Origin of the sequence: Lonsdalea quercina subsp. quercina (genome assembly GCF_000688695.1) — a bacterium.
GTDB classification, from domain to species: domain Bacteria; phylum Pseudomonadota; class Gammaproteobacteria; order Enterobacterales; family Enterobacteriaceae; genus Lonsdalea; species Lonsdalea quercina_D.
The window spans coordinates 173,015-288,357 of sequence record NZ_JIBQ01000004.1; the positions used below are offsets into that span (position 1 = coordinate 173,015).

The 115,343-nt window shown below is 57.3% G+C and carries 100 protein-coding genes (2 of these 100 running past the window's edge); 54 read left to right on the plus strand and 46 right to left on the minus strand.

The features are described from left to right. The 3 genes in view from hofC to ppdD are tightly spaced (at most 4 nt apart) and all read right to left on the minus strand, a layout consistent with a single transcriptional unit that may run on beyond the window. Window positions 1–271, minus strand: partial view of a protein transport protein HofC gene (gene hofC, locus SB13_RS04085; RefSeq protein ID WP_026739129.1) — the 5' end (the start) only. The gene continues 932 nt to the left of window position 1, outside the view; the window shows 271 of its 1,203 coding nt (coding positions 1–271); the start codon lies at window positions 269–271; its stop codon lies off the left edge, out of view. A gap of 1 nt (window position 272) precedes the next feature. Further along, window positions 273–1,703, minus strand: coding sequence for a type II secretion system protein GspE (gene gspE / locus SB13_RS04090; protein WP_026739130.1), 1,431 nt, complete (start codon window positions 1,701–1,703; stop codon window positions 273–275). Between the two features lie 4 nt (window positions 1,704–1,707). Further along, the gene (gene ppdD, locus SB13_RS04095; protein ID WP_026739131.1) at window positions 1,708–2,160 is read right to left on the minus strand and encodes a prepilin peptidase-dependent pilin; all 453 of its coding nucleotides are present in this window, start codon (window positions 2,158–2,160) and stop codon (window positions 1,708–1,710) included. Window positions 2,161–2,509: 349 nt separating this feature from the next. Between ppdD and ampD the strand changes: the two genes are divergently transcribed. Together ampD and ampE are read left to right on the plus strand one after the other, a co-directional pair. Next, window positions 2,510–3,052, plus strand: coding sequence for a 1,6-anhydro-N-acetylmuramyl-L-alanine amidase AmpD (gene ampD, locus SB13_RS04100; RefSeq protein WP_026739132.1), 543 nt, complete (start codon window positions 2,510–2,512; stop codon window positions 3,050–3,052). Window positions 3,053–3,077: 25 nt separating this feature from the next. Continuing rightward, complete coding sequence (ampE, locus tag SB13_RS04105) at window positions 3,078–3,932, plus strand: beta-lactamase regulator AmpE (RefSeq protein WP_026739133.1); 855 nt, start codon at window positions 3,078–3,080, stop codon at window positions 3,930–3,932. A gap of 185 nt (window positions 3,933–4,117) precedes the next feature. Here ampE and SB13_RS04110 read toward each other — a convergent pair whose 3' ends face one another. Then, window positions 4,118–5,473 carry an amino acid permease gene (locus tag SB13_RS04110; protein WP_026739134.1) on the minus strand — a complete coding sequence of 452 codons (1,356 nt, stop codon included), beginning with the start codon at window positions 5,471–5,473 and terminating at the stop codon, window positions 4,118–4,120. A gap of 598 nt (window positions 5,474–6,071) precedes the next feature. Between SB13_RS04110 and pdhR the strand changes: the two genes are divergently transcribed. The 4 genes from pdhR to lpdA all read left to right on the plus strand — a co-directional run bounded on the left by pdhR (window position 6,072) and on the right by lpdA (window position 13,188). Further along, the gene (pdhR, locus tag SB13_RS04115; RefSeq protein ID WP_026739135.1) at window positions 6,072–6,836 is read left to right on the plus strand and encodes a pyruvate dehydrogenase complex transcriptional repressor PdhR; all 765 of its coding nucleotides are present in this window, start codon (window positions 6,072–6,074) and stop codon (window positions 6,834–6,836) included. 138 nt (window positions 6,837–6,974) lie between these two features. Then, window positions 6,975–9,638: a pyruvate dehydrogenase (acetyl-transferring), homodimeric type gene (gene aceE / locus SB13_RS04120; RefSeq protein ID WP_026739136.1), complete on the plus strand. Its 2,664-nt coding sequence runs from the start codon at window positions 6,975–6,977 to the stop codon at window positions 9,636–9,638. Between the two features lie 14 nt (window positions 9,639–9,652). Further along, window positions 9,653–11,539, plus strand: a complete 1,887-nt coding sequence (gene aceF, locus SB13_RS04125) for a pyruvate dehydrogenase complex dihydrolipoyllysine-residue acetyltransferase (protein ID WP_026739137.1) — start codon at window positions 9,653–9,655, stop codon at window positions 11,537–11,539. A 224-nt stretch (window positions 11,540–11,763) separates the two neighbouring features. Next, window positions 11,764–13,188, plus strand: a complete 1,425-nt coding sequence (lpdA, locus tag SB13_RS04130) for a dihydrolipoyl dehydrogenase (protein WP_026739138.1) — start codon at window positions 11,764–11,766, stop codon at window positions 13,186–13,188. A gap of 134 nt (window positions 13,189–13,322) precedes the next feature. Here the strand turns inward: lpdA and SB13_RS04135 are convergent, their stop codons facing one another. After that, a complete protein-coding gene (locus SB13_RS04135) occupies window positions 13,323–14,660 on the minus strand; it encodes an MmgE/PrpD family protein (protein ID WP_026739139.1) in 1,338 nt (445 codons plus the stop codon). Between the two features lie 116 nt (window positions 14,661–14,776). Next, window positions 14,777–15,760, minus strand: coding sequence for a helix-turn-helix transcriptional regulator (locus SB13_RS04140; RefSeq protein WP_026739140.1), 984 nt, complete (start codon window positions 15,758–15,760; stop codon window positions 14,777–14,779). Window positions 15,761–16,043: 283 nt separating this feature from the next. Between SB13_RS04140 and SB13_RS04145 the strand changes: the two genes are divergently transcribed. From SB13_RS04145 to yacL, 4 genes are all read left to right on the plus strand, one after another. Continuing rightward, complete coding sequence (locus SB13_RS04145; RefSeq protein ID WP_026739141.1) at window positions 16,044–18,404, plus strand: TonB-dependent siderophore receptor; 2,361 nt, start codon at window positions 16,044–16,046, stop codon at window positions 18,402–18,404. Window positions 18,405–18,517: 113 nt separating this feature from the next. Further along, the gene (locus SB13_RS04150) at window positions 18,518–19,366 is read left to right on the plus strand and encodes an alpha/beta hydrolase (RefSeq protein WP_051616549.1); all 849 of its coding nucleotides are present in this window, start codon (window positions 18,518–18,520) and stop codon (window positions 19,364–19,366) included. Between the two features lie 383 nt (window positions 19,367–19,749). Then, entirely contained in the window at window positions 19,750–22,347 is a 2,598-nt protein-coding gene (acnB, locus tag SB13_RS04155) for a bifunctional aconitate hydratase 2/2-methylisocitrate dehydratase (protein ID WP_026739143.1), read from the plus strand. Between the two features lie 242 nt (window positions 22,348–22,589). Next, window positions 22,590–22,952: a protein YacL gene (gene yacL / locus SB13_RS04160; protein ID WP_026739144.1), complete on the plus strand. Its 363-nt coding sequence runs from the start codon at window positions 22,590–22,592 to the stop codon at window positions 22,950–22,952. 78 nt (window positions 22,953–23,030) lie between these two features. Here the strand turns inward: yacL and SB13_RS04165 are convergent, their stop codons facing one another. From SB13_RS04165 to SB13_RS04200, 8 genes are all read right to left on the minus strand, one after another. Then, entirely contained in the window at window positions 23,031–23,909 is an 879-nt protein-coding gene (locus SB13_RS04165) for a metal ABC transporter substrate-binding protein (protein ID WP_026739145.1), read from the minus strand. A gap of 28 nt (window positions 23,910–23,937) precedes the next feature. Then, window positions 23,938–24,792: a metal ABC transporter permease gene (locus tag SB13_RS04170; protein WP_026739146.1), complete on the minus strand. Its 855-nt coding sequence runs from the start codon at window positions 24,790–24,792 to the stop codon at window positions 23,938–23,940. Beyond that, window positions 24,789–25,484 carry a metal ABC transporter ATP-binding protein gene (locus SB13_RS04175; RefSeq protein ID WP_026739147.1) on the minus strand — a complete coding sequence of 232 codons (696 nt, stop codon included), beginning with the start codon at window positions 25,482–25,484 and terminating at the stop codon, window positions 24,789–24,791. The genes SB13_RS04170 and SB13_RS04175 overlap by 4 nt, the downstream gene beginning before the upstream one ends. A gap of 289 nt (window positions 25,485–25,773) precedes the next feature. Then, window positions 25,774–26,190: a SemiSWEET family sugar transporter gene (locus SB13_RS04180; protein ID WP_026739148.1), complete on the minus strand. Its 417-nt coding sequence runs from the start codon at window positions 26,188–26,190 to the stop codon at window positions 25,774–25,776. 1 nt (window position 26,191) lies between these two features. After that, entirely contained in the window at window positions 26,192–27,601 is a 1,410-nt protein-coding gene (gene dalD / locus SB13_RS04185) for a D-arabinitol 4-dehydrogenase (RefSeq protein ID WP_036150816.1), read from the minus strand. 192 nt (window positions 27,602–27,793) lie between these two features. Continuing rightward, window positions 27,794–28,549, minus strand: a complete 756-nt coding sequence (locus tag SB13_RS04190; RefSeq protein ID WP_235202360.1) for a GH12 family glycosyl hydrolase domain-containing protein — start codon at window positions 28,547–28,549, stop codon at window positions 27,794–27,796. Window positions 28,550–29,553: 1,004 nt separating this feature from the next. Beyond that, complete coding sequence (locus SB13_RS04195; RefSeq protein WP_026739151.1) at window positions 29,554–30,789, minus strand: MFS transporter; 1,236 nt, start codon at window positions 30,787–30,789, stop codon at window positions 29,554–29,556. A 58-nt stretch (window positions 30,790–30,847) separates the two neighbouring features. After that, a complete protein-coding gene (locus SB13_RS04200; protein ID WP_026739152.1) occupies window positions 30,848–31,801 on the minus strand; it encodes a sugar phosphate isomerase/epimerase family protein in 954 nt (317 codons plus the stop codon). A 237-nt stretch (window positions 31,802–32,038) separates the two neighbouring features. On the opposite strand from SB13_RS04200, the gene SB13_RS04205 reads away from it, so the two are divergent. Next, on the plus strand, window positions 32,039–32,920 hold the full coding sequence (locus SB13_RS04205) for an SIS domain-containing protein (RefSeq protein ID WP_026739153.1): 882 nt from the start codon (window positions 32,039–32,041) through the stop codon (window positions 32,918–32,920). A gap of 11 nt (window positions 32,921–32,931) precedes the next feature. Then, window positions 32,932–33,879: a ribokinase gene (locus SB13_RS04210; RefSeq protein WP_026739154.1), complete on the plus strand. Its 948-nt coding sequence runs from the start codon at window positions 32,932–32,934 to the stop codon at window positions 33,877–33,879. 148 nt (window positions 33,880–34,027) lie between these two features. Here the strand turns inward: SB13_RS04210 and ssb1 are convergent, their stop codons facing one another. Beyond that, on the minus strand, window positions 34,028–34,573 hold the full coding sequence (gene ssb1, locus SB13_RS04215; RefSeq protein ID WP_026739155.1) for a single-stranded DNA-binding protein SSB1: 546 nt from the start codon (window positions 34,571–34,573) through the stop codon (window positions 34,028–34,030). 234 nt (window positions 34,574–34,807) lie between these two features. Here ssb1 and uvrA point away from each other — a divergent pair, with 234 nt between their 5' ends. After that, a complete protein-coding gene (gene uvrA, locus SB13_RS04220; RefSeq protein WP_026739156.1) occupies window positions 34,808–37,654 on the plus strand; it encodes an excinuclease ABC subunit UvrA in 2,847 nt (948 codons plus the stop codon). 66 nt (window positions 37,655–37,720) lie between these two features. Further along, the gene (locus SB13_RS04225; protein WP_026739157.1) at window positions 37,721–38,140 is read left to right on the plus strand and encodes a secondary thiamine-phosphate synthase enzyme YjbQ; all 420 of its coding nucleotides are present in this window, start codon (window positions 37,721–37,723) and stop codon (window positions 38,138–38,140) included. Between the two features lie 10 nt (window positions 38,141–38,150). Here SB13_RS04225 and SB13_RS04230 read toward each other — a convergent pair whose 3' ends face one another. Beyond that, the gene (locus SB13_RS04230; RefSeq protein WP_235202361.1) at window positions 38,151–39,527 is read right to left on the minus strand and encodes a sensor domain-containing diguanylate cyclase; all 1,377 of its coding nucleotides are present in this window, start codon (window positions 39,525–39,527) and stop codon (window positions 38,151–38,153) included. A gap of 1,414 nt (window positions 39,528–40,941) precedes the next feature. Here SB13_RS04230 and SB13_RS04235 point away from each other — a divergent pair. After that, the gene (locus tag SB13_RS04235) at window positions 40,942–42,633 is read left to right on the plus strand and encodes a methyl-accepting chemotaxis protein (RefSeq protein WP_026739159.1); all 1,692 of its coding nucleotides are present in this window, start codon (window positions 40,942–40,944) and stop codon (window positions 42,631–42,633) included. 185 nt (window positions 42,634–42,818) lie between these two features. Here the strand turns inward: SB13_RS04235 and SB13_RS04240 are convergent, their stop codons facing one another. The 3 genes from SB13_RS04240 to SB13_RS04250 form a co-directional block, all read right to left on the minus strand. Continuing rightward, a complete protein-coding gene (locus SB13_RS04240) occupies window positions 42,819–44,012 on the minus strand; it encodes an amino acid aminotransferase (RefSeq protein WP_026739160.1) in 1,194 nt (397 codons plus the stop codon). 62 nt (window positions 44,013–44,074) lie between these two features. Then, window positions 44,075–44,689 (minus strand): YitT family protein, encoded by a 615-nt coding sequence (locus SB13_RS04245; RefSeq protein ID WP_026739161.1) that lies wholly within the window; start codon window positions 44,687–44,689, stop codon window positions 44,075–44,077. Between the two features lie 258 nt (window positions 44,690–44,947). Continuing rightward, on the minus strand, window positions 44,948–45,415 hold the full coding sequence (locus tag SB13_RS04250) for an Lrp/AsnC family transcriptional regulator (protein WP_026739162.1): 468 nt from the start codon (window positions 45,413–45,415) through the stop codon (window positions 44,948–44,950). A gap of 315 nt (window positions 45,416–45,730) precedes the next feature. Here SB13_RS04250 and SB13_RS04255 point away from each other — a divergent pair, with 315 nt between their 5' ends. Beyond that, a complete protein-coding gene (locus SB13_RS04255; RefSeq protein WP_026739163.1) occupies window positions 45,731–46,495 on the plus strand; it encodes a transporter substrate-binding domain-containing protein in 765 nt (254 codons plus the stop codon). 242 nt (window positions 46,496–46,737) lie between these two features. Beyond that, window positions 46,738–46,989 (plus strand): YdgH/BhsA/McbA family protein, encoded by a 252-nt coding sequence (locus SB13_RS04260; RefSeq protein ID WP_026739164.1) that lies wholly within the window; start codon window positions 46,738–46,740, stop codon window positions 46,987–46,989. Window positions 46,990–47,116: 127 nt separating this feature from the next. On the opposite strand, the gene alr is transcribed toward SB13_RS04260, so the two are convergent. Together alr and dnaB are read right to left on the minus strand one after the other, a co-directional pair. Further along, the gene (gene alr / locus SB13_RS04265) at window positions 47,117–48,202 is read right to left on the minus strand and encodes an alanine racemase (protein WP_026739165.1); all 1,086 of its coding nucleotides are present in this window, start codon (window positions 48,200–48,202) and stop codon (window positions 47,117–47,119) included. Between the two features lie 18 nt (window positions 48,203–48,220). Next, the gene (gene dnaB, locus SB13_RS04270) at window positions 48,221–49,630 is read right to left on the minus strand and encodes a replicative DNA helicase (protein ID WP_026739166.1); all 1,410 of its coding nucleotides are present in this window, start codon (window positions 49,628–49,630) and stop codon (window positions 48,221–48,223) included. Between the two features lie 119 nt (window positions 49,631–49,749). Here dnaB and SB13_RS04275 point away from each other — a divergent pair, with 119 nt between their 5' ends. Beyond that, complete coding sequence (locus tag SB13_RS04275; RefSeq protein WP_026739167.1) at window positions 49,750–50,733, plus strand: quinone oxidoreductase; 984 nt, start codon at window positions 49,750–49,752, stop codon at window positions 50,731–50,733. Between the two features lie 398 nt (window positions 50,734–51,131). Here the strand turns inward: SB13_RS04275 and pspG are convergent, their stop codons facing one another. Both pspG and dusA read right to left on the minus strand, forming a co-directional pair. After that, complete coding sequence (pspG, locus tag SB13_RS04280) at window positions 51,132–51,356, minus strand: envelope stress response protein PspG (protein WP_026739168.1); 225 nt, start codon at window positions 51,354–51,356, stop codon at window positions 51,132–51,134. Between the two features lie 177 nt (window positions 51,357–51,533). Then, entirely contained in the window at window positions 51,534–52,571 is a 1,038-nt protein-coding gene (gene dusA / locus SB13_RS04285) for a tRNA dihydrouridine(20/20a) synthase DusA (RefSeq protein WP_036150826.1), read from the minus strand. Between the two features lie 277 nt (window positions 52,572–52,848). Here dusA and SB13_RS04290 point away from each other — a divergent pair, with 277 nt between their 5' ends. After that, a complete protein-coding gene (locus SB13_RS04290; RefSeq protein ID WP_026739170.1) occupies window positions 52,849–53,631 on the plus strand; it encodes a hypothetical protein in 783 nt (260 codons plus the stop codon). A 58-nt stretch (window positions 53,632–53,689) separates the two neighbouring features. Here SB13_RS04290 and SB13_RS04295 read toward each other — a convergent pair whose 3' ends face one another. After that, entirely contained in the window at window positions 53,690–54,631 is a 942-nt protein-coding gene (locus SB13_RS04295; protein ID WP_026739171.1) for a LysR family transcriptional regulator, read from the minus strand. A gap of 128 nt (window positions 54,632–54,759) precedes the next feature. Between SB13_RS04295 and lysA the strand changes: the two genes are divergently transcribed. From lysA to SB13_RS04315, 4 genes are all read left to right on the plus strand, one after another. After that, window positions 54,760–56,022 carry a diaminopimelate decarboxylase gene (lysA, locus tag SB13_RS04300; RefSeq protein ID WP_026739172.1) on the plus strand — a complete coding sequence of 421 codons (1,263 nt, stop codon included), beginning with the start codon at window positions 54,760–54,762 and terminating at the stop codon, window positions 56,020–56,022. 263 nt (window positions 56,023–56,285) lie between these two features. Next, window positions 56,286–57,593, plus strand: a complete 1,308-nt coding sequence (locus SB13_RS04305; RefSeq protein WP_026739173.1) for a GntP family permease — start codon at window positions 56,286–56,288, stop codon at window positions 57,591–57,593. Between the two features lie 20 nt (window positions 57,594–57,613). Beyond that, on the plus strand, window positions 57,614–58,777 hold the full coding sequence (locus SB13_RS04310) for a glycerate kinase family protein (protein ID WP_026739174.1): 1,164 nt from the start codon (window positions 57,614–57,616) through the stop codon (window positions 58,775–58,777). A 92-nt stretch (window positions 58,778–58,869) separates the two neighbouring features. Continuing rightward, window positions 58,870–60,036 carry a CdaR family transcriptional regulator gene (locus tag SB13_RS04315; protein WP_026739175.1) on the plus strand — a complete coding sequence of 389 codons (1,167 nt, stop codon included), beginning with the start codon at window positions 58,870–58,872 and terminating at the stop codon, window positions 60,034–60,036. Between the two features lie 13 nt (window positions 60,037–60,049). On the opposite strand, the gene SB13_RS04320 is transcribed toward SB13_RS04315, so the two are convergent. Then, window positions 60,050–61,072: a LacI family DNA-binding transcriptional regulator gene (locus tag SB13_RS04320; protein ID WP_026739176.1), complete on the minus strand. Its 1,023-nt coding sequence runs from the start codon at window positions 61,070–61,072 to the stop codon at window positions 60,050–60,052. A 644-nt stretch (window positions 61,073–61,716) separates the two neighbouring features. On the opposite strand from SB13_RS04320, the gene aas reads away from it, so the two are divergent. Genes aas through SB13_RS04335 form a run of 3 tightly spaced genes read left to right on the plus strand, consistent with a single transcriptional unit; the run spans window position 61,717 to window position 65,574 of the window. After that, window positions 61,717–63,879: a bifunctional acyl-ACP--phospholipid O-acyltransferase/long-chain-fatty-acid--ACP ligase gene (aas, locus tag SB13_RS04325; protein WP_026739177.1), complete on the plus strand. Its 2,163-nt coding sequence runs from the start codon at window positions 61,717–61,719 to the stop codon at window positions 63,877–63,879. Next, window positions 63,876–65,072 carry a lysophospholipid transporter LplT gene (gene lplT, locus SB13_RS04330; RefSeq protein WP_026739178.1) on the plus strand — a complete coding sequence of 399 codons (1,197 nt, stop codon included), beginning with the start codon at window positions 63,876–63,878 and terminating at the stop codon, window positions 65,070–65,072. Before aas ends, lplT begins: the two co-directional genes overlap by 4 nt. A gap of 25 nt (window positions 65,073–65,097) precedes the next feature. Beyond that, window positions 65,098–65,574: a GNAT family N-acetyltransferase gene (locus SB13_RS04335; RefSeq protein ID WP_051616550.1), complete on the plus strand. Its 477-nt coding sequence runs from the start codon at window positions 65,098–65,100 to the stop codon at window positions 65,572–65,574. 218 nt (window positions 65,575–65,792) lie between these two features. Here the strand turns inward: SB13_RS04335 and SB13_RS04340 are convergent, their stop codons facing one another. The 7 genes from SB13_RS04340 to SB13_RS04370 form a co-directional block, all read right to left on the minus strand. Continuing rightward, the gene (locus tag SB13_RS04340; RefSeq protein ID WP_026739180.1) at window positions 65,793–65,921 is read right to left on the minus strand and encodes an entericidin A/B family lipoprotein; all 129 of its coding nucleotides are present in this window, start codon (window positions 65,919–65,921) and stop codon (window positions 65,793–65,795) included. A gap of 133 nt (window positions 65,922–66,054) precedes the next feature. Beyond that, window positions 66,055–67,191, minus strand: coding sequence for a radical SAM family heme chaperone HemW (gene hemW / locus SB13_RS04345; protein WP_026739181.1), 1,137 nt, complete (start codon window positions 67,189–67,191; stop codon window positions 66,055–66,057). Further along, the gene (gene rdgB / locus SB13_RS04350; protein ID WP_026739182.1) at window positions 67,184–67,777 is read right to left on the minus strand and encodes an RdgB/HAM1 family non-canonical purine NTP pyrophosphatase; all 594 of its coding nucleotides are present in this window, start codon (window positions 67,775–67,777) and stop codon (window positions 67,184–67,186) included. Before rdgB ends, hemW begins: the two co-directional genes overlap by 8 nt. A gap of 7 nt (window positions 67,778–67,784) precedes the next feature. Then, window positions 67,785–68,090: a DUF167 family protein YggU gene (yggU, locus tag SB13_RS04355; RefSeq protein ID WP_026739183.1), complete on the minus strand. Its 306-nt coding sequence runs from the start codon at window positions 68,088–68,090 to the stop codon at window positions 67,785–67,787. After that, the gene (locus tag SB13_RS04360; protein ID WP_026739184.1) at window positions 68,087–68,641 is read right to left on the minus strand and encodes a YggT family protein; all 555 of its coding nucleotides are present in this window, start codon (window positions 68,639–68,641) and stop codon (window positions 68,087–68,089) included. Before SB13_RS04360 ends, yggU begins: the two co-directional genes overlap by 4 nt. Before the next feature lie 57 nt (window positions 68,642–68,698). After that, window positions 68,699–69,520 (minus strand): pyrroline-5-carboxylate reductase, encoded by an 822-nt coding sequence (gene proC, locus SB13_RS04365; RefSeq protein ID WP_026739185.1) that lies wholly within the window; start codon window positions 69,518–69,520, stop codon window positions 68,699–68,701. 34 nt (window positions 69,521–69,554) lie between these two features. Further along, the gene (locus tag SB13_RS04370) at window positions 69,555–70,286 is read right to left on the minus strand and encodes a YggS family pyridoxal phosphate-dependent enzyme (protein WP_026739186.1); all 732 of its coding nucleotides are present in this window, start codon (window positions 70,284–70,286) and stop codon (window positions 69,555–69,557) included. Window positions 70,287–70,529: 243 nt separating this feature from the next. On the opposite strand from SB13_RS04370, the gene SB13_RS04375 reads away from it, so the two are divergent. Further along, the gene (locus SB13_RS04375) at window positions 70,530–70,946 is read left to right on the plus strand and encodes a hypothetical protein (protein WP_051616551.1); all 417 of its coding nucleotides are present in this window, start codon (window positions 70,530–70,532) and stop codon (window positions 70,944–70,946) included. Window positions 70,947–71,030: 84 nt separating this feature from the next. On the opposite strand, the gene codA is transcribed toward SB13_RS04375, so the two are convergent. From codA to SB13_RS04395, 4 genes are all read right to left on the minus strand, one after another. Beyond that, window positions 71,031–72,266, minus strand: a complete 1,236-nt coding sequence (gene codA, locus SB13_RS04380) for a cytosine deaminase (RefSeq protein ID WP_026739187.1) — start codon at window positions 72,264–72,266, stop codon at window positions 71,031–71,033. Continuing rightward, window positions 72,263–73,498 (minus strand): PucR family transcriptional regulator, encoded by a 1,236-nt coding sequence (locus SB13_RS04385; protein ID WP_026739188.1) that lies wholly within the window; start codon window positions 73,496–73,498, stop codon window positions 72,263–72,265. Before SB13_RS04385 ends, codA begins: the two co-directional genes overlap by 4 nt. Beyond that, window positions 73,495–74,760 carry a cytosine permease gene (gene codB / locus SB13_RS04390; RefSeq protein WP_026739189.1) on the minus strand — a complete coding sequence of 422 codons (1,266 nt, stop codon included), beginning with the start codon at window positions 74,758–74,760 and terminating at the stop codon, window positions 73,495–73,497. Before codB ends, SB13_RS04385 begins: the two co-directional genes overlap by 4 nt. Before the next feature lie 271 nt (window positions 74,761–75,031). Then, entirely contained in the window at window positions 75,032–76,612 is a 1,581-nt protein-coding gene (locus tag SB13_RS04395; RefSeq protein ID WP_026739190.1) for a methyl-accepting chemotaxis protein, read from the minus strand. Window positions 76,613–77,090: 478 nt separating this feature from the next. Here SB13_RS04395 and nsrR point away from each other — a divergent pair, with 478 nt between their 5' ends. The 3 genes from nsrR to rlmB all read left to right on the plus strand — a co-directional run bounded on the left by nsrR (window position 77,091) and on the right by rlmB (window position 80,888). Next, window positions 77,091–77,516, plus strand: a complete 426-nt coding sequence (nsrR, locus tag SB13_RS04400; protein WP_026739191.1) for a nitric oxide-sensing transcriptional repressor NsrR — start codon at window positions 77,091–77,093, stop codon at window positions 77,514–77,516. Between the two features lie 43 nt (window positions 77,517–77,559). Continuing rightward, on the plus strand, window positions 77,560–80,013 hold the full coding sequence (gene rnr, locus SB13_RS04405) for a ribonuclease R (protein WP_026739192.1): 2,454 nt from the start codon (window positions 77,560–77,562) through the stop codon (window positions 80,011–80,013). Between the two features lie 143 nt (window positions 80,014–80,156). After that, entirely contained in the window at window positions 80,157–80,888 is a 732-nt protein-coding gene (gene rlmB, locus SB13_RS04410) for a 23S rRNA (guanosine(2251)-2'-O)-methyltransferase RlmB (protein WP_026739193.1), read from the plus strand. Between the two features lie 43 nt (window positions 80,889–80,931). On the opposite strand, the gene SB13_RS04415 is transcribed toward rlmB, so the two are convergent. Both SB13_RS04415 and SB13_RS04420 read right to left on the minus strand, forming a co-directional pair. Further along, a complete protein-coding gene (locus SB13_RS04415) occupies window positions 80,932–81,228 on the minus strand; it encodes a hypothetical protein (RefSeq protein ID WP_026739194.1) in 297 nt (98 codons plus the stop codon). Between the two features lie 23 nt (window positions 81,229–81,251). Next, window positions 81,252–81,797 carry a bioflm peroxide resistance protein BsmA gene (locus tag SB13_RS04420; RefSeq protein WP_235202362.1) on the minus strand — a complete coding sequence of 182 codons (546 nt, stop codon included), beginning with the start codon at window positions 81,795–81,797 and terminating at the stop codon, window positions 81,252–81,254. Between the two features lie 168 nt (window positions 81,798–81,965). On the opposite strand from SB13_RS04420, the gene SB13_RS04425 reads away from it, so the two are divergent. From SB13_RS04425 to rplI, 7 genes are all read left to right on the plus strand, one after another. After that, window positions 81,966–83,087 (plus strand): RNA ligase RtcB family protein, encoded by a 1,122-nt coding sequence (locus SB13_RS04425; protein ID WP_026739196.1) that lies wholly within the window; start codon window positions 81,966–81,968, stop codon window positions 83,085–83,087. Then, complete coding sequence (prfH, locus tag SB13_RS04430; protein ID WP_026739197.1) at window positions 83,084–83,701, plus strand: peptide chain release factor H; 618 nt, start codon at window positions 83,084–83,086, stop codon at window positions 83,699–83,701. The genes SB13_RS04425 and prfH overlap by 4 nt, the downstream gene beginning before the upstream one ends. A gap of 170 nt (window positions 83,702–83,871) precedes the next feature. Beyond that, window positions 83,872–84,621 carry an esterase gene (gene yjfP / locus SB13_RS04435; protein ID WP_026739198.1) on the plus strand — a complete coding sequence of 250 codons (750 nt, stop codon included), beginning with the start codon at window positions 83,872–83,874 and terminating at the stop codon, window positions 84,619–84,621. A gap of 220 nt (window positions 84,622–84,841) precedes the next feature. Further along, the gene (rpsF, locus tag SB13_RS04440; RefSeq protein WP_026739199.1) at window positions 84,842–85,234 is read left to right on the plus strand and encodes a 30S ribosomal protein S6; all 393 of its coding nucleotides are present in this window, start codon (window positions 84,842–84,844) and stop codon (window positions 85,232–85,234) included. A 6-nt stretch (window positions 85,235–85,240) separates the two neighbouring features. Beyond that, window positions 85,241–85,561 carry a primosomal replication protein N gene (gene priB / locus SB13_RS17185; RefSeq protein WP_072000202.1) on the plus strand — a complete coding sequence of 107 codons (321 nt, stop codon included), beginning with the start codon at window positions 85,241–85,243 and terminating at the stop codon, window positions 85,559–85,561. 4 nt (window positions 85,562–85,565) lie between these two features. After that, a complete protein-coding gene (gene rpsR, locus SB13_RS04445; RefSeq protein WP_000135199.1) occupies window positions 85,566–85,793 on the plus strand; it encodes a 30S ribosomal protein S18 in 228 nt (75 codons plus the stop codon). Window positions 85,794–85,834: 41 nt separating this feature from the next. Next, on the plus strand, window positions 85,835–86,287 hold the full coding sequence (rplI, locus tag SB13_RS04450) for a 50S ribosomal protein L9 (protein WP_026739200.1): 453 nt from the start codon (window positions 85,835–85,837) through the stop codon (window positions 86,285–86,287). Between the two features lie 167 nt (window positions 86,288–86,454). Here rplI and SB13_RS04455 read toward each other — a convergent pair whose 3' ends face one another. Beyond that, window positions 86,455–87,177, minus strand: coding sequence for a LysM-like peptidoglycan-binding domain-containing protein (locus SB13_RS04455; protein WP_026739201.1), 723 nt, complete (start codon window positions 87,175–87,177; stop codon window positions 86,455–86,457). Window positions 87,178–87,399: 222 nt separating this feature from the next. Here SB13_RS04455 and fklB point away from each other — a divergent pair, with 222 nt between their 5' ends. Continuing rightward, a complete protein-coding gene (gene fklB, locus SB13_RS04460) occupies window positions 87,400–88,020 on the plus strand; it encodes an FKBP-type peptidyl-prolyl cis-trans isomerase (RefSeq protein ID WP_026739202.1) in 621 nt (206 codons plus the stop codon). Window positions 88,021–88,099: 79 nt separating this feature from the next. Here fklB and SB13_RS04465 read toward each other — a convergent pair whose 3' ends face one another. Next, window positions 88,100–88,969 (minus strand): nucleoside-specific channel-forming protein Tsx, encoded by an 870-nt coding sequence (locus tag SB13_RS04465; RefSeq protein WP_026739203.1) that lies wholly within the window; start codon window positions 88,967–88,969, stop codon window positions 88,100–88,102. A gap of 695 nt (window positions 88,970–89,664) precedes the next feature. On the opposite strand from SB13_RS04465, the gene SB13_RS04470 reads away from it, so the two are divergent. The 8 genes from SB13_RS04470 to SB13_RS04505 all read left to right on the plus strand — a co-directional run bounded on the left by SB13_RS04470 (window position 89,665) and on the right by SB13_RS04505 (window position 97,662). Beyond that, window positions 89,665–91,338, plus strand: coding sequence for an ABC transporter substrate-binding protein (locus SB13_RS04470; RefSeq protein WP_051616554.1), 1,674 nt, complete (start codon window positions 89,665–89,667; stop codon window positions 91,336–91,338). 52 nt (window positions 91,339–91,390) lie between these two features. Continuing rightward, a complete protein-coding gene (locus tag SB13_RS04475; protein ID WP_026739205.1) occupies window positions 91,391–92,344 on the plus strand; it encodes an ABC transporter permease in 954 nt (317 codons plus the stop codon). Between the two features lie 2 nt (window positions 92,345–92,346). After that, window positions 92,347–93,246, plus strand: coding sequence for an ABC transporter permease (locus SB13_RS04480; RefSeq protein ID WP_081821821.1), 900 nt, complete (start codon window positions 92,347–92,349; stop codon window positions 93,244–93,246). Window positions 93,247–93,250: 4 nt separating this feature from the next. After that, on the plus strand, window positions 93,251–94,285 hold the full coding sequence (locus SB13_RS04485; RefSeq protein WP_026739207.1) for an ABC transporter ATP-binding protein: 1,035 nt from the start codon (window positions 93,251–93,253) through the stop codon (window positions 94,283–94,285). Beyond that, window positions 94,286–95,260 (plus strand): ABC transporter ATP-binding protein, encoded by a 975-nt coding sequence (locus tag SB13_RS04490; RefSeq protein ID WP_026739208.1) that lies wholly within the window; start codon window positions 94,286–94,288, stop codon window positions 95,258–95,260. It abuts the gene before it with no gap. A 166-nt stretch (window positions 95,261–95,426) separates the two neighbouring features. Next, window positions 95,427–95,789, plus strand: a complete 363-nt coding sequence (locus tag SB13_RS04495) for a DUF2502 domain-containing protein (RefSeq protein ID WP_036150835.1) — start codon at window positions 95,427–95,429, stop codon at window positions 95,787–95,789. A 495-nt stretch (window positions 95,790–96,284) separates the two neighbouring features. Then, window positions 96,285–97,025: a 3'(2'),5'-bisphosphate nucleotidase CysQ gene (gene cysQ / locus SB13_RS04500; RefSeq protein WP_026739209.1), complete on the plus strand. Its 741-nt coding sequence runs from the start codon at window positions 96,285–96,287 to the stop codon at window positions 97,023–97,025. A gap of 430 nt (window positions 97,026–97,455) precedes the next feature. Then, window positions 97,456–97,662 carry a DUF1107 domain-containing protein gene (locus SB13_RS04505; RefSeq protein WP_026739210.1) on the plus strand — a complete coding sequence of 69 codons (207 nt, stop codon included), beginning with the start codon at window positions 97,456–97,458 and terminating at the stop codon, window positions 97,660–97,662. Between the two features lie 197 nt (window positions 97,663–97,859). Here SB13_RS04505 and paeA read toward each other — a convergent pair whose 3' ends face one another. Both paeA and msrA read right to left on the minus strand, forming a co-directional pair. Beyond that, a complete protein-coding gene (gene paeA, locus SB13_RS04510) occupies window positions 97,860–99,188 on the minus strand; it encodes a polyamine export protein PaeA (RefSeq protein ID WP_026739211.1) in 1,329 nt (442 codons plus the stop codon). Window positions 99,189–99,419: 231 nt separating this feature from the next. Further along, the gene (msrA, locus tag SB13_RS04520) at window positions 99,420–100,061 is read right to left on the minus strand and encodes a peptide-methionine (S)-S-oxide reductase MsrA (protein WP_026739213.1); all 642 of its coding nucleotides are present in this window, start codon (window positions 100,059–100,061) and stop codon (window positions 99,420–99,422) included. Between the two features lie 261 nt (window positions 100,062–100,322). On the opposite strand from msrA, the gene tamA reads away from it, so the two are divergent. Genes tamA through SB13_RS04535 form a run of 3 tightly spaced genes read left to right on the plus strand, consistent with a single transcriptional unit; the run spans window position 100,323 to window position 106,221 of the window. After that, window positions 100,323–102,032, plus strand: a complete 1,710-nt coding sequence (gene tamA / locus SB13_RS04525; protein WP_081821822.1) for an autotransporter assembly complex protein TamA — start codon at window positions 100,323–100,325, stop codon at window positions 102,030–102,032. Continuing rightward, complete coding sequence (tamB, locus tag SB13_RS04530) at window positions 102,029–105,871, plus strand: autotransporter assembly complex protein TamB (protein WP_026739215.1); 3,843 nt, start codon at window positions 102,029–102,031, stop codon at window positions 105,869–105,871. The genes tamA and tamB overlap by 4 nt, the downstream gene beginning before the upstream one ends. A 2-nt stretch (window positions 105,872–105,873) precedes the next feature. Continuing rightward, on the plus strand, window positions 105,874–106,221 hold the full coding sequence (locus SB13_RS04535; protein ID WP_026739216.1) for a gamma-glutamylcyclotransferase family protein: 348 nt from the start codon (window positions 105,874–105,876) through the stop codon (window positions 106,219–106,221). Window positions 106,222–106,546: 325 nt separating this feature from the next. Here SB13_RS04535 and ppa read toward each other — a convergent pair whose 3' ends face one another. Then, window positions 106,547–107,077: an inorganic diphosphatase gene (gene ppa, locus SB13_RS04540; RefSeq protein ID WP_026739217.1), complete on the minus strand. Its 531-nt coding sequence runs from the start codon at window positions 107,075–107,077 to the stop codon at window positions 106,547–106,549. Window positions 107,078–107,367: 290 nt separating this feature from the next. Here ppa and SB13_RS04545 point away from each other — a divergent pair, with 290 nt between their 5' ends. Further along, window positions 107,368–108,954, plus strand: a complete 1,587-nt coding sequence (locus SB13_RS04545; RefSeq protein ID WP_026739218.1) for a methyl-accepting chemotaxis protein — start codon at window positions 107,368–107,370, stop codon at window positions 108,952–108,954. Between the two features lie 54 nt (window positions 108,955–109,008). On the opposite strand, the gene plsY is transcribed toward SB13_RS04545, so the two are convergent. Beyond that, window positions 109,009–109,635, minus strand: coding sequence for a glycerol-3-phosphate 1-O-acyltransferase PlsY (gene plsY / locus SB13_RS04550; protein ID WP_026739219.1), 627 nt, complete (start codon window positions 109,633–109,635; stop codon window positions 109,009–109,011). Between the two features lie 107 nt (window positions 109,636–109,742). On the opposite strand from plsY, the gene folB reads away from it, so the two are divergent. Continuing rightward, window positions 109,743–110,096: a bifunctional dihydroneopterin aldolase/7,8-dihydroneopterin epimerase gene (gene folB, locus SB13_RS04555; protein ID WP_026739220.1), complete on the plus strand. Its 354-nt coding sequence runs from the start codon at window positions 109,743–109,745 to the stop codon at window positions 110,094–110,096. A gap of 140 nt (window positions 110,097–110,236) precedes the next feature. Then, window positions 110,237–111,058, plus strand: a complete 822-nt coding sequence (gene bacA, locus SB13_RS04560; protein WP_026739221.1) for an undecaprenyl-diphosphate phosphatase — start codon at window positions 110,237–110,239, stop codon at window positions 111,056–111,058. Window positions 111,059–111,142: 84 nt separating this feature from the next. Here the strand turns inward: bacA and SB13_RS04565 are convergent, their stop codons facing one another. After that, on the minus strand, window positions 111,143–112,375 hold the full coding sequence (locus SB13_RS04565; protein WP_026739222.1) for a multifunctional CCA addition/repair protein: 1,233 nt from the start codon (window positions 112,373–112,375) through the stop codon (window positions 111,143–111,145). Window positions 112,376–112,466: 91 nt separating this feature from the next. Next, window positions 112,467–113,087: a TIGR04211 family SH3 domain-containing protein gene (locus SB13_RS04570; RefSeq protein ID WP_026739223.1), complete on the minus strand. Its 621-nt coding sequence runs from the start codon at window positions 113,085–113,087 to the stop codon at window positions 112,467–112,469. Window positions 113,088–113,330: 243 nt separating this feature from the next. Between SB13_RS04570 and SB13_RS04575 the strand changes: the two genes are divergently transcribed. Together SB13_RS04575 and glnE are read left to right on the plus strand one after the other, a co-directional pair. Continuing rightward, window positions 113,331–114,665, plus strand: coding sequence for a CYTH domain-containing protein (locus tag SB13_RS04575; protein ID WP_026739224.1), 1,335 nt, complete (start codon window positions 113,331–113,333; stop codon window positions 114,663–114,665). A 55-nt stretch (window positions 114,666–114,720) separates the two neighbouring features. After that, a protein-coding gene (gene glnE, locus SB13_RS04580) for a bifunctional [glutamate--ammonia ligase]-adenylyl-L-tyrosine phosphorylase/[glutamate--ammonia-ligase] adenylyltransferase (protein ID WP_026739225.1) crosses the window boundary here: on the plus strand, window positions 114,721–115,343 show its start. 2,233 nt of this gene lie beyond the right edge of the window; 623 of the gene's 2,856 nt are visible here — the first part of the coding sequence; the start codon lies at window positions 114,721–114,723; its stop codon lies off the right edge, out of view.

Consider the following 115,343-nt stretch of genomic DNA (forward strand, 5'->3'; position numbering starts at 1 on the left):
TGTCATGCTGCCGAGCCATGAGGTTCAATGATTCCAGTAGCGGAAGCCCAGCCTGCAATAGAGAGCCGAGCTGGTGAATGACGGGGGTCAGCTGCGTGCTGCGCCAGGCATAACGTGTCAGGTATTGTCGGACCTTCAGGCTAAGGGGTTGGTAACCCAGTTCGAGCAGATGATCGTACACCTGTTGGCGGTGGGTCGCGATAAACTCGCCGCGATACAGTTCACCTTTGCCGCTGAGGGCCTGCCAGTCGTACAGTTTTTGCATTGCCATCTCAGTCTTCTTCCTCCATCCCATCACCCACAACCCGATAGACCTCATCGAGTGATGTGATGCCTTCATTGACTAACGCCAGACCAGCGTTGAACAGCCAATTTGGGCGGGCATGCTGGTCATGCGCCTTTTCGTAGGAGACTTCTCCGTTATCCGCCAGCGTTTGCTGGAGGTCCCGGGAAATGGCTAACAGGTCGTAAATCGCGGCTCGGCCGTAATAGCCTGAAAAACAGTGGTTGCAGCCCCGTGGACGCCATTGCCGCAGTGGACTTGACCAGGCTGCGTGAGGCGATATTGGTTCCGAGGGCACTTGCTCGCGGCAGTGAGGGCATAGCCTGCGAACTAAACGCTGAGCGATGATGAGTTTCAGCGCCGAGGCAAGCAGGTAGCCGGGAACGCCAAGATGTCTTAGCCGCGTGATGGTCTCGCTGGCGGAGTTAGTGTGCAGCGTGGATAGCACTAAGTGACCGGTTTGCGCCGCTTTGACGGCAATGTCTGCCGTTTCGGCGTCGCGAATCTCTCCAATCATGATGACGTCGGGATCCTGGCGCAGCAGGGCTCTCAGCACCCGACTGAAGTCCAGCCGACTTTTAGCGTTGACAGCGGTCTGATTGATCCCTTCTAACGGAATTTCTACCGGATCTTCCACGCTGCAAATATTACGGCTGGTACAATTGAGCCAGCGTATGGCGCTGTATAGCGTGAATGTTTTCCCGCTCCCTGTCGGGCCTGTGACCAAAATCATTCCTTGAGGCAGGCGCAGCACCTGCTTGAATAGCCTTAATGCGCTTGTAGAAAGCCCCAGCGTGTTCAGCGTCAGCGCATGTTGCTGCGTCTGCAATACCCGCAGTACGACCTTTTCGCCCGTTTGTATTGGAAGCGTGGCGATACGTAATGAGTAACGTTCCCGATCGAGCTGCAGGGTAAATTGACCATCCTGCGGTAGACGGCGTTCAGCGATATCCAGTTTCCCCATGATCTTAAGCCGCGCAATAAGCCGGGGCGTCAGTTCGTCAGGTGCTGAAGGCATTTCCTGCAAGACGCCGTCAATACGCAGTCGTATCCGGCAGTGCATTGCCATCGGCTCGAAGTGGATATCCGAGGCCCGCCGCTGAATCGCTGAATTCAGCGTCTGATTGATAAATTTGATGACCGGGATATCTTCCTGCTCTTCGATCTCAGGCGTGGGCTGATAGATCGACGCTTTTTCCATGGCGCTTTGCGGCGGGGCAATCGCTTTTTCCAGTCTGGCCGCTGGCCATTTCTCTATCAACACCCGGCGATTGCTGGCGAATTTCAATGCCGTCAGCATTTCAGTGGTTGGCGGGCTGCCGACTGCAACGGTAATGGATTGTTCATCTATGGCCAGTAGCAGGGCGTGATAACGCTGGCACAATATGACGAGCTCTTCGCTAAGTATTTGTGACGTCATGAGATCACCCTGCGGCATCAGAGGCATCATCCAGACGGAAAACGTCGAGACAGGCCTGCCTGAGTGTATCGCCCCCGGTTTCCGCCAGGCAGTTTTTGGTCCAGCTTAACGATCCTGTCTGGGGCTCCAGCGTCGGCGTCACCACCACGCTAAGTCCTTGCAGCGAGGATTGACCTGTCAACGTGATGACGCCTCGTGAAACGGTAACCTGACTGATATAACGTGTGGTTGTTCCCGCGGGAATCCCCTGATTGCCAGCATTGCACAGGGCCAGATCGGCGTTACTCAGTCCACAGAGATCGACCGCTATTTTGTAGGAGGCCGCCGTTTGCAGCATGTCGGTCATCGCCGCTTTTTGCAGATATCCCTGATAGGCTGGAATTCCCAGGGCGCTCAGCACGGCAATAATGACGATCACGACCATCAGCTCAATCAGCGTAAATCCTTGCTGTAACATGATTTCAGTCCTTGATATGGCAGATGGCGGCAGCATATGGGAAGGCAATCATCTCGGCGACAGACAATAAACCCGTTCGGAATCCGCGTCGCAAACTGTTTGAAGAATTGCAGCCGGCTCCCATTTTTTTGCCTGACGGTTTCCGGTTTCCGTATTTCTCGCACCAGGGACGTGGCGCTAAACGGCATGTTTGCGGTAAGTTTTGGCCGCAGGAAAGTGTGTCGTTGATTTTTCCAGCCGCATGGCGGGTGAATGACGAGCAGGGGAAACATGCTACGCTTTGGTCTGTGCGAGGCGTTTGCCGCGCTGAGGAATACGCGCAAAACGACAGGTTAATAGGAGTTTGTAGATGGAATTGGTTGATGGATGGCTAACGGATGTGGCGCGTGTACCGTCCCCGCATTGTGACGAAAGGCCCGAGGGCGATACTCCCTCGTTGCTGGTCATACACAATATCAGCCTGCCGCCGGGCGAGTTCGGCGGTCCCTATATCGACCAATTGTTTACCGGAAGACTCCAGGCGACTGAACACCCTTATTTCGCCGAGATAAGCCATTTGAGAGTATCGGCTCATTGCTTGATTCGTCGGGATGGCAGCATCGTTCAATATGTGCCCTTTGACCGCCGGGCCTGGCATGCGGGCGTCTCCAAATTTGAGGGCCGCGAACGCTGTAATGATTTCTCTATCGGCATTGAACTTGAGGGGACCGACACGCTTCCTTTTACGGAGGAACAATACCGGCAGTTGGCGTCGGTCACCCAGCTGTTATGTCTGGCTTACCCGATTACGCCGAATCGAATTTGCGGTCACAACGATATTGCACCAGGTCGAAAAACCGATCCCGGTCCTGCTTTCGACTGGGATCGATATCGACATTTAGCGCAGGAATAGCGAGCTACAAAGGGAGTCTAAATTAATGACGCTGTTTACGTTGTTGCTGGTTTTGGGATGGGAACGTCTGTTTAAACAGGGCGAACACTGGCAATTGGATCACCATTTTGCGGTGAGGCTTCGACATCTTTCTTCACCGTCCTTGATACAAACCCTGCTTTTGTCGCTGGCGGGTATGGCTATGACCGCGCTGTTGATGTGGCTGGTCAGCGGCTTGTTGTTCGGTCTGCCGACGCTGATTTTATGGATCATTATTGGTTTGCTTTGCGTGGGGGCCGGCGAGGTGAGGCTGCACTACCGTCGGTATTTGCAGGCGGCGCTACGTGGTGAAACGGATGCGGAACGCCAAATGTCCGGTGAATTGGCCCTGATTCATGGGTTGCCGGTGGACGGTAGCGAAGCGGATAGGCTTAAGGCGCTACAGAATGCTTTGCTGTGGATTAATTTTCGTTATTACCTGGCCCCCCTGTTCTGGTTTGTGGTCGCCGGGCCTTACGGTCCCATTGCGCTGGTCGGTTATGCCTGTCTGAGAGCGCGTCAAACAATGCTTGCTCGTTACCATACCCCGTTGGAGCGGGCTAACTCTGGGGTGGATACATTGCTGCATTGGCTGGATTGGATCCCTGTGCGGCTGGCCGGGGCGGCTTATGCGTTGCTGGGGCATGGCGAAAAAGCGTTGCCCGCCTGGTTCTCCGCCTTGCTGGATTTTCACAGTAGCCAGTATTGGGTGCTGACCCAGCTGGCTCAATTTTCACTCGCGCGGGAACCCCATATCGATCCTCATGCGACGCCGATTGCTGCCGTTAAGTTGGCAAAAAAGGTGACGGTGATGATTGTAGTGGTGGTGGCGCTATTGACCATCTACGGCGCACTGGTATGACCCGCGGCCTGAAGCCTGAACGTGTGCAACTTTGGGCGTCGAACCGCTGGTGGGGATGGAGAGGAAAACTGCAGGGGAGTGAGAAGGAATGAAAGTTATGGAGCCAGAGCGGTTGTTGTTCTCCCTAACTGTAACTCTCAATTGATGCCGCCCGTGGTTCAGGCGGCATCGGAATCACGGACGCTTTATTTAGACTGCTTACGCTGCTTCAGCCAGTAACCGCATCCCAGTATCGCTAACCAGATAGGGATCAGGATGACCGAAATACGAATGCCCGGCGTCAGGGCCATAATCACCAGAATACCCACCATAAATAACAAGCACAGGTAGTTGCCGAAGGGGTAAAGCAGCGCCTTGAACTTGGTTTCAACGCCTTCCCGATCTTTATGCTGGCGGAACTTGATGTGCGCCAAGCTGATCATAGCCCAGTTAATGACCAGAGCCGAGACGACGAGCGCCATCAGTAGCTCCAGCGCTTTGCCTGGAATGAGGTAGTTGATCAGTACGCAAAAGGCGGTCGCCAGCGCTGAAATAGCAATAGCGACGACAGGTACACCACGTGCATCCACCGTGCTCAGCGCTTTGGGACCGTTACCCTGTTTAGACAGGCCGTACAGCATGCGGCTGTTGCAATAAACGCAGCTGTTATAAACCGACAGCGCGGCCGTCAGCACGACAATGTTCAGGATAGTAGCGACTACATCGCTGTTCAGCTCATGGAAAATCATGACGAAGGGACTGCCGCCTTCTACCACTTTACCCCAAGGGTACAGTGACAGCAGAATCGTCAGGGAGCCGATATAGAAAATCAGAATGCGGTAGATCACCTGATTGGTGGCGCGAGGAATGCTTTTTTCTGGGTCGTCCGCCTCAGCAGCAGTGATACCGACCAGCTCCAGCCCGCCGAAAGAGAACATGATAACCGCCATCGCCATGACCAGACCCATGATCCCGTTCGGGAAGAATCCGCCCTGATTCCACAGATTGGTGACCGTGGCTTCCGGTCCGCCATGTCCGCTGAGCAATAACCAGCCCCCGAATACGATCATCCCGATGATGGCGCTCACCTTGACCAGGGCGAACCAGAACTCCATTTCTCCGTAAATCTTCACGTTAGCGAGGTTGATGGCGTTGATGACCATAAAGAAGACGGCGGCGGAAACCCAGGTCGGAATGTTTGGCCACCAGTACTGAACGTAGATGCCGACGGCGCTGAGCTCGGCCATTGCCACGAGAACGTACAGCACCCAATAGTTCCACCCTGAGGCGAAGCCTGCAAAGTTCCCCCAGTATTTGTAAGCGAAGTGGCTGAATGAGCCTGCTACAGGTTCCTCAACCGACATTTCTCCCAACTGGCGCATGATGAGAAACGCAATAATACCGCCAATGGCGTATCCCAGCAGAACCGAAGGTCCCGCCATTTTGATTGTCTGCGCGATACCGAGAAACAGTCCCGTTCCCACTGCACCGCCGAGGGCAATCAACTGTATATGACGGTTTTTTAATCCACGCTTTAGCGTTCCGTCTTGTTGATTTTGCATGGCTTTTACCTTCTGCCTATCTAAATGAAAGTCTTGAGAGCACCGCCAGAACACTGGCAGCTTTACATTGGTGTTGTTTTAAGTTTACGACCGCGGAGAGAAGAAAATGACCTTTCCACTACCGTTGGTCAGAGAATAGTGATAAGCGTCGATAAATGCACTGATTTATTCGTTGTGTAGCCTAAAGCCAAACCGAAAAAGCCCCATCGACTTTTCGATACCCACCTCTGGTTCTATCCTGTAATTGTTATGCAATACTTAACATTTAATTTGAATGCGAATAGTTCAATCTCGGCTGCTTTGTGAATTTTTATGCAATAAATGCAGTTTTTATTCTCTTCTGGAGGGTTTAATCGTTTCAGCTGAGAGGGTTTTGTTCATGAAAGGTTACAGTGATGACGTGAGAAATATTGGTAATACCAATGACATATTAGCGCGATTACTCATTGGTTTGACCCTGTTGTTAAAAACTATAGCGATAGGGCAATTGTCATAGTAATCATATAGACAGAAGGTGAATACTTTGTTACTTTGACGCCACGTTTTTTAAATTGGTATTACCAATTAACTCCGCGCTTTTCGCCGAGACAATTTCGCCATGGCATACAGCAAGATCCGTCAGCCCAAACTATCAGATGTGATTGAACAGCAACTGGAGTTTCTGATCCTCGAAGGGACTTTGCGGCCCGGTGAAAAACTTCCTCCGGAACGCGAGCTCGCCAAACAATTCGAGGTGTCACGTCCCTCTCTCAGAGAAGCCATTCAACGGCTTGAAGGGAAAGGACTGTTGCTACGTCGTCAGGGCGGCGGCACGTTTGTCCAGACCAATTTGTGGCAGAGCGTCAGCGACCCGCTGGCCGAGCTGCTCAGCAATCATCCTGAATCACAGTTCGATCTTCTTGAAACCCGTCATGCATTGGAAGGCATCGCAGCGTATTACGCGGCTTTACGCGGTACTGAGTCCGACTTGCAACGCATTCGGGAATGCCATTTTTTGATTGAACAAGCGCGTGAATCCGGCGATCTCGTCGCGGAGGCGGAAGCCGTTATGCACTATCAGGTCGCGGTGACGGAAGCGACGCACAACGTTGTCCTGCTGCACCTGCTGCGCTGCATGGGGCCTATGCTGGAACAGAACGTACGACAGAATTTCGAATTGCTCTACCTGAGTCGCGAAGTCTTGGCCAAGGTGAGTAGTCATCGCGCCAGAATATTTGAGGCGATAGTCGCTCGTGAGCCGGAGCAGGCGCGCGAAGCTTCACACCGTCATCTGGCGTTTATAGAGGAAATATTGCTGGAACTGAACCGGGAACACAGTCGGCGAGAACGCTCATTGCGTCGGCTCCAGCAACGCAAGGACTAGGTGCTTTCATTGAGGCGCCGTTTGCGAAATACGAGACGATGAGCCTGTCTTCCTGCGCTTTTAACCCTATGGGCGCAGAGTGTATGAAGACAGGCTCCAGACAAATCAACTGAATTAGAAACAGATAAGGAATAGACCATGTCAGAACGTTTGAATAATGACGTGGATCCGATCGAAACGCGTGACTGGCTGCAGGCGATCGAATCGGTTATCCGTGAAGAAGGTGTTGAGCGCGCGCAGTTCCTGATTGATCAGGTTCTGAGCGAAGCACGTAAAGGCGGCGTGAAAACCGCTGCCGGCAGCGCAAGCAGCAGTTACATCAACAGCATCGCCGTCGAAGACGAACCTGCCTATCCGGGCAACCTTGATCTGGAGCGCCGTATTCGTTCAACGATCCGTTGGAATGCGGTCATGACCGTACTGCGCGCTTCTAAGAAAGATTTGGAACTGGGCGGCCACATGGCGTCCTATCAGTCGTCCGCCACCTTCTACGAAGTGTGTTTCAACCACTTCTTCCGCGCACGCAACGCGCAGGACGGCGGCGATCTGGTTTACTTCCAGGGACACATCTCCCCGGGCGTTTACGCTCGCGCATTTGTTGAAGGACGCCTGACCGAAGAGCAGATGAACAACTTCCGTCAGGAAGTACACGGCCATGGTCTGTCTTCCTATCCGCACCCGAAACTGATGCCTGAATTCTGGCAGTTCCCGACCGTTTCCATGGGTCTGGGCCCGATCGGTGCGATCTATCAGGCTAAGTTCCTGAAATACCTGGAACACCGTGGTCTGAAAGATACGTCTAAACAGACTGTCTACGCCTTCCTGGGCGACGGTGAAATGGATGAGCCGGAATCCAAAGGCGCCATCACCATCGCGACCCGTGAAAAACTGGACAACCTGGTCTTCGTCATCAACTGCAACCTGCAGCGTCTGGACGGACCGGTCACCGGTAACGGCAAGATCATCAACGAGCTGGAAGGCGTGTTTGGCGGCGCTGGCTGGGAAGTGATCAAGGTTATCTGGGGCGGTCGTTGGGACGAACTGCTGCGTAAAGACACCAGCGGTAAGCTGATTCAGCTGATGAACGAAACCGTGGATGGCGACTACCAGACCTTCAAATCGAAAAACGGCGCCTACGTGCGTGAGCACTTCTTCGGTAAATATCCGGAAACCGCGGAGCTGGTCAAAGACTGGACCGACGATGAAATCTGGGCGCTGAACCGCGGCGGCCACGATCCGAAGAAAGTCTATGCCGCACTGAAAAAAGCGCAGGACACCAAAGGCAAACCGATCGTCATCCTGGCGCATACCATCAAGGGTTACGGGATGGGTGATGCGGCCGAAGGCAAAAACATCGCTCACCAGGTCAAGAAGATCAACATGGAAGGCGTTCGCTACTTCCGCGATCGTTTCAACGTGCCGGTCAAAGACGAAGAGCTGGAAAAACTGCCTCTGCTGAGCTTCGACAAAGATTCCGAAGAGTACAAATACCTGCATGAACGTCGTCAGGCGCTGGAAGGCTATGTGCCGTCCCGTCAGCCTAACTTCAGCGGTTCTCTGGATCTGCCGACGCTGGAAGACTTCGGTCCCCTGCTGGAAGAGCAAAACAAAGAGATCTCCACCACCATCGCTTTCGTTCGTGCTCTGAACGTGATGCTGAAGAACAAGTCGATCAAAGATCGTCTGGTGCCGATTATCGCGGATGAAGCGCGTACCTTCGGTATGGAAGGTCTGTTCCGTCAGATTGGTATCTACAGCCCGAACGGTCAGCAGTACACCCCGCAGGACCGTGAGCAGGTGGCGTACTACAAAGAAGACGAGAAAGGTCAGATTCTGCAGGAAGGGATCAACGAACTGGGCGCGGGCGCGTCCTGGCTGGCGGCGGCAACGTCTTACAGCACCAACGACCTGCCGATGATTCCGTTCTACATCTACTACTCCATGTTCGGGTTCCAGCGTATCGGCGATCTGTGCTGGGCGGCAGGCGACCAGCAGGCGCGCGGCTTCCTGATTGGGGGCACCTCCGGTCGTACGACGCTGAACGGCGAAGGTCTGCAGCATGAAGATGGCCACAGCCACATTCAGTCACTGACTATCCCGAACTGTATCTCCTACGACCCGGCATTCGCCTACGAAGTCGCTGTCATCATGCATGACGGTCTGCATCGTATGTACGGCGAAGCGCAGGAGAACGTTTATTATTACATTACGACGCTGAACGAAAACTACCACATGCCGGCGATGCCGCAGGGCGCCGAAGAAGGCATCCGCAAAGGTATCTACAAGCTGGAAACGGTAGAAGGCGGCAAAGGCAAGGTACAGCTGCTGGGCTCCGGCTCCATCCTGCGCCATGTCCGCGAAGCCGCAGTGATCCTGTCCCAGGACTACGGCATCGGTTCCGACGTCTACAGCGTGACCTCCTTCACCGAACTGGCGCGCGACGGTCAGGACTGCGAACGTTGGAACATGTTGCACCCGGCAGAAACGCCGCGCGTACCGTACATCGCTCAGGTGATGAGCGAAGCGCCAGCCGTCGCGTCTACCGACTACATGAAGCTGTTCGCCGAGCAGGTACGTNCTTACATCCCGGCCAGCGACTATCGCGTTCTGGGTACGGACGGCTTCGGTCGCTCCGACAGCCGTGAGAACCTGCGTCACCACTTCGAAGTGGATGCGTCTTACGTGGTGGTTGCAGCACTGGGCGAGTTGGCTAAACGCGGCGAAGTTGAAGCGTCTGTCGTGGCTGAAGCCATTAAGAAATTCAACATCGACCCTGAGAAAGTTAACCCGCGTCTGGCATAAGAGGGCAAGATTACATGGCTATCGAAATCAATGTTCCGGATATCGGTTCGGACGAAGTTGAAGTCACCGAAGTAATGGTGAACGTCGGCGACACTGTTGAAGCTGAACAGTCGCTGATTACGGTGGAAGGCGATAAGGCCTCCATGGAAGTGCCTTCCCCTCAGGCGGGCGTGGTGAAAGAAATCAAGATTGCCGTCGGCGACAAAGTCTCCACCGGTTCTCTGATCATGGTCTTTGATTCCGCAGACAGCGCGGCGGAAGCGCCGGCGGCAGCACAGCCGGAAGCGGCCCCTGCTGCTCCGGCTGCGGCCAGCGCAGTGAAAGAAGTCGAAGTCCCGGACATCGGCGGCGACGAAGTCGAAGTCACCGAAGTGATGGTGAACGTCGGCGACAGCGTTGAAGCAGAGCAGTCTTTGATCACCGTTGAAGGTGACAAAGCCTCCATGGAAGTCCCGGCGCCGTTCGCGGGCGTGGTGAAAGAAATCAAGATCGCCACGGGCGACAAAGTGAAAACCGGCTCCCTGATCATGATGTTTGAAGTGGCAGGCGCCGCGCCAGCCGCACAGGCCAGTCAGCCGGCTGCCGCTCCGGCCGCAGCCAGCACCGGTTCTGCCGCGAAAGACGTCAACGTACCGGATATCGGCGGCGACGAAGTCGAAGTCACCGAAGTGATGGTCAGCGTCGGCGACAAAGTCACTGCGGAACAATCCTTGATTACCGTGGAAGGCGACAAGGCTTCCATGGAAGTGCCGGCACCGTTCGCGGGCACGGTCAAAGAGATCAAAATCGCTACAGGCGACAAGGTGAAAACCGGCTCCCTGATCATGGTGTTTGAAGTCGAAGGCGCAGCCCCGGCCGCGGCACCGGCAGCGAAAACCGAAGCGAGCGCCGCCCCAGCTCCGGCTAAAGCCGCGCCTGCCGCTGCTCCGGCCGCGGCCAGCTCTAGCGCGAAGGGCGAGTTCGCCGAGAACGACGCTTACGTGCACGCGACCCCGGTCATCCGTCGTCTGGCGCGCGAGTTCGGCGTCAATCTGGCGAAGGTGAAAGGAACGGGTCGTAAAGGCCGTATCCTGCGCGAAGACGTACAGGCTTACGTGAAAGACGCGGTCAAACGCGCAGAATCCGCTCCGGCGGCGGGCGCGACGGGCGGTTCTCTGCCGGGTCTGCTGCCTTGGCCGAAGGTCGACTTCAGCAAATTCGGCGAAGTCGAAGAAGTGGAACTGGGTCGTATTCAGAAGATCTCCGGCGCCAACCTGCATCGCAACTGGGTGATGATCCCGCACGTGACGCAGTTCGACGAAGCAGATATCACCGAAGTCGAAGCGTTCCGCAAACAGCAGAACGTAGAAGCCGAGAAGAAGAAACTGGACGTGAAGATCACGCCTGTCGTGTTCATCATGAAAGCCGTCGCGAAAGCGCTGGAAGAGTTCCCGCGTTTCAACAGCTCGCTGTCTGAAGATGGTCAGCGCCTGACGCTGAAGAAATACATCAACGTCGGCGTTGCGGTTGATACCCCGAACGGTCTGGTGGTTCCGGTATTCCGCGATGTGAACAAGAAAGGTATCGTTGAACTGTCTCGCGAGCTGATGGAGATCTCCAAAAAAGCCCGCGCCGGTAAGCTGACGGCTTCCGACATGCAGGGTGGATGCTTCACCATTTCCAGCCTGGGCGGCCTTGGCACCACGGCATTCACGCCGATCGTCAACGCACCGGAAGTGGCTATCCTTGGCGTTTCCAAATCGGCCACCAAACCGGTATGGAACGGCAAAGAGTTCACGCCGCGCCTGATGCTGCCACTGTCTCTGTCATTCGACCACCGTGTTATCGACGGTGCGGACGGCGCGCGTTTCATCAGCTTCATCAACAATGTGATGTCTGATATTCGTCGTCTGGTGATGTAACCGCCGGGACTGGCCTGCGGGCCGGTCTTTTGGCTAACGTCGATGCCGCGGCGGCAGGCTGTTCGCCGTGGCATGTTTGAGACGCAGATCCCCCTGGCTCGCCTTGCAGAGCGTTAACAACTCTGTAAACTAAATGTCAGTGTGGGGGCGTCCCGGTGGATGACGGGCGTACTGATCCATAACAACCACGTCTGACCGCCGGACAAACAAAACAAGAGGTCATGATGAGTACTGAAATTAAAGCCCAGGTGGTGGTGCTTGGCGCGGGCCCTGCAGGTTATTCTGCGGCGTTCCGTTGCGCGGACTTAGGTCTGGACACCGTACTGGTAGAACGTTATTCCACGTTGGGCGGTGTTTGCCTGAACGTCGGATGTATCCCTTCCAAAGCCTTGCTGCACGTTGCGAAAGTTATCGAAGAAGCTAAGGCGCTTGCTACGCACGGTATCGTGTTTGGCGAACCTCAGACCGACATCGACAAGATTCGCTCCTGGAAAGAAAAAGTCATCAACCAGCTGACCGGCGGTCTGGCAGGGATGGCGAAGGGCCGTAAAGTCAAAGTCGTTAACGGTCTCGGCAAATTCACCGGCGCGAACACGCTGGTCGTTGAAGGCGAAGGCGGCAATACCACCATCAACTTCGACAACGCGATCATCGCTGCGGGCTCTCGTCCGATCCAGCTGCCGTTTATTCCGCATGAAGATCCGCGCGTGTGGGATTCCACCGATGCGCTGGAGCTGAAAACCGTACCGGAACGCATGCTGGTTATGGGCGGCGGTATCATCGGTCTGGAAATGGGCACCGTATACCACGCGCTGGGTTCCAAGATCGACGTCGTCGAAATGTTTGATCAGGTGATCCCGGCAGCCGATAAAGACGTCGTGAAAACCTTCACCAAGCGTATCAGCAATAAGTTCGGCCTGATGCTGGAAACCAAAGTGACTGCGGTAGAAGCCAAAGAAGACGGCATCTACGTCACGATGGAAGGTAAAAAAGCGCCAGCAGAACCGCAGCGCTATGACGCGGTACTGGTCGCTATCGGCCGTGTGCCGAACGGCAAACTTTTGGATGCCGGTCAGGCTGGCGTTGAAGTTGACGATCGCGGCTTTATCCACGTCGATAAACAAATGCGTACCAACGTGCCGCACATCTACGCTATCGGCGATATCGTCGGTCAGCCGATGCTGGCGCACAAAGGCGTGCACGAAGGTCACGTGGCTGCAGAAGTCATCGCCGGTAAGAAACACTACTTCGATCCGAAAGTGATCCCGTCCATCGCCTATACCGAACCGGAAGTGGCGTGGGTAGGTCTGACGGAGAAAGAAGCGAAAGAGAAGGGCATCAGCTACGAAACAGCGATCTTCCCTTGGGCGGCGTCAGGCCGTGCTATCGCTTCCGACTGCGCGGACGGCATGACCAAGCTGATCTTCGAGAAAGAGAGCCATCGCATCATCGGTGGGGCGATCGTCGGGACCAACGGCGGCGAACTGCTGGGTGAAATCGGTCTGGCGATCGAAATGGGCTGCGACGCGGAAGATATCGCGTTGACGATCCATGCGCACCCGACGCTGCACGAATCTATCGGGCTGGCGGCGGAAGTGTACGAAGGCAGCATCACTGACTTGCCGAACCCGAAAGCAAAGAAAAAATAAGCTGACGGCGAGGGTGCGCAGGCGCAAATAAGCGCGTGCGTGTCACGACAGGTTTAAAAAATCCGGGGCAGCCGCCGCCGGATTTTTTTTCGTCTGACGATCGTCAATAGAAGGGAAGCGTCAGTTCGTAGGCGCTAACTTAGCAGCAGCGGCAATAGCGTTCGCAGGTCGCCAGGCTGGTGCAACCGACAGTGGGCAAGCACTTTGTCGCTGTCCAGATGCGGCAGCGCCGCGAGGTTCAGCCGAAGCTTTTCGTCAAGGTCAATTGGGTACGCAAGACTCTCTTGTCGGGTCACGCGGGCTGTCAGCGCTTCGCCGTCGAGCAAATAAAGCGTGACCTCGTGGAAACGCGCCTCGGGATTAAGCTCGTCCGGCGGGGCGTTGGGATCCGCGATGCGCGTCACGCGATCCGCCAGTGCGGCGAGGGCGGGGTCGACTGGCTCGGGTCCGAAGCGCGGCAGCGCCAGCGTGCCGTCCACCAGTGCGGCGGCAATGACATATTCGAGGCTAAAGCGCGCCTCGATGCCGGTTGTGGCTTGACGGATGAACGGGGCGGTATCGCCGCCGGGAGGAAAGCTGACGGTGATGCGGGCGATATCCTCGATGAGCGTTCGATCGCTGGCGGAATAGCGCGCAAGCCACCGTGCTCTCAGTATCAGCGCAGCCTCTGCCGCGCTGTGCGTCCCGCTACAGGTGGCAAAACGTTTGAATTCCAGCCCGGGGGAGAGGATCCGCCACGGTTTTCCCCAGTCTGCTGTCCATCGTTCCGCCTGCTGTTGACCTGCGCCGTGGGTAGCGAGAAATGCTTCCAGAACTTGCCGTGGGCTGCCTGCGAATCCGGCTAACGCCAGCTTAACGGCGGTAAGGCCGGATCGGGCCGCCAGTCCCGCATGCAGCGGTTTGGCATCAGTCCCGAACTGCGCACGCAGCCCGGCGGCCTGCGTCGCGGCGAGGCCCAAACTATTTTGGGTTTGCGCCACGCTGGCGTTAGCCAGTCGCGAGGCGGCCGCGGCCGCCGCCATCGTTCCCAGCGTCGCCGTATTGTGGAATCCCTGCGCATAGTGCCGGGGGCCGCTGGCCAGACCGCTTCTCCCCGCCATTTCGACGCCGATGACATACGCAGTGAGAAAATCTGTCTCCGACACGGTGGGGATTTCCGCCGCCAGCGCGAAAAGCGCGGGCAGGATCACCGTGCTGGGATGGCCGCGAAAGGCGGGGTGAAAGTCATCGAAGTCCAGCGCATGTCCGGCATAGCCGAGCCGCAGGCTGTGCGACAGACTGTCGTTACCGTGGAAGACCTGTTTCAGGGCAACCAGTCCCTTATCGGCTATCGCGCCTTGCGTGACGGGCAGCGTGGAGGCAACGAAATCGATCACCCCTCGACGCGCCGCATTGAGGGCGTCGTCGGACGGAGTGCGGGTGACGATGAGTTCAGCTAATGCCGGGGTGATGTCTGAAGAGATAAGGGTCATAGACAGCAAGCCATCGAGATGAAAACAGGGGTTTTAATCTACCGTGGCGATGGGATGCCGTCGTATAACCAAGCGCCATAAGCTAGGTAGCTTTGCTATATGCTGATGGCGTATGGCTAAAAGCGCTCTTTGATTTGCCCCGGCGTGACGCCGAAAGTGCGGCGCAGCGCGGTGGTGAAGTTGGCCGAACTGTTGTAGCCGGCGAGGCTGGCCGCCTGAGAAATCGCGATGCCGTCGCGTTGCAGCGCCAACATGGCGCGCCGCAGTCGACAGGTGCGCAGGTATTCGAAGACGGTGACGTTAAAGGCGTGACGGAAATGGCGTTGAAGCGTGCTGGCGCTCATGTTGACGCACTTGGCGATTTCGTCCATCGAGAGCTGGTCTGCTTCGCCGCTTTCCAGCATGTCGCGGACTTGCTGAATACGATGGTGGTTGCGCAGGTCGATACCGTCTCGGTGCTTCGCCTGGCTTTTAGCGGTCAGCGAACTCAGAGCTTCAATGATCAGCAGCATGCACTGACTTTCCAGATACAGCCGCTGCATCGGGGTGTTGCAGCTGGGTGAATTGAGGATCTGCAGCGCGATGGCCTGCGCCTGTCGGGACGGCATCCAGAGGTGAGTCGCGAGATGGGTTTGCGAGAAGTCGTAGATGGCCTGCCAATCGCTGACGCTGTCCAGCAAATTACCGTAAAGCCACTCCTGGCTGAAGGTCAGCGATACCGTACGCTCATGTTCGTTACGTTTGCCGAGGCGACTGAAACGCGTGGGTTCGGTGAGCGAGATAAGCGAAGCGGGCTGCACGTTGCCCAGATGCAGCATTTGCTCACCGTAGGTCACATGCGCGATGCCGTTGACGACAATCGCCAGCTTAAGCGCGCCGTTCAGGAGCGTCTGGGTCTTCATATTGGTCAGATTCACCACATCCGCGGTATGGAGGATCAAGTCGCGGTTGAGTTGAGTGACGTTAAATTCGCCAAACAACAGCGGCGAATCGTCTATACCGGACGGCGTCAGAAAACGATAATCTCTGGTAATTAATCTCGAACTCTGAACAATATGATTTTTAAATATATTTTTCGATTCTGGTACTTTATTGTCCATGTTTTCCTTTCCTTTTGTCTGGCTATCCCTGGCCATTTCGATGTTTTCGCAAAACATTTTGCCGTTTGCGCAAACCTCGCGTCAGAAAACAAATGTAACAATGATCGTGCCAAAAGGGTAACGCAAACGATTATCAGTGATGCTTTCTTGCTGACGGTTTATTTTTCGCGCAGGTCATTTTGTTTCGCGCGGTACGTTGCTTTCCATTGCGTAAGACGATGGAAGCCCCCGTATGTCAGCAGCAGCCGTCTTTTCCCAATGATAAAGATATAGGGCGATTCAAATGACCAAATACCCACCCCGCCATTGCCTGGCGACGCTGATAGGGTTGGCCTGCTCCACCTTGTCCTGCCTGACATGGGCTGAGACAGCCGAAACGACGAACACAATCACCGCCGCAGGGGCGAACGCGATCAACACCAGGGAACCGAACGCGACGACGAAAGCCCCGACATCCACCGAGACTGCAGCCGCCAACACCAGGGATCAGGGCCAAAGCGCGGAGAGTGCGGATACGATGATTGTGACTGCCGCAGAGCAGACGCGTCAGGCACCGGGTGTTTCCACCATTACGGCGGAAGATATCAGTCGGCGGCCGCCGGCTAATGATTTATCGGAGCTTATCCGCACTATGCCGGGGGTGAATCTGTCAGGAAACTCGACCAGCGGTCAACGCGGCAATAACCGGCAGATTGATATTCGCGGCATGGGGCCGGAAAACACGTTGATTTTGGTGGACGGCAAGCCCGTATCGAGCCGGAACGCGGTGCGCTACGGCTGGCGTGGAGAGCGCGATACCCGCGGCGACACCAACTGGGTGCCTGCGGACATGGTCGAACGCATCGACGTGCTGCGCGGTCCGGCCGCGGCCCGCTATGGCAACGGCGCTGCGGGCGGGGTGGTGAATATCATCACCAAACAGCCGACGAAAGAGTGGCACGGTACCTGGAACGCTTATATGAATATCCCCGTGCATAAAGCGGAAGGGGCGACCAAGCGTACCGACTTTAGCCTGATGGGCGGTCTGACCGATAACCTCAGCCTGCGTCTCTTCGGTAACTTCAATAAAACGCAGGCCGATGCCTGGGGCATCAACGAAGGCCACCAGTCAGAACGAACAGGCACTTACGCCAGCTCGCTGCCCGCCGGACGTGAAGGGGTGCGTAACAAGGACATCAACGGCGTGCTGCACTGGGACATCACCGCGCAGCAGTCGCTGGAGTTCGAAGTGGGATCGAGCCGTCAGGGCAATATCTACTCGCGTGATACGCAAAACACCAACAGCAACAGCTACGTGGTCGATAATTACGGCAAAGAGACTAACCGGATCTACCGCCAGAACTATGCGGTGACCCACCGGGGTTACTGGGATAGCGGCATCAGCACCACGTCTTATCTGCAGTACGAACGCACTCAGAACACCCGTATCACGGAAGGACTGGCGGGCGGCACGGAGGGCATTTTCTCCAGCGCTGACGATTACGGCACGACCAAGCTGGATACGGTGACCGCCCACAACGAGGTCAATATTCCGTTTGACGTGCTGTTCAGCCAAACCGCCACGGTGGGCGTCGAGTGGTCGGAGCAGAAAATGAAAGATCCGACGTCGACTTCGCAGGCGCTGTCTGGCGGCACGATTGATGGATATGCCAACGGGACGCGCAGCGGCAAGATGTCGGCGCGCATTGCCTCCGTGTTCGCGGAAGATAACATTGAGCTGACGCCCAGCACGATGTTGACCCCGGCGCTGCGGTTCGACCAACACAGCATCGCGGGCGGCAACTGGAGTCCCGGCCTCAACCTCTCGCAGGAGTTGGGCGAGGACTTCACGCTAAAATTAGGCATCGCCCGCGCGTACAAAGCGCCGAACCTGTACCAGCTCAACCCGAACTATCTGTTGTATAGCCGCGGGCAGGGTTGCTATTTCAGCGGCACCAACGGCTGCTATCTTTTAGGTAACGACGAGTTGAAGGCGGAAACCAGCGTCAATAAAGAGGTCGGGCTGGAGTTTCATCGTAACGGCTATCAGGCGGGGCTGACCTATTTCCGCAATGATTATCGCAACAAGATTGACGCGGGCATGTCCCCCATCGGGATGAGCACGAACGGCACCACATACATCTTCCAGTGGGAAAACGTGCCCAAGGCGGTGGTGGAAGGGCTGGAAGGCTCGCTGAATATTCCGGTATCGGACACCGTGAGTTGGAACAATAACCTAACGTGGATGCTGCGTTCGAAGAATAAAAGCACGGGAGATTACCTCTCCATTACGCCGCAATTTACGCTCAATTCATCGGTAAGCTGGCAGGCCACCGACAAGCTGTCTCTGCTGGCCGATCTGACCTGGTATGGGCGTCAGAAGCCGAAAAAATATAACTATAAAGGTGAGTCGGTCAGCGGGACCGAGTTGACGCAGGTCAGCCCTTATTCGGTCGTCGGCCTGAGCGGGACCTACAAGTTCAATAAGAATGTGAGCCTGACCGCGGGCGTGGATAACCTGTTCGACAAGCGCCAGTTCCGTGCCGGCAACGCGCAGTCGGTCAGGAACCTGACCACCAATGTCGTCACTATCGCCGGCGCCGGTGCTGCTACGTTCAATGAGCCGGGCAGAACCTTCTTTATGGGTATCAACACCAGTTTCTAAGGCGTTGCGAGCGGGAACGGCATTGCCGGAACGCTCTGCAACAATGTCGCCGCCTGACGGGAAGGAACCCGTTCGGGCGCGACGGGAGTGACGTCGATTACACAGGAGGAAGGGTGTATCAATTACTCAATACCAGGGACGATATCGTTGAGTCTGCGGCGCGTGGCCATTACCGCGTGATGACGTGGAGCCCCGACGGCGGAGCGGTGCCCCCAGATGAGGGGTGGCCGGTGATTTACCTGCTGGATGGCGCGAAATATTTCTCCATGGCGGCGTCTGTGATGGCGTCGCTCAGCCGTCCTCGCTGCGGTATTACGCCGGGGATTGTGGTCGGCATAGATTATGTCGGCACCTCCCGGCGCGATAAGGACTACCGTCCTGCGGTGGTGAACCGCGTGCTGGAACCTAATCCCCAAGGCGGCTACTATCCGGCCGGGATGGAGGGCGACGCCGCCGGATTTCGCCGCTTTCTGATTGCTGAGTTGAAACCGATGATTGCGGCCCGCTACCCCATCGACCTGCAACGGGAAGCGCTGTTTGGCCACTCCTACGGCGGATTGTTCTCCCTGGATACGCTGTTCTGGGCGCGAGAAAGCTTCCAGCATTACTACGTCTGCAGCCCGTCGGTCTGGTGGAATGGCGAGTACATATTGCGTCAGGCGGCCTCGCTCCATTCGCAAAACTCCACGGTCTCGCCGGTGAGTCTGATGTTGAGCGTCGGCGAATATGAGCAGTCTCTGGAGCCGTGGGAGATGGGATTGCCCACCGGACAACGGGAGCTTTTGCTTGAGCATCGTCGTCGGCGCAGAATGGTCGACGGCATAGGCGAGCTGGCGCTGATGTTGAAAAAACGCGCGCCGGATGTGGATGTCTCCCTGCAAACTTATCCCGGACAGTCGCACCAATCCGTTCCATTTCTGGCGCTGCACACCGCCTTACGTCACCATTTCCAGCCAACCTGACCCATTGCCGTTCGCCCAGCGCCGCCCGCGCGCAGTTTACAGGCGCGCAACGGCAGGAATGTTATATAACTCATTGATATAAAACATATCACCCTTAGCCTTTTCGTGAACGGATGGTGCGTTTTTGCGCGCCCATGTTATTCTGCTGACGTGAGAGAGTGAGCGATTAAGCAACGATAATTCCACCGCGATCGCGGTTAAATGCGCCAAATGTTGCTATTATGTGAACGAAATGATGAGTGAACAAACCCAAATTAGGCTGACGACGCTGAGCCGGGCACGCGAAATCTTGCTTCCACACGCCGATCTCCAGGCATGAGGATGACCATGGGCACCACGTGCGCGGGTATAACGAAGAAGATAATGAGAGCGAGGAGAATGTCGTGCTAGAAGAATATCGTAAGCACGTAGCCGAGCGGGCTGCGCAAGGGATCGTCCCCAAGCCGTTAGAGGCTTCCCAAATGGCGGGTTTGGTGGACTTGTTGAAACAGCCGCCTGCCGGAGAAGAGGCGTTTCTGGTCGATTTGCTGGTTAATCGCGTGCCGCCGGGAGTGGATGAGGCTGCCTACGTCAAGGCCGGTTTCCTCGCCGCGATCACCTCTGGTGAAGCGACGTCCCCCTTAATTTCCCCCGAAAAAGCCGTCGAGCTGCTGGGCACCATGCAGGGCGGTTACAACATTCACCCGTTGATCAACGCTCTGGAAAATGCGGCACTGGCCCCCATCGCCGCCAAAGCCTTGTCGCACACGCTGCTGATGTTCGACAACTTCTATGACGTGGAAGAGAAAGCCAAGGCGGGCAATCCCCATGCGCAGCAGGTGTTGCAGGCCTGGGCGGACGCGGACTGGTTCCTTTCCCGCCCAGCGCTGGCTGAAAAAATCACCGTGACCGTATTCAAAGTGACCGGCGAAACCAACACCGACGACCTGTCGCCTGCGCCGGACGCATGGTCGCGCCCGGATATTCCACTGCATGCGTTGGCGATGCTGAAAAATGCCCGCGAAGGGATCGAACCGGATCAGCCGGGTGTGGTCGGTCCGATCGCCCAGATCGACGCCCTAAATAAGAAAGGGTTCCCGTTAGCCTATGTCGGCGACGTCGTTGGGACGGGGTCCTCGCGCAAATCCGCCACCAACTCGGTGCTGTGGTTTATGGGCGACGACATTCCCTATGTGCCGAACAAACGCGGCGGCGGTGTGGTGTTGGGCGGTAAAATCGCGCCAATCTTCTTTAACACGATGGAGGATGCGGGCGCGTTGCCGGTCGAAGTCGATGTCTCCAACCTGAATATGGGCGACGTCATCGATATCTATCCGTACAAGGGAGAGGTGCGCCGCCACGACAATGACGAACTGCTGGCGACATTTGAGCTGAAAACCGACGTGCTGCTGGATGAAGTGCGCGCCGGCGGCCGAATTCCCCTCATCATCGGCCGCGGGCTGACGACCAAAGCCCGCGAAGCGCTCGGACTGCCGCACAGCGATGTTTTCCGCATTGCCAAGGACGTCGCCGACAGCGACAAAGGATTTTCGCTGGCTCAGAAGATGGTCGGCCGTGCCTGCGGCGTGGCCGGTATTCGCCCAGGTCAGTACTGCGAGCCGAAAATGACCTCCGTCGGATCGCAGGATACCACCGGGCCGATGACCCGCGATGAGCTGAAGGATCTGGCCTGCCTCGGCTTCTCCGCCGATTTGGTGATGCAGTCGTTCTGCCACACCGCTGCGTACCCGAAACCGGTGGACGTGCAGACGCATCACTCGCTGCCGGACTTCATCATGAACCGAGGCGGCGTCTCGCTGCGTCCGGGCGACGGCATCATTCACTCCTGGCTCAACCGCATGCTGCTGCCGGATACGGTCGGCACCGGCGGCGACTCGCACACCCGTTTCCCGATTGGCATTTCGTTCCCGGCCGGTTCCGGTCTGGTGGCGTTTGCCGCCGCGACGGGCGTGATGCCGCTGGATATGCCGGAGTCCGTGCTGGTGCGCTTCAAGGGCAAGATGCAGCCGGGCATTACGCTGCGCGATCTGGTCCACGCCATCCCGTACTACGCTATTCAGCAGGGGTTGCTGACCGTTGAGAAGAAAGGCAAAAAGAACATTTTCTCCGGTCGGATTCTGGAGATCGAAGGGCTGCCGGAGCTGAAAGTGGAGCAGGCGTTTGAACTGGCGGACGCCTCGGCGGAGCGGTCGGCGGCCGGTTGCACCATCAAGCTGGATCAGGCGCCGATCGTCGAGTATCTCAACTCCAACATCGTGCTGCTGAAATGGATGATCTCGGAAGGCTATGGCGATCGCCGTACGCTGGAGCGCCGCGTTCAGGGAATGGAAAAATGGCTGGCGGATCCACAACTGTTGGAAGCGGACAAGGATGCCGAGTACGCCGCGGTTATCGAGATCGATCTGGCCGACGTGACCGAGCCGATCCTGTGCGCGCCGAACGATCCGGACGATGCTCGGCTGCTGTCTGCCGTGGCGAACAGCACAATCGACGAGGTGTTCATCGGTTCCTGTATGACCAACATCGGGCACTTCCGCGCCGCCGGTAAATTGCTGGAACAGCATAAAGGCCAGCTGCCGACGCGCCTGTGGATGGCGCCGCCGACTAAAATGGACGCGGCTCAACTGACGGAAGAGGGCTATTACAGCGTCTTCGGGAAGAGTGGTGCCAGGGTGGAAATCCCAGGGTGTTCGCTGTGTATGGGGAACCAGGCTCGCGTGGCGGACGGCGCGACGGTGGTATCCACCTCCACGCGTAACTTCCCGAACCGACTGGGCGACGGCGCCAACGTCTATCTAGCCTCCGCCGAAATGGCGGCGATCGCCGCTTTGTTGGGACGCTTGCCGACGCCGGAGGAGTATCAGACTTATATGGCGCAGGTCGACAAAACGGCGCTGGATACCTATCGCTATCTCAACTTTGACCAACTGTCTCAGTACACGGAAAAAGCGGATGGGGTGATCTTCCAAACCGCCGTGTAATTCGCGGATGTCAAATCGCGATGTAAGCGCTATAGTGCGCGTCGCAAAAGGGGGCCTCGGGCCCCCTTTTGTCATAATGGGCCGCCGTGGCCAGCGCATGAACCCGTATGAAAAAGGACTGACGCTTTCCTTAGCGTCGCTCGGGTATCGGCCAGAACGTGGTCGAAAAGCAGGGATGGCGGAGCAGCGGCGCGAACGGCGATGATGAGGCGGATAACAGGCTTTTTCACAGGAGCGACGGGATGGACTATGAATTTTTGCGGGATGTCACCGGGGTGGTCATCGTGCGTATGTCGATGGGACATGAGGCCGTAGGGCACTGGCTGAATGAGGAAGTCAACGGTCAGCTGTCGGTGCTGGATGAGGTAGAAGCCGGGGCGCGCTCGGTGATCGGCCGCGAACGTCAGTGGCAGTTGCAGGGGCACGAATACTCCCTGCTGCTGGATGAAGAAGAGGTCATCATCCGCGCCAATCAGCTCTCGTTAACCTGCGATGAAATGGAAGAGGGGATGAGCTACTACGATGAAGAGAGCCTGTCTCTGTGCGGGCTGGAGGATTTTCTCGCGCTTCTCGCGAAATACCGGCAGTTTATCCAAACGCGGTGAATCACCGCGTTGCACGCACTCCTCTCACCGCTTGATTCAGCGGGGAGCCTGTCTGAGCGCTCCCGCCTGTCGCGAACGTTAATGCATGCTGGCCGCCATCGCGGCGACGTTATGGCTGAAGGCCGCTGTGTAGGTTGCCGCTGGCCCGTTGGCGTCCGTCAGCGCTTCCGGATAGAGTTCGCCGCCCGGCTGCGCGCCGGTGGCATGGGCGATCTGTTTCACCAGTCGGGGATCGGTCTGATTTTCGATAAAGTAGCTCTTCACCTGCGTTTGCTTGATCTGCGTGATCAGCTCAGCCACGCCTTTACTGCTGGCTTCTGATTCGGTCGAATAGCCCAGCGGCGCCAGGAATTTCACACCATAGGCCGCGGCGAAGTAACCGAAGGCGTCGTGACTGGTGAGCACCCTGCGTTTATCTTGCGGGATGGCGGCAAAGGTCTTTCTGGCGTTGTCATCCAGCTGTTGCAGCTGCTGGATATAGCGCTCGCCGCGCTGGCGATAGTCTTGCGCGTTGTCTGGATCGGCCTTGATCAGCGCATTCAAGATATTGCGCGCATAGATGATCCCATTCGCCATGCTGTTCCAGGCATGAGGATCGGTGGCCGTTTTTCCCTCTTCGACCATAGTCAACGGCGCGACGCCCTGTGACGCGGTTATCACCTCGCCCTTGTAGCCGGAAGCGGTGATGAGGCGGTCGAGCCAGCCTTCCAGTCCTAGTCCGCTGACGAAGACCAGATCCGCCTTCGCCAGCGTTTTGCTGTCTTTCGGCGACGGCTCGAACTCATGCGGGTCGCCGTTCGGTCCCACCAAGTCGGTGACGTGGACATGTTCGCCGCCTACCTGCTTGACCATATCTCCCAACACGGAAAAGCTCGCGACGACGTCAAGATTTTTCGCCATCGTCAACGGACTCATCAGAAAGCCGGACAGCATGATTATCAAAGTAGAACGTTTCAATTTTTTCCCCTCGTGTGTGACGTCATCATCAACGGCGCGTACGTAACATGCCGCCGTTAGAGCCAAAAAATACGGAAATGCAAAAAATAAGGGTGGCGGTCAGAATCACCGCTGGTCCGGCCGGTAGGTCGGCGTAGTACGACCATAGCAGTCCAATCAGGCTGGCGATGCAGCCGAGCACGACCGATAGCGCCAGCATCATGCTGAGGCGCTGGGTCCAGAAGCGTGCGCAGGCGGCAGGGAGCATCATCATGCCGACCGCCATCAGCGTGCCGAGCAGTTGAAATCCCGCCACCAAATTGAGCACCACCAGCGATAAAAACAGACCGTGAACCGCGGCTCGGACGCGCCCCGACAGCATGCGCATGAAGGTGACGTCGAACGATTCTATGAGCAGGGCGCGATAGATTACCGCCAGCGTCAGCACGGATGCGGAGCTGACGGCGCCGATGGTCAGCAGGGCCGGAGCGTCGATCGCCAGAATTGAGCCGAACAGCACATGCAGCAGGTCGACGCTGGAGCCGCGCAGCGAGACGAGCGTGACACCGAGCGCCAGGGAGCCCAGGTAGAAGCCGGCAAAGCTGGCATCTTCCTTGAGCTCGGTGCGGCGGCTGACCAGACCAGACATCATGGCGACAGCCAGCCCGGCGACGAAGCCGCCGATCCCCATCGCCACGAGCGACATGCCGGAGATGAGATAGCCGATGGCGACGCCCGGCAGGACGGCGTGGGACAGCGCATCGCCGATCAGGCTCATCCGCCGCAGCAGCAGAAAACAGCCCAGCGGCGCTGCCCCGAGCGTCAGCGCGAAACAGCCGACCAGCGCCCGGCGCATGAACCCGAAGTCGGCGAACGGCTGAGTCAGCAGATGAATGAATGTCACTGCACTCTCCTCAGCGGGGGCTGGGGGACGCGCTGAGACGGCAGCAGCTTACGGCAGTCGCCCCAGCGGGGACCGTCATCGTTGAGCATCACGACGCGGGGGAAGTGCTGCTCCACCTGCTCCAGATCGTGTAACACCGCGAGCAGGGTGCGTCCCTCCTCATGCAGCTGGCGGATCACCTGCCACAGCATGCGGATAGTCTCCGCATCGATACCGGTGAACGGCTCGTCGAGCAAAATAACCGGGGAGCGCATCACCAGTAGCCGCGCGAACAGCACGCGCTGGAGCTGACCGCCGGAGAGCCGACCGATGTGGACGTGTTCGGCAGCGCTCATGCCCACGGTGTCCAGGGCCTCCCGGGCCTGTCGACGCAGCGCGGGCGTCAGGCGTCCGAACAGGCCGGAGTCCGGCACGCATCCCATCAGCACCAGATCGCCGACGCTAATGGGAAATTGACGGTCGAACTCGGACAGCTGCGGTAAGTAGCCTATCGGTCGGGTGACGTCCGGCGCGAGGCAGACGCAGCCGGATAGCGGCGGCATTAACCCGGCCAGCGTTTTTAACAGCGTCGATTTCCCGCTGCCGTTGGGGCCGATGATGGCGGTGAGTGAACCGGGCTCGAAGCGGCCGTCAATCGTACCGAGCGGCGCCTGACGGTGATACCCGTAAGTAAGGTGATGTAACGCGATCATGCTAACGTGACCGCCCAGGAAATCAGTCCCCACAGCAGGGTGAGTACCAGCGCGGCGATGACGACGCGGGTCTGCGTGGAAAAGGAATATAGACTCTGCATGTGCTCTCCCCTTGAAGTTGGCTATGTTATAACATAACAAATTAAGGCCGCGCTGTTACAGACGTAAAAAAGTTTTTCAATGAGTCTTTGCGCGGCGATACAGGGGGAATAAAAGGTTTTCAGGCCCGCGCTCCTGAGAGCGGCGGGCCTGAACGCATCGACGGACGCCGTGCGGGGCGTCCCGGGGGTTACAGCTGTTTGTTGAGCGGATCGGCGACCGGAATGCGGCGACGCGAAGGCATCGGTGTCACCTTGATGCTGCGGCGGCGCGAGGGTTTGATTTCTCGTTCATGATAGAGCTTCAGAACGATAACGATCAGCGCCAGCAGGGCGGTAATGCCGTTGGCCGTCATGACGGGAATATCCTGTACGTTGAAGCCGTAGGCCGTCCACGACGTGACGCCGAAGAACAGGGCGGCGTACATCCCAAGTGAGATCCCGGTCGTGTCTTTATTGCGGATAATGTGCAGTACCTGCAGGAAAAAAGAGCCGGTGGTCACCCAGGCGGCAAGGCCGCCCAGCGCCATCGGCCAGCGATAAAGGGTGACGATCGCGACCGCGGCCGCCACCATCGTTCCTGCAACAATCGTGATGTTCTTCTTCATATTATGCTCCTTCACTCACCGGCTGCAGCACCTCGCGAACTTCTTCAACGGCGGAGCTCAGATGGTCAGCTAATGCTTCATGATGGCGTAATGAACCAAACAGCGCGGGGTGTCGTGAAAACGCGGTCAGCGGGTCTTCGGCGCTGAAAATCGCATCAAAGTCGACGCTGTCGATGGCGCGATCTTCATAGCTGAAGGGCAGTTCGCCAGCATGATGCTGCTGCATAAAGAGGAAAAACAGCGCGGGCAGGCGCAGCGTCGCTCGCGGGACTTCATTCTGACGATACCGGTCCTTTAATGTCGGCACGATAAAGCCATGTAGTTTGGCGATGCTGTCTGAAGAGACGCGAGCAACGGTGTCGCGAACGCCGCGGTTGCCGAAGCGCGCAAGAACGCTTTCGCACTCTTCTTCCTGCACGTGAGTTATGCCGCGGCTGCGAAGGGCGGGCAGCACGTCCTGCATGACGTAGTCGCGCACCCACTTCGTTACCTGCGGCGTCAGACTTTCATCGATGTAGCGTTTGTCCAGCAAAGCGCCGGCCCAGGCAATACCGCTGTGGCTGGCGNTCAGCAGGCGAATTTTCGCTTCCTCTACCGTCGTGACGTCTTCAACGAATTCGACGCCGACTTCTTCCAGCGGCGGACGTTCGCTCACAAAATGATCTTCGATCACCCAGCGAGCGAAGCGTTCGGCGGAAAGCGGAGCCGCATCGTCGGTAATGCCCTGTTTTTCCAGACGGGCATAGAGCGCTTCGTCAAATTTCGGCGTAATTCGGTCGACCATGCTGTTGGGGGCGGAGGTGTTGTCTTCCATCCACTCAACAAGATCCTGACGCTCCTTGGCGACCAGAAATTCACGCAGCCCCTGCGAGAAGCTGTCGCCATTTTGCAGCAGGTTGTCGCAGCACAGTAAAGTCACCGGTCCGCTTTGCTGTTGTTGACGGGCGGTCAAAATCAGCGCCAATGCGCCATATAAAGTATTTATTTCACCTTCATCGCGAAGATCGGCCTGCACCGCGGGGTGCGTTAGATCGAGGTGGCCATCGTCGTCCAGGAAGTAACCTCCCTCGGTAACGGTGAAAGAAATAATTTTTGTCTCGGGAGCGGCGCCTATCGCCACCGTGGAGGCCAATTGGCTATCCCAAAGAATGATTTGATCGACTGCGTCTATGGTCTCGTAGGTATGTTCGCCGTCAGGGGAAATGGTTTCCAGCGTATAGAGACCGTTCTGAGATTTGAGCTGTTGAAGCGTTTTTTGCGTTGAGCTGTTTCGGATGTTGGATAGCGCCATGTGCCATCGATCGTTGCCCTGCTTTCGCAGCTGGTTAAGGTACCAGGCCTGATGCGATCGAAAGAACGCACTTGCACCCAGATGAAGCCAGTTAGAGGAATCTGTAGTTGATATAGGCAAACCCTTTCCTTACTCCATTGGAGATAATTTATTCGATATTAAGGGTAGCACTTTTTGCAACATAATAAAAATATGTTAATTATCAGTTGCTTGATGTTTTTTCGAATGAAAGGGGACAAGCCGACGGTCGAGGGGAGACGATGACCTGAGGGTCAGCATCGACGTTTCCGCCCGACTCGCCGGCTGGGGGGATTACTTGATGTTTACGCTCCATTTGGAGACTTTAAAGGTACCCGAGCCTTTATACACTTCGGTGCCGAATTCGATACTGCTGATGTACTTGGTGTTGCTCATCCACTGTGTCGATTTGACCAGATAATCCGTGAAATTTTTGATATTGAGATTTGCGGAAGTCTGATTACTTTTGATGACAAAAGAATAGACGTTCCAGCTGCTGACTGTGCCTTTGTAGACATCCCAAGGAATGCCGCCGATGGTGACGGTATTCACATAACTACCGGCCGGTGAGGCATTGGTGCTGTTCATCCAGATCATCAGCTCATCTGTCGGGGTCGACCACCAGTTTGCATTGTTGTCTGAGTGGAACCAGATATCGTAAGAGACATTGTACGTGCCCGTTGCGTTGGAAAAGGACCAGGCCGCGGTAGTATTAATGTTTTTGTTTTCGGACAGGCGAACCGGCAGTCCGGTATTGGTCCCGTATCCCGTGGTCCAGTGCCAACCATGAACGATGGAGGGGTAGCCTTTCACCGAGTTGACGTCGCTGGGCCATGACCACGACCATCCCATATCTTTTGCGCTGTTCATATAAACGGACTGCTGCCCGTTAGGCACGGTGCTTTTTCCCCAGGTATTGTTGTAAACATAATCGATGCCGCTCGGCAGGTAGAGTTTGGCATTATCTTCAGAGGATGACGCCGCTAATGCGCCGCCGTTCGCCATAAGCACTGCCATGGCAATAGAGGCAAAACCCACAGTCTTTTTCATAAACATGCTCCTTGCTCCTTGTTTTGTATCTAAAATAAACATGACCTGTTAACACCCATTGTCGTCGTTAACCGGTTTCTTTCATCGATTCCATTTCGTTCACGAATAGGGGTTCTGGCGTATATAATGAGTCGGTGTTAAATAAAATAATAAAAAGTCAATTATTCGAGTAAAGACGATCTTACTGTGGATAATCAAGTTATTCCAAAGTTTCCATGAATAACTGGATGTATCGCTCATTTATTGAGTTTCATGGCTTTGTTTGCGTGTTAAAAGACCACTTCTTAAAATTGTTTTTTGTCTCGTTCTATTAAAGTTAATTGCGACATCATTGATGTGATATACATATCTCATGTCGTCATTTTTGTGATGCATGAATAACCTTTCTGTCTATTTTTAGTAAATTAACTGACCTTTTTTGATCTCGTTTCCAAAAAAATAAAACCAAGTTTGATATGAGGGCATTGCATGTTGAATATAGGTTATATAATGAGATTATTCCCATCGACATTAATGCGCGAATATTTTTCACCAATCGATATGCTTTTTTTCGATCTTTTCATTGTGCTGTTTAACTGCCATTGAATTATGGGCAAAGATAAACGGTTCTTCAATGGAAAAGACCAATTTATTGCTGATGCGCTGAATAAGTGGAAGCAGCTAAAAGATATAACCTCAACAATTTCAGTAAGTTGATTGGGATAGTTAAAGGATTTTGATTATTTATTTTTTATTTTGATGTGAAATATAAGTGGTTTTTTGAGGTGATACGGTTATTTTTTAGTTCTTTTTGAGATATACATGTTGGGCTTTTTAGTATTCATTTATTATGAAGTTAATGATTGATATATTAATCAAGTGTTCATCAGTGGCTAAAATAGTTATATCAGCGGAATTGTTACGGTTGATATACTGATTTTTTCGAAGGAATGAGTTGGTCTATCAAAAATAAAAGGTGCCTGAAGATGACTCAGACACCTCAGAGGCACATAAATAAGTCAGCATTAGGCTGCTTTGTTTTTCATTGCCGAGCGGAGAGCAAGCTCATCCGGCGTTTTCAGGAAGGGCGTCAGTACAGCACTCAGAATATACAATCCTGCATAGATGCCTAATACGCCGCCGGCGCCGAGCGAAGAGTAGAACAGCGCGGTGATGGCCGGTGCGATAAATGCTCCCAGACCCGCGCCGAGATTCAGTACTGACATCGCCGCGCCTTTACTATCAGGCGCCAGCATGGGGAACAGCGCCGAGAGCGGGACGTAGCCTGCCATCGTGATCCCACACAGGCAGAGCACGAACGCCATGACATAAAAGTTATGTCCGAGCAGTTGCGGCACCAGCCATACCAATACCAGCACCACCGCGTAACTCACCCCGCCCACCCACATGATGGTATTGCGCCAACCAAATTTGTCGCCAAAGAATCCGAAGAAGAGATTGGCAAAAATGGCGACCACAAAGACCGCTGACCACATTTGCAGCCACTCGGTTTTACTGTAGCCATAGCTGATGAGATAGAGCGGTAAAAAGGTGGCCAGGCCATACTGGGCGATCCCGTTGATTGACTTCACCACCAGACCCATCGCGATGACAGGTCTCTGAATAATGGTGATCCCCTTGATGAGTTCAGCTGCGCTGAAAGGGTGAATTTCAGAGGCGGGAACCTGGTCCCGGTTTACCCAGATGCCGAGTATCGAACCAATCACGACGAACGCCATGCCGGTCCACAGCACGTGGATCTCGCCCATCACGGGTAAGGCGATAGAAGAGAAATAAGGACCGATCACGCTGAGGCCCAGTGAGAAGGTGAACCAGAACCAGCCCACGGCGGTCGAGCGTCGGTGGACGGGCGTACTGTAGTTAATCCAGATCAGAAAGGAGTAGGCAAATAGGGGATAACCGATACCGCGTATGGCATAAAAGGGCAGCATCCAGGCCATATGCATGGTCTTCAGGCCGATCCAGATGAAGCCAATACTGCCGAACATGAAGGCCAGCAGACCATACTGCATAACCTTGCGCGGCCCTAGCGTTTGTACCAAAACGCCGGTCACCCAGGCCGCGAGCGTCACGGCGATACCATAAGCGGTAATCAGGTAGGAAGATTGCGCGACGGATAATCCTTTATCCACTAACCAGATTGTAATCCAGGCTTGCTCGACGCCATCGCCGATCATGAATATGGTCAGGCCGATATAGCCCCATATTAAATTTTTAGGCAGTCCTAGTTTTTCAAACATAGTTCCCCCCCAGTGTTGAACACTGAATGGATGTAGGTAAGAGGTAAAATTTATATTTTTAGTATTTAATCAATTGCAAAAGCATGGACTGAACTTTCAGCGCATCCTGACTTCGAATAATGCTATCCATTTCCTCAATGCCCACGCGGTCGATAAATGAGGACAACGTTTTATACATTTTGATATTTTGCGCACATTCTGCGACGGGGTCTTCCCGGGTCGGGAAAGTATCGAAATAAATTAAGCCGTCGAATTTCACACGCTTCGCATAATAAATATATTCCAGCGTTTGCATCAGATGGACAGACCCCAGCATCAGGCCGTCGTCAAAATGACCGTACCCATCGTTGAGATGGAACCCGACCAGTCGATTTTTACGCGCCGATTGAAATAATGAAAAGGCAGGGTTTTCTTTTTTCATTATCATATGGCAGAAATCCAGGGTGATCCCCAGATTATCCGACCCGACATCGTCAATCAGCATGAGGGTAGAGGAGACGTCCCCAATGAAAGAGAACGTGCGCGGTTCATAAGGCTTGTATTCAAAACTGAACTGCATATCAGGAAAGGCCTGCGTGACCTGTTGCAGCGCATTGACCAGCAGCTCGTACGCTCTGAAATAATCTTGCTGGAAGGGATAGTCGTAGCCGTCATAGCCAAACCACAGCGTCACGGTATTGCCGTTGAGAAACTGGCATAGCTCAGCGGCTTCCCACGTCTGTTGAATCGCTTTTTTACGCAGCTCTTCATTGGGATTGGTAAATTCGCCATCAATAAAGTCTTTGTTATAACGCAGGGCTATTCCCCCGACCTGCAGATTATTTTTTTTAATACATGCTTTAATTGCGTTTTTATCCTGATTAATGAAATGTTCGGGATAATTCAGTTCAATGTGTGTTAATCCCTCCACTGTTCCCATGCGGGTGATAAGGTCACAGGTATCCATCTTGTTTTGAGGCGTGAATAATTCCGGGCGTGAGCGGAATGAGTTTATGCGAGATGAGAACTTCATATCATTTACCCTTATTGTCAAACATGGGGCTGTTATAAAGCAGTGACGAGGCAGGGTAAATGCCGCCAGATAAATATTACCGGGAGTAAAATGGCGGTGGGCTTTATTACGGTTTTTATTTTACTGTCAGTAAAGTTGAAAAGTAAAACGCTTTACAGCTTGTGATGAAGTTAACATTCATTGATTAAGTGCTCCTGTACGCTCTATAACGATTAAAAATAAATAAGGGTGATAAGCATGCATAACCGATTACAAGGTCATGATATTTTTCTACTTGCTCGAACGCTGGCCCCAGAATTGGGAAAGAAAGAGCGTGCTATTGCCTTATTTATTGATGATAACCCGGATACGTTGGCGACAATGTGTATTTCTGATATTGCCCGCTACCTGAATGTCAGCGTTGCCAGTATTACCAAAGTTTCTAAAAAACTGGGTTTTACAGGATTTCACGATCTTAAAATGAGTATTGGTAAGAAAGAGATTAATTTAGAAGAGCTTATTGAAATTCCCGTTATTCATGACGCGGATCTTTATACTAATAAAGTCATTGAAAGCACATTTTTTAATTCTATTCTTGCCTTACAAGACAGTTTAAAAGCGATAGACAGTCATGTCATAAAAACCGTCGCATCGCTGTTTATCAACCGCCCGGAAGGGGCGAAAATCATTCTCGCGGGCTGTGGCGGTTCAGGCGCCGTCTGTGAGGATTTCAATCATAAGCTGCTGAAAGTAGGTGTTTTTTCTCATGTGATCAGCGACAGCCATAAACAGCTGATGAGCGCATCGCTGATGCAGGCCGGGGATATTCTGCTGGCTGTTTCACATTCTGGTCAAACGACCGACATTATTAATATGGTGAAGGTGGCCAACGAAAAAGGCGCGGAGTCCATTTGCCTGACGAATTATCCTAATAGCCCACTGAGCCATATCGCACGACATTCCATTATTTCTTCCGTAAAAAACAATCCGATCACCGGTGAGAATGCAACAACCCGCATCGTTCATTTAAATATTCTGGATGCGATATTCACCATCATCGCCAGTAAAACCAGTGAGCGGAGTCAGTCCAGTTTACTCAACACCAGAAACGCTGTGGCTTCTAAACGCACGGCCAGTTAAGGATCTGAGATATGAAAAATAATGTGGTGGTCATCGGTAGTCTCAATTACGACATTCTTATCCAGCAAGACAGGCTGCCTGATTTAGGCGAAACCTTCACCGGCAACGAATTGCTGATGATGCCCGGCGGGAAGGGGGCGAACCAAGCGGTTCAGTGCGCCAAACTGGGGTTAAACGTGGCGATGGTGGGGTGCGTGGGCGAGGACATTTATGGCGCTGAATTGATGAAATCGCTGAAGGAGAATCAGGTTGATGTGGAACATCTGATTGTGCGTGGGACGACATCGGGTATCGGTATCGTCCAGATCCTGGAGTCGGGCGACTATTGCAGCACGATCATTCAGGGCGCGAACTACCGCATTACGGAGCAGGATATTACCGACTCGTTGTTCGACGGCGGGCCGCTGGTCATCTTCCAGTCAGAGATCCCGGTGCAGGTCGTGGAGTTTGCTATCCATAAGGCCCGTCGCCAAGGCTGTCGCATTCTGGTCAATAACGCGCCTGCTCGCACTCTCCCGGCGGAGGTTTTGAAGCAGATTGATTATCTGGTTATCAATGAAACTGAAGCGTCGTTCATGAACTCGCAGCCGGTTACGGAGGTGACAGAGGCGCTGCAGTGCGCGAAAGCCCTGCAGCAACAGGTGGCGGGGCAGGTCATCATCACCCTGGGTGAAAAGGGCGCGGTACTCGGCACCGATGGAAGCGCAACGCATTATCCGGCGGTGTTCTGCCCGGAAGTGGTCGATACCACGGGGGCAGGGGACTCCTTCATCGGCGGCATCGCTTATTGCGTCGTCAATGGCATCCCTTTGACGCAGGCGATCCCGTTCGCCGCCGAAATCAGCTCATGCTCCATCCAAAAATATGGCGGACAAAACTCTTTCCCGATGCTGCCAGACGTTGCCCACGCGCTCAAACTGAATCAGGCACGGACTCGCGAAAGTCGTCACATCGCCTGACGCTGAATTTTCCTATAACCCCATCAGACGGCATCCCATGCGGGTGGGGTTATGAAGTTTATGGACGTTTCTCCGATGTCCACGCAATAAAAAACCCCGATATCTCGGGGTTTTTAGCGAACTTTTTAACGAATGAGTCGGGTTCAAATTAGAACGGGATATCGTCGTCGAAATCCATCGGCGGTTCGTTGTTCGGCGCTGCCGGAGCGGTATTCTGCTGCGGGCGCGCTGCCTGTCCGCCGCCGCTGAACTGGTTGTTCGCCTGCGGCTGCTGAGGCTGACCCCAGCCGCCCTGCTGCTGGTTGTTGCCGCCAGCTGGACCGCCTGCCGGTGCGCCGCCGCCTGAACGGCCGCCGAGCATCTGCATGGTGCCGCCGATATTAACGACGACTTCCGTCGTGTAACGGTCGGTGCCGCTTTGATCCTGCCATTTACGCGTCTGCAGCTGGCCTTCAATGTAAACCTGAGAACCCTTGCGCAGGTACTCTCCGGCGACTTCAGCCAGTTTGCCGAACAGCACAACGCGGTGCCACTCGGTCTTCTCTTTCTGCTCGCCGGTTTGCTTATCGCGCCAGCTTTCGGACGTGGCCAGGGTAATGTTGGCTACTGCGCCGCCATTCGGCATGTAACGAACTTCCGGGTCTTGTCCGAGATTCCCGAGAAGAATGACTTTATTAACGCCTCTGCTGGCCATGTGGGTGTCTCCTGATGGATCAATTTTTAAATAGTCTAAACGATGAATTCTAGCACGCTACACCGCCTTATTATACTCGCGATGAGCGCCGCATAATTTTTTCCTTTACGTGTTTATTTGACAACCACTACTGGTTATCCATTCAGTTTTATTTATGCCATAATCATTGGTTTCGTACTGGATTTCTCTCTGTGTGAGGGATGCAAAACAGCGTCAATGACGGGAAGTATGTGAATGGATAATATCGAAGTTCGTGGTGCCCGTACTCATAATCTCAAGAATATCAATCTGATAATCCCACGCGATAAGCTGATTGTGGTCACGGGATTATCCGGATCCGGAAAGTCATCGCTGGCTTTTGACACCCTCTACGCCGAGGGGCAGCGACGTTACGTAGAATCGCTGTCGGCGTATGCCCGGCAGTTTTTGTCCTTGATGGAAAAACCGGACGTCGATCATATCGAAGGGTTGTCGCCGGCCATTTCCATTGAACAGAAGTCGACGTCGCATAACCCGCGTTCGACCGTCGGCACCATCACTGAAATTCATGACTACCTGCGCCTGCTGTATGCCCGCGTCGGGGAGCCGCGCTGCCCGGAACATAATGTCCCGCTGGATGCGCAGACCGTGAGTCAGATGGTGGATAACGTGCTGGCGCAGCCGGAGGATAAGCGGCTGATGCTGCTGGCGCCGATCGTAAAAGATCGCAAGGGCGAGCACACCAAAACGCTGGAGAATCTGGCGACGCAGGGTTACATCCGCGCCCGGATCGACGGCGAGGTATGCGATCTGTCCGATCCGCCGAAGCTGGAGCTGCAGAAGAAGCACACCATCGAGGTCGTCGTTGACCGCTTCAAGGTGCGCAGCGATCTGGCCCAGCGGCTGGCGGAGTCGTTTGAGACCGCGCTGGAGCTTTCCGGCGGCAGCGCCGTTGTTGCCGATATGGATGACAGCCACGCGCCCGAACTGCTGTTCTCCGCCAACTTCGCCTGTCCAATCTGCGGCTACAGCATGCATGAGATGGAACCGCGCATGTTCTCCTTCAATAACCCCGCCGGCGCGTGTCCGACCTGCGACGGGTTAGGCGTGCAACAATTTTTCGACCCGTCCCGCGTCATCCAAAACCAGGAACTGTCTCTGGCGGGCGGTGCGATTCGCGGATGGGATCGCCGCAATTTTTACTACTTCCAGATGCTGCGATCGTTGGCGGAGCACTACGAGTTTGATGTCGATGCGCCGTTCAACAGCCTGAGTGCGGACATTCAGAAGGTCGTGCTGTACGGCTCCGGCAAACAGAACATCGAATTCAAATACATCAACGACCGCGGCGATACCTCGGTGCGACGTCATCCATTCGAAGGCGTGCTGCACAATATGGAGCGTCGCTATAAGGAAACGGAATCAACGGCGGTGCGCGAAGAGCTGGCGAAGTTTATCAGCAACCGCTCCTGCGCCAGCTGCCACGGCACCCGCCTGCGCGAAGAGGCCCGCCATGTCTACGTGGCCGAAACCACGCTGCCGCACATTTCCGACATGAGCATCGGTCAGGCGCTGAGCTTTTTCCAGAATATTGAGCTGAGCGGCCAGCGGGCGAAGATTGCCGAAAAAGTGTTGAAAGAGATCGGAGATCGGCTGCGCTTCCTGGTGAATGTGGGTCTGAATTATCTGTCGCTTTCCCGCTCGGCGGAAACGCTGTCCGGCGGCGAGGCTCAGCGTATCCGGCTGGCGAGCCAGATCGGCGCGGGGCTGGTCGGCGTCATGTATGTGCTGGACGAACCGTCCATCGGTCTTCATCAGCGAGACAATGAACGTCTGTTGGAAACGTTGATCCACCTGCGCGATCTCGGCAATACGGTGATTGTGGTTGAGCATGATGAGGATGCGATCCGCGCCGCCGATCATGTGATTGATATCGGTCCCGGCGCCGGGGTGCATGGCGGCGAGGTGATCGCCGAAGGCACCGTCGATCAAATCATGGCCGTTCCCGAATCCCTGACCGGGCAGTTCCTTAGCGGTCAGCGAAACATTGAGGNGCCGGCTGAACGCGTACCGGCCGATCCCACCAAAGTCCTGAAACTGATCGGCGCCAAGGGCAACAACCTCAAGGATGTCACGCTGACGCTGCCGGTAGGACTGTTTACCTGCATCACCGGGGTGTCCGGCTCGGGCAAATCTACGCTGATCAACGATACGCTGTTCCCGCTGGCTCAGCGCCAGTTGAATGGCGCCACCATCGCTGAATCCGCGCCGTATCGCGATATTCAGGGGCTGGATCACTTCGACAAAGTGATCGATATCGATCAAAGCCCCATCGGCCGTACGCCTCGCTCTAACCCGGCGACCTACACGGGCGTGTTTACGCCAATCCGCGAGCTGTTCGCCGGCGTGCCGGAATCACGCACCCGCGGTTACAACCCCGGTCGTTTCAGCTTCAACGTGCGCGGCGGACGCTGCGAGGCGTGTCAGGGCGACGGCGTCATCAAGGTCGAGATGCACTTCCTGCCGGATATCTACGTGCCGTGCGATCAGTGCAAGGGCCATCGCTACAATCGTGAAACGCTGGAGATCAAATACAAAGGCAAAAGCATTCACGAAGTGCTGGATATGACGATTGAGGATGCTCGCGAGTTCTTCGACGCCATCCCGGCGCTGGCGCGTAAGCTGCAAACGTTGATCGACGTCGGTTTGTCCTATATCCGTTTGGGGCAGTCGGCCACGACGCTGTCGGGCGGAGAGGCGCAGCGCGTCAAGCTGGCGCGCGAACTGTCCAAGCGCGGCACCGGCCAGACGCTCTACATTCTGGACGAACCGACCACCGGGCTGCATTTCGCTGATATCCAGCAGTTGCTGGCCGTGCTGCATCAGCTGCGCGATCAGGGCAATACCATTGTCGTCATCGAGCATAATCTGGATGTGATTAAAACGGCCGACTGGATTGTGGATTTGGGGCCGGAGGGCGGCAGCGGCGGCGGCGAAATTCTGGTCAGCGGCACGCCGGAAACCGTTGCCGAGTGCGAGGCTTCGCACACTGCACGCTTCCTCAAACCGCTACTGGCGCGAGATACAACGCGCGTCGTTTAAACCGTGGGTCCGCGTGGAAAATAATCCGCGCGGACAAACCTGTCTGCAACGTAAAAGGGGCTGAATATGTGGATGCAACGAGAAGTCGTTCTGCAGCCGAAAAGCCGCGGCTTTCATCTGATCACGCGCGACGTGCTGGCGTCGATACCAGAAATCAGGCAGTTGCGGGTTGGACTGTTGCAGGTATTCATCAAGCACACCTCCGCGTCATTAACGCTGAATGAAAATGCCGACCCCACGGTACGTCAAGACTTTGAAAGCGCCTTCAATCGGCTGGTGCCGGAAGATGGGCCTGACTACCGTCACTGTGATGAAGGCAGCGACGATATGCCCGCGCATCTCAAGTCCAGCCTGCTGGGCAGCAGCGTGATGCTGCCGATTAGCGACGGCGGTCTGAATATGGGGATATGGCAGGGGATTTATCTGTGTGAGCACCGCAATCACGGTGGCAGTCGAACGCTGCTGTTGACGCTGCAGGGCGAATAGCAAGGCGTCTTCAGAGCGGGGCGATGCTTCCGCCGGCGATATACTCCACCACCACGCGGTTTCGGCCGGTATTTTTCGCCTTGTACAAAGCGTTGTCGGCGGTTTTGACTGCCATATCCAGCGGGCACTGTTTCGGCGTAAACGACGTCACGCCTAATGACACCGTGACGTGGCGGCACATGGGAAAGATCATGCGCTCCACACTTTTACGCAGGCGTTCGGCGATGATAGAGGCGATATGAATATCCGTCCCTGGCAGTAGCATCAAGAACTCCTCTCCGCCGGTGCGGCACATAATATCCATCTTGCGGGCGTTGCTGCGAATTTGCTGGCCGAGCTGGCGGATGACCTCGTCGCCGATATCGTGACCGTAGGTGTCGTTGACCTGCTTGAAGTTATCGATATCAATCACCACGACCGACACCGATTTCTTTTCCAGCATGACCATTTCCAGGCCTTCCTGCAGTCCCCGCCGGTTTAGCAGTCCCGTCAGCGGGTCGGTATGCGCTTCTGAGCTGAGACGGCCAATCCGCTTGTGCAGCATCATGGTGCCAAGCAAAATCGCATCCTTCAGCTGAGCCGCTTCCACATACCAGGAGGGCACCGCTCGGATCTGGCTGATGGCTCCCTGTTCGCTCATTCTGCTCGCCGATCTGGCCAGTTGGCGCAGCGGCCGGGCGATGAAAACGGCGAAGATCGTCAAGACCAGCAGTGTCAGCAAGGCGACCGGCGCGGCTGTTTTTAACACGCTGTACATGACGTTATTCAACGCTTTGTTCGTGACGGCGGAGGATTGCAGGGTGATCACCGTCCAACCGGTTTTATGCACCTTGGCGAAGCCTGCCGGCACCAGATTGCCCTGTTCGTCAGGCATCATGAACGAGCCGTTGTCCTGGCTGGCAGTCGCTTTCTTCAAGTGTTGATCGTTGATACGCTCGCCGAACGGTTCTTTATTGTTGTAGTGATAAATCATATTTCCTTCATTATCAATGATATAAACCATTGAGCGGTCATTATTGAGCGGCGTAAATTCATCCATGATGCGTAACTTGGTCAGATGAATGGAACCGCGAATATCCCCCAGGTGTACGTCCTGTTCATTGACGATGGGCGCTGACAATGCGATCGCATAGTCGTTTTCATTGGTTTTGTAGGGAAGGCTGGCGGCGACGTTGTCGGGCTGCAGGGGGGAATGACCGGTATCGGCGACCAGTTTATTGACCTCCAGCACATTACTTTCCGGAGAGAACGCAACCAGATTGTTATTATTGTCGACGATAATGACTGAATTAAAATTTTGGCTTAATTGATAAATACGATCGGTCTCTTCCTGAATCTGATTGGTATCAGGAAAATATTTCGAGATAAAGCGAGCGCTATAGGTCATCTGTTTTTTAGAAACAGATAATATGTTCTCAACGCTTGCTGCCAAGCGGGAGGAATAATCTATATTGATTTTAGCTAACTGATTAGCGAACAACTCTTTATAGACGTTATAGATAGAGAGGTAACCATTTGTCAGCGTGACCAACATGCTTGCTATTGATATAGATAAAATTAGCCCCCGCAAATTGATCTGCAATATCTTCTTTATTTTCATCCAGTTCCAACCGGTTTTTTTAAACTTTATCGTGGTGGAGGTAGTAACAATGCCACTGTGTTAGCGTGCGAACTATTTTTATAGGATTTAAAACCTGTAGTGTTATTTTTAATTAAAACTTATTACACAAAAATAGCAAAAAAATATCAAAAAAGTTAGTGGTAATAATAATTTTTATTATTTATGTATAGGTGGTGTCATTAATTCTTATAGGAGTAAAAAAAGCATCTGTTCTTTTATTATAAGGAAGGGGGTTATGTGGATTTTATTATCTAAATGGTAACCGGTTTCTCTTTTTTTTTCTCAATCCAGAATCCTGGCGGAGCAACAGGATGATAAGAAATAAGTCGCTTTTTACGCTGGTTTTTGGGTGTTTTTGTGTAATGTCCATTTGTCTAAATAGTAGTCTTTTCAGGGGTTGTAATGACAGTGATGTGTAAAGATCTGATTAATATGTAAAGTTGTGGCATTTGAGGCCGATGAAGAGCACGCACGACCGTGTTGTTGGCAGGGCGCTTCGGAGGTCATTCGGATAATATAAGGTAGCGATAATCGTTGTCATTTATCCCTAATTTCCTTTGATAATTTCTACTCTGTTTTAAATTCAGCACGGTTAATTCGGCTCTCTCTCGTTTTGTCGGTAGCGCGATATCGGGGGAATTATCCCATTGCTGGATGACGGCCATGAAAATCTGGCATGAAGATGCTGTCGGCGTTGTGTTGTCGCGGCGCGCTGTTTTCCATGGCGTCACTGCTGGATAAATGTCTGGTCATCAGCCGATGGGCTTGGAGCCTATCCTATTAGATCGAATTCATTGGCCGTTTGGGCTTGAGGAAGCGTTCGACATCCCAGGTATTTCGACGCTATGCCGAATGAGTATTTGGGCTCGCGCATATTGACCGGATGTCATCGTTATAAATCGCCTGACGTTTTGTCTGCGCTTCTCGTGTCATGAATCGCCGCGCCAATAACGTCTGCTGGGATAGGCTCTTTGTTTTTCCCCCGTTCTATCATCTCGTCTGCACATCCGTCATCCGTGTGAAGCGCTGATTTTGCGCTTTGAAAATAGACATCTCCCCATGTCTTTAATGCTGTCACCGCGCAATGTGATTTATGTTGGTGATTATTTGATTGGAAAATATTCACTCTGGTTTTTACTGTTATGGTTTTTCATTTTTGTATAAAAAAGGGAACAAGATTATGCGTTTATCGGATTGGAAAATAGGTTATCGGCTAGCTGCCGGGTTTGCGGTTTTAGTACTGATGATTTGTATCGTCAGTTTCGTCTCTATTTCCAGACTGTCGGATTTTAACGAAGATGCGCGCGGCATCGTGGCGGATGTTTATCCGCAGACAGTACAGTCGAATAACTTGATTGATAACGTCAACGCCGTCGTCATGGCCTATCAGAAACTGCTACTGGCGCAGGATGCAGAGAAAACTCGCGCCATCATGAATGAGATAGCGGAGCAGGCGAAGAAGATTACCGCGTTGATGCAGGAAATCGACAAAAGCGCCGAACAGCTGAACGATCAAACCTCATTGCGCATTATGGATAATATCCATTCGATCCGCGGCGAATTCTTGATCTCGGGACGAAATATTATCGACCGCGTCAAAGCGGGGGATATTGAGGGTGCGACCACCGAATTCAATACGCATTTGGATGTCATTCAAGGCAAATACCGCGCTGCCGTGGCCTCGCTCATCGACCATCAGGACGATGCTATGGGCGACACGATGCACAAAATGGAAGACACCTATCACTTTACGCGTTGGCTGCTGCTGAGTATTTTGGCCGCTTGCGTGGTGTTAGTCGTGGTGATTGCTCGCGTACTGACGGGCAGCATTACTTCGCCGATCCGTCAGGCGCTGGGTCTGGCCGAAAGCGTGGCCCAAGGCGACCTCACCGCGGAAGTTCCGTCTGCGGGTAAAGATGAAATGGGTCAACTGCTGCGTTCGTTGGAGCACATGAACGTTAGCCTGAGCCAGATCGTCGGCCAGGTGCGCGATGGCGCGGAAAGCATTTCCTCCGCTGCGTCGCAGATTGCGGCCGGTAACCAGGATCTGTCCGCCCGTACGGAAGAACAGGCCAGCTCTCTGGAACAGACGGCTTCTTCTATGGAAGAGCTGACCTCGACCATCACTAACACCGCGGAAAATACGCGCCATGCGACCAGCATTGCCGATCAGGCGTCGGTAGCGGCTAAGCAGAGCAGTGATGTCATGCTGTCCGTAACGCACAAAATGCGCGGGATTCGCGACTCATCCCAGCGTATGGCGGAAATCATCGGCGTGATTGACGGCATCGCCTTCCAGACCAACATTCTGGCGCTGAACGCCGCGGTGGAAGCGGCTCGGGCCGGCGAGCAAGGCAGAGGCTTTGCCGTGGTCGCGGGTGAAGTTCGCTCTCTGGCGCAGCGCAGCGCTACGGCGGCGAAAGAGATCAAAGAGCTGATCGACGACTCTGTCAGCAAAATCCAGGAAGGGATGCAGCTCGTTGATTCCGCCGAAGACAACATGTCCAACCTGACCACGCATGTGCAGGATGTGAACGACATCATCAGCGAAATCTCTCAGGCCAGCGGCGAACAGAGTGACGGCATCAACCAGATCAACATTGCGGTCGGTCAGATTGACTCCACGACGCAGCAGAACGCCGCGCTGGTGGAAGAGTCTGCGTCTGCGGCGCTGTCTCTGCAGTCTCAGGCAACCATGCTGACCGATGCGGTGAGCACCTTCAAGTTGAGCCACAGCTTCGTCGCAACGAGCGGTCGCCAGCAGCCGCAGTCGTCAGAGGCGAGCGCATTGCCTGTGGCGAAAGCCGTTAAGCAGGAAAAACCGCAGCCGGCCACAGCGTCTGCCAGCTCTGAGGACTGGACCTCGTTCTAAAACGTAACGGGNGGCGGCAAGCCTCTATCAAGGCGATTCTCTCCACCCGCGTTTGATATCCGCCAAGGCGGATATCAGCGTGCCAATCAGGCGGTCGCAGAAGTCGGCGACCGCCCTCCCGCCTGAAAAATCCCAAAAAAAAAACCTGCCGTTTGATGCTGGCAGGCAGTATGAGCAAAACGATGCTATTGCACGGCGGCGAACGCCGCGGCAACCCTTTGTACGTTGCTGTGATTAAGTCCGGCTATGCAAACACGACCACTGGCGATGAGGTATACGCCAAACTCTTCGCGAAGCCGATCAACTTGTTCGGGGCTAAAACCAGTGTAGCTGAACATTCCGCGTTGCGTCAGCAGGTAGTCGAAATTGCGATCGGGCAAGGCTTGTTTCAGCGCATCCACCAACGTTTGACGCATCTCAGCGATGCGTTGACGCATCGACGCCNCTTCCGCATGCCACTCAGCGTTGAGCGTGTCGTCATTGAGCACGTGAGAAACCAGCTGTCCGCCAAAGTTCGGCGGGCTGGAGTAATTACGGCGGACCGCCGCCTTCAGCTGACCGAGAACGCGCTCTGCCGCCTGGCTGTCTTCGCAAATGACGGAAAGCCCGCCCACGCGTTCGCTGTACAGCGAGAAGATTTTCGAAAACGAATTGCTGACCAGCGCCGGCAGACCGGAGCCTGCGATAGCGCGGAGGGCGTAGGCATCATCGTCCATGCCTGCGCCAAATCCCTGATAGGCGATATCAAGGAACGGGATCAGATTGCGCGACAGCAGCACTTCAATAACCTGATCCCATTGCGCATGGGTCAGGTCCGCGCCGGTCGGGTTGTGGCAGCAGGGGTGCAACAGGACGATGCTCTTGGCTGGCAACTGCTTCAGCGCGTCGAGCATGCCCTGGAAATTCACACCGCGGCTGGCGTCGTCGAAATAGGGGTAGGTATGCACCTTGAAACCGGCGCCGGAGAAGATGGCGATATGGTTTTCCCAGGTAGGATCGCTGACCCAGACTTCAGCATCGGGAAAATAGCGTTTGAGGAAATCCGCGCCGACTTTCAGCGCGCCTGAGCCGCCCACGGTCTGGATCGTGGCGATACGCCCGGCACTCAGCGCGGGGTGGTGATCGCCAAACAGCAGCCGTTGAATGGCGCTGCGGTAAGACGCCAATCCTTCCATCGGCAGGTAGCTGCTCGCCTGTTTAAACTGATTCGTCAGTTGAGCCTGTGCGGTGCTGACCGCTTTCAACTGGGGGATCACCGCGTGTTCGTCGTAGTATAGCCCGATGCTGAGGTTAACTTTGTCGGCTCGGGGGTCCTGTTTAAATTGCTCCATCAACGACAGGATGGGATCGCCCGCATAGGCGTCAACATGTTGAAACACGGTCACGTACTCCTGAGTTAATCGATATCTTGCGTAGTGATCTTGCGCATGGTCATACGACTTTACACCGCATAGCGTCCTGGACGGTGATTCATGGCAATAATCAGATTCAGGATGGTCGCCCCCACAATAGAGGCCACCAGCATGGGTATGCTTACCACGAACAGCGACGCCAGCACAATAATCACATCCACCACCATTTGAAATTTGCCCGCCCGGATGACGTTTTTATCCTGCAGATAAAGCGCGAGGATATTGATGCCTCCCAGACTGGCTTTGTGGCGGAACAAGACTATAAATCCCAGCCCCATGATCACATTGCCGAAGAGTGTCGCATAAAAAGGATCGAGCCGGTCGATGTGGATGAAGTGCCCGTGAAGGTCGGAAAACACCGATACCAGCGCAACGGCGCAGAAGGTTTTAAGCGTAAAACGCCACCCCATGCGGCGGATAGCCAGATAATAAAACGGCAGATTAATCAGGAAGAACGCGACGCCGAACGAGATGTGAAGAACATAGTGCAGCAAAAAGGCCATCCCCGCCGTCCCGCCGGTCAAGGCGCCGGACTGGCGCAGCAAAACCACGCCGAAAGACACCATGAGCGAACCAATAAAGAGGGCGATCATATCTTCGATCGGCGTGTGCGACAGATCGTCGTGGCTGATGACATTATCCATAAGAACAATACGTTAATTGAGAGAACGATGGGAAATAGAAAGCAAAAAATGCACCAAACCACGCCAACTCACGTCGGTTTGGGTGATCTTCAAACAATGTTGAGGCTAACGTACTGATATCCCGAAGGGTTAAATTTGCACGGAATACGCGTAATTTGGGATTTTTTAGGTCGTGATGTGCAAGATGTTTTCATTTTATGCGTGATTCAACCGAATGGTGTGCACCATCATAAAGCCTTATGCCCCGAATTGGGGCAATCAGGCCGTCGCCGCCATCAGTCCATTTTCCTTGAGACGGTTGAGAACCACCGAAGTTTTCAGGTGAGCCACGCTCTTGTTCTGCGACAGTATATGGCTGATCAGTTCGCTGAGCCCGGGAAGGTCCGCCACCGCGACTTTCAATAAATAGTCGGCGTCTCCAGTCGTTTTGTAGGCGTCGATAATGGCATCCACTTCGCCCAGCATCTGGTGGAAGCTGTCCACGCATTCCGGGGTGTGATTGATGAGGCGCACTTCGATCAATCCCAGCGTTTCCAGCCCGATCGCGTCCGGGGCCAACCGGGCGTGGTATCCCAAAATCAGCTGCGCGTGTTCAAGCGCAATACGCCGACGCGAGCACTGCGATGCGGACAGCCCGACGAGCTCGCTGAGCTCCTGATTCGTCAGTCGGCCGTTGGATTGCAGCAGCGTCAGGATTTTCAGGTCAAAGTCATCAATGTTGTACATGGTGAGGTTTACCGGGCAAAAAACGAGCTTACAGACTAACAGGTTTTTGCCGCACGGAAACCCTGCCCGCGGTCCCGGCGTGACGGTGCTCGTTTTGAGCGCTGCGAAAAGCGGGGGGACGAGTGCGAATTTCACGAGCGGCTTTCGGACGAAAATCTGGAGCATTATGCCAAGGACGGTGAGTTTGGGAGCGCAGGATAGCGGATTGCTCGCTAACAGTTGGTGCGCCTGTCGTGATGTGTCATAAAGAGTGAAAAATTATCACGTCGGCGCAAGCACGACGTCGCTCAACGTCAATGGTAAGGGTTAAATTAAATGAAGAAATGGTTCCCGCTGACTCTGTTGCTGGCTTCTGGCGCCGCAAGCGCCGCATCGCATCTGGATAGCGTGCAGCAGCAGGGCGTGCTGAGAGTCTGTACCACCGGAGATTACAAGCCATACAGCCTGCTGCGGGAAGATGGCGAATACGAAGGCATCGATATCGACATGGCGCACTCGCTGGCCGCCAGCCTGGGCGTGAAGGTCGCCTGGGTGAAAACGACATGGAAAACGCTGATGCCCGACTTTCTGGCGGGGCGTTGCGATATTGCCGTCGGCGGGATTTCCGTGACGCTGGAGCGACAGAAAAAAGCGTTCTTTACGAACAGGATCGATGTGGATGGGAAAATCCCGTTGGTGCGTTGCGAAGACCAAGAGAAGTATCAGACGATCGATCAGATCAACCGCCCGTCCGTGCGTCTGATTGAGCCTGCCGGAGGCACGAATGAAGCATTTGCGCACGCCCATTTGCCCAATGCGCAGCTGATGCTGCATGACAACGTGACGATCTTCCAGCAACTGGCGGACGGCAAAGCGGATGTCATGATCACCGAGGCCTCGGAGGCGTTGTATCAACAGAAACATTATCCGTCGCTGTGCGCGGTCAATCCGGTGCATCCATTGCAGTACGGCGAGAAAGCGTTTTTGCTGCCGCGGAACGACGCGAGCTGGAAGCAGTATGTTGACCAATGGCTGCACTTGACAAAAGCCACCGGAGAGCACCAGGAGATTATGGGAAAATGGCTCTCGGTAACAAAATGATAAACTGCTTATGGTTAGATATCAGGTCGCTTAGACTGAAATAAGAGTGTTGCGCCATATTTAATGCGATCGCACCGATAGCTAAATAGAATAATTTTTTAACTATCGGTGCTTTTTTTGTTCATATTTTTTGAATGTGGCCAGCAAATTAACCCAATTTTAACAGCGCCGTAACTAGACTATCATTATTCACATCGAAGACAGACATCGTCTTCCTAACAATCATGTGAAGGATATCGTTTATGAAAACCCTTAATACTGTTATTGCCGCTGTCGTACTTTCTACCGCTTCATTCGCTACGTTTGCCGCGACCGAAGTCAACCAGGCTCAGGATGCGTCGATTGGTAGCGTCTCCGCCAGCGCAAGAAACCTGGGCGACCTGCAGTCTAACCTGTCTTCCGCAGCAGATGCTTCGGGTGCGAAGTCATTCCGCATCATCTCTACGATGGACAGCAGCAACCATATCCGTGGCGTCGCTGAACTCTATAACTAATTTTTCCGGTGGGGACATCTTCATAAGGTTGGCAGCTCATGAAACCTATCGATGATAAGGCACCTGACAAAAAGGCCCNCAATGGTATTGCGGGCCTTTTTTACGTCTGCGTCAGAGCAGTCGAGATTTAGAATGGTTCGTCCGTGTAAATGATTTGGGTGCGAGAAGTCAGGCGCGTCAACAGCTCATAGGCGCTGATGTCATTCACCGCCGCCACGCTTTCGATGGGCAGATGTTTTCCCCACAGCTCAACTTCATCGCCGACGCGATCTTGCGACTCCGGCCCGAGATCCACCGTGATCATATCCATAGATACCCGACCCGCCAGCGGGACTGTACGTCCGTTGACCCACACCGGCGTACCGCTTTTCGCGCAACGGGGGTAGCCGTCTCCGTAGCCCATGGCGACCACGCCAAGTCGCGTATCGCGTGGGCTGGTCCAGGTACTGCCGTAGCCGACGGGTTCGCCGGAATGATGTTCGCGTACGGCAATCAGATGGGACGTCAACCGCATCGCGGGCTGTAACCCCCAGCGGGCGGCGTTGTCGCCGTCGAGCGGCGAGACGCCATAGAGCACGATGCCGGGACGAATCTGGTCGCGGTGCGACTGCGGCCACAGCAGAATACCGCCGGATGCGGCGATGGACTGCGCTCCCGGCTTGCCTGCGGCAACGGCGTCAAACGTCGCCAGCTGGTGCTCGGTGACATCCACTTCCGGCTCATCCGCACGGCAAAAATGACTCATGATGTTCACCGGTTGCACCACATTGTGGCAACGGGACAGGCGTTGCCAGAAGGCGTCGGCCTGATCCGGCCGCACGCCGAGGCGATGCATGCCCGTGTCCAGCTTCATCCAGACCGTGAGCGGTTGGGACAGCGTTGCCTGTTCCAGCGCTTCCAGTTGCTCGATGCTATGGACCGCGGTTTCCAGTCCATTGGCCGCCAGCAGCGGCAGTTCCTCCGCAGAGAAAAAACCTTCGAGCAGCAGGATAGGGTGGGTGATGCCCCCAGCGCGCAGGGCCAGGGCTTCGCTGAGGCGGGCGACGCCGAAGGCATCGGCGTCGCTCAAGGTACGGGCGGCTTCCAACGCGCCGTGCCCGTAGGCGTTGGCTTTGACTATTGCGACCAGACGGCTATTGGGCGCACGCTGGCGGATGACTTGCAGATTGTGTCGCAGAGCGCGGCGATTAATGACGGCGGTTGCCGTTTGCATGCTCGTTCCCTTATCACATTATTCATCATCGTACTGTGGCCCGGCGTAGTTATCGAACCGCGACCACTGCCCGTTAAAGGTCAGGCGTACCGAGCCAATGGGGCCGTTACGCTGTTTCCCAATAATAATTTCAGCGATGCCTTTCAGGTCGCTGTTCTCGTGATAAACCTCGTCACGATAGATAAACATGATCAAGTCGGCATCCTGTTCGATGGAGCCGGACTCACGCAGGTCGGAGTTGACCGGACGTTTATCGGCACGCTGCTCCAGACTACGGTTAAGCTGGGACAGCGCGATAACGGGCACTTGCAATTCTTTCGCCAATGCTTTGAGCGAGCGGGAAATCTCTGCGATTTCCAGCGTACGGTTTTCCGACAGCGATGGCACCCGCATCAGCTGCAGGTAGTCGATCATGATCAGGCTGAGGCCGTCATGTTCGCGGAACACGCGGCGCGCGCGGGAGCGGACTTCCGTCGGCGTCAGGCCGGAGGAGTCATCGATGTACATGTTGCGCTTTTCAAGCAGCAGCCCCATGGTGCTGGAGATGCGAGCCCAGTCCTCGTCGTCCAACTGGCCGGTACGGATTCGCGTCTGGTCGACGCGTGACAGCGACGCCAGCATACGCATCATGATCTGCTCGCCGGGCATTTCCAGACTGAAAATCAGCACCGGTTTTTCCTGCGTCATGGCGGCGTTTTCGCACAGGTTCATGGCGAAGGTGGTTTTCCCCATGGACGGTCGGGCGGCCACGATAATCAGGTCGGATTTCTGCAACCCGGCCGTCTTCTTATCCAGATCCTGATAACCGCTGGAAACCCCGGTGACCCCGTCGTGCGGACGCTGATAAAGCTGCTCGATACGGGAGACGGTGTCTTCCAGAATACGGTCGATGCTTTTCGGGCCTTCATCCTTGCTGGCGCGGTTCTCCGCGATCTGGAAGACGCGGGACTCCGCCAGATCCAGCAGGTCTTCACTGCTGCGGCCCTGCGGATCGTAACCGGCATCGGCGATCTCGTTGGCGACGGCGATCATCTCACGCACGACGGCGCGTTCACGCACGATATCGGCATACGCGCCGATGTTCGCGGCGCTGGGGGTGTTCTTGGCCAGCTCGGCCAGATAGGCGAAGCCGCCGGCGGATTCCAGCTCGCCTTTCTGCTCCAGCGACTCTGACAGGGTAATCAGGTCGATGGGTTTGCTCATCTCCAGCAAACGCTGCATTTCGCTGAAAATCAGCCGATGAGCGCGATTGAAGAAGTCATTGGTGACGACGCGTTCTGCTACGTTGTCCCAGCGCTCGTTGTCGAGCATCAGTCCACCCAACACAGACTGTTCCGCTTCCAATGAATGTGGGGGGAGCTTTAGCCCTTCGACCTGACGGTCGCGAGGTTCTGCGGATTTATTGGTGGATCTTTTCTTCTCAGCCATGAAGCGCGTTCTTACGGGTTGATTTACCAGAATGGAAGGGGGCATTGTATCTCTGAAAAGCGGGAATGGCACCCGCTGTCACCGTAAACCCTTAAATTGAGAAAGAACCTGGAGAGCATATGGCCAAGCGCATTCAATTCAGCCGCCCCGGCGGACCGGAAGTGCTGGAGCTGGTGGATTATCTTCCCGCCGAACCGGCCCAGGATGAGGTACAGATCGAAAACCGCGCCATCGGCGTCAACTTCATCGATACCTATTTCCGCTCCGGGCTGTATCCCACGCCGTCCTTACCCTCCGGTCTGGGGAGCGAAGCGGCGGGCGTGGTGGTCAAAGTCGGCGCCGACGTCACGGCGCTGCGGGCAGGCGACCGCGTGGTTTACGCGCAGGGCGGTTTAGGCGCTTACAGCCAGATGCACAATGTTGCGGCGGATAAGGTGGCGAAGCTGCCGGACGCCATCAGTTTCGAGCAGGCGGCGGCCAGTTTCCTGAAAGGGCTGACGGTTTACTATCTGCTGCGCAAAACCTACGACGTGCAGCCGGGCGAAACCATAGTGTTTCATGCCGCGGCGGGCGGCGTTGGACTGATTGCCTGTCAGTGGGCGAAAGCGCTGGGCGCCCGGCTAATCGGGACGGTGGGTTCCGCGCACAAAGCCGAGCTGGCGCAACAGGCCGGGGCCTGGGCGACGATTAACTATCAGCAGGAAGACATCGCGCAGCGGGTGCTGGCGCTGNCCGAGGGCAAGAAGGTCGGCGTGGTGTACGACTCTGTCGGCAAAGCCACCTGGGAAGCGTCGTTGGACTGCCTGCAACGTCGGGGACTGATGGTGAGTTTCGGCAATGCGTCCGGACCGGTGACGGGCATAGATCTCGGCATCCTCAACAAAAAAGGCTCGCTGTACGTCACGCGGCCGTCGCTGTTCGGCTACATCACCCATCGCGAAGAGCTGGAGGAAGCCAGCAACGCGCTGTTCTCCCTGCTTGCCAGCGGTGCGATTTCAGTAGACGTACCGGAGGCACAAAAACTTGCGTTGGCCGATGCCCGTCAGGCGCATCTGGCGCTGGAAGGTCGTCACACTCAAGGTTCCTGCCTGCTGATCCCGTGATACTCAGCGGGATGTAAGCCAGCGTCGTCAGCCACGCCCGCTTTGCGGGCGTTTTTGTGTGTGCTGCGGGNGGGTTCCCCCGGCTTGCGCCGGGGGAGGCGGCGAGGCTTTAACCTGCGCTTTGGCGTGGATGGACGCGCTCTACCGCCGGTAACGGGCGAAAGGAGCGCTGCGGATTTTCATCGCGCTGTCTTGTAGGGTACAGCGGTCCGTCGGGGGAAGCGCCTCTAAGGCATTGTTGTTTTCTGTCCGACGTTGATGAAAACAGAGGCCCGAGCGCGGCGTGCAGGCGGTGCTCAGACTGACGAGTCAGAAGAGTATCAGCCTGATGACGAAAAAACGCATCGTCGACGCACAATTTTGACGATGGGTTTCACTCACCTCCTCACGCAGGGCGGCTACCGGTAATAGCGCTGACGCTGTTTCTGCTGATAGCAGCGCCACATCCATACTGCGGCGACGGCCAGCAGCAGCCACGGCAGCATTTTGAACGCCATGACCAACAAACCGCCGAACAGCATAAAGGCCGTGGCCGCCAGCAACGCGGCGAGCACGCCCAGCAGCGATATTCCCGTCATTAACAGCATGACGAAGAAACCGACGACGAAGAAAATTTCAAACATGGCGTACTCCTGTCAGGGTGAGGCCGGGCGTCACCCGGCGAGTGTGGCGTTCAACGCCTGACAGGAGCTATTACAAGAAGCATGCCAACGCGATATTAAGCTAACCAGTTGACTTTATTAGCAGGGAGAGAGAGAACAGCCCTCACGCACCGGCGAAAACCGCTAACTGTTAGCGAATCACGCCGCATCACGTGGCACCAGCGAGAGCGCCTTCTCGACGACGGACACATCCGCACCGGGACGATGAGCATTTTCGCTCAGGTAGCGACGCCAGCGTCTGGCGCCTGGCACGCCCTGGAACAGCCCCAGAATATGACGCGTGATATGGCCGAGATAAGCGCCCTGCGACAGCTCGCGTTCGATGTAGGGGTAGAGCGACTCCACCACGCTGAACGGGTCGGGCGCACGGTCCGCGCCGAACAGTTCGCGGTCAACCTGCGCCAGCAGGCCGGGGTTCTGATACGCCTCGCGACCCACCATCACGCCATCCAGATGTGTCAGATGTTCGCGGGCTTCCGCCAGCGTTCTAATTCCGCCGTTGAGGGCGAGGGTCAGCGCGGGAAAGTCCTGCTTGAGCTGATAGACGCGCGGGTAATCCAGCGGCGGGATTTCGCGGTTTTCCTTCGGGCTGAGGCCCGACAGCCACGCTTTACGGGCATGGACGATGAAGTTGTCGCAGCCGCCGCGCGTCGCCACCGTATCGATAAAATCGCACAGGAACGGATAGCTGTCCTGCTCATCGATGCCAATGCGGGTTTTCACCGTGACGGGAATGCTCACCACGTCGCGCATCGCCTTGACGCAGTCGGCCACCAGCGCCGCATCCGCCATCAGGCACGCGCCGAAGCGGCCGTTCTGCACGCGGTCGGACGGACAGCCGACGTTCAGGTTGATCTCGTCATAGCCGCGGGCCTCGGCCAGCTTCGCGCACTGCGCCAGCGCGGCGGGATCGCTGCCGCCGAGTTGCAAGGCCACCGGATGCTCTTCCTCGCTATACGCCAGATAGTCCCCTTTGCCGTGAATGATGGCGCCGGTCGTCACCATTTCCGTATACAACAATGCCTGACGGCTCAGCAGCCGGTGAAAGTAGCGGCAGTGGCGATCCGTCCAGTCCAGCATCGGCGCGACGGAAAAACGGCACAGCGGATAGGCGGTCTGCGCGTTGGAGGCGGTACGGGGATCTAACGTGTTTTCAGCTTTATTGTCTGGGTGCATGTCTAAACTTTTTGGCGTATGGAGGCGGACTCAGCGCGTCGGTAAACGGCGTCCGACCGGGGTCGAACGTATGTTGCATTAATATAACATAAGGTCGCATAAACTCGCGGATGCCGTGCATCGAGAACGTGTAGGATGGCGGGAAGCCTCGGTGCAATATCACATAAACGCGACGCGGCAGGGCGCGAAACGCTCTGTGCGTTGCTACACTTGCTGCGCCGGAGTCACGCAGGCAATGAACGTTTTCTGAACGGTTTTTCATGCACTTGGGGGAGTTATGCAGTGTGATTTAATCCTGGACGACGGGTTCTACCGCCCGCTCTCGACCTACGTCGACGGCCTGTCTTTTCATCTGTTGCAACATAATTTCACTTACGGCGTCTTTTCACGTCGACAGGACGAGGCGTCTGTCGTCGCCGGTTACGAAGTCTATCCCTATAAAGATCTGTCTCAGGAACGCGCGGCGCTGCACCGTCAGCTGACGGCCATCCTCGGGGACGAGGCGATTTCCACGCTCGTTTTGTGGGTCAATCTGGGCGTTGCCCGACAGGAAATTCTGCTGTATGAAATGCTGGTCTGGCTTGCCGATACGCGCTGGGGCGATAAGGTCGCCGTGCGCTGCGTGGATCTCGCCGAGTTGCCTCCGCCCGCCTATCAGGAAGGCACCGCCGCCTACTACCTGCGGATTTACCATGATTTTTCGCTGCCGCAAAATAATAATCCCCTCACGCCCGAGTTGACCGCAGGAGCGCGAAATACGCTGTCGGAGCTCTATCATGCGGGTCATCTGATCGTCAGGCACAAAGATGTGCTGGCGGCGCTGCCGACGAATTTTTTCGACGAGGTCATCGTCTCGGTGGTGAGTGCGCACTATCAGCCGGTCAAAGTCCTGACCGCCAAGGTGATGTTGTCACTGTGGGCGAAAGGCTACGCCGAGGTGGAGGATGTGATCATCATGTCGCGCATTTTGTTCCTGGCCAGCCACGATCAACAGCTACAGGTGCGGAAAAATATCTTCGACCAGAACCTCATTTCTACCGTCTATATCAAGCTGAAGTGACGGCCGCGTCCGGTGGGCTTAACTAATGCCAAAGCCGGATGCATCGCGCACGACGCTTTCACCTACCGTCGTCATCGTCGATGAGTTGCTGCAAGCGCGCCGGAAATGCCTGCGCGAACCGTTGCAGATGTTCGCTTACGGTATCGACCAGCGCGGAGGCGGGGCGGTGCAGCGGGCGGATCAGGCTGACGGTGAAAGGCACGTCGATGCTGAAACGGCGGACGACCACGCCGTGACGAGAGGCGGCATAGTCCGCGGCGGTCAACGGATTAACGATGGACAGCCCCACGCCGGCGCGCACCATCGCGCAGACCGAGGCGGCGCTGTGCGTTTCCATCACCATACTGCGCTCCACGCCCGCTTCCTGAAACAGATGGTCGAGCCATTGGCGGTAGCTGTCCGCGCTGGACAGGCTGATGAACGGCTGGTGGCGAAAATCTTCCGGCGTCAGCACCGGCTTGCTCGCGAGCGGGTGGCGGGACGGCAGCACGCAGACTTCGCTGAGCTGCATTAGCGTCTGACGCTCGGTGCCTGCGGGCGTCGTACTGTTTTCGGTCAGCCCCAGATCGTGACGCTGCGCGGAGAGCCACTCTTCGAGCAGCGGCGACTCCTGGGGAATGATGTGCAGATTGAGCGTGGGGTATTCCGCCAGCAGCGGCTGACACACCTCCGGCAGCAGCGACTGTGAAAACACCGGCAGGCAGGCGATGGACAGCTGCGCCTGTTGAAAGCGCCGGATATCGTCGGCCGCGCTGACGATCCGGTCCAGCCCGTAGTAAGAGCGCTGAACCTCCTCAAACAGCCGTAGCCCCTGCGCGGTCGGATGCAGGCGGCCGCGCACCCGTTCGAACAACGCCATCTGCATGAGACGTTCGAAGCGCGCCAGTTCCCGGCTCACCGTCGGCTGCGACGTATTGAGCAGGCTGGCGGCTTCCGTCAGGTTGCCGGTGGTCATCACGGCATGAAAAATTTCGATATGTCGCAGGGAAATAGCCGCCACGGGAGACACCTTGCTGTGGGATAAAACCATATCATAAATGAATAGACTCTGCGTAAAAGGATATTTGTCTACCGAAAGGGAGATTACGCACAATGAGGACATGTTTTCATTTATCAGGTTTTGACCGAATGCCGCACGATCTTAATACCCCGTCCCACGCGTTGAACGCAGACAGCCTGCGGGCGCTGCCGTCCCGTTTCGGCTGCCCGGTCTGGGCCTACGACGCCGACACGATCATCAGCCGCATTGCCCAGCTGCGCGACTTCGACACCATTCGGTTCGCCCAGAAGGCGTGCTCCAACATCCACATTCTGGCGTTGATGCGGCAGCACGGCGTCAAGGTCGACTCCGTTTCGCTGGGCGAGATCGAGCGCGCGCTGGCCGCCGGATTCCAGCCGGGAACGCCGGATCATGAGATCGTCTTCACCGCCGACCTGCTGGATCACGCTACGCTGGAACGGGTGGCTGCGCTGAATATCCCCGTCAACGCCGGGTCCGTGGATATGCTCGATCAGCTGGGCGCCGTGTCGCCGGGGCATCCGGTGTGGCTGCGCGTCAATCCGGGCTTCGGTCACGGACACAGCCAGAAAACCAACACGGGCGGCGAAAACAGCAAACACGGCATCTGGTTCGGCGATCTTCCGCTGGCGCTGGCGGCCATTGAGCGTTATCAGCTCAAATTAGTCGGTTTGCACATGCACATCGGCTCCGGCGTGGACTACGGCCATCTGGAACAGGTTTGTGACGCGATGGTGCGGCAGGTGATCGACTTTGGTCAGGATCTGGAAGCCATTTCCGCAGGCGGCGGGTTGTCCATCCCTTACCGTTACGGTGAAGAGTCGATCGACACGCAGCACTATTACGGGCTGTGGAACGGCGCGCGTGAGCGCATCGCCGCGCATCTTGGTCATCCGGTCACGCTGGAGATCGAGCCCGGCCGTTTTCTGATGGCGGAAGCGGGCGTGCTGGNGGCGGAAGTCCGGGCCGTGAAGGCGATGGGCAGCCGTCACTTCGTGCTGGTCGACGCCGGTTTTAACGACCTGATGCGTCCGGCGATGTACGGCAGCTACCATCATATTTCCTTGCTGCCGGGGGATGGCCGCGATCTCGACGGCGCTTCCCTGCGCGATACGGTCGTGGCGGGGCCGCTGTGTGAGTCCGGCGATGTCTTTACCCAACAGGCGGGCGGCGGCGTCGAAACCATCGCCCTGCCGGACGCCAAAGTCGGAGACTATCTGGTCTTCCACGATACCGGCGCTTACGGCGCCTCCATGTCCTCCAACTACAACAGCCGTCCGCTGCTGCCGGAAGTCTTGTTCGAAGGGAGAGAGCCGCGTCTGATTCGCCGTCGGCAGACGGTGGAAGAGCTGTTGGCGTTGGAACAGCTGTAATTCTCCTTTCGCCTCTCCCTGCGTCGGGGAGAGGCGCATCTCATCCTCCCCGTCGTCTGTGACAGGTCTCTCCCCGCATTGTCTTTCCACACGGTTTTCATCGTGATTTCACCGGCTGATTTTGTGTTTGCGCACATAGGTGAACGCCGCCGTCAGCTCTAAAATAAGTGCTATCAAATCGTGGCTTTATCTTATCGACGTCCGTCGTCGCAACACCGTTTCTCTACCCTACGTAACAGATATAACAATAACGAGGTCATATTATGAACGGCATGGAACCCCTTGGTTGGTATGGGGCATTGATAGGTCTATTCATTGCCATCTTCTTGATTCTTCGCAAAATCAATCCGGTCTATTCGCTATTTTTCGGTGCGATAGCGGGCGCGGTGATCGGCGGCGCGAGTCTCGACCAGACGCTGGCTCTGCTGACCGCCGGTACGCAAAGCGTGATGGGCACGGTGATCCGCGTTCTGGCCGCCGGTGTACTGGCCGGCGTGATGATGGAGTCCGGCGCGGCGGAGACGATCGCCCAGGCGGTGGTGAAAACCATGGGCGAGGGCAAAGCGATCATGGCGCTGGCGTTGGCCACCATGATCATCACCGCCGTCGGCGTTTTTATCCCGGTCGCGGTGCTGATCGTCGCGCCGATCGCGCTGTCGGTCGGCAACAAAATGGGGATCTCCAAGCTGGCGCTGCTGTTGGCGCTGTCCGGCGGCGGCAAGGCGGGCAACATCATCTCGCCTAATCCGAATGCCATCGCGGCCGCCAACGGTTTTCACATCACCCTGAGCGATGTGATGATCGCCGGTTTTATTCCCGCCGTGGGCGGTTTGTTGATGACGATCCTGATCGCGGGTTTGCTGAAAAACAGAGGCGCGAAGGTGAGCGACGAGGAAGCCGCCGCGCTCTCCGCGCATCAGCCCGCCGGCGACAAACGCTATCCGCCGCTGCATCGGGCGATCGTCGCGCCGCTGGTGGCGGTGATCCTGCTGATGATCAATCCTATCGGCTCGATCTTGCATATCCCGCTGCTCTCCGAGTGTAAGCTGGATGCGCTGTACGTTCTGCCGATAGCCGGGATCGTCGGCCTGCTGGCGATGGGGCAGCATCGAAAACTGATCGCCTACACCGCATCCGGGCTGGAGAAAATGACGGCGACGGTGCTGATCCTGATCGGCGCTGGCGCGATAGCGGGCCTGATTGCGGCGTCGAACCTGTCGACGCAGGTGGTGGCGCTTATCAACCTGATGGGGATCTCCGGCACGTTTCTGGCGCCGATTTCCGGGATCCTGATGGCGGCGGCCACGGCGTCGACCTCCACTGGCGTCATTCTGGCGACGGGGACGTTCGGCAGCGCCATCGCCAACGTCGGCGGCAGCCCGATAGCCTCCGCGGTCATGGTGCACACCGGGGCGACCGTGATTGACTCTTTGCCGCAGGGCAACTACTTCCACGTGACCGCCGGCAGCATGAACATGGCGTTGCGTCAGCGGATGTCGCTGATTCCTTATGAAGCGATGGTCGGCTGCACCATGACCCTCATCGCCACCGTGCTGTACGGTCTCCTTTAACCCGTGACGAGAAGATTCCTATGAAACATGAAACCTTTGTATTGGCGCCGGATTCGTTCAAAGAGAGCATGACTGCCAAAGAGGTCTGCGTGGCGATGGAGAAAGGGCTGCGCAAGGTCTTTCCCGAGGCTGACTACCTTCATGTCCCGATGGCGGACGGCGGCGAAGGCACCGTGCAGTCGCTGGTCGACGCCACCCACGGCGAGCTGTTTCAGCTTCAGGTGACCGGACCGCTGGGCACGCCGGTGGACGCCGTCTACGGCATTATGGGCGACGGCCAGGTGGGGGTGATCGAAATGGCCTCGGCCAGCGGCATCCACCATGTCAACGAACAGACCCGTAATCCGCTGGTGACGACGACTTACGGCACCGGCGAGCTGATCCGCGCCTGTCTGGATCAGAGGATAGCGAAAATCATCCTCGGCATCGGCGGCAGCGCGACGAACGACGGCGGCGCGGGGATGGCCGAAGCGCTCGGCGCGCGTTTCTTCGACGGCGACGACAAGCCGCTGTCGCGCGGCGGCGGGGCGCTCGGACAGCTCCAACGCATCGACGTCAGCGGGATGGACCCGCGCCTGGCGCAGGTGGAGATCATCGTCGCCTGCGACGTCACCAATCCTCTGTGCGGCGAACACGGCGCTTCTCACGTCTTCGGACCGCAGAAAGGCGCGACGCCGGAGATGGTAGCGCAGCTCGACGCCAACCTGTCTCACTATGCCGACGTGGTGTTGCAGCAACTGGGCAAAACCGTGGGGACGGCGCCGGGCGCTGGCGCGGCGGGCGGACTGGGGGCGGGGCTGATGGCCTTCACACGCTGTGTGATGCAGAAAGGCATCGATATCGTCATCGAGTACAGCGGCCTGCGGGATAAGTTGCGTGGAGCGGACTACTGCTTGACGGGTGAAGGCCGCATCGACAGTCAGACCCGCTTCGGTAAAACGCCATACGGCGTGGCGAAGACCGCGCAGGCGCTACAGGTGCCGGTGATCGCCGTGTCCGGCTGTGTCGGCGACGGCATCGAGTCGCTGTATCAGGAAGGGATCGACGTCATTTTCGGGATGATCCCGCGCGCCGATCCGCTGGCGTCGTTACTGCAAGAAGGGCCTGAGAATATGGAACGGGCCTGTGAAAATATCGGTCGCTTAATCCGTATCTCCCATGCGCGCGGCGCGTCGAGAGGTTAACCCCGGCGTTGCGTCGGCGGGATCATGCTAGGCTGAGTGGGCAGGCGAGCGCGGTGTTGCCGCGCTCCTGCGTCACCGTCTGGAGAAAAGACATGTCGGATTACCATTTTGACGCCACGTTGGCCGGTGCCATTGTCGCGCGCACGATGCAGATCATCGAATGCAACGTGAACGTGATGGATGCGACGGGGAGAATCATCGGCAGCGGCGACAAGGAGCGTATCGGCGAAATTCATGAGGGCGCATTGCTGGCGCTCACGCAAGAACGCATCGTCACGATCGACGACGCGTCCATGCACATCCTGCAGGGCGTGAAGCCCGGCATCAATCTTCCCCTGCGGCTCGACGGCGTGATTGTCGGCGTGGTCGGCCTGACCGGTCAGCCGGACGGACTGCGCCAGTACGGCGAACTGGTCTGTATGACGGCGGAAATGATGCTGGAGCAAGCGAGGCTTATGCAACTGCTGGCGCGCAACAGCCGTCAGCGCGAAGAGCTGGTGTTGAACCTGATCCGCAGCGACAGCTATTCCGATACGGTCAGCGAATGGGCGAGACGGTTGGGGATAGACTTGCAGAAGCCGCGCGTTGCGCTGGTGGTGGAGCTGGACAGCGGCCAGCTCGGCGTCAGTACGGCGATGACCGAGCTGCAACAGTTTCAGAATCTGCTGACGGAGCCGGGCATGGCGCCGGATCGGGAAGAGGGGCTGATGGCGATTGTCTCTTTGACCGAGATGGTGGTGCTGCAACCGTTGTCAGAACACGGGCGCTGGGATCCGGAGGCGCATCTGCGGCGGATCCAACTGCTGTATCAGCGTCTGCATGACGAAAGTCCTCTGCGGGTGCGGCTGGCGCTGGGCAACTTCTTCCCCGGCGAAGGCGGCCTGCAACGCTCCTATCAGACGGCGAAAACCACGATGAAAGTGGGCAAGCAGCGTCAGCCTGAGGCGCATTGCTACAGCTATCAGGATATGGCGCTGCCGGTGCTGCTGGACAGCCTGTGCGGCGGCTGGCAGGCCAAGGAACTGATGCGGCCGCTGGCACGGCTGCGGGCGATGGACGGCAACGGGATCTTTCGCAAAACGCTCTACAGCTGGTTCTGCTACAACCTGCAAAACACGGTCACGGCGAACGCGCTGTACATCCATAAAAATACGCTGGAATACCGCCTGCGCCGCATCTCGGACATCACCGGACTGAATCTCTCCCGCGTCGACGATCGCCTGCTGCTCTATATCGCACTCCAGTTGGAAGACGGCTGATCCGCCGCATCGTTTAGGGATGTGAAGCGGAGGCGTAAGGTCCGGGCCGCACCGAATCACGAATTTTCAGCACGCCGGTGAACGGCGTCAGCGGGGCGGCCTCCTCTCCCGAAATCAGACGCAGCGCCTGCTCAATGGCGGCGCCCATCATCTCTTCGATCGGCAGATACACTGTCGACAACGACGGACTCAGATAGGCGGCGTTAGGCTCGTCGTCGAAGCCGAACAGGGAGAGATCCTCCGGCAGCGTTTTACCCGCTTCGTTGAACGCCTTCATCGCGCCGATGCACATGTCATCGTTGCTGGAGAAGAGCGCGCTGAATACGACCCCGCGGGCCAGCAGCGCATGCGCGGCGACATAGCCGCTCTCCACGCTGCTGTCGCCGTGGACGATCCGCTGGGGATCGATTGTCAGATGGNGGTGGCGCAACGCCGCTTTATAGCCGGACAAACGAGCCTGCGACGTCGGCGTCGTCATCGGACCGGTAATGCAGGCGATCTCGCGGTGGCCTTGGGTAATCAGATAGTCGACAACCTGAAAAGCCGCGCTCTGCTGTTCGAAGACGACGCTGCGATCGCGCCGCTGCGGCAGGTCGCGGTTGATCACGACGATCGGGACGCTGGACTCGGCCAGCAGCGTCATCAGTTCCTGCTCGGACATGTGGCGGGTGTAGAGAATGATGGCGTCGCAGCGGCGGTCGGCCAGCAGCTCAACCGACTGGCGTTCGTCTTCCGGCGTGTCGTGTCCGTCGGTGACAATCAGGTGTTTGCCGCTGCGCTCGGTCAGTTCGGCGGCCTGGCGCAGCAGTCGGCCAAAGTAGGGACCGTCGAAGTGAGACACGACGAGGCCGATGCTGTTGGNGCTGCGGTTGGCCAGCGAGCGCGCCAGAAAGTTGGGCCGGTAGCCCAACTCGGTCATGGCCTTGAAAACGCTTTCCCGGGTACTGGCTTTGACCTGGCCGGTGCCGTTCAGGACGCGTGATACCGTCGCTTTCGAAACGCCGGCGCGGCGGGCCACATCAAGCATGGTTTTCATGGCGGTATACCCGTATTCAGTTGATCGGTCTGAGTTTGCATACTATCACAAGGCCGAAAAAGCGCGCAGAGGGCGCAGGCATACAGAGGCGTTTCAGAGCGTGTGATGGCGGCCGTTCGGGCGCAGCCATCGCACTAATCACAGGGCGTGATTACATGGTGGGTCAGAATTTTACAGATGGTTGCACTTCGTGCAGTTATCTTGCGATTAGCGACTAGAGAATAAATGCCTGACTCTCTAGAGTAAAAGTCCCAGAGGTATTAATGGGTGACAAGTGGATGTGATGTTCACCATGAACCATATTTATTTCACCAACCTACGCGGATGCGTAGGTTTTTTTTTGCCTGTCGTTTATCCCTCGTGGAATTCACGCCCGCTCTCTCGCCGCGTTCAATCTCGGCGGCATCCCTGCCTGAACATCCGGCATCGCTCTGAAGCCGCGTCCGCCGCTGTCACAGATCGCGCTCTCCTCACGTTTTTCGGCCGATCCGTCGTGCTGGTTCAGGTCGCCAGGACGCTTATTGTGGTGGCAATGGGTTGGCTATAGTATTTTGTGCCATTAAATTCGTTTAAAACCCCGCGAAGCACGGCGGCCGAACATGGCGCCGAGGCGTGTCAGCGAGGGTTTTACCTAGGGAGATGGGATGATTTATAACGCACTACGCTGGCTGTTACGTCGCCTGTACCGTATCGAAATCACCGGGGACGAACGCGTCTTCCGGCAGTCAAAACTCCTGATTACGCCAAACCACACGTCGTTTATGGACGGCGTGCTGCTGGCCTTGTTCCTGCCTCTGCAAGAAAAACCGATCTTTGCCGTCTACTCCTCCATCGCCGACCGTTGGTTCATGCGGTGGACGAAGCGATTTGTGGACTTTGTGGCGCTGGATCCGACGCAGCCGATGGCCATCAAGCATCTGATCCGCGTGGTGGAGCAGGGACGGCCGGTCGTGGTGTTCCCGGAAGGACGCATCACGGTCACCGGCTCCCTGATGAAAATCTACAGCGGCGCGGCGTTTGTGGCGGCGCGCTCAGGAGCCACCGTTGTCCCGGTCCGGCTGGAAGGGCCGGAGTTTACGTTCTTCGGCCGTCTGGGCGGCGTTGTGCGTCGTCGCCTCTTTCCGCAGATCTCCATGCATTGGCTGCCGGCGGTGCAACTCCCCATGCCAGCGGCTGATAGCGCGCGTGAGCGCCGTGAACTGGCCGGCGAGCATCTGCATCGCATCATGATGGAAGCCCGCATGGCGGTGCGTCCCCGTCATACGCTGTACCAGGCGTTTTTGGCCGCCTGCGGCCGCTATGGCTACGGCTCCTCCAGCATTGAGGACGTCGCTATGCGGCCAGATAGCTACCACGGCCTGCTGAAAAAATCGCTGGGGGTGTCGCGGATCCTGCAACGCTTCACGGCGGATAAGGAACACGTCGGCCTGCTGCTGCCGAACGCGACCATCACCGCCGCCGCCATTCTGGGCTGCTCCCTGAGCGGTCGTGTCCCGGCCATGCTCAATTACACGGCGGGCGTCAAAGGGCTGCAAAGCGCCATTTTGGCGGCCAGTCTCAAAACGATTGTGACCTCGCGCCAGTTCCTCGAAAAAGGCAAGCTGACGCATCTGCCGCAGCAGGTGAAGGACGCCAACTGGGTCTATCTGGAGGACCTGAAAGGGACGGTGACGATCGCCGATAAGCTGTGGATCCTGTTCCATCTGCTGTTCCCCGCGCAGGCGATGGTGCCGCAGCGGCCTGACGATGCCGCGATGATCCTGTTTACTTCCGGATCGGAAGGCCATCCTAAAGGCGTGGTGCATTCCCACAATAGCCTGTTGGCGAATGTTGAGCAGATCCGCTCCGTGGCCGATTTCACGCCGCAGGACCGCTTTATGTCCGCGCTGCCGCTGTTTCACGCCTTCGGGTTGACGGTCGGGTTGCTGACGCCGCTGATCACCGGTGCGAAAGTGTTTCTCTACCCGAGTCCGCTGCACTACCGCATCGTGCCGGAGCTGGTCTACGACCGAAATTGCACCGTGCTGTTCGGCACCTCGACGTTCCTGGGCAACTACGCGCGCTATGCGCATCCCTACGACTTCACCCGGTTGCGCTACGTAGTGGCCGGGGCGGAAAAACTGTCAGAGACCACGCGTGAACTGTGGCAGGAGCGCTTCGGCATCCGCATTCTGGAAGGCTATGGCGTCACCGAGTGCGCGCCCGTCGTGGCGATCAACGTGCCGATGGCGGCCAAGCCGCACACCGTCGGGCAGTTGCTGCCGGAGATGGAAGGACGCCTGGTCTCGGTGCCGGGCATTACCGCGGGCGCTCGTCTCCAGCTGCGCGGACCGAACGTGATGAAAGGGTATCTGCGGGTAGAGCGGCCCGGCGTTCTGGAAACGCCTGCCGCCGAGAACGCGCAGGGAGAGCGGGAAGAGGGTTGGTACGACACGGGCGATATCGTCACGCTGGACGAACAAGGCTTCTGCGCTATCGTCGGGCGTGTGAAACGCTTCGCCAAGCTGGCAGGAGAGATGGTCTCGCTGGAGAGCGTGGAGCAACTGGCCCAGTTGGCCTCCCCCCATGCGCAACATGCGGCCAGCGCCCGTAGCGACAGCAGTAAAGGGGAAGCGCTGGTGCTGTTTACCACAGATGCCGACCTGACTCGCGACCAACTCCAGGCGCAGGCGCGTCAGCACGGCGCGCCGGAGCTGGCGGTGCCGCGCGACATTCGTTATGTGAAGGCGCTGCCGATGCTGGGCAGCGGCAAGCCGGACTTCGTCACGCTGCGTGAGATGGCGGAAGATCGGGAGCACACGGCATGAATCCTGTCTCAACGCCAGCAACGCCGCTGCTCTCTCGGGGAATGATCGCCGTGATGGCGGCGCAGTTCTTTTCCGCCTTCGGCGATAACGCGCTGCTGTTCGCGACGCTCGCGCTGGTGAAATCGCTGCTGTATCCCGACTGGAGCCAGCCGTTTTTACAGATGGGATTCGTCGCGGCCTATATCCTGCTGGCGCCGTTTGTGGGCCAGTTTGCGGACAGCTTCTCCAAAGGGCGCGTCATGATGCTGGCGAACGCCCTGAAGCTGGCGGGTGCGCTGCTCATCTGCGTCGGCGGCAATCCCTTCCTAGGCTACACGCTGGTCGGCGTCGGGGCTGCGGCTTATTCGCCCGCCAAGTACGGCATTTTGGGCGAGATTAGCCACGGCGATCAGCTGGTGAAGGCTAATGGCCTGATGGAAGCGTCTACCATTGCCGCCATTCTGATCGGCTCGGTCGCGGGCGGCCTGTTGGCGGACTGGCATTTGGGCGCGGCGCTCGGCGTCTGTGCGCTGGCGTACGGCATCGCGCTGGCCGCCAACCTGCTCATTCCGCGACTGAACGCGGCTAAAAGCGGCAGCTCGTGGCATCCTCGACAGATGGTTGGGGCTTTCGTCCATGCCTGCCGGGTGCTGTGGGGCAACGGCGAAACGCGGCTGTCTCTGCTGGGCACCAGCCTGTTCTGGGGCGCGGGGGTGACGCTGCGCTTTCTGCTGGTGCTCTGGGTGCCGCTGGCGCTGGGCATCAGCGACAACTCAACGCCTACGCTGCTGAATGCCATGGTCGCCGTGGGGATCGTCTTCGGCGCGGCGGCGGCGGGGCGTCTGGTGACGTTGAAAACCGTGCGCCGCTGCCTGCCTGCCGGGGTCATGATCGGCGTGATGGTGGTGTTCTTCACGTTGCAGCACACGCTGTTCGGCGCCTATACCTGCCTGCTGATCTTGGGTGCGCTGGGCGGTTTCTTCATTGTGCCGCTGAACGCATTGTTGCAGGAGATCGGTAAGGCCAGCGTGGGCGCGGGCAACGCCGTCGCGGTGCAAAATCTGATGGAAAATGGCGCGATGCTGCTGATGCTGGCGCTGTATTCGCTGGCGGTGAAGCTGGGCGTGCCGGTCATGGGGATCGGGATTGGCTTCGGCGCGCTGTTCGCGCTGGCGATTGCGGTGCTGTGGGCATGGGGACGTGTTAAGCGTTGATGACGAGAGTGAGGAGAGTGGCGACGTGACGAAGACGGTGGAGTGGCACGACTGGAGTGTCGACGATCTGACGGTGAAGAGCGTGTATGAGCTTTTGCGGCTGCGCAATCAGGTCTTTATCGTTGAGCAATCTTGCCCGTATCAGGACATCGACGGGCAAGACCTGACGCCGGGCCATCGTCATATCGTCGCCTGCCGACACGGGCAGCTGTTGGCCTACGCTCGCCTGTTGGCGCCCACGCCGGAGCGTGAGGCGGTTGTGATCGGCCGTGTGATCGTCTCCGCCGAAGCGCGTGGACAGAAGCTGGGGTATCAGCTGATGGCGCAGGCCCTGTCGGCCTGCTCCCGACACTGGCCGCAGAGCCCGTGCCGCCTGTCCGCGCAGGCGCATCTGCAAGACTTCTATCGTCAGCTGGGTTTCGTCTCCGTCGGCGAGGCTTACGACGAAGACGGCATACCGCACATCGATATGTCCCTTTCCGCCACGCCCTCCGCAGGCTGACCCTCCACGCGTTCAGCGCATTCGTCGCTGGATGGGACGCTCTCTTTTCCCCTTCCTTATGAAGCGGCGATCTCGCATCGGCCAGCCTTGATTTCGCCGCTGGCGAGGGGAAGGCGNGGGAAAATGAGCGGCGGAGCGTGGGATAAACAGACAGAAAAATGCCCCGAGCGTGGGATAACGCTCGGGGCGGGGTGTGTGATGCTCAGCGCTTAAAGGGCTTAGCTGGCGGTACGGGAGATAGAGCTGCCTAGCTTCTGCACGTCCTGACCAAACCCGCGTGTGGTATTACAACCGCTCAGGGTGGCGGTAATCAACAGTACAGCCGTCAGTAATGTGATGTTTTTCATCGTGGTTTACCTGCTACCTCAGTGTCAGTCCTGTCTTCACTTTGTCATATTCCCGCCTGCCAGTTCAATGCGCTTGATTGCAGCGTCAGCGAATTTTATTCAGGCCCGTGTCGCATGACGACGCACGGCGAACTCAGTCGGCGAGAAAGCCTTCCAGCAGGGTATTCAGGAACAGTTTGCCGTGCTCGGTGATCTGCCAGTGGCGGTCGGTTTCCGTCAGAAAACCTTGTGCCAGCGCAGCGTCGATCTGCGGGCGGATCGCCTGCTCCGTGAGTCCAGTATAGTCCGTGAAATCGGCGCGCGGCGCGGGCTCCAGCAGACGAAAGCGGTTCATAAAGAACTCGAACGGACGGTCGTGAAGCGGGACCTCCGTGGTGGTATGCCGATATTCGCCCCGCATGTAGCCGCGCGGATGACGCGTTTTGGCGGTGCGCACAATGCGTCCGTCGGCGAACGTCAGCTTGCCGTGTGCGCCGCAGCCAATGCCCAGATAGTCGCCGAAGCGCCAGTAGTTCAGGTTATGTTGGCACTGGTAGCCCGGCTGGGCGTAGGCCGAGGTTTCATACTGCTGATAGCCCGCGGCGCTCAGCAGTTCGTGTCCGGCGCTGAAAATGTCCCAGAGCGCATCGTCGTCCGGCAGCGTCGGCGGCCGTGAGCCGAAGAGCGTATTGGGCTCGATGGTCAGCTGATACCACGACAGATGCGGCGGGTTCAGCGCGATAGCCTGACGCAAATCGTCCAGCGCCTCTTCGAGAGACTGCTGCGGCAAGCCATGCATCAGGTCGAGATTGAAGCTGCGCAGGTCCAGCTGTTCGGCCAGACGAGCGGCGCGCTTCGCCTCTTCTGGTCCGTGAATGCGGCCCAGCCGCTTGAGTTTGTCCGGGCTGAAGCTTTGCACGCCGATGGAAATGCGGTTGATGCCCGCCTGTTGGTAGCCGCTGAAGCGGTCGGCCTCGACGGTGCCGGGGTTGGCCTCCATCGTCACTTCGGCTTCGGGCGCCAGATTGAGCCTGGCGCGCACGCCGTCCATCAACTGCTGCATTGCTTCGGCGCTCAGCAGGCTGGGCGTGCCGCCGCCGATGAAGATCGAGTGCAGCGGTCGCCCTTGCGCCATCGCCAGATCCGCATCCAGATCGGCCAGCAGGTGATCCACATATTCCCCGTGCGGCACATCGCCTTTGAGCGCGTGCGAGTTGAAGTCGCAGTACGGGCATTTCTGCACGCACCAGGGAATATGGATGTAGAGGCTGAGCGGGGGCAGTTTAAGCATTGCGCAGGGCATCCAGCAGCTGGCGAAGCGCTTGACCGCGATGGGAGCGGCTCAGCTTTTCGCTGCGGGTCAGCTCCGCGGCGGTGACGCCGGCGTCAGGCACGATGAAAATCGGGTCATAGCCGAAACCGCCGCTGCCAGCCGGTTCACGGGCAAGGGTGCCCTGCCAGCTGCCGTGGCAGACCAACGGCGTAGGGTCGTCAGCATGCATCAGGAAGACCAGCACGCAGTGAAAACGGGCGGTGCGCTGGTCATCCGGTACGTCTCGCATGGCTTCCAGCAGCTTGTTCAGATTTTGCTGGTCGTCGGCGTCTTCGCCCGCATAGCGCGCGGAGNAGATCCCCGGCGCGCCGGCCAACGCATCCACCGACAGACCGGAGTCGTCGGCGATGGCGGGCAGCCCCGTGGCACGCGCGGCGTGACGGGCCTTGAGGATGGCGTTCTCGATGAACGTCAGGCCGGTCTCCTCGGCGGAGTCTACGCCCAGTTCGGTCTGCGCCACGATATCCAGCCCGAAGTCCGCCAGCAGATCGGCGAGTTCACGCACTTTACCGGCGTTGCCGGTGGCTAATACGACTTTTTGCATCAATGAGTTAGTCCTGAGAAGGTGAAGCGATGAGTTCCGCGACGTTGGCGGGAATAGTCTGCGGATCGACGATTTTGATCTGTTTATGCCGACCCAGTTCGCCTTTTTCAATAATCACTTTGCTTTTGGCGACGCGAAACTGCTTGGAAAGAAATTTGACCAGATGCGCATTGGCCTGACCGTCGACCGGCGGCGCGGTGATCGCCACCTTCAGCTCTTCGCCGTGCAGGCCGACAATCTGGTCGCGGCTGGCTTTCGGCTGTATATACAGCCGAATGACCAGCGCGTCCCGGTCGTAGCTGACTGCGCTCACAGCAGGAACCACAGTCCGGGGAACAGATCCATGCCGAGATAGTTCAGCAGATACAGGATCAGGATGACCACCATCGCGGAGAAGTCGAGGCCGCCCATCGCAGGCAGTATGCGGCGGATTGGCGCCATCAGCGGTTCGGTCAGCTGATACAGCAGGTAATCGACCGGGCTGCGACCCTGGCTGATCCAGCTCATCAACGAACGGATGATGACCATCCAGAACACCAGATAACCCGCGGATTTGAGCAGCGACAGCAGTCCGACCAGCAGATTCATCGGGCTTAGCGACAGCGCGCCAACCTGTATCAGCAGCAGCAGCGGGTATTTCAGGGTTGTCAGCAAAAACGCCAGCAGCAGCGAGGCGCTATCGATGGGGCCGAGCGAGGGGATGATGCGGCGCAGCGGTCCGACGATCGGCTGGGTCAGCTTCACGACGAACTGTGACAGCGGATTATAAAAATCGCTGCGCGACCACTGCATCCAGATGCGCAACAGCAGCACCATCACATACAGGTCGATTAGCGTTTTGACTAGAAACGTCAGAGTAAGCATAAATGCAACGGTTCCTTTCGGGTCAGAGGGAGATGTCGTGGAGGCATAAGGCCACGATTAAAACAGCTTTTCCATTTCTTTGGCGCGAGAAACAGCGGCCTGCATGGCATTCGACACGGTTTCAGCCAGTTGCTGTTCGTTGAAGACTCGAAGCGCTTCGGCCGTGGTGCCGCCCTTGGAGGTCACATTTTCACGCAGGGTAGACAAATCTTTGTCCGGGCTGGCGGCGACCAGCGCGGCGGCGCCGGTGGCGGCCTGCTGAACCAGCTGTCGCGCCGTGTGGGCATCGAATCCCTGACGTTCGGCTTCCCGCTGCATCGCTTCCATAAACAGGAAGAAGTAAGCAGGGGCGCTGCCCGCGGCGGCGATGATACCGTTGATCTGCGCTTCCTCATCGACCCAGCAGACTTCGCCAACGCTGGCCATCAAGCGGGTGGTGAAATCGCGGTCGGCTGTGCCGACGTTGTCCGGCGCATACAGTCCGCTCATGCCTTTGCCGACCAGAGACGGCGTGTTGGGCATGATACGCACGATATTCAACGGCGTGCCCAATAGCGCCTGAAAACGGGCGACGCTGACTCCTGCGGCGATGGACAGCACCAGTTTGTCGCTGAAGTCGACCTCCGACGCCAGCGATGAGCACACGTCCGCCATCAGCTGAGGTTTCACCGCCAGCACGACGACGTCGGCCTGTTGTACGCAGTCGACGTTATCGCCGGAGCTGATGATGCCATACTCCCGGGCTAACGCATCGCGACGCGTCGCCGTCGGGGCGCTTACCGCAATGTGCGTGGCGGGATAGCCGCCGTCGATTAAGCCAGCAATAATGGCCTGCGCCATGTTACCTGCGCCGATAAAGGCAATTTTACGGTGTTCCATCGGATTCTCGCTGTAGTCGGGTGTCTGTTAAGCGTCAGGCGGCGGAGTAATCTCTCGCGCCGAAAATCGCCGTGCCAATGCGCACCAGCGTGCTGCCAGCGGCGATGGCCGCTGGCATGTCGTCCGTCATCCCCATGGAAAGGGTATCCGCCTCTGGATAACGGCTCCTGAGCTGCTGAAAAAGATCGGACAGCTGGCGGAAAACCGCGAGCTGTCGCTGATAGTCGCTTTCCGGCGCCGGGATTGCCATCAGGCCGCGTAAGCGCAGTCGGGGCATGTCGGCGACGCTGGCGGCCAGCGCGGGCAGTGCTTCCGCCATCATGCCGGACTTACTCGCTTCCTGACTGATGTTGATCTGTAACAGGACATTGAGCGGCGGCAACCCGTCCGGACGCTGATCGTTCAGGCGCTGCGCAATGCGCAGGCGATCGATAGTGTGGCACCAGTCGAAGTGCTCCGCCACCAGTCGGCTTTTGTTGGACTGCAAAGGGCCGATGAAGTGCCATTGCAACGGCATATCGGGCCTCGCGGCACGGAAATGCAGGATTTTGTCGACGCCTTCCTGGACGTAGTTTTCGCCAAAGGCGCGCTGTCCGGCGTCAATCGCCGCCTCGATCGCGCTGACGGGTTTGGTTTTGCTGACGGCCAGCAGCGTGACGTCTTCGGGAAGGCGTCCGCAGCGTTCGGCGACCGCAGAAATTTGCTGCCTGACGCCCTGTAGATTCTGCTGCACAGTCTGTGTCGTAAGGTTCGTGCTCATAGTCATTCAGGAGGCTTATAGGTGATTTGAAATATCGGTTCGGCAGATAGTGTAAAACAGAATGCCCCGGATCTGCACCTTGAAGGGTAACCTGTCCGGTGGGTTAAGCTCCTCGACGCATTAAAAANGCGTGTTCGGAAGAGTTTGGTCTAAGCTAAAAACCAGCAAGCTGAATGGGTTCGGCCTCAACCTGTCGGTTTGCTTCGTTCGACAGTTTAAAAGGTGACCGCTATTTACATGGAATTTTCAATGAATAAAAAGAAAACTATCGCGACCGTCGGTGTCGCCTTGCTCCTTCCCCTTATGGCTGATTCAGCCCGCGCCGCCGCTCCCTCGTCCCCGCCTATCGGCAAGATTTGCAAAGCGACCACCTCGTTAATTTTCGGACGCAGTACCCAGATCATGAAGCTCGACGCCGTTGAAAACGGCATCGCCTATGTGCATTACTTCCGGCCCGGCGACCGTTCCCGCTGGGCGATCAAATGCAAGCTGGCGGGCAACCGGGTGCTGTGGGCCAGCAACAATCCCGACAGTATTGGCCGGTGGCGCGACGATCCCGCAGATGAAACCATTACTTACCGCATTCACGGCGATGCGCTCGACATTAGCGAAATCTACTCCGATGGCTCCCAGGAGCATCAGTCTTACTCGTTGAGCGCGCTGTAACGCCGAAACACGCTTCACGCTTGCCTTGCTTCGCTTGGCGGGGCATTCCGGACGGTTACGGCTCGACCGTCCGGAATGCTGGCCTCAGACGTAGTCGATGCGTTCGGGCGTACGGCGCATGATCACCTTGCCGTGGCGCACGGACAGCAGCGCTTTGGCCTGACGACGTACGGCTTCATAGTCATTCTCCGCATCCAGAATCAGCAGGTTGGCGGGGCGACCGACGACCAGACCATAGTTTTCGCCCAGATGCATCGCTTTGGCGCTGTTATCGGTCACAAAGTCCAGACAGCGCTGTAGATCTTGGTAGCCCATCATGTGACAGATATGCAGCCCGGCATCCAGCACCCGCAGCAGGTTGCCGTTGCCCAGCGGATACCACGGATCTTTGATGGAGTCCTGGCCGAAACAGACATTCATACCCGCGCGGTCCAGCTCCGCGACGCGGGTCACGCCGCGCCGTTTCGGGAAGGTGTCGAAACGGCCTTGCAGGTGGATACTTTCGGTCGGACAGGAGATGAAGCTGATGCCGGAACGCTTGAGCAGACGAAACAGCTTGGAACAGTAGGCGTTATCGTAGGATCCCATCGCCACCGTGTGGCTGGCGGTCACGCGCTCGCCCATGCCGCGCACGCGCGCTTCTTCGGCCAGCACCNCCAGAAAACGCGACTGGGGATCGTCGGTTTCATCGCAGTGCACATCCACCAGACAGCCCCGACGCTCCGCCAGATCCATCAGAAACTTCACCGAACTCACGCCTTGTTCCCGGGTATTTTCGAAGTGCGGGATCCCGCCTACCACGTCGGCGCCCATGTCGATCGCCTGTTCCATCAGTTTGCGGCCATCGGGGAATGACTCGATCCCTTCCTGCGGGAACGCGACGATCTGCAGGTCGATCAGATCGCGCGCTTCCTCTTTGACTTCCAGCATGGATTTCAGCGCGCCCAGCGTCGGGTCGGTCACGTCGATGTGGGTACGCACGTGCTGGATGCCGTGATCCCGCAGCAGGCCGATGGTGCTGTGCGCCCGGCGCTTGGTGTCTTCGTGGGTGATTGTGGCTTTGCGCTGGCTCCAGCGCTCGATGCCTTCGAACAGCGTGCCGCTCATGTTCCACGCCGGCTCGCCGGCGGTCAGGGTCGCATCAAGGTGGATATGCGGTTCCACCAGCGGCGGGATCACCAGCCTCCCGCCCGCATCGACATCCTCGGGCGCGGCCGACAGCAGAGCGATCTGCGGCTCGATGGCGGCGNTCAGTCCCTCGCGCAGGCTCAGGGTGTACAGGCCCGGCTGATGGCGAAGGGCGGCATTGATAATCTTCATAGCAACTCCTGCTGTTGTGCATTGGACATACGCCAGATCAGCAAAGCGACCGACGCATTCAAGCGAAATTGGGGGTCGCTCAACGCGTTCCCCGACTGTTGTTCGATGCGCTGCAAACGCTGATGCAGCGTATTGCGATGGATATGCAGCCGTTCGGCGGCTTTGATCAGATTGCCGTTTTCCTGCAACACGGCGTCGAGCGTTTCCACCAGCTGATGCGGATGTTTGCGGTGAGGCTCGAACAGCATCCCCAGCGTCTCTTTCATGAACTGCGTGACCAGCTCAGGCTCTTTGACGGCGGTCAGCAGTTTCAGCACGCCCAGCTCGCTATAGTCGCACTGGCCCTTGTCCGGCTGCATGCTCTCCGTGACGTCCAGCGCGCGTCGCGCTTCGATCAATCCTTGCCGGTAGTGCGCCGCCGAGAGCACCGTGGACGAAATGCCGCAGAATAGACGCAGCGGGCGGATAGCGTCATCGATCGTTCGCTGTACGTGTTGCAACCGCTGTTGGCTGCGCCGGAATGGCTGATCGTCGTCGGGCAGCAGCAGAATGAACAGTTCGCCCAGTACGATCAGCGGCAGCCCGTGGTCGCGGCTGGCCAGAGCCGCCTCCAGCTGCTGCTGACTCTGTCGGCGGGCCGACTGTAATTGCGCTTCGGCCATGACGGGATCGTGCGTACTGAACAGCGCTGGCGTGCCGCTCAGACGCAGCGCGGCGATCCGACGTGGCTGATCCAGCGCGAGGTGGAGATGGCTGGCGCGCTGGTTAGCGATCGCCAGGCTCGGATACTCGCCGGTCAGCAGTTGGATCAGAATGTCTCGTTGGGATCGCAGCGTCGTTTCTCGCTGGACCAGCGCCGTGCCGATCAACTGAGTGACGATCACCATTTTGAGCGAGTAGGGCTGTTCTATCAATGGAATGCCCAGCGTGTCCGCAAGCGCGATAACGGTGTGCGGGATTGCATGAATAAACGCCTCTCCGGTGAGGATCACGATGCCCGCGATGCCGCGTTGCTGGCCTTCGCGCAAGAGCCGCAGCAGGTTTTCCTCATCGCGCGGGTGGTTGATCCCGGTGACGAACACCAGCTCGCCGCCCATGATCCACTCGGCGATCCCTTCGTTTTCCGCCACGTAGTACCAGCGCACCGCGCGATGAATATGCTGCGCGCCGCCGCGCAGCGTCAGCGGCTCCAGCCCCGGCAGCGACAGAATTTCACTGATGGTCAAACTCATGGCTGCTCCTTGCTTTCCGTCAGGGCCGCACGGCGTCCGGCCAATCGTGTGAAGAGCATATAAAGGCTGGCGGAGGCCGCGATGCCGACCAGCGGGGCAATCCACGGTGAGACGTAGGCCAGCGCGGCGCCGATGGCGTAGGCGGCGAGTCCGTTAACGTTAAAGCGCGGCAGTACGGTCTGCTGGACCGCCGGATAGTGGCCCCGGTAGCGAAACCAGTAGTCGGCCATGATGACGCCGCCGATGGGCGGGATGATGGAGCCCAGCAGCACCAGAAACGGGATCAGCATTTCGTACATGCCGCCGATCGCCAGCAGGATGCCGATGGCCGCGCCGACGAGGGTCAGCGTCCGGCGACGTTCGCTGCGCAGTAGATGGCAGGCGGCGATGGAGACGTTGTAAATCGTGGGTCCCTGAATGGTCCATAAGTTGAGGAACAGCATAATCACGGCTGCCAGCGACAGTCCTTGGAGTATCATGACCGCGACGATATCCGCCTGTTGATAGACGATGGCGCACCAGGCGCCGGAGATGATCATCAGGCCGTTGCCGCCCAGGAAGCTGATGATGCTGGCGCCGACGGCGATTTTGCCGCTGCGCGACAGCCGGGTCCAGTTGGTGGCCTGCGTGGCGCCGCTGGCGAAGGTGCCGAAAACCATGGTGATGGCGGCGGACCAGGTCATGGTATGAGACGGCGTAATGTGGGTCAGACCGCGCCAGCCGCCCGCGTCGCGCGTCGCGATCCACATCGACGCCACCAGCAAGATAAACATCAGCGGCACCGAGATGCGGGACAGCAGGTCGAGTCCTTTAAAACCAGCCAGCGCAGTGATGGAGAAGCCCAGCCCGAACAGAATCATCAGCGGAACGGTGAATCCCGGCGGCAGGTCCAATAGCTCCACCAGCGAAATGGCGAGGGTGGCGGTGCCCCAGGCGTACCATCCCAGTTCGGCGAATCCGAGCAGGAAGTCCGACAGCTTGCTGCCGACTTCGCCGAAGCAGAAGCGGCCCATCAGCACAGAATTCAGGCCGCTGCGCGCCGCGATCAGTCCCAGCGCCGCGGCGTACAGAGCCAATAGCAGGTTGCCGATGGCGGCGATCCACAGCATGTCGATCAGCGGAAAGGCGACGCCGAGCTTGCCGCCCGCGAACATCGTTCCCGTAAAAAACGTAAAGCTGAACAATACCATTGAGATCGAGAGCAACCCTTTGCGCTGATTTTTGGGCGTTTCACTCAAGGGAAACTCATTCCGTTCTGACATGGCGATGACCTCTGTTTAACGTAGGGAGGGGAGTGACCTGGGTTAACAGAGCAATTAACGTGCCCGTTTTTGGATTCGGAGAAAGCAGGCAGCGGATACGCCAGGTATTGTGCAAATTGCCTGGTTTTTACGTCATTATTTCCCGTAACCGCTCTATTATTGTGCGTTTTGCCCGTGAAATGCACTGATATCGACAGGCGTGTCGAAGGAAGATAAGGGAAGAGGGGCGATAAAAGGCCGTCGCCGCGTTGATGGCGACGACGGGCAGACGTTAGGGCAGTAGCGGAAGCTTATCGCCGATGCGGAACATCGCCATGGCTTCCACCAGCTGGCGGGACTGCGCTTCCAGCGATTCAGTCGTGCTGGCGGAGGCTTTCACCAGCGCGGCGTTCTGCTGGGCGACTTTGTCTATCTGGGTAAAGGCGATATTGACCTGTTCGATGCCGCGATGCTGCTCCTGAGACGCATAGGAGATCTCTTTCATCAGGCTGGTGATGCGGTTGATCTCGCCGGACACCTCGTCCATGGTTTCGCCTGCCTGTGAGGCCAGCGTCAGCCCTTCGGTCACGTGGGTTTGCGAGTCCATGATGAGCGTTCGAATCTCCCGGGCGGCCTGTCCGCTGTGCTGGGCCAGATTGCGAACCTCGCTCGCCACCACCGCGAACCCTTTGCCTTGTTCTCCGGCGCGGGCCGCTTCCACCGCCGCGTTCAGCGCCAGAATGTTGGTCTGAAAAGCAATGCCGTCGATGACGCCGAGGATATCGCTGATGCGTTTGGCGCTGGTGGCGATTTCCTGCATTTTCTCGATGACGTAGCACACTGATTCGTTGCCCCGGTCGGTGGTGTCCGAGACTTTGTCCGTCAACTGGTGCGCCAGCGTGGCGTTGTCGGCGTTGTGTTTGACCGTGGCGCTGAGCTGCTCCAGGCTGGCGGCCGNTTGCTCAAGCGCGGCCACCGAGGCTTCGGTACGCTCCTCAAGATGGCGGTTGCCGGAGGTCAGTTCGTGGCTGCCGCGGTCTATTTGGGTACTGGCGTCGCGCACCTGTCCGACCGACGCCAGCAGCGCCAGCTGCATACGCTCGATGGCGTCGCTCAGGCGGCCCAGTTCGTTATCGCCGTTCGCCGGGATACGCTGGGTCAGATCGCCCGCCGCCACCTGCTCCAATTGGTCAATCGCCCGGTCGAGCGGCTTGAGCAGCATATGCCGCAGCGCCATCCAGCCAACGAAGACCAGCAGCAGCGACAGCAGGCACGCAACGCTAATCAGCAACAGCATGACGCGTTCGTTATATTCGGCGTCCTGAATGCGCTCAACGGCCTGTTGCTGCGCATAGGTTCGAAACGCTTGAATAGCGCTGTCGAATGCCGTCGACAGCGGCGTCAGATCGCTTTCCAACAACTTGTAGTATTCGTCCGTATACTGTTTTTGCAGCGACGCCACCATCGGGTTTAGGCCTTGTTCCAGGTAGCGCTGATAGGATGTGGCGACGTTCTTCGCCAGCGCCAGCCCTTCCTCCGACGAATTTTCGGTCTGAGAGAACTGCTGGATCAGGTGCGTTGCGCTCTGGACATGTTGGGTCAGACGCTCGGTTTCCTGTGCGCCGATATCGAGCAAGCCGACCTCGATTTTTCGGACGGCCAGCGTGGCCGACGCTCTGGCCTGTAGCGTGAGGTTATAGCCGTTCATCAGGCCGCCCAGCTGTATGCCCTGAATGTGGTTTAGCGCGCCGAGCGATTTTCGGCTTTGATTAATGGAGTGAATGCCCATGCCGCTGACGATAAGCAGCAGCAGGGTGACGAGCGTTAACAACGACAAAAGACCGGTACGAATGGAGAGGTTCTTCAAACGCATGATGTCTATTCCCTGTGTGTAGAAAAAATCACGGGCGGCATCACTGCAACGCCGCCGGACGTTGCCTGCTATAGAATAAGAATTTCCCCCTGACTGGCCCGGTTAAATCTGGGCAGCGCTCGAAATCGTGACGCACTGTCTGTACGCTGAGTTTCTGTGTGCTGCCCGTGTCCAAACGGGATGTAGGGGATAAGGCCACGAAGCGTGGATTCTGAACATATCAGAAGAGCGGCGAGGGCAGGAAACAGGATTCCCTTATCTTATGGCGGAGGCCAAAAAAGGGAAAAATGGAGTGAAATTGTCGTTAAACGTTAAATAATTGGCCCTGATGTTTGCCGCTGGTTTATTATCTGCTGATAAAAAATGAGCATGTAGTGTGAGATGCCGTTACGAATGTTGAGTTGCGTAGCACGGCGGGGAACCTGAAAGCACGGGGCGGCTTCCTCAGCGACACCCGAAAATGTCCCCAGAGGTGAATGTGCAGTTAACACGTTTTACGGATTACGGCCTGCGAGCGCTGATCTACCTGGCGTCGTTGCCGGAAGGAAAAATGACCAGTATTACCGAAGTGACCAACGTTTACGGCGTCTCACGCAATCATATGGTCAAAATTATCAATCAACTGAGCCGTGCCGGGCTGATTAACGCGGTCCGTGGCAAAAACGGCGGCATTCGACTGGGCCGTGACCCGGCTACCATCCGCATCAGCGATGTGTTGCGAGAACTGGAACCGCTGACCTTGGTCAACTGCGATCGCGATATGTGTCACATAACTTCCGCCTGCCGTCTCAAGCAGGCCCTTCATCAGGCAGTGCAGAGTTTCCTGCAGGAGCTGGACAGTTACACGCTGGCTGATATGGTGAAAGAAAATCCGCCGCTATACCAATTACTTCTGGTTGAATAAGCAAGCCATTCAGCCACCTGCCGATGACAACGGAGGAAACTTAATGTCACAAGATCCATTTCTGGAACGAGAAGCAGAAAAATACGAATCACCGATTCCTAGCCGAGAATACATTCTGGCGCACCTCGCCAAGCGAGATACCCCTATCAGTCGTGAAGAACTGGCCAAAGATCTGGACCTGACGTCTGACGAACAACAAGAAGCGCTGCGTCGCCGCCTGAGAGCGATGGAGCGTGACGGCCAACTCGTCTTTACCCGCCGTAAATGCTACGCCCTGCCTGAAAAACTGGATTTGCTTCGCGGTACGGTCATGGGCCATCGCGACGGCTTCGGTTTCCTGCGCGTCGAGGGTCGCAAGGACGACCTGTACCTGTCCGCCGAACAGATGAAAACAACGATACACGGCGACGTCGTACTGGCCCAGCCCCTCGGAGAAGACCGTAAAGGCCGCAGAGAAGGACGCATCGTCCGCGTTCTTGAGCCGCGGNCCAGCCAGATCGTCGGCCGTTACTTTACCGAAGCTGGTACGGGCTTTGTGGTGCCGGACGACAGCCGTCTGAGCTTCGATATCCTGATTCCGCCCGAGTCGGTGTCCGGCGCCCGCATGGGGTCGGTGGTGGTGGTCGAGCTGACGCAGCGCGCCACCCGTCGCTCCAAGGCGGTCGGTCAGATCGTGGAAGTGCTGGGCGAAAATATGGGAACCGGGCTGGCGGTGGATATCGCGCTGCGCACCCATGATATCCCGCATGCCTGGCCGCTGGAGGTCGAAGAGCAGGTCGGTGAATACAGCAGCGAGGTGCCGGAAAGCTCCAAACAGGGACGCATCGATTTGCGTCAGCTGCCGTTGGTGACGATTGATGGCGAAGATGCCCGTGACTTCGATGATGCCGTTTTCTGCCAGAAGAAACGCGGCGGCGGCTGGCGTCTTTGGGTGGCGATTGCGGACGTCAGCTATTACGTGCGTCCGAATACGCCGCTCGACACCGAAGCGCGCGCCCGCGGCACGTCGGTCTACTTCCCGTCTCAGGTGGTGCCGATGCTGCCGGAAGCGCTTTCCAACGGTCTGTGCTCGCTGAATCCGCAGGTGGACCGTCTGTGCATGGTGTGTGAAATGACCATCTCCGCACAGGGACGGCTCTCCTCCTATAAATTCTACGAAGCGGTGATGAGCTCTCATGCGCGCCTCACCTATACCAAGGTGTGGAATATTCTGCAGGGCGACGAAGCGCTGCGTGCGCATTACCAGCCGCTGGTCGGCGCGCTGGAAGAGTTGCACGAGATGTACAAAGTGCTGGACAAAGCCCGTGAACAGCGGGGCGGCATCGCGTTTGAAACGGAAGAGGCGAAGTTTATTTTCAACGCCGACCGCCGTATCGATCGCGTGGAAGCCGTCGTGCGCAACGATGCGCACAAGCTGATTGAAGAGTGCATGATTTTGGCGAATATCGCGGCGGCCAAGTTTGTCGAAAAACACGAAGAGCCTGCGCTGTTCCGCGTGCACGATCGTCCTACCGAAGACCACGTGCTGGCGCTGCGCAGCGTGCTGGGCGAGCTGGGCCTGACGCTGAAAGGCGGTATGAAGCCACAGCCTCAGGACTATGCGGAGCTGATGACGCAGCTGGCCGATCGCCCCGACCGCGACATGTTGCAGACCATGCTGCTGCGTTCGATGAAGCAGGCGGTTTACGATCCGGAAAACCGCGGGCACTTCGGTCTGGCGCTGACCTCCTACGCGCACTTCACCTCGCCGATCCGTCGCTACCCCGATCTCTCCTTACATCGGGCCATCAAGTACCTGCTGAGCGATCGTAAAGCGCGCTCCACCGCGACCGGCGGTTGGCACAGCGAGATGGCGGAATGTCTGCAATTGGGCCAACACTGTTCTATGACGGAACGTCGTGCGGATGAAGCGACGCGTGACGTGGCGGACTGGCTGAAATGCGACTTCATGCAGGATCATGTGGGCGAGGTCTTCACCGGCGTGATCTCCAGCGTCACCGGATTCGGCTTCTTTGTGCGGCTCAACGATCTGTTTATCGATGGGTTGGTCCACGTCTCGTCGCTGGATAATGACTACTACCGTTATGATAATATCGGCCAGCGTCTGATTGGCGAATCGCGCGGTCAGGTCTACCGGTTGGGCGATGTCGTAGAAATCCGCGTCGAAGCGGTGCATATGGACGAGCGGAATATCGATTTCGCGCTGGTCTCTTCTACGCGGAAAGTGCGCGGCGAAGGTAAAACCGCACGTGACCGGATGAAGCAAAGCGACGGAAAAGACNCCCAATCCCCTCGCCGCCGTAAGCCTGCCAATAAGCGCGTCAACTTCGAGCCGGACAGTGCTTTCCGCAAGGATAACGACGGCGCGAAAAAAGGGAAGGCGGCTGACGGCGGGAAAAAAACGCCGTCCAGAGCCAAGAAGAACGCGCAGAAAACGCGTAAGATCGCAGCCGCCACCAAGGCCAAGCGAGCAGGCAAAAAGCCCGCCGCGGAATAAGGCCTGACGCCCGGCGATAAGCGTAGCGTCGGCGCGGGGGGGAATATCCCCCGGCTAACACTGCGCATCATCAGGCTAGAAGCGTATCCATTATCAACATCGCGGGCGGTTCGCCGCCCGTGTTATCTGTCAAAAGAGTATCAATGAGCGAAATTATCTACGGTATCCACGCGGTGAAAGCCCTGCTGGAGCGCGACCCACAGCGTTTTCTCGAAGTGTTCATCCTGAAAGGTCGAGAAGACCGTCGTCTGCAGCCGGTCATCGCCGAGCTGGAATCCAACGGTATTGCCGTGCAGGTCGCCAACCGCCAATGGCTCGACAGCAAAGTCGAGGGTGCCGTACATCAGGGGATCATCGCTAACGTCAAGCCGGGCCGCCAGTTTCAGGAAAACGATTTGCCTGAACTGCTGGCCGCCCTCGACGCACCGTTCCTGCTGGTGCTGGACGGCGTGACCGACCCCCATAACCTGGGCGCGTGTTTGCGCAGCGCGGATGCGGCGGGCGTGAATGCGGTGATTGTTCCGCGCGACCGTTCCGCTCAGTTGAACGCCACGGCGAAAAAAGTCGCCTGCGGCGCAGCGGAAAGCGTGCCGCTGATTCGCGTCACCAATCTGGCGCGCACGCTACGTTTGCTGCAAGAGCACAACGTGTGGATCGTGGGTACGGCGGGCGAGGCCGACCATACTTTGTACCAAAGCAAACTGACCGGGCCGATGGCGCTGGTGATGGGAGCGGAAGGCGAAGGGATGCGTCGATTGACGCGCGAGCATTGCGATGAGCTGATCAGCATTCCGATGGCGGGCAGCGTCTCTTCGCTGAATGTGTCGGTCGCGACCGGCGTGTGTCTGTTCGAAGCGGTGCGCCAGCGCAGCTGAGGCGGATTGTTGTGGCGGGAGCGAGCGCTCCCGCTGACCTGTTTTATTTCGCGGTGGTGGTGGTGGATGACGATTTGGCCGCGATGCGCTGCTCAACCGCGTTACACCAAAGTACTGACGTCTTATTCGGCCAGGATCTCGCCGCCAGTTTACTCTCTACCGCCTGCTGCCAGGTCGTCGAACCAATCTGCACATTGATTTGCGATTGGCCGAGAATATTCAGTTCGGACTCCACCCATAAATTCCATTCCAGACTGCGGCAGGGCGCGGTGGTCGTGGTGGCTGCAGTGGCGGAACCCGCACTGAACAGCAGAATGGCGATGGCCAGTATTTTCTTCATTACATCCTCTCAATCGGGTGGTTTCAGGGTCTCTGGGCCGCCGGTTGCCTGTACAGCACGGCAAAGGCTCTCCAGACGCCGGGGTTCAGCTTTTCGCTCTCCGTCCGGCTGACAATCTGGTAATACTGCGCGCCGCGCAGATTGGCCAGGCGCTGTACTTCTCTGTCCGCGTCATCAGGACTCCCGCGCACAATAACAGAAAGCGAGTCGATTCTATCCACTGACAGGCTCTGCTGCCGGGTGATCTCAATCGCCTGTTGACCGGGCGGCGGCGCTGGCTCCGGCGTGTTCAGGCCGCAGGCGGAGAGTAGCAGAGAACATGAAAATATCGCCAGTCGCCAGCGTGCGGGTCGCCGTAATGCGTTGCGCGTCAAAAATAGCCATGCTGAAAACGCTCGCCGCGACACCCGACGTCCCGGCAGCAGCGCCTTGCTGACACGCTGATGCGCAGACATAACGGTGGCCTTGATGCCTGTTTTGTCGCATTTTTTGCTGGATGTACGGCTGTTATTCCTCATTTTTCGCTTGCGAGGTGCGTTGCCGCAGTCGTAATATTCTGTCGTTTTCATTTTCACTCACCTATCGCATTGCAAAGGAGGTTCAGTATGACTTATTCACATTCAACCCTTTGCAGGCAACGTCAGGATTAATCACCGCAGTTCTCTTTTTCTTCGCGTATTGTCCCGGCCCTGCCTGCCCACGAATTCTTTTTTTTAATTGATCAACAGGATTGATCTATGGGCAATACGATTCGCTTTATCTCTGCGCGCGTGAATGTGATCGCGTCGCAAAACACCTGGATTGATGATACCGCCATTCAGCAATTGACCGCTACCGCCGGTCTGCCGGATATGGCGCGAGTGTCCGGCATGCCGGACCTGCATCCGGGTCGCGGTTACCCCATCGGGGCCGCTTTTTTCTCTCTCCGCCGTTTTTATCCTGCGCTGGTCGGCAACGACATCGGCTGCGGCATGGCGCTTTGGCGCACCGGCTTGCAGGCCGGAAAAATATCTCTCGATAAGCTGGAGAAAAGGCTCGGCAATATCGACGGTCCGTTGGATGACGTGCCGGATGTGCCTGACGATATGCTGCCTCACCGGTTTTCTCTCGGGACGCTGGGAGGCGGAAATCATTTTGCGGAGCTGCAACAGGTGGATCGGGTCTACCAGCCGTCGCTCTTCGAATCACTGATGCCGGATGCACGACGGTTGTTGCTGTTAGTTCACAGCGGGTCGCGCGGGCTTGGTCAGGCGATTCTGGAACGGCACCTGCGCAAGCACGGTCATCAAGGCGTACTGGAAGGCTCGCCCGAAGCCGATGATTACTGGCGGCAGCATCAGCAGGCGCTGCGCTTTGCCGAGTTCAACCGGCAGTGCATCGCCCGCCGCATGTTGCAACGTTGGCATGCGGAAGGCGAAGCTTTGCTGGATGTGACTCACAATCTGGTGACGCCGACCACTATCGATGGCGAGACCGGCTGGCTGCATCGCAAAGGCGCCACGCCGTCCGACGCTGAACCGGTCGTCATACCCGGTTCCCGCGGCGATTACAGCTATCTGGTACAGCCGAAGCCTGATGCGGCGAGCTTGTTCTCTTTGGCGCATGGCGCAGGTCGTAAATGGATGCGCGCCGAATGCAAAGCGCGGCTTGAACAGCGTTACAGCGTGCAGGATCTGGCGCGCACCGCGCTGGGCAGCCGCGTCATCTGTCAGGACAAGTCGTTGATGTTTCAGGAAGCGCCTCAGGCGTACAAGTCGATTGATACGGTCATCGCCTCGCTGGAGGGCGCGGGACTTATTACACCGATCGCGCGTTTGAAACCGCTGTTGACGTACAAAACGCGGGGAGGCGCAGCATGATTTTTTTGCAGCTATCCGCCGCGCAAGGGCCTGACGAGTGCATGTTGGCGACCGCCAAGGCATTACACACGCTAACACGTGAGGCGCACGCTTTATCCGTCACGCTGGAGATGGTGGAAAGCGAACCAGGAGACCGGCCGGGAACGTTGCGATCGGCGCTGGTCTTACTTCAGGGCGACGCCGAGGCCGTGCTGGCGAATGCATGGTGTGGAACGTTGCAGTGGATTTGTCCCAGCCCTTGGCGTAAAGGTCCGGGACGTAAAAACTGGTTTATCGGCGTGCAGCGTTTCACGCCGCAGCACACGTTCACGGATGGGGAGATCCGTATCGAGACGCTCCGTTCTTCTGGTCACGGCGGTCAGCACGTCAACAAAACCGAGTCTGCCGTTCGCGCGACGCATGTCGCCAGCGGGATAAGCGTACGGGTGCAAAGCGAGCGCAGTCAGCATGCCAATCGCCGTCTGGCGCTTCAGCTGATCGAGTGGCGGTTACGGCGGCAGCACCAGCAGCGGACGGCGGCCTTGCGGGAGCAGCGACATCGCGGCCACCAGCAGGTTGAGCGTGGCAACCCCGTTCGGGTTTTCAAAGGCGAGCGCTTCGAACCCTTCGGTTAGCCTGCGGGGCGCTATGCGGTATCGCACGGGCCCGCTTTGCCGTTTTTTATCTATGGTAGGGGGATTTCTTTTTATCCCACCGGTGTGTTTGGCGCTATGGTAATGAGAGTGAACGCGCCGCTGACGGCTCTGGCGGGCGGGTGGATGAGCGATAAAGGGAGAGGGCAGTGATGGTCGAAATCTCAGTAATGACGATAAACGGCGTTGAGGCGTTACACGCTACGCCGTCAGGAAAACAGGCGGAGCCTCTGCCCACCGTTTTCTTCTTTCACGGCTTTACCTCCTCGAAGGAGGTGTACTCCTATTTCGCCTACGCGCTGGCGCATGCCGGATTTCGCGTGGTCTCCCCGGATGCTCCGATGCATGGCGCGCGATTCGACGGCGATGAGGCGCGGCGTCTGCGTCATTTCTGGGATATTTTTCAGCAGAATGTCCGAGAGCTGCCGGAGTACGTGGCGCATTTTCGTCAGTTGGGATTGATTGAAGAGGGACGAATTGGCGTCTGCGGGGCCTCGTTGGGTGGGATGACGGCGCTGGCGTCGATGACGCAGTATCCATGGATCAACGTGGTAGGGGCCTTTATGGGGTCGGGCTATGTGTCGTCGCTGTCTCGTTCTCTGTTTCCGCCGGTCGCGCCGGATGAACCTCAGAACGCGCCGCGGTTGGCGGCGCTGGCGGAACAGCTAGCGCCTTTCGACGTGGGTCATCAGTTGGATAAGGTGTCCGACAGACCGCTGCTGCTGTGGCATGGGCTGGCGGATACGCTGGTGCCGGCCGGCGATACCGAGCGCTTGTATCAGGCGCTGGCAGGACGTGAGCTGGACGTGAACGTGACTTATCTGACAGAGGCTGATATCGGCCATAAAATCACCCCCACCGCGCTGCGGGCGGGAGCCCGCTTTTTCCGCCAGCACCTATGAGCCGACGCCTTCGGCCTGTCGCCGATCGCGTCGTTTACCCCAAGGCCGCGTATTTCATGCGCGGCCTTTCTGCTCCTTCACCACATTGCCGCTTGTGTTACCTGTTCGGGGCACTTATAATTGCGCGTCATTTTTTCGGCCGCACACAACTACGTTCCTTGCTTCCATGGGCCGCGGCTGACCCTGACAGGAGGCTGAATAATCCGTAAGGAGCAATTCGATGCGTCATTACGAAATCGTTTTTATGGTTCATCCTGACCAAAGCGAACAGGTTCCAGGTATGATCGAACGTTACACCGGTGCTATCACTGGTGCTGAAGGTACGATCCACCGTCTGGAAGACTGGGGCCGCCGTCAGCTGGCTTACCCGATCAACAAACTGCACAAAGCTCACTACGTTCTGATGAACGTGGAAGCGCCGCAGGAAGTGATCGATGAGCTGGAAACAAACTTCCGCTTCAACGACGCCGTTATCCGCAGCATGGTTATGCGCGTTAAACACGCGGTAACTGAAGCTTCTCCGATGGTAAAAGCGAAAGACGAGCGCCGCGAGCGTCGTGAAGATTTCGCAGAAACCAGCGATGATGCTGAAGCTGGGGATTCTGCAGAGTAATTTGCCGTGACGAAGACGAATCGACTGGTATTGTCCGGCACCGTGTGCAAGACGCCCATTCGAAAAGTCAGTCCTTCAGGTATTCCTCACTGCCAGTTCGTGCTTGAGCACCGTTCTTTGCAAGAGGAAGCCGGATTAAACCGGCAAGCATGGTGTCGTATGCCCGTGGTTGTCAGTGGACATCAGTCACAAGCAATAACTCACAGTATAACGGTCGGCATGCAACTCATTGTTCATGGTTTCATCAGTTGCCACCAAGGGCGCAATGGCCTGAACAAAGTTGTCTTACATGCCGAGCAGATTGAATTGATAGATTCTGGAGACTAGCCAAATGGCACGTTATTTCCGTCGTCGCAAGTTCTGCCGTTTCACCGCGGAAGGCGTTCAAGAGATTGACTATAAAGACATCGCTACGCTGAAAAACTACATCACTGAAAGTGGTAAAATTGTACCGAGCCGTATCACCGGTACGCGTGCAAAATATCAGCGTCAACTGGCCCGTGCTATCAAGCGCGCGCGCTACCTGTCTTTGCTGCCGTACACCGATCGTCATCAGTAATCGGCCGCTGTCTAATAACAAGACTTTGAGAGGATAAGGTAATGCAAGTTATTCTGCTTGATAAAGTAGCAAACCTGGGCAGCCTGGGCGACCAGGTAAACGTTAAAGCGGGCTACGCTCGTAACTTCCTGGTTCCGCAGGGCAAAGCTGTGCCGGCAACCAAGAAAAACGTTGAGTTCTTCGAAGCTCGTCGCGCTGAACTGGAAGCCAAACTGGCTGACGTTCTGGCCGCAGCTGAAGCTCGCGCCGCTAAACTGAACGAACTGGCTAACGTCACCATCGCTTCCAAAGCAGGTGATGAAGGTAAACTGTTCGGTTCTATCGGTACTCGTGACATCGCTGATGCGGTTACCGCTGCAGGCGTTGAAGTTGCGAAAAGCGAAGTCCGTCTGCCGGAAGGCGTTCTGCGTACTCTGGGCGAACACGAAGTGAGCTTCCAGGTTCACAGCGACGTTTTCGCTAAGCTGAACGTGGTTATCGTTGCTGAAGCGTAATTTACGCTGACGTTAACGTCGTAAAACGCTGGCCTTGTGCCAGCGTTTTGCATTTCTGGGGGAGGAAAATCGAGTTTGGACCTGTAGTGACAACAGGCGCTCCCCGCTGACAGAAAGCGCCCGCTTTCTTACGACTTCTGATTTTTTATTCCGTCATCACGCGACGTCTAGCGTGTACGAACAAATGCGCCGTCCGGCTGACGGACGAACTGCACCGTCTGGTTATCCGTCGTATCAATCTCTAATTCCGACACGACGTCCTGCGCATTCAGCCGCAGCCTGACCTTTTGTCCCGCATGAAGGCTGCTGAGCGGTTTGTCGTTACCTTCAACCTGCGCCATCGCGAACACATCGTTGACCGGGAGGTTATGATCGCGGAAGAGCTGCGCCAAGGTTTGTCCCGCGGCTATCTGATAGTTTTGCCACGGTTTTTCGGCAGCGGCAGGAGGCGCTTCAGGTTGTTCCTGCGCGGGGACTGAGTCAGCACGCGGCGCCGGATCCGTCAACCTGGCTTGAACCGGTGCCGGTTCAGAGGTCAGCGGAACGTTCGTTGGGTTGGCGACGCGCGTGGGCTGCGGGGTGGGAGAATAGGGCCAGAGCAGCACGATCAGCAGCAACGCCGCCGCAATCAGCAGCCAGCGGCGATGCGGATAGGGCAACGGCTCCATCCACTGAAAGCCGTCCGGCAGATGCCACAGCTGACGCAACAGCAGCGAGATTCGGCCATAAGGATTGCGCCGCGCGGCGGAAGATGCGGACGATCTCCGCGCTGGCGTCTCATCAGCGATGCTGAACGGCCAGGGCCGTTGGCGCCACCAACGCTGGCAGGATTGCCACAGCATACGGGAATCCCAGCGGTTTTTACTTCTCCTGGGCGCGATTCTGCCCATGATGACCTCTCTTGCTACCGTGTAAGGTAAAAACGCCTTGAGTATATCGGTAATCCTTTAAGGATAGCCAGTAAGTCAGCGCGCTTTTGGGGCGGAGTCCACGCTATCGGTCACAAGGTGTGTCAGTGCGCGTCCGGCGGGGCCGGACAGAGAAAATTTTACCCATAAACCTCACGCTGTTATGCTGCACGCTCGCTATTTTTTACAGAAAAAGGAACATCAATGACAACGCCTTCTTATGACAGCGTAGAAGCCCAGGCAAGCTACGGCATCGGCCTGCAGATCGGTCAACAGTTACAGGAGTCGGGTCTGGAAGGTCTGCTTCCTGAAGCGCTGGTCGCCGGCCTGCGTGATGCTCTTGACGGACAGGCGCCCGCCGTACCGGTCGACGTCGTTCACCGTGCGCTGCGTGAAGTCCATGAACGTGCGGACGCGGTGCGTCGCGAACGTCAGCGTGAGCTGGCAGTAGAAGGTCAGCGTTTCCTGGAAGAGAATGCGCAGAAAGAAGGCGTGAGCAGCACTGAGTCCGGTCTTCAGTTCCGCGTTCTGACTCAGGGCGAGGGCGATATTCCCGCCCGTCAGGATCGCGTGCGTGTGCACTATACCGGTCGTCTGATTGACGGTACGGTCTTCGACAGCTCCGTACAGCGCGGCCAGCCGGCGGAATTCCCGGTGAGCGGCGTTATCCCCGGTTGGGTGGAAGCACTGACTCTGATGCCGGTTGGTTCCAAGTGGGAGCTCTATATCCCGCAGGAACTGGCGTATGGCGAACGTGGCGCTGGCGCGTCCATCCCGCCGTTCAGCGCGCTGATTTTTGAAGTCGAGCTGCTGGAAATCCTGTAATTCAGGAAGATGTCAGACAGTCGACGGGCTGTCTGACATCCGGTTTTATTGCGATGACGCCGAACGTCGACGCGCATCGTTAGAAGTTATACCCCACCATGGCGTAATACCCCCATCCGGTCGATTTGATCGGCCCCTGCGGCGTTCCAATCTCCGCGCCATCCTGCCACTGTCCGCCGTGATGGAAATAGCGCGCGACAAGGGCGTAGTGCCAGTGGTCGTAGCCCAGCGCCAGGATATGGCTGGAGGCGATGGCGTTGCTGGTCCGCACCCGTTTTCCATTGCCGTCGACCCAGTTGCTGTCTTTAGCCAAATCGGAACCGAAGTCGAAGTTAGTAAAACCGATGTAGCTCAAATTGCCGCCCCACAGCGGCGTCAGCGGTACAAAATATTTCACCTTGATGCGATAGCCATCCCACTGATTTTCATTGGCCGCCTGGTAGTTTTCCCACTGATATTTGGCGTACACGTTGAGCGATAGATTGATCGGCAGGCCGGTATCAATATCGGTGCCTAGCCCCATATACCAGGTATTTTGACGTCCGTCGGCGTTATGCCCCAGGTCGTAAATATAGTTATTGGCAAAGTACCACTGTTTGAAGGGACCCACGCTGAGATCGGTGCCGGTCAGGCTGTCGAGGGAGAAACGAGGTTCGATTTCCATAAACAGCGGAGAGCCTTTGTCCCAGATGCCGCTGTCGGGCGTGTTGCCGACGCCAAACGATTTGGGAACATCTACATAGCCGTAAAAGTCCAGCCAGTCTGTTTTGGCGAAGGCTTCGTATTCCAGATAAAGGTCGTTATTCAGCTGAGGTCCGAAACGGGTATGGTAGCTGCCGACCACGTTGACGCTCTGGTGCCACCAGTCCGAGACGTACTGGCTGTCGGCTGAAGCCGCGCTAAAAGACGCAGCCAGTAGCGTAGAGGCGGCAAAGACGATTTTCTTCATATATTTCCTCATTGAAACAAAGAGCGTTTCCTGCTCGTTGAAGGTGTCGGCGTGCTGAAGGCAAGCAAAGCGCTGGCGCTATCGCCGCAATATGCTGACAGCACGCGGCACAAAAGAGTGGGAAGTGAGAGCGAGTTTGACGGCCTATCGCGAATACCTTGTCCGCAGGTGCTGCTCACCGTGCCGAGGGCCGTATAACGGTTGGCGGTGGGTATCCCTGCCACATCATTGTCGTCATGCCGGCCTGAATCGGCGTCCATCGACTTCTGCCTGTGAGAAGCAAATGACATACCAGAAAATATCGGCTTCATCGCCGCCTTTCATTTTGTTACCCGATGCAATAAATGACGAACGTTGAAACGAAAAATCCGCCTAAAGCCTGAGTCTTTCGCCTCTTTTTGGTGAAAAACACCCTGAGGATGCACCAGCGAAGAGCCAAACAGCGCGGATGGGGGAAGCCGTCTGCGGCGGGCGAGAGTATCCACCGAATGCCTGTGGGAAAGTTTGGCTTGCATCACGACTTACCCGGTTTTTTCTTTCAAAAAAGGCTTACACCGATTGTTTACGCGGCTAATTAATTGAAATTCGACGATATACCGACTTTCAATAAGTTAAAGCTATCGTTTGCAAGTAGAGTTGGTACGCAGCTTGCGTGCAGGTGGAGGAAACCTCCACCACACCAAGGAATGCTGCTGATGAAAGAACACTGTTCCGGCCCCTCGTTTTCTCTGACTCGTTTGGCTCTGGCCGTTCTGCTGGTGGGGGCGACGCTGCCGGCGGCCGCTCGCGCCGAAAGCACGTTGCGTATTGGCATGACGGCGGCGGATATTCCGCTGACGCTGGGTCAGCCCGATCAGGGGTACGAAGGCAACCGTTTTACCGGCATCACGCTTTATGATTCGCTGACGCAGTGGGATCTGTCACAAAGCGAAAAGCCCAGCGGACTGGCGCCCGGTCTGGCGACGGCCTGGAAAGTCAATCCGGACGACCCGACCAAATGGACCTTCACGCTACGTCCGGGCGTGAAGTTTCACGATGGCACGTCGTTCAATGCCGATGCGGTCGTATGGAACGTGGATAAGGTGCTGAACAAGGCTTCCGTCCAGTTCGCCCCGGCGCAGATCGGCACGACGGCGTCCCGCATGCCGACGCTGGCGTCCGCACGTAAGATTGACGATCTGACGGTGGAGCTCACCACCACCGAGCCGGATGCGATTCTACCGTACAACCTCACGAACCTATTTATTGTTTCCCCCGCCGCCTGGCAGCAGGCGTTTGATGCCGTACCGGCCTCGGTGACCGACCGGGCTGAGCGCGCGAAACAGGCCTGGACCGCGTTTGCCGCCAAAGCCGTCGGGACGGGGCCGTTCAAGATGAATAAGCTGGTCCCGCGCCAGCAGCTTACGCTCGATAAAAACCCGGACTATTGGGACAGCAAACGCGTTCCGAAAGTCGACCATCTGATTTTGGTGCCGCTGCCGGAGGCCAATGCCCGTACGGCGGCGTTGTTGTCCGGTCAGGTGGACTGGATTGAAGCGCCCGCGCCGGATGCGATGGATCAGATCAAGAGCCGCGGTTTCAAGATCTACGCCAATGCGCAGCCGCACCTCTGGCCGTGGCAGTTCTCGTTCGCGCCCGGTTCGCCGTGGCGGGACAAACGCGTGCGGCAGGCGGCCAACTTGTGTATCGACCGCAGTGAGCTGAAGTCATACCTCGGCGGTTATATGCAGGAGGCCACCGGCATTTATGAAAAGGATTCGCCGTGGTACGGCCATCCGCAGTTCAAGATCCGCTATGACGCGGACGCGGCGCGTCAGTTAATGCAGGAGGCGGGTTACAGCGAGAGCAAGCCGCTGTCGGTCAAAGTTCTGACGTCCGCTTCCGGTTCGGGACAAATGCAGCCGCTGCCGATGAACGAGTTCATTCAGCAGAGCCTGAAAGCCTGCTATTTCAACGTCAATATTCAGGTCACGGAGTGGAATACGCTGTTTAGCGGCTGGCGGCTCGGCGCCAAAGACCCGGCGGCGCAGGGGGCGAATGCCATTAACGTCAGCGCGGCGGTGATGGACCCGTACTTCGGCATGATGCGTTTCGCCAGTGAAAAAACTTTCCCGCCCATCTCCACCAACTGGGGATATTTCTCCACGCCGCAGATCGAGGCGTTGATCACCAAAACCCGCAATGCCTTCGAGCCCGCCGCGCTGGATGCCGCCGCGGCCGAACTTCATACGGCGATGGTGGATGAAACGCCGTTCCTGTTCGTCGGGCACGACATGGCGCCGCGCGCCATTTCTCCTGCCGTGACCGGCGTCGTGCAGGCGCAGAGCTGGATGATTGACCTGACGCTGCCCGCCAAAAAAGCGGAGTGATATCGTCTGCCGCCCTTGTTCGGGCGGCATCTAATCCCAATGCGGAGGAGCCATGTTTGTCTATCTGATCCGCCGTCTGCTGCTGGCGACGCCCATTCTGCTGGGGGTGGCGCTGGTGTGTTTCATGCTGGTGCACATGACGCCGGGCGATCCGCTGGTATCGGTCATGCCGCCGGACGCCTCGGAAACACTGCGTCAGCAGCTGATTCGTGACTACGGTTTTGACCGGCCGTTGCCCGTGCAGTTTGGGCTATGGCTGTGGCACGCCGTGCAGGGCGATTTGGGGATGTCTATCGCCAGCGGTCGGCCGGTTTTCGTCGAGGTGATGAACGCCGTCGGGTACTCGCTGCGACTGGCGGTGCTGGCGACGCTGATTGGTTTTCTGCTCGGCAGCTTCTTCGGCTTCGTCGCGGGGTATTTTCAGGACAGCTGGCTGGACCGGCTGGCCTCGGTGCTGTCGGTTTTCGGCGTCAGCGTGCCGCACTACTGGCTGGGGATGCTGCTGGTCATTGTGTTCTCATCACAGCTCAACTGGCTGCCCGCGACCGGCGGCGGTCCGTTAGGCGAAGGGGGCTGGGCGTGGGACTGGGCGCATCTGCGATTTATGCTGCTGCCCGCAATTACGCTGTCGGTGATCCCCACCGGCATCATCGCGCGCACGGTGCGGGCGCAGGTGGCGGAAACGCTATCTCAGGAGTTTATCGTCGGGCTGCGGGCCAAAGGCATGAGCGAACTGACGCTGTTTCGCCACGTGGCGAAGAATGCGGCCCCGACCGCTATGGCGGTGATGGGCCTACAGGTCGGTTATCTGATGGGCGGTTCAATTCTGGTCGAAACGGTCTTCTCGTGGCCGGGGACCGGGATGCTGCTTAACTCGGCGATTTTTCAACGCGATCTGCCGCTGTTGCAGGGCACCATCTGGGTTCTGGCGCTGTTTTTCGTTGTGTTAAACCTGCTGGTGGATGTGTTGCAAACGCTCATCGATCCGCGAATTAAAAGGGGCTGAGCATGAGTGTGAATATCGGCGTTGCGCCCTCTCCGGTGGCCGAAACGGTGACCATCGACCGCTCTTCCGGCTATTGGCGGGAAGTGGGAAAAAGGATGGCGAAAGATCCCACGGCGTGGTGCGTCGGCGGCGTCATCATGGTGCTATTGCTGCTGGCGATTTTCGGCCCCTGGCTGGTTCATGGCGATCCCTACACCACCTCCATGTTCAAACGCCTGAAGCCCATCGGCACGCCCGGCTATCCACTCGGCACCGATGAACTGGGACGAGACATGCTGTCGCGGCTGATGCTGGGCGCGCGTCTGTCATTGTTCATGGGGATTACGCCGGTGATCCTCGCGTTTTTTATCGGCTCTGCGATCGGCATCGTCGCCGGGTATGCGGGCGGATGGCTGAATACGCTGATCATGCGCACCATCGACGTCTTCTATGCGTTTCCTTCCGTGCTGCTGGCGATTGCGCTCTCCGGCGCGATGGGGGCGGGCGTGGGCAACGCGCTGCTGTCCCTGACGCTGGTGTTCGTGCCACAGGTGACCCGTATCGCGGAAAGCGTCACGACCCAGGTGCGCAACCGCGACTATATCGAAGCCGCGCGCGCGTCCGGCGCGTCTGCGTGGGTCATCATCCGCACTCAGGTGTTAGGGAATGTGTTGGGACCGATTTTTGTGTTCTCGACTGGATTGATCTCGGTGTCGATGATCCTCGCGTCCGGCCTGTCGTTCCTTGGACTGGGCGTGAAGCCGCCGGAGCCGGAGTGGGGGCTGATGCTGAATACCCTGCGTACGGCAATCTATACCCAGCCGTGGGTATCGGCGCTGCCGGGCGCGATGATCTTTATCACGTCGATCTCTTTCAACCTCCTCGCCGATCGACTGCGGATCGCGATGGCGATAAGGAGCTGATGCGATGAATCCTCAGGATATTGGCGGTCCCGCTCAGCCGCTGCTGATTGGCGCCGACTTGGTTAAACACTTCCCGTTAAAAGGCGGACTGGGCAAAGCCGAGCGGGTGCGCGCGCTGGATGGTATCGCGTTCAGCGTGATGAAAGGGGAAACCTTGGGCGTCGTCGGTGAATCCGGCTGTGGAAAGTCGACGACCGCCCGCGTGTTGATGCAGCTGATCGAGCAGGATAGCGGCGAGCTGATTTTCGACGGGCTGACGGTGGGCGGCAGCCAGCTTTCTCTGCGCGACTACCGACGACAGGTGCAGATGGTGTTTCAGGACAGCTACTCCTCGCTGAATCCACGTCTGACCATGCAGGCGGCGATTGCCTTCGGACCGTCGGTTCACGGGGTGCCAGCCGCGGAGGCGAAACGTCGCGCGCGCGATTTGCTGGACAAGGTGGGGCTGGACCCCGCGCGCTTTGCCGGTCGCTACCCGCATGAACTCTCCGGCGGCCAGCGGCAGCGCGTCAATATCGCCCGGGCGCTGGCGGTTGAACCGCGGCTGGTGATCCTGGATGAAGCGGTATCGGCGCTGGATAAGTCCGTCGAGGCGCAGGTCATCAACCTGCTGCTGGACTTGAAAGAGAGTATGAACCTGACCTATGTCTTCATCAGTCACGACCTGCATGTGGTGCGCTATCTGTCCGACCGCATCATGGTGATGTATCTGGGGGAAGTGGTGGAGGTCGGCCCCGCGGAAAGTCTGTTTGTGCAGGCTCGTCATCCCTACACGCGCGCATTGCTGAGTTCGATGCCGTCGATGGATCCCGGCGCGCGAACTCAGCAAGCGCCGCTGATCGGCGATCCGCCCAGCCCGATCCGGCCGCCCTCCGGCTGTCGCTTTCATACCCGCTGTCCGCACGCTGAAGCGGTGTGCGCGCAGCGAAAACCCATCATGTCCTCCTGCGGCGACGGGCATCAGGTGGCTTGTTTGATGGTAGAACTGGATGCCGGGCATTCGCTCAGCGCTGCCGGACTCTCGGCTGAGGAGGTTTGAATGACGGCACAACCCTTAATGGCAGTGGACGATCTGCAGGTAAAGTTTCGGCGCGGCGATCAGACGTTATCCGCGGTGAACGGCGTGAGCCTGGCGCTGGGACGCGGAGAAGTGCTGGCGTTGATCGGCGAATCCGGCTCCGGCAAGAGCGTCACGCTGCGCGCGTTGATGCGCCTGCACCCGGCACGGACCACCACGATCGACGGTCGGATCCGTATTGCCGGTCAGGATGTGATGGCGCTGTCGCCGCGCGAACTGCGGGCGCTGCGTGGACCGACGGTGGCGATGATTTTTCAGGAGCCGCTGCTGGCGCTGGATCCGGTCTATACCATCGGTCAGCAGATTATGGAAACCGTGCGCAGGCATCGCGCCGTTTCCCGCCAGCAGGCGCGCGAGATAGCGCTGGACGCGCTGCGGCGGGTCAGGATCCCCAGTCCGGAACAGCGGCTTGGCGCCTATCCGCATGAACTGTCCGGCGGGATGCGGCAGCGCGCCATGATTGCACTGGCGCTGGCCTGTCAGCCGCAGCTGTTATTGGCCGACGAACCGACGACGGCGCTGGATGCCACGGTGCAGATCCAGATTCTGATCCTGCTACGCGAACTACAGCAGCAGCTGGGCCTGTCGATCATTTTCGTGACGCACGATATCGGCGCGGCGGTGGAAGTCGCCGACCGGGTCGCGGTGATGTATGGCGGACGCATTGTTGAGCAGGCGCCGTTGGCCGAGCTGATGCACAGCCCGCGTCACCCCTATACGCGCGTGCTGCTCGGCACCCGGCCGCAAGGCGGGCTGGAAAAAGGCAGTCGTCTGGTCAGCATCTCTGGCGCGCCGCCGGATCTGGCTCACTTACCTGCGGGCTGCGCCTTTGCGCCGCGCTGCCCGCAGGCCAGCGAGCTCTGCCGACAGCGGGTGCCTGAGGAGAGTCGGGTGGCGGCGGAACATCAGGTGTTTTGTCACCACTGGCAGGCATGATGAACGAATTTTGTTCGACTCTGTATGGCCTGACGGCCTTTTTGTGGCAGGAAATGCTGGTGTAAGCTTAATAACAGGAAATTAGCCATTTTCCGATAGAGCGCCGGGGGGAATCCCCGTATACCGTTGGCATACGCCGCATCGCGGCTATGCAGAGGGTATAACGATGATTAAACCGCTGTTGTTCGCTGCCGTTTTGGTTAGCGTGATGTATACGGCGCCCGCCGCGCAAGCCGACAGCCTGAGTCTGTCGCTGCCGGGCGTTCAGCTACACATTGGCGATCGCGACAGACGAGGTTACTACTGGGATGGCCGCTACTGGCGCGATCCTGACTATTGGCGTGAACGTCACCATTACCACAGGCCGCCTCCGCCGCCGCGCCATTACTACGAGCCGCCGCCGAGAGTGATTGTCGTGCAGCCGCCGCCGCGGGTCTATCGGGAGGAGCGCCACCACCGTGGGCCTGACCGAGACTGGGATCGCGACCGTGGGCGTCGCCACCATTGGGACGACGATCATCGACGGTAATCATCATTCAGGCGGGGGGCGAACTTATCCCGCCATGCCGTCCGGTCAGACCAGCCATTAACGAACCTTAAGGGATGCCAGCAATTGCGGCATCCCTTGTCATTTTCGGCCTTTAAGCCCACCCCGGCCCCTGGCGGAGCGAGTCGTGAATCCCTTGAAATCGTGGAGATCCACACCGTTGGTTGAATCTCAGCGACCCTGACGTGCTTCTGATATCACACGAAGAGCTTTCGAGAGCGCTCGGGTACGACGTTGCAAGACGTGAATGTCTTCCTCACGCCCATGCTTGGGCCTGTCTTAGGATGAGGTGTCCTTACGAGGTGGTAGTGAAGGGCATATCCCATATAATCATGATGAACAGATGAAGTATCATCCCTGAAGATGATGAGCGTGCGGAAGCGGTCATCGCCTGTAGGATTATGGCCGGCTCATCCCTTTTCAGCGTTATCCGACGGGGCGTCAGGCGGCCTCGGCAACCGGTAGAGAGGAGACATCATGCTAGATCATATTTGCCAGCTAGCGCGTGAGGCGGGTGACGCCATCATGCAAATCTATGAAGGACAGGAACCGGTTGAGGTCAAACACAAGCAGGATGACTCGCCGGTGACCGCCGCCGATATCGCCGCGCACAAAGTCATTGCCCGCGGGCTGACGGCGGCCTATCCGACGATCCCTCTGTTGTCTGAAGAAGATCCGCCGCCGTGGTCCGAACGCCAGCAATGGCAGCGTTATTGGCTGGTGGACCCGCTGGACGGGACAAAAGAGTTTATTGGTCGCAACGGTGAGTTCACCGTCAATATCGCGCTGATCGAAGACGGTAAGCCGGTGCTGGGTGTGGTCTATGTGCCAGTGACCGGCGTGATGTACGCCGCAGCTGAAGGGAAAGCCTGGAAAGAGGAGTGCGGCGTCCGTCTGCCGATCCAGGTGCAGGACGCTCGTCCGCCGCTGGTTGTGGTCAGCCGTTCCCATGCGGATGCGGAACTGCAGGACTACCTCGCCCAGTTAGGCGATCACCAAACTGTCGCTATCGGTTCGTCGCTGAAATTCTGCCTGGTGGCGGAAGGAAAAGCGCAGCTTTATCCGCGTTTCGGGCCCACCAGCGTATGGGATACGGCCGCAGGGCATGCCGTGGCGCTGGCGGCGGGCGCGCAGGTCAATGACTGGAAAGGACAGCCGCTGTCTTATCTTCCTCGCGAATCGTTTCTCAACCCCGGATTCCGCGTCTCCCTGTATTAATCCCGTCTGAGGGTTCTCCGGGCCGGAGTGCCTGGCCCGGAGCCCTTCAATGGCTATTCACACCCTCTCTCACATTAAGCGCGTTAAAGTTTTATGAGGATTGTCCGAAACCTTTAAGCGCTGTCGTCATTTCGTCATAAAAAGACGATATAACACCGCACGGGATAAATGAGCTGGCTGAAATAGCGGAAGACGCCGCTGGCGAATGCTGTTCTGTATCACCCTGGTATTTGAAGGTTTATTCTGATTTATCAAATTTTGCGTTTTTCTGTTCCGTAAACTAATGTAAAAGCGATAAATAATGCTGGCTTATAGGGAACTTCCCATTAAATATCTACCCTAAATGTAGGATAAAGCTTGGTGCGTCATACACCCTGTACCGGGTTGGTGGCAGGAGACGCACTTCTGGAACAACGTAAGGAGAGGAAGTATGAGGATCTTCGAACGCTACAATCCTTTTAAAGTCGCCAAATACGTGAAGACTCTGTTTCGCGGACGGTTGTACATCAAAGGGGTTGGTGCTTTTGAGTTCGACTACGGCAAGATTTTACTGCCGAAAAAGAAAGACAAGCAGCATCTTGAAGTCATGTCTGAGGTTAACCGTCAGGTCATGAAACTGCAGTCAGAGCTGGCTTAACGCCGACTGCCGCCCTCGCTATAGGATGTTGGAGACGACGGACCGGACTGTTGCGACACATGCAAAGAACTGATGCGTGATGTGTAAAAAAAACAGGTTCGGATCTGCGCCGGTATGAGGGTGACCGGTAAGCCATGCGGTTATCCAGCGTCAAAAAAGGCCCTTTACGGGCCTTTTTTAATGGAGGAAAGACAGCTTTACGGCTGCACGATGGTGATATCCGGGCCAGCGCTTCCGGCCGGTTTATCTTCCAGTCGCGTGACCAGCAGCTGATCAATCTTGTAGCTGTCGATATCCACCACTTCGAACTTGTAGCCCGCGAAACGCACGAAATCGGTCCGCTTGGGGATTTTGCGCAGGGTGTACATCATGAAACCGCCGATGGTTTCGTAGTTGCCGGAGTGGGGGAAGTCGTCGATATTCAGCACACGCATCACGTCGTCGATCGGCGTGCCGCCCTCAATCAGCCAGGAGTTGGCGTCACGGGCGACAATCTGCTCTTCCAGTCCCTGTCCCACCAAATCGCCCATCAGCGTTGTCATCACGTCGTTGAGGGTGATGATGCCGACCACCAGCGCATATTCATTCAGAATCACCGCGAAGTCTTCGCCTGCGGTCTTGAAGCTTTCCAGCGCCTCGGACAAAGTCAGCGTATCCGGCACAATCAGCGCCGGGCGAATCTGTACGCCGCTGGTCAGTTCCAGGCTCTGATTGCCCAGCACGCGGTTCAACAGGTCTTTAGAATCGACGTAGCCGACGATCTGATCGATATGGCCGTCGCAAACCAGGAATTTGGAGTGCGGTTGCTGGGCGATTTTCTCTTTGATGCTTTCTTCGTCCGCATGCAGGTCGAAGAACACCACGCTTTCGCGAGAGGTCATGGAGGACGGGACGGTGCGGGATTCCAGCTCGAACACGTTTTCGATCAGCTCATGTTCCTGCTTGCGCAGCACGCCGGCCAGCGCGCCAGCTTCCACCACCGCGTAAATGTCGTCCGACGTAATGTCGTCCTTACGCACCATCGGCAGCTTCAGCATCCGGAAGATCATGTTCGCCAAGCCATTAAACAGCCATACCAGCGGTCGGAAGATCAGCAGACAGAAGCGCATGGGGTTGATGATCCGAACGGCAACCGTTTCGGGGGCGATCATGCCTATGCGTTTCGGCGTCAAATCGCCAAGCAGAATAAACAGGCTGGTAACCAGCACGAAGGAGCAGATAAAGCTGACGCGCTCGGCCATTTCCGGCGACATCACATTATCGAACAGCATATTAAAGTAGGGGGAGAAGGCGGCGTCGCCGACAATACCGGCGAGAATGGCAACGGCGTTGACGCCGATCTGAATCACGGTAAAGAAAATACCGGGCGTCTCCTGGAGCTTCATCACTCGTTCGGCGTTCTGGTTGCCCTCGTCCGCCATGAGTTTGAGCTTGATTTTGCGCGATGCAGCCAGGGAAATTTCAGATACGGAGAAAAACGCACTTACGGCGATAAGAAAAATAATTAATAACAAACTGTTTAACATAGTTTTTTCGCTTTGCCTCAATAGACAGGGCGATCCTCAGGAAGGAAAATAATCATGAACCGACGGCAGGGAGCCGTGGACAAGGCCGGTTATCAGCCTCATGTCGGCGGCATTATAGCAGGAGCGCTCAAAGAACCGCCAGCACTGGCGTGCGGCGATCGGCGGGCCGCTGATACAGGGTTTCAACGAGGAAAAAATGCCGCCGGTTTTACGCGACGGCATGCAGTGAAATCAGCGCTGCGGCGGCAGACAAACGCCGATGCCGCCTAGCCCGCAATACCCTTCTGGATTTTTGTACAGATACTGCTGATGCTCATCTTCCGCATAGTAGAACGGCCCGGCCTCCGCGATTTCGGTGGAAACCGTTCGCTTATCGCCCGCGGCGGCCATCGCTTGCTGGAAGCGCTGCAGACTCTCTTTCGCGGCCTGTTCCTGCTGTGCCGTCAGCGTGTAGATGGCTGAACGGTACTGCGTGCCGACATCTCCCCCCTGACGCATCCCCTGAGCCGGATCGTGATTTTCCCAAAAGATTTGCAGCAGCTTCTCGTAGCTGATAATGGCCGGATCGAACACCACCCGCACGACTTCCGCATGACCGGTTTTGCCGGTACAGACTTCCCGGTAGGTCGGGTTCGGCGTGAAACCGCCGCTGTAGCCGGCCGCTGTGCTGTAAACGCCTGCCTGTTCCCAGAACAGGCGTTCTACGCCCCAGAAACAGCCCATGGCGAAAATAGCGACGTCCATGCCCTCCGGGACATGCGTCATCGAGTGCTGATTGACCACATGAAGCCGGGCGACAGGCATCGGTGTTGCCCGGCCTGGCAGCGCGTCGGACTGGCTTATCGACTGCGTTTTATCAAAAAGTGAGACCACGTTGAGCTCCCATTTGCTGATTGGATCATCGTTATCGGTTAGGGTTCCGGTATTTTCCGGGCAGGATAAAAGGGTGTGCGAGCAACTTTCCCCTTGTATACACTATATTTTAGGCTTTACCGGCTAATATCTATGGCTAAAGAGAAATAATTTAATTCAATAGGGTGATCAGGGAGCGCAGTGGCGATTTTTACATTGAAGAGGAATTTTTATCGCACTGGCGGCCTCCGCCTGTGTCGTGTGTTAGGGGTGTGCGGATTAATGCTGGCGAGTGCTTCTGTCGGTGCCGCTTCCAACGTTCGTTTGCAGGTCACGGGGCTGACGGGCGAGCTGCAAAAGAACGTGCGGGCGCAGCTGTCTACCATTACCGCCGACGAAGTCAGCGCCGATGGACGCTTCCGTTCCCGCGTCAACAATGCTATCCGGCAAGGGTTGCGGGCGCTCGGTTATTATGACCCCGAAATCGACTTTCAGTTCTTACCGGCGGTCAACGGCGGCCGACCGGTGCTGATGGTCAAAGTATCGCCGGGAGAGCCGGTAAAAATCGCCGGTGTGGACGTCGATATAGAAGGACATGCCCATAATGACGAGGACTTCCTGAAGCTGCGCAAAGAAAAGACGCCGGCGATAGGCACGGTCCTCAACCACGGCGACTATGACGATTTCAAAAGCGATCTGAATACCCTCGCCGTCAGTAAAGGCTACTTCGACGCGCACTTCCTCAAAAGCCAGCTTGGGGTGATGGAATCGACCCATCAGGCCTTCTGGGACATCGACTACGACAGCGGCGATCGCTACCGCTTCGGCGCGCTGAGCATTGAGGGCTCGCAGATCCGGGAAGAGTATGTCCGCGCGCTGCTGCCTTTCCATGAAGGCGATTACTACACCTCGGAGCAACTGGGCGAATTCAACCGCCGACTCTCGGCCACCGGATGGTTTAACTCCGTGGTGGTTTCCCCCGATCTGCAACGGGGAAGAGAAAACAACAATAAAGAGCTGCCGATGGAGGCCCTGCTGTCCCCACGTACCCATAACACGGTGGAAACCGGGGTCGGCTACGCCACAGACGTCGGTCCACGCCTGAAAACGACCTGGAATAAACCCTGGGTAAACTCCAGCGGCCACAGTCTGCAGAGCAGTTTCAGCGTTTCGGCGCCGGAGCAGCAGCTCGATCTTAGCTATAAAATTCCGCTACTCGCCAACCCGCTGGAGCAGTATTACCTGCTGCAGGGCGGTTTCAAACGTGAAGACCTCAATGATACCAAGGCGGATTCCACCACCCTGAATGTGGCCCGCTACTGGAACTATTCAAGCGGCTGGCAGCGATCGGTCAACCTGCGCTGGAGTCTGGATCACTTTACCCAGGGGTCGGTGACTGACACGACGATGCTGCTCTACCCCGGTTTCAACGTGAACCGCACCCGTCAGCGGGGCGGGTTGATGCCGACGTGGGGAGACTCGCAAAGCTACTCCATCGATGTGTCCAATACTGCCTGGGGATCCGATATCGACTTCTCCGTCTTCCAGGCGCAGAACGTCTGGATCCGTACCTTGGAAGAGAAACACCGGTTCGTCGTGCGCGGCAATCTAGGCTGGATTGAAACCGGCAGCTTCTCCCGCGTGCCGCCCTCCCTGCGTTTCTTTGCCGGTGGCGATCGCAGCATTCGCGGCTACAAGTACAAATCCATCTCCCCCCACGACGGCGACGACAAGCTGACCGGCGCCTCCCGTCTCGCGACGGGCTCGCTCGAATACCAATATAACTTTACCGGCAAATGGTGGGGCGCGGCGTTTATCGACAGCGGNGAGGCGGTTAACGACTTCAAACAGAGCAACTTTAAAACCGGGGCGGGGGTTGGCGTTCGCTGGGCGTCCCCCGTCGGGCCAATCAAGCTGGATATCGCACGGCCTATCGGCGATCCGGAAAAACACGGTTTACAGTTCTACATCGGTTTGGGGCCGGAATTATGAGTAAGTTGAAAAAAATCGGGATCGGCCTCATTGCCGTATTACTTGCGCTGATCGTGGCGCTGACGCTGTTGGTGACGACGACGCCAGGACTGCATTTCATGCTGAACTCGGCCACGCGCTGGGTGCCGGGATTAGCCATCGGGAAAGTGGACGGCGGCTGGCGCGACCTGACGTTACAGGACTTCAGCTATCAGATGCCGGGCGTGACGGTGAAGGCGACCCGCCTGCATCTGGCTCTGACTCCGAGCTGTTTGTGGCACAGTAAGCTGTGTATCAACGACCTGTCATTACAGGGGCTGGACGTGGTGGTGGACACAAAGGCCATGCCGCCCGCCTCTCAGGAGACGACAACCGCCAGCGAACCGACCACGGAGATCTCCACGCCGCTGACGCTTGATCTGCAACATTTCAGCCTGCAAAACACCCGTGTGACGGTGGACGATATCGCCATGTCGCTGGCGGAGTTTCAAACCGGTATGTTTTGGCAGGGGCGGTCGCTGACGTTGCAGCCAACCCGCATCGCCTCTTTACTGGTCGCGCTGCCTAAAACCCCGGTGGGACTGGTCGTCAAAGACGACGTGACGGCGGGCGACGTCGCGCAGACGCTACCGCAGGTCGCCAAGGCGTCTCAGGATAAGGACGTGAAGAACGCGGCGAAGGAGAAAGCGCCTGTCGAACCGCCGTTAGGCGAACGGCTGCAGGCGATGTTCGCCAAACCGCTGCTGAATGACATGCCAGACATCACCCTACCGCTGGACGTGACTATCGCCGATATCACCGGCGAGCAGCTGCGTGTCACCGGCGATCAGGACGTGACCATCAACCGTCTGCAACTCCAGGCCTCGACGCTGAAACAGGCGGTGACGCTACAGCGGTTCAGCGTGCAGTCTCCGCAGGGATCGCTGTTCGCCAACGGCGCGGCGACGCTCAACGGCGACTGGCCGGTGACCTTTAATGCCAACGGCGCGCTCAATATCGACCCGTTGAAGGGAGAGCGCCTGAAGCTCACCGTTGACGGCGCTTTGCGACAGCAGCTGAAACTGGCGATGAATCTCTCCGGTCCGCAACGCGCGCAGCTGAATATCGACACGGCGCTGGCCGAACAGGGGCTGCCGTTGACGCTGAAGCTGCAAAGTTCCCAACTGCGCTGGCCGATGACCGGCACCGCGCAGTATCAGATGAACAATCTGCAGGTGAATTTCGGCGGTAAAGCGACGGACTATGCGCTCAATGTGAAAGGCGATATCCGCGGCAGCGCCGTTCCGCCCGCTTCGCTGCGGGTCGAAGGGAAAGGCGACTTGCAGCTGTTCGAGCTGGCGCACCTACGCCTCGACGCGTTCGAAGGCTACAGCGATATTACCGCGAAAGTCGATTGGCGCGATGCCATCAACTGGAGCAGCGCGCTGACTATCAGCGGGATCAATACGGGCCGACAGTGGCCCGACTGGCCGGTGCGTCTCAACGGCATCATCAAGGCTAATGGGAAAGTGGTGTCCGGCAGCGACTGGCAGGTACAGGTGCCTCAGTTGCAGATGGACGGCAGCATCCGCCAGAACAAGCTGACGGCGAAAGGTTCGCTGAGCGGCAATGCGGCAGGGCAGTGGAACGTGCCCGGGCTGAATCTGGCGCTCGGCCGCAACCAGATCAACGTTAAGGGAAAATTGGACGACCGCTGGCAGCTGTTGGCTGACATCAATGCGCCAGAGCTCAATGGCATGCTGCCCGGTCTGGGCGGGCATATCCTCGGAAATCTCCGTCTGGACGGCCGCCGGGACGCGCCTCAGGTGCACGCCGACTTAACGGCCTCTTCGCTGCGTTGGCAGGATCTGCGGATCCAGCGTATCGATCTGAAAAGCGATGTTCGCACAGACCAGCAGATCCAGGGGACACTGGCGCTGAAGGTGGCCCAGCTCACACAGGGTTCGCTGAAGGTCAGCTCGGTTGATCTGGAAGCGGGCGGCAACGAAACCAAACATCAGCTTCAGCTCACGGTGAAAGGCGAGCCGGTTTCCGGCCAGCTTGCGCTGAACGGTAGCTTTGACCGCGCTCAGGAACGCTGGCGCGGGACGCTGAACAATACCCGTTTTGACACGCCGGTCGGCGAGTGGCGGCTGACGCAAGCCATGTCGCTGGACTATCTGGCGGCGGCGCAGAAAATCACCGTCGGCACCCATTGTTGGGTGAATCCTCACGCCGAAGTGTGCGTGCCGAAGCCGATCCAGGCTGGCCCCAGCGGACAGGCCAGCGTGCGGCTTAATCGCTTCGATCTGGCGATGCTCGAGCCTTTCCTGAGTGAAGACACTGTGCTGACCGGGCGTTTCTCCGGCGATGCCGACGTGAGCTGGCAGGCAAACGGCGGACTGCCGCAGGCCAAGGTCACGCTGAACGGCGACGGCGTGAGCGTGCGTCAACAGATGCAGGGGGGAGCGCTGCCGGTGGTGTTTGACACGCTGACCCTGAATGCCGGCCTTGACCGCGGTCAGGCCAAAATCGGCTGGCGGATGGCGATTCGCGGCAACGGTCGTCTGAACGGGGACGTGCTGATTAGCGATCCGCAGCAGCGTCGCAACCTGAGCGGTACGGTCACCATCGATACGCTGTCGCTGGATATGCTCAACCCGGCGTTGCAGCAGGGCGAGAAGGCTGCCGGCATTCTGAACGCCAATCTGCGGTTGGGCGGCAACGTCGAACGTCCGCAGCTCTTCGGTCAGATGGTGCTGGAAAAACTGGATATCGACGGCAACTGGATGCCGGTCGACCTGAAGAATGGACGCCTTGCGGTGTACTTCAACGGGATGTCCTCCACGCTGCAAGGGTTTCTCAAGACCACCCAGGGTCAGGTCAACCTGGCCGGGGGGGCTGACTGGTCGCAGCCGGACGCCTGGCGCGCGCGCGTTGCCGTGAAAGGCGATCGCATGCGGGTCACGGTGCCGCCGATGGTGCGTCTGGATGTGTCGCCCGATATTGTTTTCGAAGCCACGCCTCAGCTGCTGGCGCTGAACGGGTCGGTGAACATTCCGTGGGCGCGCATCGTTGTGCATGATCTACCGGCCAGCTCGGTCGGCGTCTCGTCGGATGAGGTGATGCTGAATGAAGAAGGGAAACCGACGCAGCAGAAATCGACCTCGATTCCGATTAACAGCAATCTGACTATTCACATTGGGGACGACGTTAAACTCGACGCCTACGGCCTGACCGCCAATCTGGCGGGCGATTTGAAGGTAGCGCAGGATGAGCGTGGTTTGGGTCTTAATGGTCAAATCAATATTCCCAGCGGACGATTCAAAGCGTATGGTCAGGATCTGCAGGTTCGCAAAGGTCAGCTGCTCTTTGCGGGGCCGCCGGGACAGCCGATGCTGAATATCGAGGCGATCCGTAACCCCGATAACACGGAAGATGATGTTACGGTGGGGATTCGCGTCACCGGCTCCGCGTCGGCGCCCAAGTTGGAGGTCTTCTCCGATCCGACGATGTCGCAGCAGGAAGCATTGTCCTATCTGCTGCGCGGTCAGGGGCTGGATAGCAGCGGAACCGATAGCTCAATGATGACCTCAGCATTGATCGGTCTGGGGGTTGCGCAGACAGGTCAAGTTGTGGGTAAAATCGGTGAGGCTTTTGGCGTAAGCAATTTAGCTCTGGACACACAGGGCGCTGGCGATAGTTCCCAAGTCGTCGTCAGCGGTTACGTCGCGCCGGGCCTGCAAGTCAAATATGGCGTTGGCATATTTGATTCACTGGCAACGTTAACGCTGCGTTATCGTTTAATGCCGAAACTATATCTGGAGGCGGTGTCTGGCGTTAGTCAGGCATTAGATGTGCTCTATCAGTTCGAGTTTTAGCGATGCGAATTATTGTCTATGGCAGTTTACGACGCAAACAGGGAAATAGTCATTGGATGACCAATGCACAATGGTTAGGCGACCACCAGCTTGAAGGTTATGAGCTGTATGATTTGGGTCACTATCCGGCGGCAGTGGCGGGTGAGGGGGCGGTATACGGCGAAGTCTATCGCATCAGTTCCTCCATCCTGACCGAGTTGGATGCTTTAAAACGAGACGGTGGCGAATATCAGCGCAAGCTGATATTTACCCCCTACGGCAGCGCCTGGATCTATCTTTATCAGCGCTCCGTGATGGGTCTGCGGCGCATCAGTAGCGGCGACTGGTCTAAACGCGACGACGAAGCGTAACAGCCTTTCATCGTTCTGCTAGCCCGACATACGGCGCTTCGCTCATGACGGGGCAGGCGTAAAAACCAGGAAATCGTTTTTCATTCTGCTTCAGTAAATAAAAAACACCGCCAGTGGCGGTGTTTTTTTATGCCTGTCGCCAGGGAATGCCTCTCCGATTATCCTTCTTTACCGCCAATGCGCGCGATCGCGAAAGGGCGTCGGGGGGAGAAAAACGGGCGGGCGTTTAAATGACAAGGGGGCTGAGCCATTTAGCCTCAGCCCCCTTGCAGGGACAGGTCATGCGCTGCCGGGAACGTCTTCCCGCTGCGCTTTCACTGTGGGATTACTTGTTTTTGGNGCGTTCGAAAGAAGCAACGATTTCCGCTTTAGCGGCTTCAGCGTTGTCCCAGCCTTCCACTTTCNCCCACTTGCCTTTTTCCAGATCTTTGTAGTGCTCAAAGAAATGGCCGATCTGCGCACGGAGCAGTTCAGGCAGGTCGTTCACATCCTGAATGTGCTCGTACTCTTTGCTCAGTTTGCTGTGCGGTACGGCAACCACTTTGGCATCTTCACCAGATTCGTCGGTCATTTTCAGTACGCCGACCGGACGGCAACGGATCACTGAGCCTGGCTGCAGCGGATACGGGGTTGGAACCAGTACGTCGACCGGATCGCCGTCCAGCGACAGGGTGTGGTTGATGTAACCGTAGTTGCACGGATAGAACATCGCCGTAGACATAAAGCGGTCGACAAACAGCGCGCCGGTTTCTTTGTCTACTTCATATTTGATGGGATCGGAATTCGCGGGAATTTCGATGACTACATAAATATCTTCCGGAAGCGATTTGCCTGCCGGCACCGTATTCAAGCTCATGTCGGTTTCCTTCTCTTTCAAACCAGAAATGGAGTGGCGGTCATTATAGCCAACTCGTCGTGAAAGTCGCGGTTTTTAGCAGTACGGACGCCGGTTCGACGTGCCGCAGGGCCAGGGCTGCTTCAGCTGGGGGCTGACGTCATAGCGTGGTCGATAGCAAGCTAACCATAACCAATATAATAATTAATTTAATTGAAGAGTAAGGGTGATGATCCGATAAGAAGGGGGCTTCTTTAATGAGATTTATCTATTTTTCACGGCTTTTTCATTAAGTTAAGAGGGATTTTGGGATGTTGAAAAATATCACGGTGAAGTCCAGCCTGATTGTGTTGTTAAGCGTGATGGTACTGCTGCTGCTTTTGGTCAGCGGTATCGGCGCTAATGCCATCAGCCAGGGTAATGCTTCGTTAAGTTCGATCGATAAAATACAGGGGAAGGAACTTGGGACGCTGTCGGCGAGCTATACGGCGACGCTGCGAGCCCGCACCACCGCCTATCAGGCCGCACGGCAGATGGATGAAGGCAACATCACCCGGGCGAAAGAAACGCTGACGCGCGTTGAAAGTTATCTGGACCGTTCTCGCAAGGATATGGATGAGTTTCTGGCGTACGGCACGGTGACCGCTAAAGGGGCGATCCTGGCCGAGCAGATCAAAACCAGCTATGAAAGCTACCGTAATCTGGGCATTACCCCGATGATGGAAGCGTTGAAAAAAGGCGACACCGTCGAGTTCTACAAAATCACACAAGACGTCGTGGTGCCTTATAGCATGGCGATGGATAAAGCCATCAACGACTTCCGCGTCTTCGCCGTCATGGTGGGAGACAATCTGCTGACCAAAGCCGAAGAGCTGGCGTTGAGTCGTCTGTCGATTATCGGCCTTTCCTGCGTGCTGACGCTGCTGCTGTCCGGGGTGGCCTGGGTCGTGATCAAGCGTTTGATCCTGCAACCGCTGGATCGCTCCGTCTATCAGCTGGAAGTCATTGCTGGCGGCGATCTGTCCCAGCATATTGAAGACGGCGGCAAGAATGAAATCGGCCGCCTAATTCAGGCGATGAAGACGATGCAGGACGCGCTGGCGAACGCCGTCGGGCGAGTGCGCGATGCGGGGAGTCATATTGAGGTCGGCACGCGCGAGCTGTCCGCCGGCAACATCAACCTCGCGGAGCGCACCGAGGAGTCTGCGGCGTCATTGGAGCAGACCGCGGCCAGCATGGAGCAGCTGTCTTCTACGGTGAAACTGAATGCGGAAAGCGCCGATCAGGCCTATCTGCTGTCGCAGAACGTGGCCGATATCGCCGACAAGGGCAGCGATGCCGTTCGTCGGATGCTGGAAAAAATGGAGCTGATCTCCCAGAGTACGGCGAGCGTGGCGGATATCCTGGCCATGATCGACGGCATCGCTTTCCAGACCAACATTCTGGCGCTGAACGCGGCGGTTGAAGCAGCGCGTGCAGGCGAGCAGGGACGCGGCTTCGCCGTGGTAGCCGGCGAGGTTCGTAGTCTGGCCCAGCGCAGCGCGCAGTCCGCCAAAGAGATCAAAACGCTGTTGGAAGATTCGCAGGTACAGGTGCGTGAAGGCACGGAAATCGCGCAGGTCGCCGGTGAAACCATGAAGGACGTTTCGTCCGCCGTGGTGCAGGTGACGACGCTGATGGGCGAGATTTCCACCGCGACCCGCGAACAAAGCAACGGCATCGATCAGGTCAACACCGCCGTTTCGCAGATGGACAGCGTGGCGCAGCAGAACGCTTCTTTGGTGGAGGAGTCGGCTTCGGCGACGCGTTCGCTGGAGGAACAGTCGATGGAACTGGCGGCCAGCATGGCGCTGTTTAAGCTGGGAAATGAGCCGTTGGCCGCGATTACCCGCAGCTAAACGGAACTCTCGCGGCGCTGCGTGTCAGCGGCGTCGTGAACAAAACGATGCGGGTTATTTCTGTTCGGAAGAGGATGAAGAGGCGTTCCCGCGTCGTTTTTTCCAGATTTTGGTCTCCTGACCGCGCCATAAGCGCTGAATATTGTCGTGGTGGCGGACCAGAATCAGGCAGGAGAGCATGGCGACAGGGAAGGTCAACTGCGGTTTAAACCACCAGACGTAAAACGGCGCGATGAGCGCACTCACAATAGCGCCCAGCGACGAATACCCGCTCAGCAGCACGGTTAACAGCCACGTCCCCGTCATCAATCCCGTTAAGTCCCAGCCGATAGGCGCGATCGCGCCGAACGCCGTCGCCACCCCTTTNCCGCCGTGAAAGCGAAAGAACAGTGGGTAGATATGGCCCAGACAGGCGGCGATGGCGATCAAGCCGAGATAAAAGGGCGCGACGCCCAGCTCATAAGCGCCCCACACCGGCAGCATTCCCTTGAGAATATCGAAAAGCAGTACGGCGGCTGCGGCCCCTTTACCGCCGACGCGCAACACGTTGGTGGCGCCTGGGTTTCCCGAGCCGTTTTCGCGTGGGTCTGGCAACCCTGCGATCCTACAGACCAGAATCGCACTGGAAATCGAGCCGCACAGATACGCGAGGATAATCATTCCCAGCGCGGTAGCACTCATAGTATGCGTCCGTCTAATAAAGGTCGTTTTAATATTAGCATCCAAGGATAATACGCATATTCGGCCGGAAGNGGTATCCGGCAGCCGCAAAAACAGAGGGTAAGGTAATGGATATCGTTTTTATCGAAGAACTTAGCGTGATTACCACGATCGGCGTTTACGACTGGGAGCAGACCATCCAGCAGAAGCTGGTGTTCGATATTGAAATGGGATGGGACAACCGCGCCGCCGCCGCCAGCGATAACGTCAAAGATTGTCTAAGCTATGCGGATGTCAGCGAGGCGGTGATTGAGCTGGTCTCCACACAGCGGTTCGCGTTGGTTGAACGCGTGGCCGAAGATGTGGTCCAAATGCTGATGAAACGATTCGGGATACCGTGGATGCGTCTCAAAGTCAGCAAACCGGGGGCAGTCGCTCAGGCGCGCGCGGTCGGCGTGGTGATTGAGCGAGGAATGAGATAATTCCGGTATGTCATGATTAGAGACCCTTCCTAAGGTCATTAACCCGTAATCTCATTATTTTAATGTCGTTTCATATGCAGCGGCTCGCGTGCAGCGAGGCCGCTTTTTTATGGTTACGGTTTGATGGAGCTGAACAGGTAATGACAGATTCATACACGTTGCTGGTGGCGTTTATCCTTGGGATCGTCGAGGGTCTGACGGAGTTTTTACCGGTCTCCTCGACCGGGCATATGATCCTCGTCGGTCATTGGTTGGGATTTGAGAACGATCTGTCGAAAACCTTCGAGGNGGTGATTCAGCTGGGGTCTATTCTGGCGGTGGTCGTCGTATTCTGGCGGCGCATGTTCGGCCTGATCGGCATCCATTTCGGTCGCCAGCCCCATGAGGGCATCAAGCCCACAGGACGTTTGACGCTGGTGCATATCTTGTTGGGAATGGGGCCGGCGGTGGTGCTGGGGATGCTTTTCCACGACGCGATCAAAACCCTGTTTAATCCGCAAATGGTGGCATGGGCGCTGATCGCCGGCGGTATTTTGCTGCTGATTGCCGAAAAATGGCGTCCTAAAACCCCGCGCGCGGAGGGACTGGATGATATTAGCTATCGGCAGGCTTTCTACATCGGGTGTTTTCAGTGTCTGGCGCTATGGCCGGGATTTTCCCGTTCCGGCGCGACCATCTCCGGCGGGATGTTGACGGGCGTGAGCCGCTATGCGGCGTCCGAATTTTCCTTCATCCTGGCGGTGCCGATGATGCTGGGGGCCAGCGGGCTGGATTTGTATAAGAACTGGCACCTGATGAGCATGTCGGCGGTGCCGATGTTCGCCATCGGCTTCATCACGGCGTTCGTCGTCGCCATGATCGCGATTAAAACGTTCCTGGCGGTGATTAAGCGGATGTCGTTTGTGCCCTTCGCCATTTACCGTTTCATCGTCGGCGCGGCGGTGTATCTGATCTTCATGTAACAGAGCGGGAAGATCCCCGAGACCGGCGTTGCTCAACATACGGCCTTTCCCCCTGCGGCGACGCATGAAGGAAAGGCCGTTTTTTTAGTCCGCGTCCTGCTGGTCTTTCCAGTTCTGCAGCGCGCGGCGGCGGCGCCAATGCAGTTCGTCGCGAATCGCCACGTTGCGAAAGCCATCGGCCACGACCTGTGCGCTGGTGACGCTGCTCGCAACCTTAAAGGCTTCACGCAGATAATCACCCTGCGGATAAGGCTTGTTCTCAAAGCCGGTACGCCCGCGCGCGTCGGCTTCGCTGGTGAGGATCAGCTGGTCCAGGCGATGGGGTTTGCGCCAGACGTCGATGCTGTCGAACAGCTTCAGCAGCGTCTTAGGCTGCAGGATCGGCGCGGTATGCAGCAGATCGTGGTACTCCGCCACCAGTTTCGCCAAATCGCGTATCTGATTGGGGATCCGCAGCCGTTGACACAGCGCTTCAATCAGCTTGATGCCCGCCGGACCGTGTCCGTGGTGGCGCGGCCACAGCGACGGCGGCGTCAGACCTTTGCCGACATCGTGGCACAGCGAGGCGAACCGCACGTCAATCTCCGGGCTGAGCTGCGCCGCGATCGCCAGCGTCATCATGACATGAACGCCGGTGTCGATTTCAGGATGCCATTGTGCAGGCGCAGGGACGCCAAACAGATTGTCGATTTCGGGGAACAAGACCTGCAGCGCGCCGCAGTCCCGCAGCCGTTCGAAATAGACCTGCGGCGAGTTCGACCCCAGCGCCTTTTCGGTCTCTTTCCACACGCGTTCCGGCGTCAGGCTGTCGAGTTCGCCGCTGTCGACCATCTGACGCATCAGGGCCAGCGTTTCCGGCGCAATCTTAAAGCCGAGATGAGCGTAGCGCGCGGCAAATCGCGCAACGCGCAACACCCGCAGCGGATCTTCGCCGAACGCGTCGGAAACGTGACGGAGTTGTTTGGATTCGATATCGCGCTGGCCGCCGTAGGGATCGATCAGGCTGCCGTCTTCATCTTGCGCGATGGCATTGATGGTCAGATCGCGGCGCAGGAGATCCTCTTCCAGCGTCACATCCGGACTGGCGTTGCAGATAAAACCGGTATATCCCTGCCCGGATTTACGTTCCGTTCGGGCCAGGGCGTACTCTTCGCGGCTGGTGGGGTGCAGGAAGACGGGGAAGTCCTTGCCGACCTGCTGATAGCCGAGTGTTAACAGTGTTTCGGGCGTGGCGCCGACCACCACCCAGTCGCGCTCGGTGACGGGTTGATGCAATAAACCATCGCGCACGGCGCCACCCACAAGGTAAATCTTCAAACCCAACTCCTGAATCTACGGTTTCTTAGTGACTATGGCTCACTATAACCTTTATTGATGTTCAGTGTCGGGTTTGACGACGGGCAAAGGATTAGCCCATCCAGCGATCGTTTTTCTTGCGACGCGGGATCAGATGCGGCAACACCAGTCCCAGCAGCAGACCTGCGCCCGCTACGCCGCCGCCGTACATGAACCACTGCAGGATCAGCGTGCGCTGTTTGTCATCCAACTGCACGTTGGCGGCGTTGACCTTCTTCTGCGCCACGACCAGCTGATTTTTCAGATCCTGATTTTCGCGCTGCAGCCCGGTGATCACGTTATCGCTGGCGGCGACTTTCTGCTGCATATCCGCGGTACGCTGGTTCCAGCTCTGGTCGATATTGGTCAGCTTGTCGGTCAGGACTTTCACCTGATTTTCCAGATCCGGCACGCGGGTGCGCAGGCTGGGCATCTGGCTCAGCTGATCGAGCGGGATCCAGCTGGCGCGGCCTTTGCTGTCGCGGATCTGGGCATAACCCGCCCCTTCGTTGACTTCCACGACGGAGACTTCTTCACCCGCCTTCAGCGTGCCGACAATACGGTACTGGTTGCCCGGTCCGCTGTGGATGTAGGTGATGAGTTCATCGGAGATGTAGCGTTTTTCTTCCGCCTGGGTGCCAAAGGTGACGGCAAGGCCAATGAGGCCGGCAATAATAAAGCGTAATTTCTGCATAAGATCATCAGGTTGCGTGAATGGATGTGAAATGTTCGTCGGATAAGTCTGACGACGAGGGTGACAAACCTAAATGGGAACTGTCTTACTCTTGTTTGTCAGCCGAAGACGCAGGATAACCGATGATGGCGGTGGCCGCACGTCTGGCGGCCTGCGGCGGCAAGGCGATGGCAACGGTGGCAAGGTAGCGTAAAATGTTATTTACTGACGAGATTCCCGCAGCATCCGGTGTAGCTAACTATTATGAGTGAAGAGATCGAACTGAAATTTATTGTCCATCCTGCCACGGTGCCAGCTTTGCAAACGCAGCTGAACCAATGGAAGAGCGATTACAGCCACAGCAAGCATTTACATGCGCATCAATTGGCGAACATCTATTACGAAACGCCGGACGGCTACCTGCGTCAGCACGGTATCGGGCTGCGTATCCGTGGGGAAAACGGCCGCTACGAAATGACCGCCAAAACGGCGGGCAAGGTGGTCGGCGGCTTGCATCAGCACCCGGAATATAACGTCGAGCTGGCAGGACCGCAGTTGGACATTCGTCTGTTGCCGGACGATATCTGGCCGGAGCAGTGCGACCTTGACGCATTGGCGGCAGAGTTAACGCCGTTGTTCAGCACCGATTTCCGTCGTGAAGTCTGGGTCGTGTCTCATCACCAAAGCATTATTGAGATGGTGCTCGATCGCGGCGAGGTGGTGGCCGGGGAATTGCAGGAGCCGATTTGCGAGCTGGAGTTGGAGCTGAAGGTTGGACAGCGTAGCGACCTGCTGGAATTCGCCGACGAGCTTTCCGATGTGGGCGGCCTGCGACAGGGCTACTTGAGTAAAGCCGCCCGCGGTTATCAGCTGGCTAAAGGCAATCCGCCGCGTGACAGACACGCCCTCACGTTCATGCCGGTCAAAGAAAAAATGACGCTTGATGAGGGCATCGAGGCGGGCCTGGAGTTCGGGCTGACGCACTGGCAGTATCACGAAGAGCTGTGGGTGCGGGGCGATCAGGCCGCGCGCGATAGCATGCTGGAGGCGGGAACGCTCCTACGGGAAATGCTGGTGCTGGTCGGCGGCGTGGTGCCGCGTAAAGTGACTTCAGCATTTCGCGGCGCCTTGACGGCTCTGGAAGCGAAGGCTTCGACCGATCTCGACGCAGAGACCGTCTGCTTCGATAAGGATTACCTGAAAAGTAAACTGGTGCTGACGACCTGGCTGCTGGAAGCGGGCTGGCGTCGTTATATGGATAACCGCGAGCGCATGCGTTTGCAGAGTTCCTATAAACGCTTCGCCGATATCATGCTGAGCCGGAGTCTGGCGGAGCTGAAGTCCGTGTTTGCGCATTCGCTGACGTCTTTGCATTACGAACAGCAGCTGCCGCGTCTGGAACGTGGTTTAAGCGCCTTTATGCTGCTGGGCGGTTTCTATCCGGAGGAGGAAGCGGGCGATTATGTTCGCATCTGGCGCGAGCTGGCGCAGNAAATCGCCAAGCTTAACGTCCATCAACCGGCGCCCGCGGCGTTGGATGAAACCCGCAAGCAGGCGATAGCGCGTCCGCCTTTCTGGCTGAACAGCGGACAATCATGATGCATTGAAGCCGGCCGCCTGTCGTCGGAGCAGGCGGCGGTGTGAGGATAGGTCGATGAGCAGCACTCCTGCGCCCCGTTTCCCATTACCCGCTTCGTTACTCTCTCAGGCCCAGCAGGCGTTGTCCCGCTGGCCGTCCTCTCCTGCGCTCTCGACGTTGACGGAGGAGGAGCAGGCGGCGGTCGCGATGAGCGATTTCGTCGGCGATGCGCTGGCGCGCTACCCTGACTGGCTGCACGACATCAGGCAATCGCCGCCGGTATCCAATGACTGGGAAAGCTATGCGGACGCGCTGCGGCTGGCGCTGAGCGAGGTACGCGATGAAGCCGCGCTGATGGCTACGCTTCGCACGTTTCGGCGTCGCATGCTGGTGCGTATCGCCTTCGCGCAGGCGCTGGGCACGTGCCGCACAGAAGAGACGCTGCGGCAACTGAGCGAGCTGGCGGAAGTGTCCGTCATCGCCGCCCGTGACTGGCTTTACGACGCCTGCTGCCGGGAATGGGGAACGCCCTGCAATCCACAGGGCGTTCCTCAGCCGCTGCTGGTGCTTGGCATGGGCAAACTGGGCGGGCGGGAACTCAATTTTTCCTCGGACATCGATCTGATTTTCGCCTATCCGGAAAACGGCAATACGCGTGGCGGACGGCGGGAGCTGGACAACGCCCAGTTCTTTACCCG

Excerpts from the sequence above, each read along its gene's own strand:
- cysQ (WP_026739209.1), top strand. The coding sequence starts at position 96,285 with ATGCTAGATCATATTTGCCAGCTAGCGCGTGAGGCGGGTGACGCCATC.
- rpsR (WP_000135199.1), top strand. The coding sequence starts at position 85,566 with ATGGCACGTTATTTCCGTCGTCGCAAGTTCTGCCGTTTCACCGCGGAA.
- SB13_RS04340 (WP_026739180.1), bottom strand. The coding sequence starts at position 65,921 with ATGAAAAACATCACATTACTGACGGCTGTACTGTTGATTACCGCCACC.
- proC (WP_026739185.1), bottom strand. The coding sequence starts at position 69,520 with ATGGAACACCGTAAAATTGCCTTTATCGGCGCAGGTAACATGGCGCAG.
- SB13_RS04200 (WP_026739152.1), bottom strand. The coding sequence starts at position 31,801 with ATGAAGTTCTCATCTCGCATAAACTCATTCCGCTCACGCCCGGAATTA.
- SB13_RS04490 (WP_026739208.1), top strand. The coding sequence starts at position 94,286 with ATGACGGCACAACCCTTAATGGCAGTGGACGATCTGCAGGTAAAGTTT.
- SB13_RS04225 (WP_026739157.1), top strand. The coding sequence starts at position 37,721 with ATGTGGATGCAACGAGAAGTCGTTCTGCAGCCGAAAAGCCGCGGCTTT.
- SB13_RS04190 (WP_235202360.1), bottom strand. The coding sequence starts at position 28,549 with ATGAAAAAGACTGTGGGTTTTGCCTCTATTGCCATGGCAGTGCTTATG.
- dusA (WP_036150826.1), bottom strand. The coding sequence starts at position 52,571 with ATGCACCCAGACAATAAAGCTGAAAACACGTTAGATCCCCGTACCGCC.
- SB13_RS04145 (WP_026739141.1), top strand. The coding sequence starts at position 16,044 with ATGACCAAATACCCACCCCGCCATTGCCTGGCGACGCTGATAGGGTTG.
- SB13_RS04545 (WP_026739218.1), top strand. The coding sequence starts at position 107,368 with ATGTTGAAAAATATCACGGTGAAGTCCAGCCTGATTGTGTTGTTAAGC.
- SB13_RS04140 (WP_026739140.1), bottom strand. The coding sequence starts at position 15,760 with ATGGACAATAAAGTACCAGAATCGAAAAATATATTTAAAAATCATATT.
- SB13_RS04475 (WP_026739205.1), top strand. The coding sequence starts at position 91,391 with ATGTTTGTCTATCTGATCCGCCGTCTGCTGCTGGCGACGCCCATTCTG.
- codB (WP_026739189.1), bottom strand. The coding sequence starts at position 74,760 with ATGTCAGAACGGAATGAGTTTCCCTTGAGTGAAACGCCCAAAAATCAG.
- hemW (WP_026739181.1), bottom strand. The coding sequence starts at position 67,191 with ATGCTTAAACTGCCCCCGCTCAGCCTCTACATCCATATTCCCTGGTGC.
- aas (WP_026739177.1), top strand. The coding sequence starts at position 61,717 with ATGATTTATAACGCACTACGCTGGCTGTTACGTCGCCTGTACCGTATC.
- fklB (WP_026739202.1), top strand. The coding sequence starts at position 87,400 with ATGACAACGCCTTCTTATGACAGCGTAGAAGCCCAGGCAAGCTACGGC.
- ssb1 (WP_026739155.1), bottom strand. The coding sequence starts at position 34,573 with ATGGCCAGCAGAGGCGTTAATAAAGTCATTCTTCTCGGGAATCTCGGA.
- SB13_RS04175 (WP_026739147.1), bottom strand. The coding sequence starts at position 25,484 with ATGATCGCGTTACATCACCTTACTTACGGGTATCACCGTCAGGCGCCG.
- SB13_RS04210 (WP_026739154.1), top strand. The coding sequence starts at position 32,932 with ATGAAAAATAATGTGGTGGTCATCGGTAGTCTCAATTACGACATTCTT.
- paeA (WP_026739211.1), bottom strand. The coding sequence starts at position 99,188 with ATGTTAAACAGTTTGTTATTAATTATTTTTCTTATCGCCGTAAGTGCG.
- gspE (WP_026739130.1), bottom strand. The coding sequence starts at position 1,703 with ATGACGTCACAAATACTTAGCGAAGAGCTCGTCATATTGTGCCAGCGT.
- alr (WP_026739165.1), bottom strand. The coding sequence starts at position 48,202 with ATGCAAACGGCAACCGCCGTCATTAATCGCCGCGCTCTGCGACACAAT.
- pspG (WP_026739168.1), bottom strand. The coding sequence starts at position 51,356 with ATGTTTGAAATTTTCTTCGTCGTCGGTTTCTTCGTCATGCTGTTAATG.
- tamB (WP_026739215.1), top strand. The coding sequence starts at position 102,029 with ATGAGTAAGTTGAAAAAAATCGGGATCGGCCTCATTGCCGTATTACTT.
- ampD (WP_026739132.1), top strand. The coding sequence starts at position 2,510 with ATGGAATTGGTTGATGGATGGCTAACGGATGTGGCGCGTGTACCGTCC.
- ampE (WP_026739133.1), top strand. The coding sequence starts at position 3,078 with ATGACGCTGTTTACGTTGTTGCTGGTTTTGGGATGGGAACGTCTGTTT.
- SB13_RS04235 (WP_026739159.1), top strand. The coding sequence starts at position 40,942 with ATGCGTTTATCGGATTGGAAAATAGGTTATCGGCTAGCTGCCGGGTTT.
- folB (WP_026739220.1), top strand. The coding sequence starts at position 109,743 with ATGGATATCGTTTTTATCGAAGAACTTAGCGTGATTACCACGATCGGC.
- SB13_RS04470 (WP_051616554.1), top strand. The coding sequence starts at position 89,665 with ATGAAAGAACACTGTTCCGGCCCCTCGTTTTCTCTGACTCGTTTGGCT.
- SB13_RS04370 (WP_026739186.1), bottom strand. The coding sequence starts at position 70,286 with ATGACTATGAGCACGAACCTTACGACACAGACTGTGCAGCAGAATCTA.
- SB13_RS04290 (WP_026739170.1), top strand. The coding sequence starts at position 52,849 with ATGCAGTGTGATTTAATCCTGGACGACGGGTTCTACCGCCCGCTCTCG.
- prfH (WP_026739197.1), top strand. The coding sequence starts at position 83,084 with ATGATTTTTTTGCAGCTATCCGCCGCGCAAGGGCCTGACGAGTGCATG.
- SB13_RS04425 (WP_026739196.1), top strand. The coding sequence starts at position 81,966 with ATGGGCAATACGATTCGCTTTATCTCTGCGCGCGTGAATGTGATCGCG.
- SB13_RS04310 (WP_026739174.1), top strand. The coding sequence starts at position 57,614 with ATGAAACATGAAACCTTTGTATTGGCGCCGGATTCGTTCAAAGAGAGC.
- SB13_RS04385 (WP_026739188.1), bottom strand. The coding sequence starts at position 73,498 with ATGAGTTTGACCATCAGTGAAATTCTGTCGCTGCCGGGGCTGGAGCCG.
- SB13_RS04260 (WP_026739164.1), top strand. The coding sequence starts at position 46,738 with ATGAAAACCCTTAATACTGTTATTGCCGCTGTCGTACTTTCTACCGCT.
- SB13_RS04420 (WP_235202362.1), bottom strand. The coding sequence starts at position 81,797 with ATGAAAACGACAGAATATTACGACTGCGGCAACGCACCTCGCAAGCGA.
- SB13_RS04255 (WP_026739163.1), top strand. The coding sequence starts at position 45,731 with ATGAAGAAATGGTTCCCGCTGACTCTGTTGCTGGCTTCTGGCGCCGCA.
- aceF (WP_026739137.1), top strand. The coding sequence starts at position 9,653 with ATGGCTATCGAAATCAATGTTCCGGATATCGGTTCGGACGAAGTTGAA.
- SB13_RS04360 (WP_026739184.1), bottom strand. The coding sequence starts at position 68,641 with ATGCTTACTCTGACGTTTCTAGTCAAAACGCTAATCGACCTGTATGTG.
- yacL (WP_026739144.1), top strand. The coding sequence starts at position 22,590 with ATGGACTATGAATTTTTGCGGGATGTCACCGGGGTGGTCATCGTGCGT.
- rlmB (WP_026739193.1), top strand. The coding sequence starts at position 80,157 with ATGAGCGAAATTATCTACGGTATCCACGCGGTGAAAGCCCTGCTGGAG.
- ppdD (WP_026739131.1), bottom strand. The coding sequence starts at position 2,160 with ATGTTACAGCAAGGATTTACGCTGATTGAGCTGATGGTCGTGATCGTC.
- SB13_RS04180 (WP_026739148.1), bottom strand. The coding sequence starts at position 26,190 with ATGAAGAAGAACATCACGATTGTTGCAGGAACGATGGTGGCGGCCGCG.
- SB13_RS04245 (WP_026739161.1), bottom strand. The coding sequence starts at position 44,689 with ATGGATAATGTCATCAGCCACGACGATCTGTCGCACACGCCGATCGAA.
- SB13_RS04205 (WP_026739153.1), top strand. The coding sequence starts at position 32,039 with ATGCATAACCGATTACAAGGTCATGATATTTTTCTACTTGCTCGAACG.
- dnaB (WP_026739166.1), bottom strand. The coding sequence starts at position 49,630 with ATGGCTGAGAAGAAAAGATCCACCAATAAATCCGCAGAACCTCGCGAC.
- SB13_RS04485 (WP_026739207.1), top strand. The coding sequence starts at position 93,251 with ATGAATCCTCAGGATATTGGCGGTCCCGCTCAGCCGCTGCTGATTGGC.
- SB13_RS04535 (WP_026739216.1), top strand. The coding sequence starts at position 105,874 with ATGCGAATTATTGTCTATGGCAGTTTACGACGCAAACAGGGAAATAGT.
- lpdA (WP_026739138.1), top strand. The coding sequence starts at position 11,764 with ATGAGTACTGAAATTAAAGCCCAGGTGGTGGTGCTTGGCGCGGGCCCT.
- SB13_RS04415 (WP_026739194.1), bottom strand. The coding sequence starts at position 81,228 with ATGAAGAAAATACTGGCCATCGCCATTCTGCTGTTCAGTGCGGGTTCC.
- SB13_RS04505 (WP_026739210.1), top strand. The coding sequence starts at position 97,456 with ATGAGGATCTTCGAACGCTACAATCCTTTTAAAGTCGCCAAATACGTG.
- SB13_RS04230 (WP_235202361.1), bottom strand. The coding sequence starts at position 39,527 with ATGACCTATAGCGCTCGCTTTATCTCGAAATATTTTCCTGATACCAAT.
- pdhR (WP_026739135.1), top strand. The coding sequence starts at position 6,072 with ATGGCATACAGCAAGATCCGTCAGCCCAAACTATCAGATGTGATTGAA.
- rpsF (WP_026739199.1), top strand. The coding sequence starts at position 84,842 with ATGCGTCATTACGAAATCGTTTTTATGGTTCATCCTGACCAAAGCGAA.
- SB13_RS04250 (WP_026739162.1), bottom strand. The coding sequence starts at position 45,415 with ATGTACAACATTGATGACTTTGACCTGAAAATCCTGACGCTGCTGCAA.
- SB13_RS04305 (WP_026739173.1), top strand. The coding sequence starts at position 56,286 with ATGAACGGCATGGAACCCCTTGGTTGGTATGGGGCATTGATAGGTCTA.
- SB13_RS04465 (WP_026739203.1), bottom strand. The coding sequence starts at position 88,969 with ATGAAGAAAATCGTCTTTGCCGCCTCTACGCTACTGGCTGCGTCTTTT.
- SB13_RS04315 (WP_026739175.1), top strand. The coding sequence starts at position 58,870 with ATGTCGGATTACCATTTTGACGCCACGTTGGCCGGTGCCATTGTCGCG.
- SB13_RS04375 (WP_051616551.1), top strand. The coding sequence starts at position 70,530 with ATGAATAAAAAGAAAACTATCGCGACCGTCGGTGTCGCCTTGCTCCTT.
- SB13_RS04110 (WP_026739134.1), bottom strand. The coding sequence starts at position 5,473 with ATGCAAAATCAACAAGACGGAACGCTAAAGCGTGGATTAAAAAACCGT.
- SB13_RS04455 (WP_026739201.1), bottom strand. The coding sequence starts at position 87,177 with ATGGGCAGAATCGCGCCCAGGAGAAGTAAAAACCGCTGGGATTCCCGT.
- SB13_RS04495 (WP_036150835.1), top strand. The coding sequence starts at position 95,427 with ATGATTAAACCGCTGTTGTTCGCTGCCGTTTTGGTTAGCGTGATGTAT.
- SB13_RS04480 (WP_081821821.1), top strand. The coding sequence starts at position 92,347 with ATGAGTGTGAATATCGGCGTTGCGCCCTCTCCGGTGGCCGAAACGGTG.
- lplT (WP_026739178.1), top strand. The coding sequence starts at position 63,876 with ATGAATCCTGTCTCAACGCCAGCAACGCCGCTGCTCTCTCGGGGAATG.
- SB13_RS04195 (WP_026739151.1), bottom strand. The coding sequence starts at position 30,789 with ATGTTTGAAAAACTAGGACTGCCTAAAAATTTAATATGGGGCTATATC.
- SB13_RS04570 (WP_026739223.1), bottom strand. The coding sequence starts at position 113,087 with ATGCAGAAATTACGCTTTATTATTGCCGGCCTCATTGGCCTTGCCGTC.
- SB13_RS04135 (WP_026739139.1), bottom strand. The coding sequence starts at position 14,660 with ATGACCCTTATCTCTTCAGACATCACCCCGGCATTAGCTGAACTCATC.
- rplI (WP_026739200.1), top strand. The coding sequence starts at position 85,835 with ATGCAAGTTATTCTGCTTGATAAAGTAGCAAACCTGGGCAGCCTGGGC.
- yjfP (WP_026739198.1), top strand. The coding sequence starts at position 83,872 with ATGGTCGAAATCTCAGTAATGACGATAAACGGCGTTGAGGCGTTACAC.